The sequence below is a fragment of the Caloramator sp. E03 genome, from assembly GCF_006016075.1.
In the GTDB taxonomy this organism is placed as follows: Bacteria; Bacillota; Clostridia; order Clostridiales; family Caloramatoraceae; genus Caloramator_B.
In genome coordinates, this window is sequence record NZ_CP040093.1 from 1 (window position 1) to 115,343 (window position 115,343).

Sequence of the window (115,343 nt, forward strand, 5' to 3'; positions counted from 1 at the left end):
GGCGGACAATTCAGCGTGTCTTTAGGACACAGCCAGTAATATAGCCCTTATAGGCTATGCAAACCACCCGTTTTTACGGGTGGTCATGATTTAAATCAGAAAAAAGCACTTTATTCAGATGCCAACTTTTGCTAAAATAAAATTAACCCAAAACAAAATTTAGAAAGGAGGATCCAATAAAGTGCTTAAGTATAATTTTATCAACAATTTACTAAACTTAAAAGATGTTTTTGTTAAAAAACGTTGTTAATAAAGATGATTTTATTGAGATATTTGTTGAAACTAAAAAGAAACCACATGTTTGTCCAGTTTGTGGCTATACTACATCTAAAGTTCATGATTACAGAAAACAAAGAATTAAAGATGTACCCATTCAGTTTAAAAAAACTTTTATCATTCTTAGAAAAAGGAGATTAGTATGCTCAGAATGCGGTAAGCGCTTTTATGAAAAGCTAGATTTTCTTCCACGCTATCATAGAATGACAAACCGCTTATCTTTCTTCATAATTAACGAACTATCTAATGTTAATAGCATGAAGCATGTTTCCTTAAAAGCCAATGTTTCCACCCATACTGTAAAACGCATTTTTGATACTGTTAGTTATACTGCGTATTCTTTGCCTGAAGTTATATCTATTGATGAATTTAAAGGTAATTCTGGTGGCTCAAAATATCACTGTATATTAGTTGATCCTGTTAATCATAAAGTAATTGATATTATTAAAGATAGACGATTTCATATCCTTTCGGATTACTTTAGAAATTTTAAAAACAGGGATAAGGTAAAATATGTAGTTATTGATATGTGGAGTCAATATGCTGACATTGCTAAAACATACTTTAAAAATGCAACTATCATCATAGATAAGTTCCACTTTATGCGCTACAACACCTGGGCTATAGAAAACGTTAGAAAGCGCATTCAAAAGAATATGGATAAGAAACTAAGGCGATATTACAAAAAAAGTCGAAAACTCATTCTTGCTAGAAAAGATTCCTTAGATGAAGACTCTAAGAGACAACTTGAAATTATGCTTTTATACAATGATGAATTAAGACATGCCCATTACCTTAAGGAATCCTTTTACAAAATTTCAGATGCAAGGTCTGCTTCTGAAGCAAAAATATTACTAAAGGAATGGATTGAGATAGCAAGAAAAAGCGGTATAAAAGAATATATTTCATGTGCAGAAACTTTAAGCAGGTGGTTTAAGGAAATAGTTAATTCCTTTGATGTTCCTTATACGAATGGATGTGTTGAAGGTTTTAACAACAAGATTAAAGTTATTAAAAGAAATGCGTTTGGGTTCAGAAATTTTAACAGGTTTAGAAATAGAATTCTGCATTGTTGCAAGTAATTGATTACTGTACTCTATTTTTCAAAAACCAACATTAGTTTGGTCTTTTTGTTATGCCCATTTTTAGAGAATTTTTGATTCACTTTCTTTAATTCGTTAAAACTTCTTGAAAATTAGCAAGGGCAGGCATTTGAATAAAATGCCCACCCCAACTATTGACATAGAACCTATGATTATACTAATGTTAATTTTTTTTATTTTACTTTCTTCAGGAGTAACATATATAGTTTTATTTGTAAAATAGACTACCATACCAGGTTTTGCACCAGAAGGCTTTTTAACGTTCTTTTTCTCTGTATAATCTACAGGAACGTTAGAAGAATGTTTGGCTTTACTGAAAAAAGCAGCTAAAAGAGCACCTTCAAGGAGTGCAGTATCAGAAACATTTCCGTTTTTGGATTTTATAATGACATGAGAACCAGGAATGTTCTTAACATGCATCCATATATCGCTTCCTACTGCAAACTTTGTAGTTAAGTAATCGTTTTGGATATTATTTTTTACCAACGTATATATCGAATCCATCACTTGATTTAAAATGATGGGGAGAAGCTTTTTTCTGTTTAGTGTTTTTTCTTTTTCTTATATATCCTTGTTCATAAAGCTCTGATTTTATTTCTTCTATTGTGTCTATGTCTGAAGCATTTTCAAGATTATAAAGTATAGAATCAAGGTACTCCTTTTCTTCAATGCATTCTTTGAGCAATTTATTACTAATCTCTAAGGTGCTCTTTTCTTTGTTATATTTTTTATAATAGTTTTGAGCATTTTGTACTATTGAAAGATCGGTATTTATTGGTATAATTATATTTTTAAGTTCTGGATCATAAAAGTTTTGAAGTTCAACCTTATCTGAATTAAGATCTATATAATACTGATTTGCCATCAATATATCACCATATATTTTTATATATTTCGTAATTTTTACATTCCTCAATTTTAACTCTATAAAAAGAGCACCTTCAAGGAGTGCAGTATCAGAAACATTTCCGTTTTGGATTTTATAAATGACATGAGAACCAGGAATGTTCTTAACATGCATCCATATATCGCTTCCTACTGCAAACTTTGTAGTTAAGTAATCGTTTTGGATATTATTTTTACCAACGTATATATCGAATCCATCACTTGATTTAAAATGATGGGGAGAAGCTTTTTTCTGTTTAGTGTTTTTTCTTTTTATATATCCTTGTTCATAAAGCTCTGATTTTATTTCTTCTATTGTGTCTATGTCTGAAGCATTTTCAAGATTATAAAGTATAGAATCAAGGTACTCCTTTTCTTCAATGCATTCTTTGAGCAATTTATTACTAATCTCTAAGGTGCTCTTTTCTTTGTTATATTTTTTATAATAGTTTTGAGCATTTTGTACTATTGAAAGATCGGTATTTATTGGTATAATTATATTTTTAAGTTCTGGATCATAAAAGTTTTGAAGTTCAACCTTATCTGAATTAAGATCTATATAATACTGATTTGCCATCAATATATCACCATATATTTTATATATTTCGTAATTTTTACATTCCTCAATTTTCTCTCTATAAATTTGAATTTTTTTCTCAGTCCTTTCAATGAAATTAGATACAAGTTTAAAAAGTGTACTATATTTTTGTTTTAAGCTATCCTTTAAGTCCTTATTACCATAAAAAGTGTCAAGTACTTTACTTGGTGAATCGTAGTATTCAATTTTCAAGTTGTTATATTCTCTTAGCTCAAAAATATAATAATCAATCATTGAAGTTCCATCATAAAATATTGTATATTTAAATTCATTGCTTTTTATTTTAGCTAAATAATAAAAGAAGTTATAAACAATATATTCTTTTTGATTACTTGATAAATCTTTAATCTTTATATTTGCCATATCGCCACAAATTTCAAAGGATAATGTTTTACTAAAACCAAGGAAGCTATCAGTAAAAAATTTGTATAAAGGCTTATCGAAATTAAAATTTGATAAAATATTTTTTATATCTTCCTCTCTTTGGTCTAAAGGATTTACCTTTTCTCCAACAGGAGGTTGAATATATTCAACATTAGGTAAAATTTGTCTATACCTATTTACTTCACTTCCAATTCGTTTTATACTATCAATAACATATTTTTTTTCATTTAGTAATATTATATTGCTATGCTTACCCATTATCTCAATAACAAGATAGTATATAATAGGATATCCTAGTTCATCTTTGCCTTCGATTTTAAATTCAATAATCCTGTCAAAGTTTATTTGATATATATCAACTATTTTAGCTCCGTTTAAATATTTTCTTAATGTCATACAAAATAAAGGGGGAGTTATAGGATTTTCATAGTTTTGCTCAGTAATATGTACTCTTGGAAAACTTGGGTTTGCACACAATAATAATTTAAAAGTTTTTCTATCTTTTTTTATAATAAAAATACTTTCAAAGTCTGAAGGCTGATGAATTTTATCAATTTTACCATTTATAACAGTTGAAAGCTCTTTAACAATTGCATTTAAAAATACTCCATCTAAGGGCATAATTACACCTCCAAAGCTTTTATGATTAAAAGTATAACACTAATTAAAAAAATATGAAAGGACAGGGATGATTAAAATGTTTTTTTCAAAAATGCATGGTTTAGGAAATGATTTTATAGTATATGATAATATTTTAAGCCTATCAATCGATTGGAATCAATTAGCAAAGAAGTGCTGTGACAGACATTTAGGAATAGGAGCGGATGGAATACTTATTGTTGAAAAATCAGATGTAGCTGATATTAAAATGAGAATTATAAACTCAGACGGGAGCAACGCTGAAATGTGTGGCAATGGAATAAGATGCTTTGCTAAATATGTTTATGAAAAAAATATAGTAAATAAAGAAAACTTCAATATAGAAACAGGTGCAGGAATAAAGAATGTTAAATTAGATGTAAAAGATAATAAAGTTTTAAGCGTAAAAGTTGATATGGGTATTCCTTGCTTTGAAAAAAGTAAAATACCTTTTAATAGTGATATGGATAATAAAAACTATGAAATTGAAATTAATAATAAAAAATATAATTTAACAACTCTTCTATTAGGTGTACCTCATACGGTAGTATATGTTGATGAAATTGATGAAAAGGAAGTAATAGAAGTTGGTAAGATTATAGAAAATTTAGAAATATTCCCTAAAAGAACAAATGTTAATTTTGTTCAAATAATTGATTATAATACGATAAAGGTTAGAACATGGGAGAGAGGGGCAGGTATGACATTAGCTTGTGGCACAGGAACCTGTGCAAGCGCTGTTGCCTGTTATATAAATAATAAGACTGATAAAAATGTAACTGCAAAGCTTTTTGCAGGAGATTTAAAAGTTTACTATGAAGATGACAATATAATAATGGAAGGTCCTGCACAGTTTATATGTGAAGGAGTTTATTTAAATATTTTATGATAAAGTAATATTTTTATTTCCCCTCAAATAAATATATAAAAGAGTAAATATATGGGGGGATGTAATTGAAATTTAGGCTTATTGCATTGATTACTATTATAGCTTTAGTAATTGTTACTGTTGGATGCCTAAAAAAATCCAGTTCAACTAATGTAGTTACGGAAATTCCTGGGAAGCAAAAAATGATTGTAGTTGTGTTAGACAAGCAAACTAATGCTCCTATTAAAGATGCAAAAGTATATATTGTTGGAGATAATACGGTATATACAACAGATGATATGGGAAAAACTCCTGAAATTGATGTCGAAATAAATAAAGACTATTTTTCAAAATACACTGATGAAGTTGCAAATAGGATGAATTGTGGCTTAGTTAATATTGTGGCTGTTAAAGAGGGATATGGAAAGCATCTTGAAGTTGATTACAACTTATATCCAGGAAACTCAACCTCAGTTGCCAAAATTCAATTATCAAAAAATAAAAAAGCAACAACAAATTGCAATTTGCCTGATGTTAATTATATTGAAAACATAATAAAAGCCTACGAAAGATTCGAAGGTGAAGGAATTAAAACTGAAAACATGATTAAATATAAAATTACAGTTACGGATGAATCAAGTAAACCTATTGAAGGGGTTAAAATTGTAATCCCAGAAGCAAAGCTTTCTTCTAGTACAAATAAAAAAGGAATTGTTGAAGTAGATGTCCCCTTTGACAATTCAAGCAGAATAAATTATCCTGTATTAAAAGACTATGGAGAAGTTACAGTTATAGCTTATAAAGATGGATATGCCACAAAGGTAGTACTTAGAGCTCAAATTAACAATGATAAAAATAATACTATAAATTTAAAATTGAAAAAGTCAGATGGTAAAAATTATAATTATGAAATAGTACAGCCAAAAGACAGTTGGATAGAAAAATTATTAAGTTCATATAATTAGTAACATATAATTCCCCTCCAGAATAATATGATTTTGAGATGATTATCTGGAGGGAATTATATTGAAAAAATGCTATAGGATTGAAAAAATACCACACTATATTTTTTCAAAATTTGATAATATAAAAAAAGATTTAAAACAAAAAGGAATTGAGATTATAGATTTAGGTATTGGAGATCCTGATATACCAACTCCTAAGTTTATTGTAGATTCAATGGTTGAATTTCTAAAAATCAAAGATAATTTTAGGTATCCTCCTTATAGAGGGATAGAAGAGTTTAAAGTTGCTGTTTCTAATTATTATAAGAAAAAATACAATGTAGAACTTGACTATAATACAGAGGTTGTTGCACTTATTGGTTCAAAGGAAGGCATTGCACATTTGTTTCTTGCTTTAACAGATCCAAAGGATTATGTTTTATTGCCTGATCCATCTTATCCAGTGTATCAAGCTGCTGCTTTAATTGCAGGTTGTGAAATTTATAGAATGCCTCTCTATGAAGAGAATAATTTTATACCAGATATAAATGAAATAGATAAGCAAGTGGCAAGAAAGGCTAAATTACTAGTTGTTAATTATCCCAACAATCCAACAGGAGCGTTAGCAAATGAAGAATTTTATAATGAGCTTATTGAATTTGGACTTAATAACGATATTGCAATAGTAAATGATGGTGCTTATCTTGATATTTATAAAAACAAAAAGCCGATTAGTATACTTCAAATTCCAAGAGCTAAAGAAATAGCTATAGAGTTTGGATCTTTATCTAAAAGCTTTAATATGACAGGTTGGAGATTAGGTTATGCTGTTGGATGTAGTGAAATATTAAATAAATTGATGGTAATTAAAACAAACTTTGATTCAGGACAATTTAACGCAATTCAACAGGTTGGAGCTTTAGCTTTAAATACAGGAGATAATTTTACTAAATATATTAATGATATATATAAAGAAAGAAGAATTATTGTTGTAGAAAAGCTAAGGAAAAAAGGTATTCATGTTTATGATTCTGAAGGAACTTTTTATGTATGGTTTAAAGTACCAAAAGAATATAGTTCTGTTGAATATAGTGAGAAAATATTAAAAGAAGCAGGTGTTTTAATAACTCCAGGTAGCGCTTTTGGAATATATGGTGAAGGGTATTGCAGAATTTCTTTGACTATTGATTTAAGTAAGTTAAAAGAAGCAATGGATAGAATAGTTACTATAAAGCCCTAAGGGCTTTTTTAATTTTTGAGTACATTTAAGATTAAATATATCTTGAAAAACTATGTAATAATTAGGTATAATGAGAAAGAATTAAAAAATAATATATTATATTAGAATAATAAATTATTTTATGTTTTGGCAGGTGATTTAATGATAAAGAGTATGACGGGATATGGAAGGGGAAGCTTTGAAAGTGATGGGAGAAGTTTTACAGTTGAAATAAAATCGGTAAATAACAGGTACCTCGATATAAATATAAGGCTCCCAAAGCAGATGAATGCATTAGAAGATAATATTAGAAAATTTGTATCTTCAAGGATATCAAGAGGGAAAATAGATATATTTATAACCCAAGATAAATTTAAAGATGACGATATAAAAATAAACGTAGATGAGCAAGTTGCAAGGGCATATTATAATTCCTTCATATTCTTAAAGGAGAAATTTAATCTAATTGATGATATATCAGTTTCACTTTTTTCAAGGTTTCCTGATATAATTACAGTTGAAAAAAAAGATGAAGATCTTTCAGAAGTTTGGAATACACTAAGAGTTGCTCTTGATGCTGCTTTAAGTATGCTTATTGACATGAGGGCAAAGGAAGGCGTAAAATTAAGCAAAGATATAATTGAACGAATCAACTATATAAAAAGTTTGGTAAAAAAAATAGAGGATCGCTCTATAGATGTTGTTGAAGAATATAGGATGAAAATCAAGCAGAGAATAGAAGAATATCTAAAAGATATAGATATAGATGAATCAAGACTTCTAAATGAAGTTGCGTTTTTTTCTGATAAAGTTAATATTACAGAAGAGACAGTAAGGCTATATAGCCATCTTGATCAATTTGCAAGTTCTCTCAATAGTTTAGAGCCTATTGGCAGAAAACTTGACTTTTTGATACAGGAAATGAATAGAGAAACAAACACAATAGGATCAAAAACGAATGATTTGTATATAACCAATATCGTTGTTGATATAAAAAGTGAACTTGAAAAGATTCGTGAACAAATTCAAAATATTGAATAAGGAGGTTATATTATGGCAATAAAACTTATAAATATTGGTTTTGGTAATATAGTATCTGCAAATAGACTTATTGCAATTGTAAGCCCTGAATCTGCACCTATAAAAAGGATAATACAAGAAGCAAGGGATAGAGGTATGCTAATAGATGCAACTTATGGAAGAAGAACAAGAGCTGTTATTATAACAGATAGTGATCACATAATCTTATCTGCGGTACAGCCCGAAACTGTAGCTCATAGATTATCTGAAAAGAGTGAAGAAGAAGATTTAAGCGAAGAGGAAAATGAATAGGAAGGAGAATAAAATGGGGAATAAAGGGCTGTTAATTGTAATATCTGGTCCCTCTGGTGCTGGCAAAGGAACATTATGTAAAACTTTGTTAAGCAGAAATGACAAGCTCAAACTTTCTGTTTCTTGTACTACCCGTCAGCCAAGAAATGGAGAAGTCCATGGAGTAAACTACTTTTTTGTAACTCATGAAAACTTTAAAGAAATGATAGACAAAGATGAGCTTCTTGAATATGCTCAAGTCTATGATAACTTCTATGGGACTCCTAAATCCTTTGTTGATAAAAATTTAAATGAAGGATATGATGTAATATTAGAAATAGATATACAAGGAGCCTTAAAGATAAAGGAAAAATATCCTGAGGCTGTTTTTATTTTTATTCTTCCTCCATCAATGGAAGAGTTAAAAAATAGGATTAAAAAAAGGGGCTCAGAAACTGAAGAATCCCTTTTAAAAAGGTTTAGATGTGCCTTTCAAGAGATAAACTATATATCAAGATATAACTATGTTGTTACAAATGATGTTTTAGATGAGGCTGTAAAAAAGCTAGAATGTATTATTATTGCAGAAAAATGTCGAGTTGATAGAATAAAACAATCTGATATTTTTACACAATTACAGGAGGGATTAAAAAATGAGTAATTCTATGATAAATCCACCAATTATGTCATTATTAAATAGGGTGAGTGACAGATATTCCCTTGTTGTTGTTACTGCTAAAAGAGCAAGGCAGATTATCGATGGTAAAAAGCCTCTTGTAAATATAGACTCAACAAAACCAGTAACTATAGCAATTAATGAAATAAATGAAGGTAAGATTCATTATGAAAATATAAAATCAGGTATAAAATAGTTTTGTGTTATGAGGTGTTTAAAATTGAGTACAGTTGTACTTGGAGTAACAGGCGGGATAGCAGCATATAAAGCTTTAGATATAGTAAGCAAGCTTAAGAAAAAAAACATAGATGTTCATGTAATAATGACTAAAGCAGCTTCCAAATTTGTAACTCCTCTTAGCTTTCAAGCTTTAAGCCAAAATTATGTAACTATTGATATGTTTGCAGAGCCTAAGAGATTTGAAATAAGACATATTTCACTTGCTGAAAGGGCCGATGCTTTTCTAATTGCACCTGCTTCTGCAAATATCATCGGCAAAATTGCAAATGGAATTGCTGATGATATGTTATCGACTACTGTAATGGCTACAAAATCACCAGTATTAATTGCACCTGCCATGAATACGAATATGTATGAAAATCCAATAGTTCAAAAAAATATAGCCTTTTTAAAATCATTAGGCTATTATTTTATTGAACCTGAAAGTGGAAGATTAGCATGTGGTGCCATTGGTAAAGGAAAGCTTGCAGATACAGAAAGTATCGTTGACTTAACCGATATGTTGCTATGTAAGAAAAAGGATTTAAAAGGTAAAAAAGTGCTAATAACAGCAGGACCAACAAGAGAAGATATAGATCCCGTTAGATATATCACAAACCGTTCTACAGGTAAAATGGGCTATGCAATTGCAAAAGCAGCAAGAGATAGAGGTGCTGATGTTATATTAATCTCTGGTCCGGTTAATATTAAAGCTCCTTATGGAGTAAAACATGTTAATGTATATAGTGCTGAAGAAATGTACAATGCAGTTCTTGAGTATTTTGATAGTACAGATATACTAATAAAATCAGCTGCAGTTGCAGATTATAAACCTTTAAATAAAAGCAATATAAAGATAAAGAAATCCGATGCAGATCTTTATATAGAGCTTACTCGCAATAAAGATATTTTATATGAGATAGGAAAAATAAAAAAACATCAAATAGTTGTAGGATTTGCAGCTGAAACCAATGACCTTATTGAAAATGCAAAAGCAAAGATAATGAAGAAAAATCTTGATTATATAGTAGCAAATGATGTAACATTGAAGCAGTCTGGATTTGGTAGTGATAACAATACAGTTAAAATAATTGATAAACATGGTAATATTACGGAATATCCAAATATGCCAAAGGAAGAAGTTGCCCATGAAATATTCAATTTAATATTAAAAAATGAGCGCTAAGGCGCTTTTTTTAATAAACTATTTATGATTTGGGGGTCAGCCATGGCTAAAATCGCATCAGTTATAGTTGATAATTCGGCTAAAGCTTTAGACAAAGAATTTACATATAAAATACCTGAAAAACTTTCTAATATGATAAATAAGGGCTTTAGAGTTGTAGTTCCTTTTGGAAATGCGAATAAATATGTTGAAGGAATTGTAGTTGATATAAGGGAAGAAATAGAAAATGATATAAAATTAAAAGAGATAGCTGATATACTTGATGAATCGCCAATATTTAATGAAAACATGATTAAAATTGCTATGTTTTTAAAACAAAGATATAGATGTAGATTTATAGATGCTTTAAAAACTTTGATGCCACCAGGCATAAGTGCACAAGAAAAGCTTATAATAAATTTTTTATCTGATAAAAACTATAATTATAGCAATAAAATAATTGAAACTTTAAGGAATTATAAGTCAATAGAGTATAAAGAATTATGTAACATTCTCAAATATAAAGTACCTCGTTCTTTGCTTTATGATATGGAAAGTAATGGGATAATATCTATTGAAAGAGTTATGAAGGGAAGAATAAATACAAAAAAAGTAGATATTTATTTACCAACAGATATAAAGAAATGTGAGGAATTTATAGAAACCTGTTCACAAAAACTAAAAAAACAGGGTGAAGTTTTAAAAGTAATAATGCTTAATGATAAACCTTTAACATTAAAAGAAATTTCTATAGTATGCGGTTGTAGCAGTTCTGTTGTTAAGAGCCTCGAAAAAAAAGGGTTAATTCAAAAAATAGAAAAAGAAACATATAGAAATCCTGTTAAAAATGATTATTTTTATGAAAGAGTTGAACTAACAGAGGAACAAAAAAAGGCCATTGAAAATATAATGGAAAATTACAAAAAAGGTCAAAATATATCTCTTTTGCATGGAGTTACCGGCTGTGGTAAGACTGAGATATACCTTAACATTGTTGAGAAATTTATAAAAATGGCCTATGACGCAGTTGTTCTTGTACCTGAGATATCATTAACACCTCAAACGGTTGAAAGATTTAAGGGAAGATTTGGTGATGTAGTTGCAGTACTTCATAGTAGATTATCTGATGGAGAAAGATATGATGAATGGAGAAGAATAAGAAAAGGAGAAGTTAAAGTAGTAGTTGGGGCAAGATCTGCAATATTTGCTCCTTTGAAAAATATAAAGCTTATTATAATTGACGAAGAACATGAATATTCATATAAATCAGAGATGACACCTAAATATCATGCAAGGGAAGTTGCTGAATACATAGTTAACCAGAATAATGGGCTTTTAATATTAGGTTCTGCAACGCCTTCTATGGAAAGCTATTATAATGCAGTAAATGGTAAATACAATCTTGTTCAGATTTTAAATAGAGTAGACAATAAAAAGTTACCTATAATATCGGTTATCGATATGAAAGAAGAAATTAAAAATGGAAATAAATCCATGTTTAGTAAAGAACTATATAATTCAATTTATGAAAATTTAAATAAAGATGAGCAAACTATATTGTTTTTAAATAGAAGAGGATATTCAACATTTATATCCTGCAGAGAATGTGGCTTAATATTAAAATGTAAGAACTGTGATGTTCCTTTAACATATCATATAAGCAGTGGGAAGCTAAACTGTCATTATTGTGGGTTTGAGTATGAGGTTCCTAAACTTTGTCCAAAATGTAAGAGTAAATATATTAAATATTTTGGTGCAGGAACAGAAAAGGTAGAAAATGAATTAAAAAAATACTTTCCAAATGCAAGGATTTTGAGAATGGATGTTGATACAACAAAAAACAAAGGCGACCACGAAAGGATATACAATGAATTTAAAAATAACAAAGCAGATATATTAATCGGAACCCAGATGATAACAAAAGGAATGGATTTTAAAAATGTTACTTTAGTAGGAGTTATTGCTGCGGATACAAATCTTAACATACCAGATTTTAGAGCAGCAGAAAGAACTTTTCAACTGATTTGCCAGGTTTCAGGTAGAGCTGGAAGAGGAGAGAAAACTGGCAGAGTTATTGTACAAACTTATGACCCACAGCATTATAGTATTTCCTATGCAAGTACACATGATTATGTAGGATTTTATAATAAAGAAATTATAATAAGAAAAATGTTAAATTATCCTCCTTTTTCTGATATGCTTTATGTTCTTTTAACTTCAGAAAATGAGCAGGAACTTATAGAATTTGCACAAAAAATAAAAGGAGAATTGAAAACTATTGCAGAAGGTAAAAGAGTAGAAGTTATAGGGCCTGCTCCATGCCATTTATATAAAATAAAAAAATCCTATAGATGGCATATAATTATAAAGGGAAATGTTTTTGATATATATGATGAATTAGATAACAGATTAAATTTTTATACAATAAATACTAAAATTTATTATACTTTAGATATTAATTCATATAATATGATTTAGGAGTGATTTGCATGGCTTTGAGGGAAATTAGAAAAATAAACGATGAGGTTTTAAGAAAAAAAAGCAGAAGAGTAGATAAAATAGATGATAGAATAAGAATCTTATTAGATGATATGCTTGAAACTATGTATCATGCTAACGGAGTAGGTCTTGCTGCACCACAAGTTGGAATTTTAAAAAGAGTTGTTGTGGTTGATATAGGGCAGGGACCTGTAAAACTTATAAACCCAGAGATAATATATTCTGAAGGATTACAAATAGATGTAGAAGGATGCCTTAGCGTACCAGATGTTAGGGATAACGTTGAAAGGCCTAAAAAAGTTATAGTAAAAGCTTTAAATGAAAATGGGGAAGAAATAAAAGTTGAAGGAGAAGATTTTTTTGCAAGGGCATTATGTCATGAAATTGATCACCTTGATGGTATTTTATTTATAGATAAAGTTAAAAAGGATGGGGGGATGATTTAAAATGAAAATAATATTCATGGGAACCCCTGATTTTGCAGTACCTACGCTTGAAATGCTAAATGAAAAACATGAAGTTCTTGCAGTTTTTACTCAACCAGATAGGCCTAAAGGTAGAGGACAAAAATTGCAAATGTCACCTGTTAAAGAAACAGCACTTAAATATGATATACCAGTATATCAGCCTGCAAAATTAAAGGGAGATAAAGAAAGTTTACAAATAATTAAAGACATTTCTCCTGATGCTATAGTTGTTGTTGCATTTGGACAAATACTTCCAAAGGACATATTGGATATACCCAAATATGGATGTATAAATGTTCATGCTTCTCTTCTTCCAGAACTTAGAGGTGCAGCACCTATTAATTGGGCAATTATTCGAGGATATAAATATACAGGAATTACTACTATGAAAATGGATGTAGGGCTTGATACAGGAGATATGCTTCTTAAAGAGACAGTTGAAATTGGAGAGAATGAAACAGCTGGAGAGCTTCATGATAGGCTTATGGGAATTGGAGCAGAATTATTAATAAAAACTTTAGAAATGCTGGAAAATAATATGATTGTACCAGAAAAGCAGGATGATTCAAAATCCAGTTATGCGCCAATGCTAAATAAGGAGCTTGGTCATATTGATTGGAATAATGATTCATATAATGTCTACAATCTTATAAGGGGAGTAATACCTTGGCCTGGAGCATATTTTTTCTATGATGATAAAATGATAAAAATATGGGAAGCAATTAAAATTGAAGATATATGTGATATACCAGGGAAAATATTAGATGTAAACCAGGAAGGTATAAAGATAGCTTGCAAAAAAGGTGCAATTATTATAAAAGAGCTCCAGGAAATAGGAGGTAAGCGTATGGATGTATTATCATATATTAATGGGCATGAAATTGAAAAAGGTAAAATAGTTAAATGAGGTGAGAATATGTTTTATGGTTTTGATCCTACTTTTATAATACTTATTCCTGCACTTTTATTAACTTTTTATGCTCAAGGGAAAATCCAAAGTGTTTTTAGTAAATATCTTAGAGTTCATTCACTAAAAGGGATATCAGGTGCTGAAGCTGCAAGAAGAGTTTTAAATAGTAATGGGCTTTATGATATTTCTATTGAAGTTATACCAGGAAGACTAACAGACCATTACGATCCTTCATCAAGGGTACTTAGGCTTTCAAGGGATGTATATTATGGAGATTCAATTGCATCTATTGGAGTAGCTGCTCATGAAGCAGGTCATGCTATACAACATCATGAAGGATATGTTCCTATTGCAATTAGAAATGCATTGGTTCCTGTTGCAAATTTAGGTTCTAATCTTTCATGGATATTAGTCATTCTTGGGCTTGTTATAAGGTGGATGAACCTTGTATATTTAGGAATATGGCTATTTGCAGCTGTTGTTTTGTTTCAAGTTATTACACTCCCAGTAGAATTTAATGCAAGCTCAAGGGCGCTAAAACAGCTAAAATACGTTGGCATTTTATATGAAGGAGAAGTAGAAGGTGCAAAGAAAGTATTAGATGCAGCTGCTTTGACTTATGTTGCAGCAGTATTTGTTGCAATATCACAGCTTATAAGGCTTCTTTTAATTGCAAGGGACAGAGATTAGGAGGATTTTATGGAGGATAAAGCAAGATTAATCGCAGTAAAAACTTTATGCGATATAGATGAGAAAAAATCATATTCCAATATAAAATTGAATTATTATTTTAAGAAATATGATTTAAGCACAATAGATAGAACTTTTTCTACTGAAATACTGTATGGCACAATAAGATGGAAACTTAAAATTGACTATTTAATAAGCAAATTTGCTAAGAAAGGAATTAACAATATACCCAATTGGGTTTTAAATTCAATAAGGATAGCAGTTTATCAAATATTTTTTATGGATAGAGTACCTGAATTTGCAGCGGTAGATCAATCAGTTGAGATTGTTAAATATAAAGTACCTAAAGCTGCATCCTTTACAAATGCAATTTTAAGAAACATTTTAAGAAATAAAGATGAATTTAATAACATCGATGTTAAGGATAAATTTAAAAAGCTTTCTATACAATATTCTCATCCCGAATGGTTTGTTAAAAGAGTAATAAAAGAAACTGGTGAAGATTTTGCAATCGAACTTATGAATAAAAATAATACGCCTTCTGATCTTACAATAAGAGTAAACAGCTTGAAAATTTCAAAAAAAGAACTTACAAACGCATTAAGATCTAAAAAAGTTGAAGTATATGAGGGTAGGCTTGATGAATCTCTTATCCTTAAAGGATATAGCAATATAGAAAAATCAGAGGAATTTAGTAAAGGTTATTTTATAATACAGGATGAAGCTTCAATGCTTGCAACTAAAATACTTGATCCAAAGCCCTTTGAAACAATCATAGATTTATGTAGTGCCCCAGGAGGTAAATCAACCCATATAGCACAGCTTATGGAAAATAAAGGTGAGATACTTGCTTTTGATATTTACGATCATAAATTAAAACTTGTAAATGAGAATGCTAAAAGATTAGGCATTGATATTATTAAGACACAGCTGAGGGATAGTACTTTGTATTATAAAGATTTAGAGCAAAAAGGGGATAGGGTATTAATCGATGCACCCTGTAGCGGACTTGGGCTCATAAGAAAAAAGCCTGAGATAAGGTGGAATACAAATGAAGATGATATAAAACAGTTAATTAAAATTCAAAAAAACATACTTAATAATGCAGCAAGGTATGTTAAGGTTAATGGTGTACTATTATATAGTACGTGTACAATAACAAGGGAAGAAAATGAAGAAGTTATAGATGATTTTTTAAAAAATAATAATAACTATGAATTAAAAGACATATGTAGCTATTTACCATTGGAATTTAAGAATGATAGTTGCAAAAATGGTTTTGTTAAACTTTATCCTAATTTAAATAATTGTGATGGATTTTTTATTGCAAAACTCATAAGAAAATGGTGAAAAATATGATTGATTTTAGAGACTTTACTTATAAAGAATTAGAAAACTATATAATAAAAATTAATGAGCCAAAGTTTAGAGCAAAACAGATATTTCAATGGATACATAAAGGAGTTAATTCTTTTGATGATATCATAAACATAAATAAAGGGCTTAAAGAAAAGTTGAAAAATGAAGGTTATATATGTAATATGGTAATAGAAGAAAAATATACATCAAATATTGACGGAACAACTAAGTACATTATGCGTCTTAAAGATGAAAATTTTATAGAATGTGTTTTGATGAAGTATACCTTTGGAAATACTATATGTATTTCAACACAAGTAGGTTGCAGCATGGGATGTAGTTTTTGTGCCTCAACTATAGGAGGTAAAATTAGGAATTTAACTGCTGGGGAAATGTTCGGACAGGTTTTAACCCTTCAAAATGATATCAAAGAAAAAATATCTAATGTAGTTCTTATGGGTACAGGAGAGCCCTTTGATAATTATGAAAATGTAATTAAATTTTTAAATATAATTAATGACCCAAATGGAATTAATATAGGAATGAGGCACATAACTATTTCAACATGTGGACTTGTTCCTCAAATCAAAATGCTTGCTGATTTAAACCTTCAGATAACCCTTGCTATTTCTCTTCATGCACCTAATGATGAAATTAGAAAAAAAATAATGCCCATAGCAAATAGATACAGTATGGAAGAGCTTTTAGACGCTTGTAAATATTATATTAAACGTACAAACAGAAGGATTACCTTTGAATATGCTCTTATAAATGAAATAAACGATTCAGAAGAAAATGCTTTGGAACTTTCAAAAAAGCTCAAAGGAATGCTCTGTCATGTTAACCTTATACCACTGAATAAAGTTGATGAGAGGGAATTTATAAAGCCGGATATGGATAAGGTTAATATTTTCAAAAATATATTATTAAAAAATGGTATCGAAACTACTGTAAGAAGAGAAATGGGAAGTGATATAAATGCTGCATGTGGACAGCTTAGAAGAAGGTTTATTCAAAAAAATAAGTAGGTGATCTTATGCTAATAGAGTGTAGAACAGATAAAGGTAAAATAAGAGATGTCAATGAAGATTATATTACAGTTTTTAGAACTAATAAATATTCGTTAATTATTGTTGCGGATGGTATGGGTGGACATAATGCTGGTGAGGTTGCGAGTAAACTTGCATCTATAGGCATTAGGGACTTTGTAGCAGAAAACTTTAATAAATATGAAGATATTGAAGAACTTGTAAGGGATGCTGTACTAAATGCAAATAAAATAGTTTATGAAAAGTCACAGGAAAATAATGAATATATTGGAATGGGTACAACTATAACCTGCTGTCTTATATATGGTTCAGATTTATATTTTGGACATGTTGGTGATAGTAGAGCATACGTAATAAATAAAAATGAGATTAAAAAAATAACTGAAGATCATTCTTATGTACAAGAGCTTGTTAAAATGGGAAGTATTACTGAAAATGAGGCATTAGCTCATCCCCAAAGGAATTTAATTACAAGGGCAATTGGAATTGAAGAATACGTTGTTGTAGATACAAAGCATGAAGCTTTTTCTATAGATGATTATATATTACTTTGTACAGATGGGCTAACATGTTACTTAAATAATGATGAGATAAGAGATATTGTATTGGAGCATGGATTAAGTTCAGTTGATTATTTTATAAATATTGCTAACGAAAGAGGAGGTAGTGATAATATATCAGTAATTGTTGCCAAGAGGGGGGATGAGCAATGACCAATTTAATTGGTAAGGTACTTGGCAAAAGATATATAATCATAGAAAAGATAGGAGAAGGAGGCATGGCTCTTGTCTATAAGGCAAGATGTCAGCTTTTAAATAGATATGTTGCTGTTAAAATATTAAAGCCGGAGTTTACATCAGATGAGGAGTTTGTAAAAAAGTTTAAAAGAGAATCCTTATCGGCAGCAAGTTTATCTCATCCTAACATAGTAAGTGTATATGATGTAGGAGAAGAAGATGGAATATATTATATTGTAATGGAATATGTTCAAGGTCAAACTCTAAAGGAATATATAAAAAGAAATGGAAAAATTGGATTTAGGGAAACTCTAAAAATAATAAATCAAATAGCTCTTGCTCTTGAACATGCTCATAAAAATGGAGTAGTTCATAGGGACATAAAACCTCACAACATATTAATAACTGAGGATAAGATAGTTAAAGTTGCAGATTTTGGAATAGCAAGAGCATCAACAAACACTACTATAACTAATACGGATAAAATATTAGGATCAGTTCACTATTTATCTCCAGAACAGGCAAGGGGAAGTTATACAGATCATAGAACTGATATATATTCCTTAGGAGTTGTAATGTATGAAATGCTTACAGGTAGACTTCCTTATGATGCTGATAGTCCTATTTCTATTGCTATTAAGCATATAGAAGAAAACTTAATTACCCCTTTAGAGATAGATGATAGTATTCCAAAAGCTGTTAACGATATAGTTTTAAAAGCTATGGAAAAGAATGTAGCAAAACGTTATCAAAATGCTAAGGAAATGCTGGATGACATAGCTAAGGCACAAGAAAACCCCAATATACCTTTGTTTTATAATGAAAATGAAGAAGACGCGACTAAAATAATAGGCATAAACGAAATAAACAGTGCATTAAATGAAAATAATAGAAAAAAGAAAAAAGGTAAATTAATATATGTAATAATGACTACATTGATATTAATTTTAACGGCGGCTTTTTTGGTTTATGCATATAATAAATATTTTATAGTTAAGGATGTTAAAGTACCTTCAATTATAGGATTGAGTGAGGAAGAAGCAAAGAAGGTATTAGAGAGTAGAAAGCTTTTTATGGAGGTTGCTAATAGAGTTAGTGATAAAAAACCTGCAGGACAGGTTATAAGAGTATACCCTGATGAGAACACTACTGTTAAGCAGAATTCCACAGTTAGAGTTGTTATAAGTACTGGCCCAAATCAAGTTAAAGTACCTGATTTAGCAAATATGGATTTAATTACAGCTGAGTCTTTAATTAAAAAAAATGGCTTAAAAATAGGAATAATAGAAAGAAAAAATAGTGATACAGTTCAAAAGGATTTGATAATAAGCCAAAGCCCTGAAAAGGGAACTATGGTTCAAGAAGGAACAGAGATAAATATAGTTATAAGCGATGGACCAGAGCTTAAACTTGTTACTGTACCGTCCTTGTTAGGTAAAAGCCTTGATAATGCAATAAATGAACTTAAAAAAGCAAATCTTAATCTTGGAACTATAAGTTACAGTGAAGATAATAATTATCCCGATGGTGTAGTTATTGATCAAGATGTTGCACAAAATATTCAGGTTAAAGAAGGAACAATTATTAATATAACTGTAAATAAATTAAACACAGCTAATAATGATAACCAAAATACACAGCAAACTGAAACTGGACAATAAAAGGAGGAATGTATGCAGGAAGGTATTATATTAAAAGGCATTGCGGGATTTTATTATGTAAAAGTAAAGGATGGAAGAACAATTGAATGTAAGGCAAGAGGTAAATTTAGGAATTGTAATTTAACACCGGTTATTGGAGACAGAGTTTTTATTGAAGAGATAGACAATAACAGTGGTGTGATTAAAGAAATAATGGACAGAAAAAATTTACTAATAAGACCTTATGTTGCTAATATAGATCAGGCTATTGTAGTTTTTGCTGCTAAAAAACCTCATATTGTTTTTTCATTGCTTGATAAGCTTTTAATACAGATAGAACATAATAATATCGAAGCTGTTATATGTATTAATAAGTCTGATCTTGATGATAGCCAAATAATTGAAAAAGTTAAGAGCATTTATGAAAAAGTTGGATATAAGGTAATTACAACAAATGCATTAACAGGAGAAGGTATAGATAAGCTTAAAGAAATATTAAGAGGTAAGGTATCTGTTTTCGCAGGTCCCTCAGGTGTTGGCAAGTCAACTTTATTTAATAAAATACAAAATAAAGTTAAGATGGAAACACAAGATGTAAGTGAAAGAATAAGTAGGGGTAGGCATACCACAAGGCATGCAGAGATTATCGATATTGATTATGATACTTATGTTGTAGATACTCCAGGTTTTTCAAGCCTTGATCTTGACTTTATTAAAGCAGATGAACTTCAGTATGCATTTAAAGAATTTAAAGATTATATTGGAAAGTGTAAATTTACATCATGTATGCACTACAAAGAAACTGATTGCATTATTAAACAAGCAGTTAAAGAAGGTATTATACCTTTTGAAAGATACAATACCTATATTGAAATATTACAAGAACTTCAAAGTAGCAGGAGGATGAAAAGATGATAAAATTAGCTCCATCAATATTATCAGCTGATTTTGGAAAATTATATGAGGAAATTAAAAAAGTTGAAGATGCTGGTGCAGACTTACTGCATATAGATATAATGGATGGGCATTTTGTTCCTAATATTACAATTGGTCCTTTAGTAGTTGAATCCATAAGAAAAAAAAGCAATCTTATTTTTGATGTTCATTTGATGATTGAAAATCCAGATAATTATATTCAGCAATTTATAGATGCTGGTGCTGATATAATTTCAGTACATGTTGAAGCATGTAGACACTTGCATAGAACTATACAAAATATAAAATCATCAGGAGCAAAGGCAGGAGTAGTACTAAATCCTGCAACACCAATTGAAACTATCGAATATATACTTGAAGATGTTGATATGGTGCTTTTAATGAGCGTTAACCCTGGATTTGGAGGACAAAAGTTTATAGAAAGTACTCTTAATAAAATTAAAAAATTAAGAAAGATTATTGATGAAAATAAATTAAAAATTGATATTGAAGTAGATGGCGGAATTAATCTTAATAATGTAAAAGATGTGGTTAATGCAGGTGCCAATATTATTGTTGCAGGTTCAGCAGTATTTTATAGTGATAACATAAGTAAGACTATAGAAGAATTTAAGAGGTTAGGAGCATAAAGATGAGAGCTTTAATAATTGCCCATGGTATAGGTGATGTAAATTATTTAAAGGAATTGCTTCCTTCATTTGATACTGTAATATGTGCAGACGGTGGGGCAGAATATGCATATAAATGCGGAATTCTCCCCCATTATCTTATAGGTGATTTTGATTCTATTAATAATGATATATTAGAATATTTTAAACTTAAGAAGGTAAAAATAGAAAAATATCCCCAAAATAAAGACTTTACAGATACTGAACTTTGTGTATACAAAGCCCTTGAGGAAAAATGCAATGAGATCATAATTTTTGCGGGAATAGGTAGCAGAATTGATCATAGCCTTGGGAATATAGGCCTTTTACATATTATAAAATCCTTTGGAGCAGATGGATGTATAATTTCAGAAAATCAAACCGTATATATTTGTAATGATATTTTAATCTTAAAAGGTAAAAAAGGTGATTTGGTGTCAATAATCCCCTTTGGTGGCGATGCAAAAGGAATTACGACTGAAGGATTACAATATTCACTTAAAGATGATACTATTAAGTTTGGATATCCTACAGGTATTTCAAATGTTATGACAGACGATATATGTAAAATAAAAATAAGTTCAGGTGAGATATTGGTTATAAAGCAAAGTGAAATATAATTTAACATTCCTATGACAAAATTAATATTACTTTCATAATATAATTATATATATGTCATAGGAGGATTGTTATGTCTAAGCAAAAGTTCTATAAGACTAATATAATATGTGCATTTATTTTAATCCTTTCAGGCATAGTACTTCTTGCTGTATGGCTCCCGTATTGGGTATGGTTTGCATTAATAGGATTAGTTTTAATTGTACTTGGAATAAATATTTATTATAAATATTAATTTTAGGGGTTGTGGGTATGGGGCATAGAAAAAAAAGTTTTTTATATAGATTATGCAGAAATAAAAGTTTAATTTTGGCTATTGGTTTTTTGGGTATTGGCATAATACTTGTCATTATCCTTCCAGTCAAGTTATGGATAGCATTTGTAGGTATTGCACTGATTTATATCTCATGGTATTGTTACTGTAAATAAAAAAATGTGCTAAATAGCACATTTTTTTATTTACATAAATTAAAGAGCACGTTGAACCTTTCCAGAGCGTAAGCATCTTGTGCATACATATATACGCTTTGGGGCACCATCAACTATAGCTTTTACTTTTTTTAGATTTGGAGCCCAAGTCCTGTTTGTTTTACGATGTGAGTGGCTGTATTGAATCCCGAAAGTTAAACCTTTTTCACATATTTCACATCTTCTTGACATAATGTAACACCTCCTATGCTTAAGACAAACAGAATTACCACATTTAAACAAACTATATTTTATCAGATGTATTTTAGGATTGCAACAATATTATTAGGTATAAAGGGAATACACAATTATTATATATAATAATTTACGTATTGTAAAGTATAATTGCTTTACAATACGTATAAATATCATCTTGAAGAAATTTATCGTTTAATATAAAATTAAAGCAAAGAATTTATTATTAATCGGCGATGTTCAATATTTTTTTAGGAGGTTTTGAGATGTCAATAAAGTTAAATAATGATTATGGGTATGTTGAGTACTCCGATGAGGTTCTGGCAAATATCGCCGGCGCTGCTACTATGGAATGTTACGGAGTAGTTGGAATGGCATCTAAAAGAGCAACAGATGGTCTATGGGAGCTTTTAAAGAGAGAAAATTTAAGTAAAGGTGTAAAGATAATATCAAATGATGAAGGTATTATAGTTGAACTCTATATAATAGTTGAATACGGTACAAAAATTTCGGTAATTGCTAATAATATCATTCAAAAAGTAAAATATACAGTTGAAAGCTTAACTGGTATTAAAGTGTTGAATGTTACAGTCTACATTCAGGGAATCAGAGTTTAATGCAGGGAGGTACTAACTTTGAAATATACTATTATTGATGGACAAATACTAAAAGAGATGCTATTAAATGGAGCTTATGAACTTGAAAGAAACAAGGATATGGTTAATTCCTTGAATGTATTTCCCGTACCAGATGGAGATACTGGAACTAATATGTCAGCTACTATGTTATCTGCAGTTGAAGAGATAAAAAAATTAAAAAATATTTCTGTTCAAACTGTAGTTAATGCTGCCTCGATGGGTTCTTTAATGGGAGCGAGAGGAAACTCAGGAGTTATATTATCACAGATATTAAGAGGGTTTTCTAAATATTTGAAAAATAAAGCTAATTTAACTACTAAGGATTTTGCCCTTGCACTTAAAGAGGGTGCTAATACTGCTTATAGAGCCGTTATGAAACCAACGGAAGGAACGATATTAACTGTTGCAAGGGAATCTGCAGATAAAGCAATTGAAATTGCAAAAAATGAAGTAGACTTTTTAAACTTTATGAAAAAAGTTTATGATCAAGCTGTATTAACTCTTAATAAAACCCCTGATATGCTTCCAGTTTTGAAACAAGCAGGAGTTGTTGATGCAGGAGGAAAAGGGTTAGTTGTTATATATAGTGGGATATTAAAGTGGTTTCAAGGTGAAGTAATTTCACCTGATACCTTCGAAGTTTCAAACAAGGTTACAAAACTTGATGTTGAAAAAGTTGAAGATATAGGAAATATAAAGTTTGGCTATTGTACAGAATTTTTTATTAAAACAGGTAATGCAGTAAATTACAATAGTTTTAAAGATAGAATTTCATCTTATGGAGATTCTATAGTTGTTGTTGGTATGGAAAACCTTATTAAGGTACACATACATACCAATAACCCAGGAATAATACTTGAGGAAGCTGTAAAGTTAGGAGAACTATCAAAAATTAAAATAGATAACATGAAGGAACAACACAGAAGTCTTATAGAAGATGAGGAAGAAAAAAAATTAAACGTTATTGAACCTGTAAAAGAAGAAGAAAAAGAGTATGGAATTATAACTGTTGCTGCTGGTGATGGAATAACGAGTATATTTAAAGATCTTGGAGTAGATATTGTAATTGAAGGCGGACAGACTATGAATCCAAGCACACAAAATATTCTTGAAGCAATAAATTCTATAAACGCAAAGAATATTTTCATTCTACCGAATAATGGGAATATAGTAATGGCAGCACAACAAGCAAGGGATGTAAGCAATAAGAATGTAATTGTTATTCCTACAAAAAGTATTCCTCAAGGTATAACAGCAGTTGTGACTTTTAATCCTGATATTGATGTTAAAGAAAATGAACAGGAAATGCTAAAGGCAATATCGAAGGTGAAAACTGGTCAAATTACTTATGCAGTAAGAGATACAGTGTTTAATGATGTTGACATTAAGGAAGGAAATATACTTGGAATTTTCAATGGTAAGCTTATAAAATCAGGAGAAGATATAAATCAAATAACAAAAGAAGTATTAGATGAGATGGTTGATGAGAATAGTGAGCTTATTACTATATTCTATGGAAATGGTCTTGAGGAAAAAGATACTAATGAGATAAGTGATTATGTTAAAGAAAAATTCAATAATTGTGATGTAAGCATAAATTATGGAGGTCAGCCTTTATATTATTATGTTATATCTGTAGAATAATAAATGAAATGAATATAAATATGTGTTATAATTAGTTCGAATGTAATTTAAATTATATTCGAACTTTTTGTTTAGGTGATATTAATGGATATAAAAAATATTAAAGGAGTAGGGGAAAAGACCTTAAAATACTTAAATTTACTTGGTATATATAGCGTTAAAGATGCAATATTTTTTTTCCCAAGATGCTATGAAGACAGAAGAAATATAAAGCCAATCTATGAACTTTGTGATGGAGATATAGCCTCAATAATTGCAGAGGTGTCAATAATATATCCTTCAAAAAGAGCAAATAACGGTATGTATATAAACCGAATTGTATTTAAAAATGAAACTGGCTATATAGTTGGAGTTTGGTTTAATCAGCCCTATATAAAGAACAATTTTAAAGTAGGGCAGAAAGTTTTTCTATATGGAAAAATTTCAAGAAAAATGGGTGAAGTGCAGATAATAGATCCACAATATGAAAGGGATATTGATGATTTAAAACTTGGAATTAATCCTATATATCCAAGTAACAAATATCTTTCTCAAAAGGTTATTAAAAAAATTATTAATGAATGTCTTAAATATATAGATAAAGTAATAATTGATATTTTACCTGAAAGTTTAAGAAAATCCTTAGGACTTTATGATATAAAAAGTGCTATTTTAAATATACATAATCCCAAAGACTTTAACATATTAAGTGAAAGTATAAAAAGAATTAAGTTTGAGGAATTACTTGTTCTCCAATTAGGGATTTTTATGGCAAAGAAACGATTTGAAAATATGGAAAATGCATATTCAATACCTGTTAGTAAAGAAATGAAAGAATATAAGGATTCACTTCCCTTTCAGTTGACAAATGCTCAATCTAAAACAATTAGAGAGATACTAATTGATATGAAAAAATCAAAACCTATGAATAGATTAGTGCAAGGGGATGTTGGATCAGGTAAAACAATTGTTGCAATTACTGCTTTATTTAATTGTGCAATGAATGGATATCAAGGTGCATTAATGGCTCCAACTGAAATACTTGCACAACAACATTTTTTATCTTTAGAATCTTTATTAAAAAAATGGCAAATAAAAATTGCTCTTTTATGCGGAAGTACTTCAAAAAAACAAAAGGATGAAATATTAGAAAAGATAAAACAGGGAGAAATTGATATCGTTGTAGGAACCCATGCATTAATACAAGAAAATGTTGAATTTAAAAATCTTGCACTTGTCGTAACTGACGAACAGCATAGATTTGGAGTAAGACAAAGGGGAGAGCTTATAAATAAAGGACATAATCCACATGTACTTGTTATGACTGCAACTCCAATTCCAAGAACTTTAGCTCTTTTTATGTATGGTGATATGGATATTTCAATAATAAACGAGTTGCCTGCTGGAAGACAAAAAGTTGACACTTATTTCGTAAGACCTTCAATGAGAGATAAGGTTTATGATTTTGTAAAAAAGGAAATAAGAAATGGAAGACAGGCCTATATTGTTTGTCCTCTTGTTGAAGAATCAGAAAAACTTGAAGCAGAATCTGCTGTTGAAACTTCAAAAAAGCTTCAAGAAATGTATTTTAAAGAGTTTAAGATAGGACTTCTTCATGGAAAAATGAATTCTTCAGATAAAGATTTGGTTATGCAAAAGTTTAAAAATAAAGAGATAGACATACTTGTATCCACTACAGTAATAGAAGTTGGAATAAATGTTCCTAACGCCACAATAATAGTAATAGAGAATGCTGAAAGGTTTGGACTTGCGCAGTTACATCAGCTAAGGGGTAGAGTTGGAAGAGGAAGTTATAAATCCTACTGTATTCTCATATCAGAAGCTAAAACTGATGATGCTAAAGAACGTATGAACATAATGACAAAAACAAGTGATGGTTTTATTATAGCTGAAAAGGATATGGAACTTAGAGGTACAGGTGAATTCTTTGGCACAAGACAGCATGGGCTTCCAGAGTTAAAGTTAGCTGATCCCATAAAAGACATTGAACTTTTAAAGCAAACAAGGGATGTTGCAAAAAAAATAATTGAGAATAATTTAATTTATAATAAGGATTATGAGAATTTAGTAAAGGAAGTTGATAATAAGTTTAATGATAAATTTAATGATATAACTTTTAATTAAATTTATTTTCATGTTTTATTATATTTAATTTGTGCTAAAATAAAAAAAGGTGATGCTATGAGGATAATAACTGGACTTGCAAAAGGAAGAAAGTTAATGGTACCAGAAGGGAATAATACAAGACCTACCCTTGACAGAGTTAAAGAATCTTTATTTAATATTATTTCTAATAATTTAAATATAAATGATTCAAAAGTATTAGACCTGTTTGCAGGTAGTGGTGGACTTGGTCTTGAATGCATTAGCAGAGGAGCAAAGTTTTGCATTTTTTGCGAAAAAGATAAAAATACATTTAGTTATTTAAGACAAAATGTAATAAATCTCGGGTTTTCTTCATGCTGTGAATTATATAATCATGATGCTTTTTTTGTTTTAAAAAAATGCAGTCAAAGAAATTTGAAATTTGATATTATCTTTCTTGACCCTCCATATAGTAAAGGTTTAATTGAAAAAGCTATAAAGAGTATAAGTGAATATAATATTCTTGATAAAGAAGGAATAATAATAACGGAATATGATGAAAAAGATATATTACCTGATAAAATAGATAATTACGTAAAATATAGAACTGAAAAATATGGCAGGGTCCGTATATCTTTTTGGACTGAGGAGGAAATAAATGAATAAAATAGCAGTTTATCCAGGGAGTTTTGATCCAATTACTAATGGACATCTTGATGTGATTGAAAGATCATGTAAAATATTTGATAAAGTAATAGTTGCTGTACTTGAAAATCCTGAAAAAAAAGCACCTCTTTTTACAATAGATGAAAGAGTAGAGCTCATTAAAAAATCAACAAAGGGTATGGCAAATGTTGAAGTTGCAAGTTTTAAGGGGTTATTAATAAATTTTATGAAAAAAAGAGATGCAAATATTATTATTAAAGGTCTAAGAGCTGTTTCTGATTTTGATTATGAGTTTCAGATGGCTCTTCTTAATCATAAATTAGACCCCAATATAGACACATTATTTATGATGACAAATAGTAAGTATTCATACTTAAGTTCAAGTGCAGTAAAGCAAGTAGCAATGTATGGAGGGTGCATTAAAGAACTTGTACCTGATGTTATTATTGAAGATATAATAAATAAAATAAAAGTATTAAAAAATAAAATTTGAATTTATTTTATTAAAACCTTTTTAATTTGGTTTAGAGCAATAAAAATCCAAATTATCATGAGAAATATTTCTATTAAAAATATTTCAGATAATTCAATTGAATAAATAGTATTATTAAATACGGAAAAATTAATTTTAAACAGATTAACTAATAAACAGCAGGATAAGCAAGAAAAAGCACCATGAGATATTTTTGAAAGTATATACAATTTAATGTTTATTCCTGTCTTATTTATAATACCCGATACTTGACCAATAATTGATATTCCACTAAATGCAATTATAAAACTTAATAAATATAATTTATATATAAAGCTATTATTTAATGCAGAAATTATCTTTGATCCATTTGATATTTCAAGAGAAGCTTCTAATAAATTTGAAATAGTTAATGCATAAAAGTTAGATATATGAAGATATTTTTTGAGGAATATTTCTATTATTTTAAAGTATTGTATTTCCCTTAAAAGATAAATTATAACAGAGAAAAAAATTATATACCCACCTATTAATCCACAAGTAATAAGTGAATCCTTTATTGAAATTGCAAATATTTCAAAAGGTGAATAATCCTTTAAAGTACAGGGATTAGAATATATATTATTTTTATTTTCTTTTTTTATAATGAATCTAAATAATATTCCATTTAATACAGCTCCTAATATATGAGATACATATAGTACATAACCTGCTATATTTGATTTTAGCATTCCATAACCAACGGCACCAATAATGAATAAAGGACCTGATGTACTGCTAAAGGTTAGAATTCTTTGCCCCTCTTTGGGGCTTATTTTATTTCCTTTAATTAAATCTCGAACTATTTTAGCACCTGATGGATATCCAGAAAATATGCTCATTATAAATGCATAAGCTCCATAACCTGAAGCATTAAAAAATTTTTTTACTATTGGTGTAAAAAGCATTGCAATATTTTCAGGAACATTTATAGCCATAAGTATATCGTTAATTACGAAAAAAGGAAATAGAGATGGAACAACAATAAAAAGCCAAAGATTAATTCCTTCTTTAGCACCATTTAAAGATACATTAGGATAAACTATAAGCAATAAAAGAAATGCTATTAAAAGGTAGGTAAAAGACTTTTTATTTTTTTTCAATAAACACATAAAAAAAGTAATAGTTATAATTACTGAAAATATATATTTCATATCAAAACCTTTTAAGAATTATTTATTATATTTCTATGAAAGCAAGGTGGAAGATATGAAAGAAAGATTAAAAGTGGGACTTGCTTTAGGCTCTGGTGCTTCAAGGGGACTTGCTCATATTGGAGTAATTGAAACGTTGTTAAAATATGGCATAACAATTGATATGGTTTCTGGAAGTAGTATAGGCGCATTAATAGGTAGTTTATATTGTTGTGATATCGATTTTAAATATGTTAAAGCTCTTTTTAAACAGTTGCCAAAGAAGGCATATCTAGATGTAAGTGTACCAAGGCTTGGTTTTATAAAAGGGGAAAGAATAGAAAGTATATTAAAACTAATAACAAAAGACTGTGATTTTAAAGATTTAAAAACACCCCTATCAGTTGTGGCTACAGATTTAAAAAACAAAAAGGAAGTTATTTTTACAGAGGGTAAAGTATATGAAGCTGTAAGAGCAAGCATATCAGTTCCAGGAGTATTTGTTCCCTATTTTAAAGACGATATGATATTAGTAGATGGAGGGGTAATTGAAAGAGTACCTGCAAAAGCAGTTAGAAAAATGGGGGCAGATATTATAATAGGAGTTGATGTAGGATTTAATTTAACAAGCAGTAATTGTAAAAGCATTTTTGATGTACTTTATGAATCAATTGATTTGATGGAAAGGGAACTATTTCTTATGAAAAAACAAGATGCTGATATAATGATTCGGGTCGATTTAAATGATATCGACCCGACGAGATTTGATCTTGTAGATGTATGTGTTGAAAAAGGAATAGCTGCAACTTTAGATGTTATTGAGACAATAAAACAAAAGATTGAGGGTAAATAAAATTATATAATAACTGGGGGTGTTTTAAGGTCTTGCTTTGCATATTTATATAAAATATTTTTGTAGCCTAAAACATAAAGATCAGTAGCTCTTATATCCATATCTAAAAATATTGAATCTTTTGGTGATGGATTGGTAATAATAGGAATGTTACACTTTGTTTTGATTTCTCTTAAAAGCTTTTTACCGTTGCTATTAAATCCAAGAATTCTTATATATTTTAAAGCAGAATTCATATTGTTTTTCCAATATTCCTTTGTAATACCAAGTAATGAATATATTAGTATCCTTTTTATCCTTGATTCAGTATATCTTTTGCTTTTTATATTTTTTATAAGTTCATTAATAGAGTTTGAATCTTCACTTGCCTTTTTTATCTTGTATTCAAGTCCTTCTGTTACATCAAGAATTGATGATATATAGTCTAATCCTTCAGTTCTTAGCTTATAAAGTATTATATTTGAAAAATCATCTATTATAATTGGCGCTCTACCATTAATTTTTTCCTCCTCTATTATTTCATAAGAATATTGTGGGAGGGAATTTTTTATTATATCGTTATAAAAGTTTTTCCTTATTGAAGTAGCGCTTGATATACTACCTGACAATTTTTCATCGTTATAAGAACTTATAATTCTTTTTATAGTATAAGGTTTAATATTGCTATTTAATGTTAATAATGCTTTTATATACTCAATAGAGAGTATATTATTTGGGTTATTTATTAATTTTTCGATATCTTTTGTATTTACATTGACATCATTTTTATCTATTATATACTTGTAGAGGGAGTATTGTCTTGCAGCAGGGTATGACAAACCAGACTTAATATATTTTTTTAGCATAAGTCTATATTCTTCAGGTTCTTGGTATAGTATTTTTGATATATAAAAAAGCTTATCTATATCTCCAACTTCACTTCCAAAACAAATGTTATCTACTATACCAAGTGAGTTGAGTACAGATATTGCACCAAAGGCAAAACCTTCAGCACTGCTGATAGAAAAAATAGTAGGGAGTTCAATTACTAAGTCAATTCCTGAAAGTAAGGCAGCCCTAGCTCTTGCCCATTTATTAATAATGGCAGGCTCACCTCTTTGAACAAAGTTGCCACTCATTACAGCAATAATATATTGACAGCCTGTTATTTGCTTTGTTTTGTTTATATGATAAATATGACCGTTATGTAATGGATTGTACTCTACTATTATACCTGTTACAGACATAAAAACCTCCTAAAATGTAAAGTATTTTGTTATTATTTTAGTTTATTTTATTAAATTAAACAAATCATAATTATATATTAAAGTATATATTTAAAAATAAACATACAAAAGATATAAAAAGGAGGATATTAAGATGGGCTTAATGGAAAAAATATGGTTAAAGGCAAAAAGCGAACTGAAAGTTATTGCATTGCCTGAAGGTAGTGAACCAAGAACTGTTAAAGCTGCTGAAATAATAAAAAAAGAAGGTTTAGCAGAAGTAATATTGCTTGGAGATGAGGCTGAAATTAAAAATGTTGCTCAAAGTGAAGGAGCAAATATCGATGGAATTAAAATAATAAATCCATTGACATCAGACAAGACAGAGTACTATGCAGAACAGCTTTATGAAATAAGAAAAAACAAAGGAATGACAATTGAAAAAGCAAGGGAAATGGTTCTTGATACGATGTATTATGGAACAATGATGGTTAAACTTAAGGATGCCGATGGAATGGTATCAGGTGCTATTCACTCTACTGGTGATTTGTTAAGACCAGGAATGCAGATAATTAAAACTGCTCCGGGTATATCAATAGTATCAAGTGTTTTTGTTATGGAAGTTCCAAATGAAGCTTATGGAGAAAAAGGGTTATTTGTATTTGGAGACTGTGCTGTAAATCCAAATCCTACAGCTCAAGAACTTGCTGCAATAGCAGTAACAAGTGCAAGAACAGCAAAGTCACTTTGTGGAATTGAGCCAAGGATTGCAATGCTTTCTTTCTCAACTAAAGGAAGTGCAAAACATGAACTTGTTGACAAAGTTGTTGAAGCAACAAAATTGGCAAAGGAAATGGCACCTGATATAATGATAGATGGAGAGCTTCAGCTTGATGCAGCAATTGTTCCAAAAGTTGCTTCACTAAAAGCACCAGGAAGTAATGTTGCTGGCAAAGCTAATGTATTAATATTCCCTGATCTTCAAGCAGGAAATATAGGATATAAACTTGTTCAAAGGCTTGCAAACGCTGAAGCAATAGGACCTATATGTCAAGGATTTGCTGCACCAATAAATGATCTTTCAAGGGGATGCAGCGTTGAAGATATAGTTAATGTTGTTGCTATAACAGCAGTTCAAGCCCAGGGAATAAATTTATAATAAAAGGAGATGTACATATATGAAGATACTTGTTGTAAACTGTGGTAGTTCATCTTTAAAATATCAATTAATTAATATGAAAAATGAATCATTACTTGCAAAAGGACTTGTTGAGAGAATAGGAATAGAAGGATCAGTATTAACTCACAAACCTGAAGGTAAAGATAAGGTAGTTATTGAGCAACCTATGAAAGATCATAAGGACGCTATAAAATTAGTTCTTGATGCTTTAACAGATAAAAACCACGGCGTTATTGATGATATGAGTGAAATATCTGCTGTAGGACACAGAGTGGTTCATGGAGGAGAAAAATATGCTTCATCAGTTCTAATAAATGATGACGTAATGAAGGTTCTTGAAGAATGTACAAGGCTTGCCCCACTACACAATCCACCAAACCTAATAGGTATAAATGCATGTAAGGCTTTAATGCCAAATACTCCTATGGTTGCTGTATTTGATACTGCATTTCATCAAACTATGCCTGATTATGCATATATGTATGCTCTCCCTTATGAATTATATGAAAAATATGGAGTAAGAAGATACGGATTCCATGGTACATCTCACAAATATGTATCAAAAATTGCAGCAGATTTGCTTGGAAAAGACATAAAAGATTGCAAAATAATTACATGCCATCTTGGAAATGGAGCAAGTGTTGCTGCTGTTGCAAATGGAAAATCAGTAGATACAAGCATGGGATTTACACCTCTTGAAGGACTTGTCATGGGAACAAGATGTGGGGATATTGATCCTGCAATTGTAACTTTCCTTCAGGAAGAAGCGAATATGTCTTCTAAAGATGTTAACAACGTTATGAATAAAAAATCCGGTGTATTAGGTATATCAGGAGTAAGCAGCGATTTTAGAGATGTTGAAGATGCAGCTGCTAATGGTGATAAGAGAGCAAAGCTTGCTTTAGATATGTTTTATTATAGAGTAAAAAAATATATCGGAGCTTATGCTGCTGCAATGGGTGGAGTAGATGCTATTGTATTTACAGCGGGACTTGGTGAGAATTCCCCTGAGGCAAGATATGAATCTTGTAAGGGACTCGAATTTTTAGGCATTAAGATAGATGAAAATAAGAATAATGTTAAGGGAAAATTAACAGAAGTATCTACTTCAGACTCTAAAGTTAAGGTATATCTTATTCCAACAAATGAAGAACTTATGATAGCAAGGGATACTATGGAAATAGTAAGCACACTATAAATTGATCAATACAAACAATATTCCATGTATTCGACATGGGATATTGTTTGTATAATTTTATTTTAAATAATTGGTTGGTATTTGTAATAACAACTTGACTTTTATTTAGCAAATTTATATAATAAATTGTGGCTTTTATTTGAGGTGAGCATATGTTACTTAATATTTCTGACCTTATAAAAGGTAATATTGAAGTTTTGCCATTTGAGATTATTTTAAATAAGGACGTTCTTGAAAGGGATGATTTTAAGTTTGTGCTTTTGTCACCCCTAAAAGTTGTAGGCAATGCTTATTATGATGGAGGTCTTGTAAAGGTAAAGGGAAATATTAGTGCAACTGTTCAAGCACAATGCTCAAGATGCCTTCAGAATTTTGATTATGATTGCAACATTGATTTTGACGAAAATTTTACAAAAGAGCATGAAAATGAAGAGACCTATTACTATAATGGTAGTACTATTGATTTGAGCAACATGGTAATTGACAATATAATTCTTTCAATGCCTATAAAGTTTTTATGCAGTGAGGACTGTAAAGGTTTATGTCCAATTTGTGGTAAAAACTTAAATAATGGCAGTTGTAACTGCGAAAAAGGAGAGATTGATCCAAGATTTGCAGTACTCAAAGATTTTTTTAAAGGCAATTGAGGAGGTGTTATAATGGGAAATCCTGCGAGAAGACATTCAAAAGCAAGAAGAGATAAGAGAAGAGCTCAGACATGGAAACTTTCAATGCCTGGAATGGTTGAATGTCCACAGTGCCATGAGATGAAGTTAGCTCATAGGGTATGTGATAACTGTGGATATTACAAAAATAGGACAGTTATAGAGAAATAACTTTTAAAGAAAGTCTTTTATGGACTTTCTTTTTGTTTTTTCTAAATTTGTATTTTATAGTTGATTTATTATAATTTATTTTATATACTTATTATTAGTAGTAGGTCATAAAAATAGATATAAGGAGTGGGACCTATGAATAGTAGGGAAAAGAAAATACAAAGACAAAATGAGCTAATGGAAATAATAAAGGAAAATCCTTTCATTACAGATGAAGAATTAGCTGAAAAATTTAATATTTCAATACAAACAATAAGATTAGACAGGTTAGAACTTGGAATTCCAGAACTCAGAGAGAGAATAAAAAATGTAGCTGAGGATAAATTTGCAAAGGTTAAGGCTATAGAAGGAAGAGAATTTGTTGGAGAACTTATAGATATAACACCAGGAAAGAATGCTATTTCAATTTTTGATACAAATAAAAGTTTGGTGTTTAAAAAGACAAAGGTTGTTAAGGGACAGTACATATATGCAATGGCGGAAACATTAGCTCTTGCTATAGTTGATGCAAAGGCAGCTTTAACAGGAGTTGCAAATATAAAATATAAAAGGCCTGTATATGCAGGTGAAAGGCTTGTAGCTAAAGGCGAGATTGTAAGAACAAGAGGTAATAAATTTTTTGTTTGGGTTTTTATATACGTTAACCAGCAAGAAGTTTTTAGAGGGAAATTTATACTTGTTGCCATTGATGAGAATAAGGAGGAATTAAAATGAAAATTATTGTTGATGCTATGGGAGGAGATAATGCACCAGAGGAAGTAGTAAAGGGAGCATATCTTGCATCAAATGAATTTAATATTGATATAGTACTTGTTGGAGATAAGGAAAAAATAGAAAAAGTATTTAATGATAATAACATATCTACTAATAAAATTGAAATTGTACATACTACAGAAGTTATAACAAATAATGATTCTCCAACTCTTTCTATTAGAAGAAAAAAAGATTCTTCTATTGTAGTTGGAATGAAACTTTTAAAGGAAAAAAAAGCTGATGCTTTTATTTCAGCTGGAAGTACAGGGGCAATTCTTGCAGGAGGCCTTTTTATAGTAGGAAGAATTGAAGGAATAGATAGAGCAGCTCTATCTCCTGTAATTCCTGGCAAAAACAATTATTTTATGCTTATTGATTCTGGTGCAAATGCGGAATGTAAGCCTGAAAACATACTTGATTTTGGGATAATGGGAGATATATATTCCAAAAAGGTTTTAAAAAAGCAATCACCTACAATTGGGATAGTAAATATTGGATCAGAAGAAGAAAAGGGAAATTCTTTTACAAAAGAGTGCTACAATCTATTAAAAAACAGCAATATAAATTTTAAAGGCAATGTAGAAGCAAGGGAGATACCTGAGGGTAATATTGATGTTATATTATGTGATGGATTTACTGGAAATGTTATTTTGAAACTATTTGAAGGAGTAGCAGGAACTATTTTTGACATTTTAAAAGAAGAGATTATGACTTCTACAGTAACTAAACTTGGAGGGTTACTTTTAAAGCCTGTATTTAAGAAATTTAAAAAGAAGTTTGATTATACTGAATACGGCGGTGCAATACTTCTTGGAGTTGACGGTACTGTAATAAAAGCGCATGGGAGTTCAAATGCTAAAGCTATAAAAAACGCAGTAAGACAAGCAATTCTTTGTATTGAGGGTAATGTTGTTGAAGAAATTAAAAATGAAATTAAAAGATATAAATCTTAATTGTTAGGAGGTTATTATGAAATATAATGCAGGGATAACTGGTATAGGAATAAGTATACCAAAAAAAGTACTAACAAACAAAGATCTTGAAAATATGGTTGAAACATCAGATGAATGGATTGTTTCAAGAACAGGAATAAAAGAAAGAAGGATAGCAGACGAAAATATTGCTGCTTCGGACCTCTCAACAGAAGCTGCAAAGGAAGCAATTTTAATGGCAGGAATCGATGCAAAGGATGTTGATCTTATAATTGTTACTACAGTTACTCCAGATATGCTGTATCCTGCAACAGCAGCAATTGTACAAAATAATATTGGTGCAGTAAATGCTGCAGCTTTTGACGTTTCAGCAGGCTGTACAGGATTTATATATGGGGTTACTATTGCAACTCAATTTATTGAAACAGGTTTTTATAAGAACATATTGGTTATTGGGTGTGACTTGCTTTCAAAAGTTACAGATTTTACAGATAGGAATACATGTGTACTCTTTGGAGATGGTTGTGGTGCAGTTTTAATTTCAAGAACAGAAGAGAAAGGTATAATCGATGAATACATAATGGCTGACGGTTCAGGAGCAGATTTTCTATCGCTTCCAGCAGGAGGATCGAGAATGCCATCAACAATTGAAACTGTGAATAAAAGGCTTCATTATACTTTTATGAATGGTCCTGAGGTTTTTAAATTTGCAGTTAAAGCTATGCCTGAAGCAGTAACAAAACTAATTGAAAAGTCAGGTTTTAATTTATCAAGCATAGATTATCTTATACCTCATCAGGCAAATATAAGAATAATTGAATCTGCTGCAAAAAGGCTTGGAATATCAATGGATAATGTAGGCATTACATTAGATAAATATGGTAATATGTCATCAGCTTCAATTCCTGTAACTTTATATGAAGACTTTAAAAATAAAAAAATTAAAAAAGGTGATAATATCATATTAGTAGGTTTTGGAGCAGGACTGACTTATGGAGCAGTATTAATAAAATGGATGTTATAGGAGGCATTGTATGAAAACAAGAGTTTGTGAATTGCTTAATATTGAGTATCCAATTTTTCAGGGGGGCATGGCTTGGGTTTCAACTTATGAACTTGCAGCAGCAGTATCAGAAGCAGGAGGGCTTGGTATAATTGCTGCTGGTGGTGCTGATGGTGAATATGTAAGAAATCAAATTAGAAAAATAAAAGAGATTACTAAAAGACCTTTTGGTATAAATGTTATGCTTATGTCGCCCTATGTTGATGATGTTATGAAGATAATTATTGAAGAAAAAGTTCCTGTAATAACAACTGGTGCAGGTAATCCTGGCAAATATATTAAAGCATTAAAGGAAAAAGGAACAAAGGTTTTTCCAGTTGTTCCATCTGTTGCTTTAGCAAAGAGAATGGAAAAAGAAGGTGTTGATGGAGTAATAGCTGAAGGTACAGAATCAGGAGGTCATATAGGGGAACTTACTACAATGTGCCTTGTACCTCAGGTTGTAGATGCTGTATCTATTCCAGTAATTGCAGCTGGAGGAATTGGCGATGGAAGGGGAATGCTTGCGGCATTTGCACTTGGTGCAGAAGGTGTCCAAATAGGAACAAGATTTGTATGCTCTAATGAATGTGTAGTACACGAAAACTATAAAAGAGCAATTATAGAGGCAGGGGATAGAGATGCTGTTGCTACTGGAAGGAAAACAGGACACCCAGTAAGGTGTTTAAAGAATAAGCTTACAAGGGAATTTGAGAAGCTTGAGAATTCTAATGCGGACAAGGAAGAAATAGAGAAGCTTGGGACAGGTGCTCTAAGAAAAGCAGCAATTTTAGGTGATATTGAGTATGGTTCTGTTATGGCAGGGCAAATTTCTGGTCTTATAAAGGATATAAAACCTTGTAAAACTATTATTTCTGATTTAATTAAAGATTACGAAGAAAACTTAAAAAAGCTAAAGGAATGGTGTAGATGATGAAGTTAGCATTTTTATTTGCTGGTCAGGGTGCTCAATATGTTGGCATGGGAAAAGAGTTATACGATAATTTTGAATGTGTAAGAAGAATATTTGATGATGTAGATAATATACTTAATATTGATATAAAAAAATTATGTTTTGAAGGACCGCAAGAAGAACTTTCAAAAACAGAAAATACTCAGCCTGCAATTTTAGCAACTTCAATTTCTATAGCTTCTATACTCAATGAGAAAAATATCTATGCTGATTATGCAGTAGGATTAAGCCTTGGAGAATATTCAGCATTAACTTATGGAAAAGTATTTTCTCTTAATGATGCAATTGAGATAGTTTATAAAAGGGGAAAACTAATGCAAAACGCTGTGCCAGAAGGATATGGAGGAATGGCAGCAATTCTTGGACTTGATAGAGAAACAGTTGAGAATTGTTGCATAGAGCTTAAATCAGAAGGCATAGTTGAAGTTGCAAATTATAACTGTCCAGGTCAAATTGTAATAACAGGAGAAAAAGAAACAGTAAAAAAAGCTTGTGAAAAGTTAAAAGAAATGGGAGCTTTAAAATCTGTATTACTTAATGTTAGTGGACCTTTTCATTCAAGTTTAATGAAAGATGCAGGCATAAAACTTGAAGAAATACTAAAAGATAAAAAGATTTACAAACCAATCATAAATATTTTATCAAACTATGATAATGAATATTATAACGATGACATTGAAAAAACTATTAAAAAGTTAAAATATCAAATATCTTCACCTGTAAGATTTGAAGAAAACATAAAAAACTTATAGATGATGGTGTAGATGTTTTTATTGAAATTGGTCCAGGAAAAACATTATCTGGTTTTGTTAAGAAAATAGATAAAAATAAACAGATATATAGTATTGATAATATAAAATCACTTGAAAAATTACTAAATGAACTTACATAAAGGAGTGAAAAAATGAAACTAAAAGGGAAAATATCACTTGTAACTGGAGCATCTACAGGGATTGGAAGAGCAATTGCGATAGAATATGCTAAAGAAGGTGCTGTGGTTATCGTAAACTATTCAGGAAATGAAGAAGCAGCATTAAAAGTAGTTGAAGAAATAAAGGCATTAGGCGGTATGGCAGAGAGCATAAAATGTGATGTATCAAATTTTGAAAATGTAAAAAATATGATTGATGATATAATTAATAAGTATGGCAGAATAGATATACTTGTTAATAATGCAGGAATTACAAAGGATAATCTTATAATGAGAATGGATGTTGAAGATTTTGGTAGAGTTATAGATGTTAATTTAAAAGGCTGTTTTAATACAATTAAATGTGTTTCAAAATACATGATAAAGCAAAAATATGGTAAAATTATAAATATGTCTTCTGTTGTTGGTATTACTGGAAATGCTGGTCAAGCAAATTATGCTGCATCAAAGGCAGGAGTTATTGCTCTTACTAAATCTGCTGCAAAAGAGTTAGCAGCAAGAAATATAAATGTCAACGCAATAGCACCAGGTTATATTGATACAAGGATGACAGAAGCATTAAACGATAAGATAAAAGAAGATATATTGAATAAAATACCCTTTAAAAAGACAGGAAAACCGGAAGATATTGCAAAAGCAGCATTATTTTTGGCCTGTGATGAATCAAATTATATAACAGGCCAAGTAATAAATGTTGACGGAGGAATGGTTATGTAATATTATATATGTGAGTTATTTGAAGGGAGGTGAATTTAATGATATTTGAAAAAGTGAAAGAAAGAATTTCAGATATACTTGGAGTTGATTCTGATGATATAACCATGGAATCATCATTTATTGATGATCTTGGTGCAGATTCTCTTGATATCGTTGAGCTTATTATGGCTCTTGAAGAGGAATTTGATATAGAAATTCCAGATGAAGATGCTGAAAAAATTCAAACTGTTGGTGATGTAGTGGAGTACATAAAGGAACATACAGATATGTAAAAAATAGGTCCCGATTTATTCGGGGCTTTTAAAATATTAAGATTATAAATTTTTTATCTGAACCTTTACGGTTAGGAGGAAAAGTATGAAGAAGAGAGTTGTAATAACAGGACTTGGAGTTATAACCCCACTGGGCTGTGAAGTTGATGGATTCTGGAATAATATTGTTAATGGTGTAAGTGGAGTAGATTATATAACAAGATTTGATACAACAGAATTTAATGTGAAAATTGCTGCAGAGGTAAAAGATTTCGATGCAGAAAAATATATAGATAAAAAAGAAATAAGAAGAATGGATAAGGCAACACAATATGCAGTTGCAGCTGCAAAACTTGCCCTTGAAGATTCAAAAATGTGCCTTAATGAAACTAATAAAGATAGGCTTGGAGTAATATTAGGCTGTGGAGTTGGAGGGCTTGAAACCTTTGAAGATCAAATGACAATTTTAAAGGAAAAAGGACCTAAAAGAGTAAGCCCATTTTTCATACCTATGATGATTGCAAATATGCCTGCTGGTCAAGTTGCTATGAAAATTGGAGCTCGTGGAATTAATGAAACAATTGTAACTGCATGTGCATCTGGTACCAATGCAATAGGAGAAGCCTTTAGGGCAATACAAAGAGGAGAAGTAGATGTTGTTCTTACAGGAGGAACTGAAGCTGCAATTACTCCGCTTGCAGTAGCAGGATTTAGTTCCATGAAAGCCCTATCTGAAAATAATGAAAATCCAAAAGAGGCTTCAAGGCCCTTTGATAAGAATAGGGATGGTTTTATAATTGGTGAAGGAGCAGGAATATTAATTCTTGAGGAACTTGAACATGCAATAAAAAGAAATGCAAAAATCTACGCTGAAGTTGTAGGATTTGGAGCAAGCTGCGATGCATATCACATGACATCACCAGATCCTGAAGGTGAAGGTGCTGCTCTTGCAATAAAAAGAGCAATAGAAGATGCAAATATACTGCCTGAAGAAATAAATTATATAAACGCACACGGAACATCAACAGAATATAACGATAAGTTTGAAACTATTGCTATTAAAAAAGTATTTGGAAGCAAAGCATATGAAATACCTGTAAGCTCAACAAAGTCAATGACAGGTCATCTTCTTGGAGCAGCAGGAGGGATAGAAGGTGTAATTTTAGCACTATCAATATATAATAACATTATACCTCCAACAATAAATTTAAATACTCCTGATGAAGAATGTGACCTTAATTATGTTCCTAATAAGGCAATAAGTAAAGTTGTAAACTATGGCATTTCTAATTCTTTTGGCTTTGGAGGGCACAATGCAGTTGTAGTATTTAAAAAATATGTTTAATATTTTTAGTAAAACAGATGCTATAACCAAAGGAAAAGGTAAAAGCCTTTACCTTTGGTTACATTTGGAGGTTGCTCTATGACAAAAGAAAGAATAAATGAACTAACTGAATTTCAGAAAATAATAGATGTTGAATTTAAAAAACTATATATACTTGATATGGCTTTAACTCATAGCTCATATACAAACGAACACCCATCTATTTCTTATTATAATGAAAGGCTTGAGTTTTTAGGTGATTCAATACTTAGTCTTATAGTAAGTGAATATATTTACAATAGATTTGAAAATAAAAAAGAAGGAAAGCTATCAAGAATTCGCGCCAGCGTTGTTTGCGAATCATCTCTTGCAGATATTGCAAGAAAGATAATGATAAATAAATATATTCAGATAGGAAAAGGCGAAGAAATTACAGGAGGAAGAAATAAGGATTCCTTACTTGCAGATGCTTTTGAAGCTGTTATTGCTGCAATATATTTAGATGCAGGATATAATACAGCTAAAAATTTTGTTCTTAATTACCTTGAAGAAAAAATAGATGCTGTAAGTAATGATGAAATATTTAATGATTATAAGTCAAAGCTTCAAGAACATTTACAAAAAAATAAGGAATATTTAATTAAATACAATATAATAAATGAATCAGGACCACAACATGATAAAGTATTTGAAGTTGAAGTTCAAGTTAATGGAAAACAAATTGGTAAAGGAAAAGGAAAAAGCAAAAAGGAAGCAGAACAAAGAGCAGCCAAACAAGCTCTTATAAATCTTGGAGTTGATTTAGTTGAATAAAAGATATTATATTATACCTATTTTTGTCCCACATTTAGGATGCCCACATGATTGTATATTTTGCAACCAAAAAAAAATAACTGGGAATACAAAAGAAGTAACTAAAAGTGATGTTGAAAAGACTATAGCTCAATATCTTAGTACTATTGATAGAAAAAATTCTTTTGTTGAGATTTCTTTTTTTGGAGGAAGCTTTACTGGAATACCGTTAGATTATCAAAATGAACTTTTAAGTGTAGCCAAAGCTGCACTTGATGATGGCAAAATAGATGATATAAGGCTCTCTACAAGGCCAGATTACATTAATGAATACATCCTTCAAAATCTTAAAAGATTTGGCGTTGGTGTTATTGAACTTGGAGTTCAGTCTATGGATGATGAAGTACTTAAAATGGCAGAAAGAGGTCACACTTCAAACGATGTAATTAAATCAAGTAATTTGATAAAGAAATTTGGTTTTAAGTTAGGACATCAAATGATGATTGGACTACCTAATGATAATATTGAAAAAGATATCTTTACTGCAAATGAGATAATAAAGTTAAAACCTGATTTTGTAAGGATATATCCAGCGTTAGTAATAAAAGGTACTGAGTTGGAGAGTTTATATTTAAAAGGGTTATATACCCCCCTAAGTGTAGAAGAAGCAGTAGAGATTTGCAAAAAAATATATATTTTATTTGTAAAGAATGACATACAAATAATACGTATCGGGCTTCAAAGGTCTGAAGAGATAAACATGGATAATGATGTAATTGCAGGGCCTTTCCATCCAGCATTTAGAGAGCTCGTGGAATCCTCAATATACATGTCAATTATTGATTACACAATACAAAAGTATTTTAACCTAGAAAATAATATTTTTATAAATATAAATCCTAAGGAGATTTCTAAACTATTAGCAGATAAGAAAAAATATTTTAATATTTTAAAGTTATCTTATTCTACAAAACAAATAAAAATATGCCAAGATAATTCAATTGATAGATATGAAATAGCTATTAGTGATGGCAGATTTACTAAAAAAATGTCAATTAATGAATATATAAAATTATCTATTTAAAGAAGGATTTTCCTCTTTCTTATAGAATTATTAATAAACAATATTTACTATATATTTGAAGGAGGAATTATAGATGGAAGTACTAAAAGTATCTGCTCAATCACAACCAAAAGCAGTTGCAGGAGCACTTGCTGCCGTTTTAAGAGAAAAAGCATCAGCTGAAGTACAGGCTGTTGGTGCAGGTGCTGTAAATCAAGCCGTTAAAGCAATAGCAATTACAAGAGGATTTGTTGCTCCTAATGGAATTGATCTTGTAGTTATTCCGGCCTTTTCAGAAATTGAAATAGAAGGTGAAGAAAGAACAGCGATAAAGTTTATAGTTCAACCAAGATAGGTCTATAAGGCCTATCTTATTTTATATTTTGTTTTTATCCTTAAGTTTTTGCTATAAAATGAAAAGTTGACAATAGATTATATTAATTTTAAAATTAAAATAGCTTTAAAGGGATTTATCCGCCCGGGTAAGTCCCTTTTTAAATAAATCCTATTAGATAAAAAGAGGTGTTATTTTGTATTTAAAAAGGCTGGAAATTAAGGGATTTAAATCTTTTGCTGATAGAGTTGATTTAGAATTTGGAAAGGGTATAACAGCAATTGTTGGGCCTAATGGTTCAGGTAAAAGCAATATATATGATTGTATCAAATGGGTTCTAGGAGAGCAGAGTGCCAAAACTTTACGAGGCTCAAAAATGGAGGATGTAATATTTGCTGGAACTGAGAATAGAAAGGGCCTTGGATGTGCTGAAGTATCTCTAACAATAGATAATTCAAATAAAATATTACCTTATGACTATTCAGAAATAACTGTTACAAGAAGACTCTTCAAGTCTGGTGAAAGTGAATACTTAATAAATAACACCCAATGTAGGCTTAAAGATATTACGGAGCTTTTTATGGATACCGGAATCGGAACTGATGGATATTCATTAATCGGCCAAGGTAAAATTGAAGAGATATTAAGTTCAAAATCTGAGGATAGAAGAATGCTTTTTGAAGAGGCTGCAGGTATTGTAAAATACAAAACAAGAAAGTTAGAAGCTGAGAAAAAACTTGAAAGTACAAGACTTAACTTAGTTAGAATTTTAGATATAATAAATAATCTTGAGGAACAAATAGAACCGTTAAAGCATCAGTCGATAAAAGCTAAAAAGTTTTTAGTTTTAAGAGAAGAATTAAAAGAGCTTGACATAAATGTATTATTACACAGTTATGAAAGCTCAAAAAATAAGCTTAATGATTATTTATTAGATATACAAAACCTTGAAAGTAGTAAAAATGATTTAGAAATAAAAAAGAAAGAAAAGTTAAAGTTAATTGAAAGCTATAAGGAAAAATTATATGAAATAGAAAAGGACTTTGAAATAAAAAACAATGAAAGAATTGCACTTGAAAAAAAATATGAATCTCTCTTAGGAAATTTAAGCCTTTTAGATGAAAGGAAGAATAATTTAATACATGAAAAAGAAAGATTGATTAAAGAACAAGAAGAAGAAAAAGGAAATGCACAGAATCTAAATAAAGAACATGAGCTGATTTGTATTAAAAGATCTGAAGTAAATAAGGAAGTTTTAAAAATTAAATCAGAGATTGAAATGTTAGAAGAAGAATATAATGCGATAAACAATAAATGCAACGAATACGAAGCTTTATTAGAAAGAAAAAAAGGGGATTTGCTTCAGGTAATTAAAGATATATCTGATATAAATAATAAAATAAATTCATCAGCAATAATGCTTGATAACCTTAAGAATAGAAAAAATCAGTTAAATAGAGATTTAGAATTAAGGAATAATAAAATAAGTGAATTAAATATTGAAGTTGAAAAAATATTAAAATTTATAGAAAGCTATAATAACGATTTAAAAATAATAAAACAAGAAGCTTTAGATATAACAAATTATATAAAATTATTGGAAAGTAAAGAAGAAAACCTTAATAAACAAAGCAAAATTTGTTTTGAAAACTTAAAGACTTATGAAGCAAAGTATAAAACTCTTTTAGATATGGATAAGGATATGGAAGGTTTTAATAGGGCAGTAAAATCCATAATCAAAAATTATTTAGATAAATCTAGGGTATTTGGTACTGTAAGTGATTTAATTGAAGTCCCAAAAGGATATGAAACAGCAATTGAAATAGCTTTAGGAGCTACAATGCAGAACATAGTTGTTGATAATGAAGATACATCTATTATGCTAATTGATTATTTAAAGAAAAATAATATTGGTAGAGCAACATTCTTACCTTTATCTATAATTAAAGGTAAAGAAATCTCAGATACTAAAGAATGGAAAAATAGTTTGGGTTTTTTAGGCATTGCTTCAGATATTGTAAAATATGATTTAAAATTCAAAAACATAATCACAAACATTTTAGGAAGAGTTTTGGTTTGTGATAACTTAGAAAATGCAAAATCTATAGCAAGAAAAACAAACTATAATTATAGAATTGTAACCCTTGAAGGGGATGTAGTTAATGTTGGAGGAGCTTTTACAGGTGGAAGCAATACTATAAAGACCACAGGTGTTTTTGCCAGAAAGAATGAAATTGAAGAACTTAAAAATTTAGTATCACAAGAAAAGGATAGAATAAAAAAGATATCTGAAGAAATATATGCAAATTCACAAGAAGTAATTGAAAAGAAGAATAGCTTAAATAGTTATAACCAGAAAATTGTTGACATATCTTCAAAGATACAAAATGAAAACCAGAGGCTAGAAATAATAAATAATGAAATTACAAATATAAAAGAGATAGTAAAAGATATAAAAATTGAAATTGAACAGATTGATATAGAAAATAATAAAAATACTCAAAATGAAACATATAACAAAGCTGTTTTGGATAACTATCTTAATAATCAAAAATCTATCGAAAGAGAAATAGAAGATATTCAATTAAATTTTAAAAATATGAAGGAACAAAAGGATGTAATTTCCAAGGATTTAACAGCAAAAAAAATTATTTATGCAGAAAGACAAAAAACAGTAGAATTAATAGAAAGCGAAATTGAAAGGTTAGAAAAGGAATTAAAATCTATAAAGCAAAAAATAGAATATCAAGCAAATGAAATAAAAAGCATAGACAAAAGAATTATATCAGTAGAAAATGATTTGAAAAAAACTAAAGATGACATTGATAATATAGTTGTTACTATTGAATTATTTAAGAAAAAATTTAACGATATAGAAGTCAGCAAAAAACAATTGTCAGAACTTATATTAGTAGAAGAAGGTTATTTTTCAGAAATCGAAAGGGATATAATGAATATAATAAATTCAATGCATAAGATTGAAATATCAAAATCAAAACTTGAATCTGAAATTGAAATGTATACAAAGAAAATTTGGGATGATTATGAAATAAGTATTGCACAAGCTATACAATATAAGAAAAGCCTCAAAAGTATAGCAGATGCTAATAGCAGAATAAGTCAATTAAAAAGTGAAATTAAAAGTTTAGGAGAAATTAATATTAATGCTATAGAAGAATATAAAAGAGTAACTGAACGATATGATTTTTTAACAAAGCAAAAAGAGGACCTTGTTAAAGCTGAGAATTCTTTAATTGACATTATAAATGAAATAGAAAAAAAAATGAAAGAACAATTTGAAGAGAAGTTTGAAATAATAAGAAATAATTTTAATCAAACATTTAAAGAATTATTTGGTGGAGGATTTGCAGATTTAAAACTTGAAAGTAATGATATTTTAAACTGTGGTATAGACATAATTGTACAACCACCTGGTAAAAAGCTTCAAAGTCTTTCGCTATTATCAGGAGGAGAAAGGGGACTTGCAGCAATTGCTCTTTTATTTGCTATACTAAGAATGAAGCCAACACCTTTTTGTGTTCTTGATGAAATAGAAGCAGCTTTAGATGATGCAAATGTTAGCAGGTTTGCAAAATTTTTAAAGGACTATTCTAAAAAAACACAGTTTATTATAATTACTCATAGAAAAGGTTCAATGGCTGCTGCAGACATGCTATATGGTGTTACTATGGAAGAAAAAGGCATATCAAAAGTAATTTCATTAAAGTTAAAAGGAGGAAACTAATATGGGATGGTTTGAAAAGCTAAAGGAAGGATTATCAAAGACAAGGAGCAATATAACAGATAAAATAGAAGAAATATTATCTATTAATAAAAAAATAGATGAAGAATTATATGAAGAACTTGAAGAAGCTATGATAATGTCAGACATTGGATTTAATACATCATCTAAAATAATTGAAACATTAAGAAAAAAAGTCAAAGAAAATAAAATATCAGATCCAGATGATGTTAAGAATTTATTAAAGAATATTATAATAGAGATAATAGGTAATGAGTCAAAAGGAATAGTGCCTGAAAAACTACCTGCAGTTTATCTTATTGTTGGAGTAAATGGAGTAGGTAAAACAACATCTATAGGAAAAATGGCATACTATTTAAAAAATAAAGGACTTAAAGTGCTTCTTGCTGCAGGGGATACATTTAGAGCAGCTGCAATTGATCAGCTTGAAATTTGGGGGAATAGGGTAGGAGTTGAAGTTATAAAACACCAGGAAGGCTCAGATCCAGCTTCTGTGATTTTTGATGCGATTCAAGCAGCAAAAGCAAGAAAGGTAGATGTTTTAATATGTGATACTGCAGGAAGGCTTCATAATAAGAAAAACCTTATGGAAGAATTAAGAAAAATTAACAAGATAATTGAAAAAGAATATTCTGATGCTTATAAGCAAACGATACTTGTATTAGATGCTACAACAGGTCAAAATGCATTAATTCAGGCAAAACAATTTATGGAAGTATCTGATGTAAATGGGATAATTTTGACTAAACTTGATGGCACAGCAAAGGGTGGTATTGTAATTGCCGTTAGCGATGAACTTAAAATACCTGTAAAAATGATTGGAGTCGGTGAGGGAATGGATGACCTTCAAGAATTTGATGCAAATGCCTTTGTAAATGCTATATTATGATGTTAAGTAAAAATACTTGACAGACAAATTTACTTTTGTTAATATAGTAATGGGTGTTAATATGATAGACAAATTTAGTGAAAAAGCCCTTCTTCTTGATTTTTATGGAGGTCTTTTAACTGATAAGCAGAGGATGTTTATGTCTTTACACTATGAGGAGGATATGTCTCTTAGTGAGATATCTAATGAGTTTGGAGTGTCAAGACAGGCCGTTCATGATATTATAAAAAGAAGTGAAAAGATTCTTGAAGGATATGAAAAAGAACTTGGATTAGTCAATCGATTTATGATACAAAGAGAAAAATTGAAAAAAGTAAAAACTATACTTGCAGATAAAATAAATGACATAGATATAAAAAAGGCAATGGATATAATTGATGAGCTTATAGATGTTTAATAGGAGGGCTAAATATGGCTTTTGAGGGGTTAACTTCAAAGCTCCAACAAACTTTTAAAAAATTAAAAAATAAAGGTAAACTAACTGAAAAAGATGTAAAAGATGCAATGAGAGAAGTAAAGCTTGCATTGCTTGAGGCTGATGTTAATTATAAAGTAGTTAAAGATTTTATAAGTTCTGTAAGTGAAAGAGCTGTTGGACAGGAGGTTATGGAAAGCCTAACTCCTGCACAGCATGTAATAAAAATAGTTAATGATGAACTAATAAATTTAATGGGGAAAAATGAGAGTAAGCTTATTATATCACCTATACCTCCAACAGTTATAATGTTTGTTGGGCTCCAAGGTGCTGGTAAAACAACAATGGCAGGAAAACTTGCTTTGAATTTAAAAAAACAAGGAAGAAAGCCTATGCTTGTTGCAGCTGATATATATAGGCCAGCGGCTATAAAACAGCTGCAAGTTTTAGGATCACAAATAGATGCTCCGGTTTTTTCCCTTGGAGATAAGGTGAGCCCTGTTGATATTGCTAAAGCTGGTATAGAAAATGCAAAAAGAAATGGATATGATTATGTAATTATTGATACTGCTGGAAGACTTCATATAGATGAAGAATTGATGAATGAGCTTATTGATATTAAAAATGCTGTAAGTCCTAATGAAATACTTCTTGTTGTTGATGCTATGACTGGACAGGATGCAGTAAATGTTGCTGAACAATTTAACAATGCTCTTGATATCACTGGAGTAATACTTACAAAACTCGATGGAGATACAAGAGGAGGAGCAGCAATATCTGTTAAGGCTGTTACAGGTAAACCTATTAAATTTGTTGGAGTAGGTGAAAAGCTAACAGATATTGAAGTGTTTTATCCTGATAGAATAGCATCCCGTATACTTGGAATGGGTGATATATTAAGTTTAATAGAGAAGGCCCAAGAAGCAATTGACGAAAAGAAAGCAATGGATTTACAAAATAAACTTATGCATCAGCAGTTTACATTAGAAGATTTTTTAGAGCAGATGCAGCAAATGAAAAAAATGGGTCCTTTGAAAGATATATTAAAAATGATTCCTGGCGTTGATTCGAGCAAGCTTGAAAACTTAGAAATAGATGAAAAGGAATTAGCTCATACAGAAGCTATAATAAAATCTATGACAAAACAAGAAAGACAAAATCCTTCAATTATAAATGCGAGCAGAAAGAAAAGGATTGCTGCTGGCTCAGGAACTTCAATTCAAGAAGTAAATAAGCTATTAAGTGGATTTGAACAGTCTAAAAAAATGATGAAACAGTTTGCGGATATGCAAAAAAATGCTAAAAAAGGGAAATTTAAATTTCCTTTCTTTAAATAAAATCTGACTTATCAAGGAGGTGAAGTAAATGGCAGTAAAAATAAGATTAAGAAGAATGGGTGCAAAAAAAGCTCCTTTCTACAGAATAGTTGTTGCTGATTCAAGATCACCAAGAGATGGAAAGTTCATTGAAGAGATTGGTTACTATAATCCAATTGCTGAACCAACAGAAATTAAGGTTGATGCTGAAAAGGCAAAGAAATGGCTATCAAATGGTGCACAGCCATCAGATACTGTAAGAAATTTATTAAAAAAAGTAGGTATCATTGAATAATAGGGGTGCATTGATATGAAAGAACTTGTAGAACTTATCGCAAAGGCTTTAGTTGATAATCCTGAAGAAGTAAAAGTATCAGAGATTGCTGGAGAGCAATCTGTTATAATTGAGCTTAGGGTAGCTCCAGAGGATATGGGTAAAGTTATTGGTAAACAAGGCAGGATAGCTAAAGCTATTAGGACTGTTGTTAAAGCAGCAGCTACAAAACAGAATAAAAGAGTAGTTGTTGAGATAATATAATTATAAAAGAGTTAGGATAGCCTAACTCTTCTTTAATATTAAAAGGGTGATTAAATGAAAGAATATTTAAAGGTAGGACAAATAATAAATACCCATGGAGTTAAAGGAGAAGTTAAAATATATCCTTTAACTGATGATATAAATCGATTTAAAAAATTAAAGTATGTATTTAGAAAAGTTGATGATGAATATATAAAAGTAGATGTTGAAGGAATAAAGTATGTAAAGCAATTTCCTATATTAAAGTTATCTAATATAGACACTATGAATGATGCAGAAAAACTGAAAAATGAATATATATATGTAGACAGAGAAAATGCCGTAAAGTTACCTGAAGGTGCTTATTTTATTGCTGATCTTATAGGCCTTAGTGTTGTTTCTGATGATAATAAATATTTAGGAAAACTTACAGATGTATTTTCTACAGGAAGTAATGACGTATATGAAATAACTGATGATAATGGAAAAAAATATTATATACCAGCTATAAAAGATGTTATAAAGATAATCGATTTAATAGAAGGTAAAATGATAATAAATATCATCGAGGGGCTATTATGATATTTGATGTATTAACTTTATTTCCAGAGATGTTTGATATATTTAATTATAGCATTATTAAACGTGCAAGGGATAATGGGATTATCTCTATAAATGTATATAATATAAGGGACTTTACAAATAATAAGCACAAAAAGGTTGATGACTATCCTTATGGTGGGGAGTAGGGATGGTCATGCAGGCAGAACCAATATATAATGCTGTAAGTTTCATAAAAGAAAAATATGGATATAAGCCCTATACAATTTTAATGTCGCCTAAAGGTGACGTATTTACTCAGGATATATCAAAGGAGCTAAGCACCATAAATCATATTATGTTAATATGTGGCCATTATGAAGGAATTGATGAAAGGATAATGCCTCTTATCGATAGAGAAATATCAATTGGAGATTTTATTTTAACTGGTGGAGAAATTGCTTGTATGGCGATAATAGATTCTGTATCAAGGCTTATACCTGGAGTCTTATCTTCAAATGAAAGCTTTGAAGATGAATCATTTTACTCAGGGCTTCTTGAATATCCACAGTATACAAGGCCTGAAGTATTTAATGGTATGAAGGTTCCAGAAGTATTATTATCTGGCCACCATAAAAATATAAAAAAATGGCGAAGGTATGAAGCATTGAAAATTACTTATTTAAGAAGGCCAGACCTTTTAAAAAAATTAGAATTATCAAATGACGATAAAAAGATGCTAGAAGAAATAAAAAACAAAGAAAAGAAGAAATAAATGTTGTCATATAACCAAATATATGCTAAAATACAAGATGTGTATTACGGGCGTTCCTCTGCAGCAGCATGTATGAACGTCTATGAAGAAGGAGGTAGAAGTAATGGATATTATTAGAGCAATTGAAGCTGAGCAGATGAAGAAAGACCTTCCAGAATTCAGAGTTGGTGATACAGTAAAAGTTCATGTAAAGGTTAGAGAAGGTAATAGAGAAAGAATTCAGATTTTTGAAGGGTTAGTAATTAAGAGACAAAATGGTGGATTAAGAGAAACTTTTACTGTAAGAAGGATTGCTTATGGCGTTGGAGTTGAAAGAACATTTCCAGTTCATTCTCCAATGATTGATAAGATTGAAGTAGTAAGAAAAGGTAAAGTTAGAAGAGCAAAACTTTATTATTTAAGAAAGAAAGTTGGAAAATCTGCTACAAAGGTAAAAGAAATAATAGAATAAAATGAAACAGGACCGTTTAGGTCCTTTTTCATTTTAATTGATAAGTTTTTTATATTAGGTTAAAATATATAAAAAAGTTTTAAAAAGGTAGGTTATTGCAAAAATGAACATACAGTGGTATCCAGGTCACATGGTAAAATCAAAAAGAGAAATACAGGAAAGTTTAAAACTGATAGACGTAGTAATAGAGATTTTGGATAGTAGAATACCAGAAAGTAGTAAAAATCCTGAAGTAGATAGTATCATTGGAAATAAACCTAAAATTATAGTTTTAAACAAATGTGATTTAGCTGAAGATAGTGTAACTTTTGAGTGGATAAAATATTATAAAAAAGTTGGAATTAATTCAATTGATGTTGATTCATCTACTGGCAAAAATATAAATAAGATTTATAATGTAGTGAAAGAAACAGTTAAGGATAAACTTGATAGAAGAATTGAAAAAGGAATAATAGGTAGACCAATTAGAGCACTTATAATAGGAATACCTAATGTTGGTAAGTCAACGTTTATAAATAAACTTACTTCTAAATCTTCTGCAAAGACAGGAGATAAGCCTGGAGTTACAAAAAGTAGACAATGGATAAAAGTTAGTAATAACTTTGAACTTTTAGATACACCGGGTATATTATGGCCTAAGTTTGATGACAAAAGAATTGCTCTACATCTTGCCTTTACAAGAGCAATAAAAGATGAGATACTTGACATTGAAGAACTTGCCTTGGAACTAATAAAAGAAATAGGAACTTTAAAACCTGATGCTATAATTAAGAGATATAATATAGAGATTTCCTCAGATCCATTTGAAACTCTAAAGAGGATTGGAAGCAAAAGAGGATGTATTATATCTGGAGGTAATATAGATATTACTAAAGCATCTAATATAATACTTGAAGATTATAGGACAGGTAAAATGGGAAAAATTAGCCTTGAAAAACCAGGAGAGGTAGAATAATAATGAAAAAAAGTGTTAATGAAATAAAAGATATGTTTTCAAAATGTACCTATGAAGAGTTTATAAGTCTAAAAAATTATTCATACAAGACGATAGAAAAAGCGTAAGGGATTTGATTGAGAAATACGAAAGTAAATTTCAACGTTCTAAAAAATTATGGAAGAATATAACAACAGAAAAAAATATGAAATTGAACTATATAAACAAAACTATAAAGCAGTAGCCGGTGTTGATGAAGTAGGGAGAGGCCCCCTTGCTGGACCTGTTTACGCTGCTGCTGTTATTTTAAATCCCAGCTTGGACATACTTGAAATTAAAGATTCAAAAAAACTTTCATCTAATCAAAGAGATAAACTTTCAAAGGATATCAAAAAAAAATGTTTAGACTTTGCAATTGGTATTGCTAGCGTAAAAGAAATAGATAGTATAAATATATTAAATGCAACAAAACTTGCAATGAAAAGAGCTATAATGAGTCTTAAATTAAAGCCAGATTATCTTTTGATAGATGCTTTGCATCTTGATGATATATCTATACCTCAAATATCAGTTATAAAAGGAGATGATTTATCTATATCAATAGGTGCTGCTTCAATTATTGCGAAGGTTGAAAGAGATGAATATATGAAAAAAATATCTCTTCAATATCCTCAATATAATTTTGATAGAAATAAAGGTTATGGAACTAAAGATCATATAGAAGCAATAAAAAAGTATGGTCTTTGTGATTTGCATAGAAAGTCATTTGTAAAGAATTTTATTTAAAGGTGATAAATATATGCTTAATAAAAAGCTTACAGGTAAGCTTGGAGAAGATATTGCAGTTAAGTATTTAAAACAAAATGGATATATAATACTTCAAAAAAACTATAGAACAAAGTATGGTGAGATAGATATAATTGCAAAGGATGATAAATATTTAGTATTTATTGAAGTAAAAGCTCGCAGAAGTCAAAACTTTGGATATCCTCGTGAAGCAGTAGATATATATAAACAAACAAGAATTAAAAATATTGCAAGCCTATATTTAGCATCAAAAAAAATTACAAATTCTAAAGTACGCTTTGATGTTGTTGAAGTAGTTTTAGATAATGACGATAATGTTAAATCAATATTAATTATTAAAGATGCCTTTGACTAAAGATTACAAATATTTCTATAGAAATTATGTTTAATTGAAAAATTTTGGTCTAAAAATATAATTATGTCATTTATTATATAGATTTAATATTTGTTTTGATTATTATGGCATTAATGTAATATTTTGTCCATAAAAAATACATAATTTTATATTAACATTTCATAGGGGTGATGCAATGGGAGATGTACAAAGGATTAAAAACCATATTGAAAAGACAAGAAAATATCTTTATGAGTTAATAAAAGTTAAAGGTAATTTAACGGATGAAGAAATTGTATTAATAAGTCAAGAGCTTGATAAAGCAATAAATGTATATTATAAAGTACAGAAAACTAAATTAGAAGGTTATAGCTACATATAAACAAAAAAGTACTATAGTTTTATAGTACTTTTTTGTTTATGCTATTTTTTTATGGAAATAATCATTATATAGGAGTGATGAAAATGTTAAGTAAAACTTATTCAACATCCTATATAGGAATAAAAAGTTTTATAATTGAAATAGAAACTGACATACATAACGGACTGCCAGCGTTTAATATGGTTGGACTTCCTGATACAGTAATAAAAGAATCAAAAGAAAGAGTGCGTTCTGCAATAAAGAATTCTGGATATGAATTCCCAATAGGTAAAATTACTATTAATTTTGCACCTGCAGATGTAAAAAAAGAAGGATCATATTATGATTTAGCAGTTGCTATTGGAATTCTAATTAGTAGTGGTAAGATAAATAATGATGATATAAATAATAGTATATTTATTGGAGAACTTTCACTAAATGGTGAGGTAAGAAGTGTAAAAGGAATACTTCCTATGGTAATAGAAGCTAAGCGTTCTAATTTTAATAGAGTTTTTATACCCATACAAAACTGTCAAGAGGTAAAGATAATAGATGGTATTGATATATATGGTGTTTCAACTCTTTTAGAACTCATAGATTTTTTAAATGGAAACATCCAATTAGAAAGAGTAAAAAGTCAAGAATACCAACAATTTACCATACCAGAATATGAAGTCGATTTTTGTGAAGTTATAGGTCAAAAATTTGCAAAAAGAGCTGTTGAAATTTCAGCTTCAGGATATCATAATTTGCTTATGATAGGCCCTCCTGGAGGGGAAAAACTATGATTGCTCAGAGAATACCAACTATTCTTCCACAACTTACCTATGAACAGGCTATTGAAGTTACTAAAATTTATAGCATAGCTGGTATTTTAAAGGATAATAGCAAAATAATATCATGGCCTCCCTTTAGAAGTCCTCATCATACATCATCATGTATTTCAATAATTGGAGGAGGAAGCAATGCAATTCCTGGCGAAGTATCTCTTGCACATAATGGAGTTTTATTTCTTGATGAGCTTCCAGAATTTAAAAGAGATACTCTTGAGGCTCTAAGGCAGCCAATCGAAGATGGAGTTGTCTCAATATCAAGAGTAAAAGGAAAATATATCTACCCGGCAAGATTTTTATTTATTGCATCTATGAATCCATGTCCATGTGGATACTACGGTTATCAGCTCAAAGAATGCAGTTGCACCCAAACACAAATAAAAAACTATTTAAGTAAGGTGTCTGGTCCTTTGCTTGACAGAATTGATATACATATCAATATTGAACCTATAAAGTTTGAAGAAATAAGTAGTAATAAAAAAGAAGAAAAATCAGAAGAAATTAGAAAAAGAGTTATTAAGGTTAGGGAAATTCAAAAAATCAGATTTAAAGATGAAGATATAAGTTACAACTCACAAATGAGGACAAAGCATATTAAAAAATACTGTAAAATAGACAAAAAAGGAATGAAATTGCTTGAAAATGCATTTAAAACACTATCATTAAGTACAAGGGCATACAATAAAATACTAAAAATATCAAGAACTATTGCAGATATGGAAGAAAGTGATGAAATAAAAGAAAATCACGTTGCTGAAGCAATACAATATAGAGCCCTTGACAAAAAATACTGGGCTTAATATTGGGAGGATTTTATGGATGTTAATTTACTTTCTTTATGGTTTCTTGATATAAATTTAAAAAAGGAAATTAAAGTAAATATACTCAAAAATGGTATATCTCCTGAATCCTTTTATAAAATGAGTATAAAGGATTATTTAGAGCATAATATTAATATTCTTGAAGCAGAAAGAATTGAAAAATCAAAAAAAATTGAAGTTTATAAAGATATAGATTCATATATGTCAAAGGAAAAAATAAACTTAGTTTTATATAGTGATGAAAAATATCCTTTTATCTTAAAAAATATACCTAATCCACCAGTAGGACTTTTTATAAAAGGTGAATTGCCTAATATTGATAATTCTTTAGCTGTTGTTGGTACAAGAAAGGCAACAGATTATGGTAAGACTGCAGCCTATAAGTTATCATTTGACGCTGCTGCCAAAGGTATTATAATAATAAGCGGTATGGCAAGGGGAATAGATACATGTGCTCATAGAGGAGCATTAGATAGTGGAGGCATAACAATTGCTGTTATGGGTAGTGGCTTTAAAAACATTTATCCTTCGGAAAATAAAAAACTAATGTATGAAATAGCAGAAAGAGGTTGTGTTATATCTGAATATTTTCCTGATACAAAGCCATTTTATAGCAATTTTCCTGAAAGGAATAGAATTATAAGTGGACTTTCTAAATATACTATGGTAGTTGAAGCAGGAGAAAAGAGTGGAGCTCTAATTACAGCAGAATTTGCTTTAGAGCAAGGTAGAGATGTTTTTGCTATACCAGGAAATATTTTTAGTTTTAAAAGTATTGGTACAAATAAGCTTATTAAAGATGGAGCTAAATTAATATTAAACAGTGAAGATATACTTGAAGAATTTAACCTTACAGATAAAAAGCACATTAATATAACATTAGATGAATTTGAGTCTTTTATATTAGATAATTTAAAAACAGAAGGATCTACTATTGAACAACTATGCAATAATTTAGATATTGACACAAAAATTTTGATTTCAACTTTAAGTAAGCTTGAATGTAAAGGCATAATTAAGAAAGCTTATGGTAATTATTTTATTAAAGCATAACTTGATTTTATTACAGAGTTTGTTATAATACAGTTATTGTACATAATGTAAATATTACCGGAGGTGTTATTTAGATGGCTCAGTCCCTTGTTATTGTTGAATCACCTTCTAAAGCAAAAACTATAGGAAAATTCTTAGATAAAAACTTTAAAGTTAAAGCATCAATGGGACATGTAAGGGATCTGCCTAAGAGCCAAATAGGTGTTGATATTGAGAATAATTATACGCCTAAATATATAACTATTAGAGGTAAAGGCAAACTTATAGATGAACTCAAAAAAGAAGCAAAAAAATCTGATAAAATATTTTTGGCGACAGACCCTGATAGGGAAGGAGAGGCAATATCTTGGCATCTTGCAACAATTCTTGGACTTGATGATAATGAAAAATGCAGGATTGAATTTCACGAGATAACTAAAAAAGCTGTATTTGAAGCAATAAATAAGCCAAGAGCTATAAATAAAAATCTTGTCGATGCCCAGCAAACAAGGAGAATATTAGATAGACTTGTTGGATATAAGATAAGCCCAATTTTATGGAGAAAAGTAAAATGGGGACTTAGCGCTGGAAGAGTTCAGTCGGTTGCCGTAAGACTTATATGTGATAGAGAAAAAGAAATAAAAGATTTTATACCAAAAGAATATTGGTCCCTTACTGCAAAGTTTAAAGAAGCAAATAAGACATTTGAAGCTAAATTTTATGGTATAAACAACAAAAAAATTTCAATTGATTCAGAAGAACAAGTTAATAGCATAATTAATGAAATTAAAAATAGTGAATTTAGAGTAGAAGATATTAAAAATCAAGAAAGAAAGAAAAATCCACTTCCGCCTTTTATTACAAGTACGCTTCAACAGGAAGCTTATAAGAAACTTAATTTTACAACTAAAAAAACTATGTCAATTGCACAGCAACTTTATGAAGGCATAGATTTAAAAAATGAAGGTACTGTAGGGCTTATTACATATATGAGAACTGATTCAGTTAGAATTTCTAGCGAAGCTCAAGAAAGTGCTTTAAAATATATTAAGATAAAATATGGAGATAATTATATACCTGCAATAAAAAGAAATTATAAAACAAAAGAAAATGCACAGGATGCTCATGAAGCAATAAGACCAACTATGGTAGAAAGAGAACCTGATAGCATAAAAGATTCTTTAACTAATGATCAATATAAGCTGTATAATCTTATATGGTCAAGATTTATTGCAAGCCAAATGTCAGAAGCTGTTTTTGATACAATTACTGTTGACATAAAAGCAAAAGACTATTTATTTAAAGCAAATGGAAGTACAATGAAATTTCCTGGTTTTTTAACAGTATATAAAACAGAAGAGGATGAGGAAGAAGAAAATAAAATACCAAAGCTTGAAAATGGTCAAGTTTTATGTTTAAAATCCCTAGATCCAGCTCAACATTTTACTCAACCTCCAGCAAGATATACAGAAGCTACTCTTGTTAAAGCATTAGAAGAAAATGGAATTGGAAGACCAAGTACTTATGCTCCTATTATAAGTACGATATTGGAAAGAGGATATGTAGTAAAAGAAAAAAAATCATTATATCCTACAGAACTTGGTATTGTTGTAACGGACTTATTAAAAGAATACTTTAAAGATATAGTTGATGTTGAATTTACTGCTCAAATGGAAAATAAATTAGATGAGATTGAGGATGGAAAAGCATATTGGATAAAAATTGTTGACGATTTTTATAGACCTTTAAAGAGTCAAATTGAATCTGCAGAAGAGAAGATAAGTAAGATAGATATCGAGGAACAAGTAGAAGTTACAGATGTTAAATGCGATAAATGTGGAAGAAATATGGTTATAAAGCGTGGTAAATTTGGTAAATTCCTTGCATGTCCTGGGTATCCTGAATGCAAAAATACTAAACCTCTTGTTGAAGAAATAGATGTTCCATGTCCTAAATGTGGATCGAAGGTTGTTATAAGAAAAAGTAAAAAAGGCAAAATATTTTATGGATGTAGCAGATATCCTGAATGTAACTTTGTAAGTTGGTATAAGCCTACTAACGAAAAATGTCCTAATTGTGGTGAAATACTCTATGAAAAAAATTTAAAAGGTCAAAAACAGTTTATATGCTTAAATGAAGAATGCAAATATAAAAAAACTGAAAGGTGATATATATGGAAGTTAATGTTATCGGTGCTGGCCTTGCTGGAAGTGAGGCAGCTTTTCAACTTGCAAATAGAGGAATAAAAGTGAATTTATATGAAATGCGTCCTAAAAAATTTACACCTGCTCATCATACGGATAAGTTTGGGGAACTTGTATGTAGTAATTCCTTAAGATCTAATCTTCTTGAGAATGCCGTAGGACTTTTAAAGGAAGAACTTAGAATTTTAAAATCCCTTATAATGGAATGTGCAGATAAAAATTCTGTTCCTGCAGGAGGGGCCCTTGCAGTAGATAGAGAATCCTTTTCTGAATGTATAACAAAAAAAATATTAAATCATCCTAATATTAAAGTTATAAGACAAGAAGTAACAAAAATTGATACTAACACTTATACAATAATTGCCACTGGTCCTTTAACCTCAGATGCTTTATCTGAAGAGATAAAAAAAATAACAAATAGTGAATATTTTTATTTCTATGATGCTGCAGCTCCGATTGTAACTTATGAGTCTATAAATTTACATAAAGTATTTAAAGCATCAAGATATGGAAAAGGTGAAGAAGAAGCTTATATAAACTGCCCTATGAATAAGGAAGAATATGACAAATTTTATTTTGAGCTTATAAATGCACAAAGAGCAGAAATCAAAAGCTTTGAAAAACAAATTGTATTTGAAGGCTGTATGCCCGTCGAGAAAATGGCTGAAAGAGGAATTAATACACTTTTATATGGACCTTTAAAACCTGTAGGGTTAATTGATCCTAGAACAGGGAAGCAACCCTATGCAGTAGTTCAATTAAGACGCGACAATGCAGATGGAACTTTATATAATATAGTAGGTTTTCAAACTAATCTTAAATGGGGAGAACAAAAAAGAGTATTTGGATTGATACCAGGACTTGAAAATGCGGAATTTGTAAGATATGGTGTAATGCACAGAAATACGTACATTAATTCTACAAAGTTGTTACTTCCAACGCTACAGATGAAAAAATATCCTAAGATAATGTTTGCAGGACAAATTACTGGTGTTGAAGGGTATATAGAATCAACTTCAATGGGAATGCTTGCAGGCATAAACATGGCAAGGATTGTTAATAACCAAGAACCTTTTGTTTTCCCATTAGATACAGCAATTGGTTCCCTTGCAAGATATATTTCAAATGGTACAGTAAGAAACTTTCAACCTATGAATATAAATTTTGGTATAATACCTCCAATAAAGGAACATATTAAAGATAAACGATTGAAAAATTTAAAAATTTCAGAAAATGCAATATCATCTTTAAGGAAATATGTAGAAAATAATCGAATAACTATTGATTAATAATTTCTTTTATGATATATTCTAATTATTGTTTTTATTTAAACTTCAAAACATTTCAAACTATTCTAACTATATCAGGCTAAGGCTAAGGGGAAGGTGGAAAAATGTTTAAAGCAACCACCATTGTAGCTGTTAAAAAAGGTAATGATGTCGCAATAGCTGGGGATGGTCAGGTAACTTTGGGTGAACATACTATAATAAAGGGCACTGCAAAAAAAATAAGAAAAATATATAACAATAAGGTATTAATTGGTTTTGCAGGATCTGTTGGGGATGCATTTACTTTATCAGAAATGTTTGAGGAAAAGCTACAGCAGCATGGAGGCAACATTAAAAAAGCAGCAGTTGATCTTGTAAATGCGTGGAGAAGCGATAAAATATTAAGAAAGCTTGAAGCATTAATGATAGCTGCAAATGAAGAGTGTATTCTTATCATTTCTGGTAGTGGGGAAATAATTGAGCCTGAAGATGGAATTGCAGCAATTGGTTCAGGAGGAATGTATGCTCTTGCTGCCGCAAGGGCGTTGTATAGGCATTCTAATCTTTCTGCTATTGAAATAGCTGAAAAATCTTTAAATATAGCCTCAGAGATTTGTGTATATACTAACAATAATATAATAGTTGAGAAGTTATGATAACCTGTGGGTAAGGGGGGATTAATTTGGAAAATCTAACACCCAAAAAAATTGTTGAAGAACTTGATAAATATATTATAGGTCAAAATGAAGCAAAAAAAATGGTAGCAATAGCCTTAAGAAATAGATATAGGAGAAATCTATTAAAAGATGATATAAAAGAAGATATAATGCCTAAAAATATTTTAATGATAGGTCCCACAGGCGTTGGAAAAACTGAAATTGCAAGAAGGCTTGCTAAACTTATAAATGCACCTTTTGTTAAAGTAGAAGCAACAAAATTTACAGAAGTAGGCTATGTAGGCCGAGATGTTGATTCTATTATTAGAGACTTAATGGAAGATTCAGTTAGAATTGTTAAAGAGGAGAAATATAAAATTACAGAAGGTAAAGCAAAGGAACTTGCTATTGAAAGGATAGCTGAGCAGCTTGCACCTAATCCAAAGAAAAAAAATGATATAATAAATCCCTTTGGGTATCTATTTGCCCCTCAAAGAGAAAATCAAAAATATCAAGAAGATGATTTAGAAAAAGATTATAATGACGATAACTTTTTAAAGAGAGAACAAATTAAAAAACAAATTGAAAATGGTCTTCTTGATGATATGCTTATTGAAATAGAAATCGAGGATAATTCTGCAGCTCCCTTTGATATAATAGCAGGTGGAAATTTAGATGATTTGAATATAAACCTTCAAGATATGCTTGGTAATATTTTCCCTAAGAAGAAAAAAAGAAAGAAAGTCACAGTTAAAGAAGCCTTAAGGATATTTCAACAAGAAGAAGCAGAAAAGATGATTGATATGGATGATGTATATAAAGAGGCCAAAAAACGTGCTGAAGAACAAGGAATAGTATTCATAGATGAAATTGATAAAATAGCAGGTAAAGGTACTACCCATGGACCTGATATTTCAAGGGAAGGAGTACAACGTGATATTCTTCCTATAGTTGAAGGGAGCACTGTAAATACTAAATATGGTCCTATAAAAACCGATTATATACTTTTTATTGCTGCAGGAGCATTTCATGTATCCAAAGTTACTGATTTAATACCCGAACTATTAGGAAGATTCCCCGTACATGTAGAACTTCAAAATCTTACAAAGGAAGATTTTGAACAGATACTATTAAAACCCAAAAATGCATTAACTAAACAATATATTGAATTATTAAAAACAGAAGGTATCGAATTAATATTTGATGACGGTGCTATAAGTTACATTGCTGAAGTATCATATAAGATGAATCAGCAATATGAAAACATAGGAGCAAGAAGGCTTCATACAGTTATTGAAGAAGTATTAAAGGACATATCCTTTGAAGCACCTGATATACAAGAAAAGAGAATTGTTATTGATGAACTCTATGTTAAAGAAAAAATGAAAAAATACATTAAAGAAACAGATATAAATAAATATATAATATAGAAAGGTGAGTGAATAATAAATGCAGACGCTATTAGATAAAACACGAATGCTAAATAAAATACTCCAAAAATCAGCTACTGAACCTGTAATTTTTTCTGATATATGTGAATTATTAAGTAAAATAATGGATTGCAATGTATATGTAGTAAGTAGAAAAGGTAAAATATTAGGCTACAGTCTTTTTGCTGGTTTTGAATGTGAAATAGTAAGTAAAAAGGTACTTGCTGAACAAAAGTTTCCAGAAGAATATAATAATAAAATTTTAAAGATTACAGAAACAAAGCCAAATATTAAAGAAGAAGGTCTTTGCGTGTTTGATCACGATACAGAGTGCCTACATCATAATAAAATAACTACGATTGTACCTATAATGGGCAACAGAGAAAGATTAGGAACTTTAATAATAGCAAGGTATGATAAAGAATTTGACAATGATGATCTTGTACTTGCTGAATATAGTGCTACAATAATTGGAATGGAAATTATAAGATCAAAACAGGATGAATATGAAGAAGAGGCAAGGAAAAAGGCTGTTGTTCAACTTGCAATAGGAACACTTTCTTATTCAGAACTTGAAGCAGTTGAACATATATTTAATGAGCTTGAAGGAAATGAAGGTTTACTTGTTGCAAGTAAAATAGCTGATAAAGTTGGTATTACAAGATCTGTTATAGTAAATGCTTTAAGAAAATTTGAAAGTGCAGGCGTAATAGAATCCAGATCCTTAGGTATGAAGGGAACGCATATTAAGATATTAAATGACAAGTTACTTGATGAACTTAAAAAGCTTAGAAGCTAAAATACTTCTAAGCTTTTTGCATGAATAGAAAATATAAAATTGGTAAAACTATTTATTGTGAATTTTTATTTTTAAAAATACAAAAAAATTTTTTTATGTTATTGCTATGTCTGATTTTATATGCTATACTACTTAAGGTAATATTACACACGTCATACAATTCTTAAAAGGGTGCCTTATAGGACTTTTAAGAAAATGAATATGGCGGCGGAAAAACCAGGAGGTGTTTTTATGTCAGTAATATCAATGAAACAGCTTTTAGAAGCAGGAGTACATTTTGGACATCAAACAAGAAGATGGAATCCTAAGATGTCCCAGTATATTTTTACAGAAAGAAATGGCATTTACATCATTGACCTTCAAAAAACAGTAAAAAAGATTGAAGAAGCTTATGAATTTGTCAAATCCCAAGCAGCTGAAGGAAAAGAAATATTATTCGTGGGTACAAAAAAACAAGCCCAGGATTCAGTAAAGGAAGAAGCAATAAGATGCGGAATGCATTATGTAAATGAGAGATGGCTTGGTGGAATGCTAACAAACTTTAAGACAATTAGAACAAGAATTGCAAGACTTATGGAACTTGAAAAAATGGAACAAGATGGTACATTTGATCTTCTTCCAAAAAAGAAGTTATAAAATTAAGACATGAGAAAGAAAAGCTTGAAAAGAACTTAAGTGGTATAAAAAATATGTCAAGACTTCCTGATGTTGTCTTTGTTGTAGACCCAAGAAAGGAAAAGAATGCAATTGCAGAGGCAAGAAATCTTGGAATTAAGATTGTTGCTATAGTTGATACAAACTGCGATCCAGATGAAGTTGATTATGTAATTCCTGGTAATGATGATGCAATAAGAGCAGTAAAACTTATTGCTTCAAAAATTGCTGATGCAGTAATAGAAGGTCGTCAAGGAGAACAGATGGCAGAATAAATATAAGGTAAGGGTAAAGGGGAATATCTTAACCCTTACCTTTAATATCATAAAGGAGGCGTTGTTATGGTAATTACTGCTAAAATGGTAAGTGAATTAAGAGAAAGAACCGGAGCAGGTATGATGGATTGTAAAAAGGCTCTAACACAGGCTGATGGTGATATTGAAAAAGCAATAGAGATATTAAGAGAAAAAGGATTAGCATCAGCAGCTAAAAAAGCTGGAAGAATAGCTGCAGAAGGTCTTATACAAACATACATATCTGAAGATGGAAAGTCCGGGGCAATAATTGAAGTTAACTGTGAAACAGACTTTGTTGCAAAGAATGATGATTTTGTTAATCTTTCAAAGAACCTTGCAAAACAAGCTACACTATCAAAAGCATCTAACTTGGATGAACTATTAGAAGAAAAATATATAGCTGATGAGTCAATGTTAGTAAAAGATGCTATAACAGCACTTATTGCTAAGCTTGGCGAGAACATGAAACTTAGAAGATATGAAAAATTCAATACTGATAATGGTGTACTTGTTGATTACATACATGGTGGCGGAAGAATTGGTATAATGGTTCAGGTAGAAGGTCAAAATAAAGAAGGTCTTTTAGAAGTTGGTAAAGAACTTGCACTTCAAATTGCAGCTGCTAATCCATTATTCTTAAATAAGGAAGATGTTCCTGCTGATGTAATAGAAAAGGAAAAAGAAATATACAAGCAGCAAGCTTTAAATGAAGGTAAACCTGAAAAAATAATAGAAAAAATGGTTGAAGGAAGAATGCAAAAATATTATAAGGATGTTTGCTTAATTGAACAGCTTTGGATAAGAGATCAAGATATGACTATTAGAAAATACATTGAAAATAAATCAAAGGAATTAGGCACAGAAATAAAAGTCGTTAAGTTTGCAAGGTTTGAAAAAGGTGAAGGTATAGAGAAAAAGGAAGAAAACTTTGCAGAAGAAGTAGCAAAGCAAATTAAATGCTAAAAGAGAACACACCTGTGTTCTCTTTTTTTGAAGAAGGAAATATCACTTTTGTGTAGAATATCTTTTAGGAGGTTATAATATGAATAGCCCGAGATATAAAAGAATTATGTTAAAACTCAGTGGGGAAGCTCTTGCAGGAGAGAAAGGGTATGGAATTGATTTTGATGTTGTAAAAAGAATTAGCAGCGAAATTAAAGAAATTGTTGAAATGGGAGTAGAAGTTGGTGCTGTTGTTGGCGGCGGTAATATATGGAGAGGTAGAAATGGAGGTGAAATGGATAGGACAACAGCTGATTACATGGGGATGCTTGCAACATGTATAAATGCAATGGCTCTTCAAGATTCATTAGAAAGTATGGGAGTTGTAACTCGTGTACAAACAGCAATTGAAATGAGAGAAATTGCAGAGCCTTTTATAAGAAGAAAGGCAATGAGACATCTTGAAAAAGGAAGAGTTGTTATATTCGCCTCAGGTACAGGAAATCCATATTTTTCAACTGATACAGCAGCTGCACTAAGAGCTGCAGAAATTGAAGCAGAGGTTATTCTTCTTGCAAAAAAAATCGATGGTGTTTATGATAGTGATCCTCATAAGAATATGAATGCAAAAAAATACGATAAACTTACTTTTCAGGAGGTCTTAGAAAAAGATCTCAAAGTTATGGATTCAACAGCTACATCTTTATGCAAAGATAATAACATTCCTATTATTGTTTTTGCATTAGATGAAGTTGGTAATATAAAAAAAGCCGTATGTGGTGAAAACATTGGAACTATTGTTGGAAATTTTTAAAGGAGGTTATTTTATGATAAAGGAAGTTATCACTATAACAGAGGACAAAATGAAAAAATCTATTGAAGTTTTGAAAAAAGAGCTTCAAAGCTTAAAGGCTGGCAGAGCTAATGCTTCAATGCTTGATAAGATAACTGTTGATTACTATGGTACACCAACTCATATATCAGCTGTCGCAACTATTTCAGTTCCAGAACCAAGAATGCTCGTGATTCAACCTTGGGACAAAAGTATGGTAAAACCTATTGAGAAAGCTATTCAAAAATCTGATCTTGGAATCAATCCAATATCTGACGGCCAATTGGTAAGGCTTGTGGTGCCTGAACTTACTGAAGAAACAAGAAAAAATCTTGTTAAAGTTGTAAAAAAGCATGGAGAAGATGCAAAAGTTGCAATAAGATCAATTAGAAGAGATGCAAACGAAAAGTTAAAAAATATTAAAAAAGAAAATACTCATTCAGAAGATGAAATTAAAAAAACAGAAGAAGAAGTTCAAAAGCTTACAGATAATTACATAAAGGAAGTTGATAAAATAGTAGAAAATAAGGAAAAGGAGATTATGTCTGTCTAAATGAATTTTAATCAATATATTGGATTTAAGCTTGAGAACGTTAAATCGCAAATAGAAAGTAGCAATATTAACTACAAAATTATAGAAGTATTTGACACCAAAAATACAAAATTAGGCAATGATATTAGAATAATAAATATAAAATATAAAGATGAAATAGTTGAAATTTATGTTGCATATTTTTAACCCCTCATAAAAGAGGGGATTTTTAAATAGGGAGGAACCTAAATGTTTTTTAAAAACGCTAATAATTTATTAGAAAAAGAATTATTAAAAGAAATAGATTTAGATAAAATCCCTAAGCATATTGCAATAATTATGGATGGGAATGGTAGATGGGCTAAAAAAAGAAATTTACCAAGGAGTTTTGGGCATAAAGCTGGCGTGGAGACAATAAGAGAAATTGTAAAAGTATGTTCAAATATAGGTGTTAAATATTTAACTTTATATGCTTTTTCAACAGAAAACTGGAAAAGACCTGCAGATGAAGTTAATGCATTAATGAATTTATTAGTAGAATATTTAAAAGGTGAACTTGAGGAACTACATAAAAATAATGTTATTATAAATTATATAGGCGATATTTCTATGCTTCCTGATATATGTCAAAGAGAACTTATTAATTCAAATATTAAAACTAAAAAAAATACAGGGTTGATGCTTAATTTGGCTTTAAATTATGGAGGAAGGAACGAAATAGTTAGAGCTATTAAAAATATAGCAAAAGAAGTTTATAATAAAAATATAGAAATTGATAAAATTGATGAAAATTTAATTTCAAATTATCTTTACACATCAAACATACCAGATCCTGATCTTTTGATAAGAACAAGTGGAGAATTAAGAATTAGCAATTTTTTGTTATGGCAAATAGCTTATACTGAATTGTGGTTTACAGATGTTTATTGGCCTGATTTTAAGCCATATCATCTTTATAAAGCCATAAAAGATTATCAGAGTAGAGATAGACGATTTGGAAACGTAAAATAAGGGGGCAACAATATGCTTGATAGAAGGGTTATAAGTGCTGCTATTGCTATTCCAATACTGATATTTTGTGTTACCTTTGGTGGAATAATCTTTAAGTCAGCTGTAGTTTTGGTAACAGGCATAAGTATATATGAATACATATTAGCTTATAAAAATTCTGATTACAAAATTATAAACTCAGTTTTAATATTAGGTTTTTTATTGATATCTATTTTGATTTATTTGGATTCATTAAAAAATTTTATTTTACCAATAATATATTTAATTTTAATATTAAGTATGGCAACACCAATTTTTAAAAGAAAATACAATATAATTTCATCGGCTTTAACAATTACAGGTTTTATATATATAGTTTGTTTTTTTAGTTTCTTACCTTTAATAAGGGATTATTCAAAGGGAGGAAGCTACTTAATTTGGTTAGTTTTTATAATAGCTTGGAGTTGTGATACAGCAGCCTACTATTCAGGAAAATTTTTTGGGAAGAGAAAACTTTGTCCACTGGTTAGCCCCAAAAAAACAGTTGAGGGTTCAATTGGAGGTATTGTAGGAAGTGTTTTAGGAACTATAATATGGGGTATTATTTGCAAAAATAGCATATCTTTTAGCTGGACTTTACTAATATTTCTTGGAATCATAGGTTCAATTGTATCTCAGTTAGGAGATTTATCTGCATCTTTAATTAAAAGATATGTAGGAATAAAAGATTATGGATATATCATGCCTGGGCATGGAGGTATGCTTGATAGATTTGATAGCATACTTTTTACTATACCGATAGTATACTATTATATAGCAATCTTAATAAGATGATTCGATGTTGAAAAAAAATTCGGCAATACTTAAGATAATAGCAATAATATTTATTATAACAATAATTCTTAAGCTTTGCCTTGTTTTTTTATGGCCTTTTGTTATATCAATCATTTTAATTATATTTGTTGAACCGCTTATTAATATTTTTAATAAAGCAGGTCTTAAAAGAAAGTTGGCATGTATATTAAGCTATGGTCTTTTTCTTATATCTTTGGTTTTAATCGTCTTCTTTATATCTAATTATGCTTATAAACAAATAATAGATTTTTTTAATTACCTTCCAAAGCTTTTGGAAGAGCTTACAAACAATATAAAATTTATAAATATAAATAACAATTATAAACAATTAATAACATCTTTACAAAATCTTATAATAACATATCGTAGTAAAATATTTAAAACTATAATTTCAACAATAAATGGATTTATATATTTATTCATTATTCTTATGACCTCTATTCTTATAAGTATTGATTTGCCCAAAATAATAAAAGAATCAAAAAAAATTTTACCTCTTGAAGCTTTTATTATCATAGAAGGAGTAATAACCAAAATAAATAACATTATTACAGCAGAAATAAAACTCGTATTAATAACAACATTTGAAACTGTTATTGGCCTTTATATATTGGGAACAAATAACGCATTAACTATAGGTTTAATTTGTGGTATACTTGATATATTACCAATTGTTGGTCCAGCAATAATTTTTTTACCATGGATAGTATATGAGGTAATAATAAAAAACTTTGCTTTTGCAATTGGCCTTATACTTTTATATGTTCTTTTGCAAATCATAAGGCAAATACTTGAGGTTAAATTTGTAGGAACGAAATTAAAGCTTCACCCAGTTACAACAATTTTTTCATTATATATTGGAATTTTGATATTTGGTATTTGGGGAGTAATTTTCGGCCCATTTATGATAATTTTAACAAAAGAACTTTATAATAAGTACTATGAAGGGAGATTTAGGTTATACTTATGAAAAAGATATCAATTTTGGGTTCAACAGGTTCAATAGGCAAACAAACAATAGATATTATTAGAAAAAATAGTGATAAATATAAAATTTTAGCTTTATCAGCAAATACAAATATTGACCTTCTATATGAACAAGCCCTTGAATTTAATCCTAAATATTTAGTTGTTATGGATGAAAAAAAATATAGTGAACTTAAATTAAAATTATCCAATTCAAAAACAAAAGTGCTATGTGGAGTAGAGGGCCTCGAATTTATAGCATCTTTGAATGATGCAGATATAATATTGAATTCAGTTGTTGGAATGATTGGATTAAAACCAACAATAGCTTCTATAAGAGCAGGAAAGACAATAGCCTTGGCAAACAAAGAGACATTAGTTGTCGGAGGAGAAATAATAAAACGTGAGTTAAAAGATTCAAAGGCAAGTATAATACCAGTAGATAGTGAACATAATGCAATTTTTCAATGCATTAAAGGAGAAAATATAAGTAGTGTTAGGAAATTAATCTTAACAGCTTCTGGTGGACCTTTTAGAGGTATGAAAAAGAATGAACTTAAAGATATTACTCCTGAAATGGCTCTAAAACATCCAAGATGGAATATGGGAAAAAAAATATCAATTGATTCAGCAACATTAATGAATAAAGCTCTTGAAGTGATAGAAGCTCATTATCTTTTTAATATAGATTATAATTTCATTGATGTTGTCATTCATCCTCAAAGCATTATACATTCGATGGTTGAATACATTGATGGTTCTATTATTGCACAACTTAGTAAAACCGATATGAGACACCCGATACAGTATGCTCTTGATTATCCAAATAGATATGAAAGTCAAATAGGTTATCTTAATTTATTCGATATAGGTGAAATTACTTTTGAAAAGCCTGACTATGAAACATTTGAATGCTTAAAATTAGGTCTTTGGGCTGCCAAAACAGGAGGAAGTATGCCAGCAGTTTTAAATGCAGCAAACGAAGAAGCTGTTAACTTATTCCTAAATAATAAAATAAAATTTTTAGAAATTGCAGAACTAATAAAAAAAGTTATGGAAAACCATAATGTTATATATGATATAACTGTTGATAAAATTTTAGAAATAGAAAATTATATTAAAGAATATATTAAATCTTTAGTTGATTAGGAGTGTGATCAATTTGCAAACATTTTTAGCAGCAGTATTTGTATTTGGGCTACTTATAACAAGCCATGAATTTGGACATTTTATAACCGCTAAACTTTCTAATGTTAAGGTTTTAGAGTTTTCCCTTGGAATGGGCCCTAAGCTATTTGGTTTCAAAACAAAAGAAACTGATTATTCACTTAGAATACTTCCTATTGGTGGATATGTTAAAATGCTTGGAGAAGAGGAGCAATGTACTGATCCAAGGGCATTTTGTAATCAAAGTCCATGGAAAAGGTTAATAATTATAGTTGCTGGAGCATTTATGAATTTTTTAATTGCAGTAATACTATTTATACTAGTTGCTTATAACTTAGGTGTTGTAAAACCTATTGTAAGCAGTGTTGAAGCAGGTTATCCTGCAATGAGTGCTGGAGTAAAACCAAACGATAAGATATTGATGGTTAATGAGCAAAAAATATATACCTGGAACCAATTTAAAGAATTTATTTCAGAAAACAAAGATAAACCTTTTAAAATGACAGTTAAAAGAGATAATAATATAATTGAGATAAATTTAAAGCCTGTTTATAATAAAAATGAAGATAGATATTTAGTAGGAATTTCTCCAAAGCTTGTTAAAGGAGATTTGATTGAATCGATTAGAACTGGATTTAGTGAAACTATTACATCAATAAAGCAAATGATTATTTTCTTAGGTAAAATTTTTAAAGGTGAGTTTTCTACGAATGATGTAGGTGGTCCTGTTGCAATTGTTAAAATGTCAGGGGAAGCAGCAAAAGTAGGCCTATGGAACCTTCTTTTCTTTGCAGGCTTTTTAAGTATTAACCTTGGAGTGTTTAATCTTATTCCTTTTCCTGCACTTGATGGAGGATGGGTTATAATTCTGCTATATGAAGCAATAACTGGGAAAAAAATAGATGAAAATAAAATTGGATTAATAAATTTAATAGGGTTTGCAATATTAATGGCTTTTGCAATACTTGTAACATTTAAAGATATAATAAGACTGAGTTCGTATTAAGGTGATATAGATGAGAAGAAAGAGTAAAAAAGTTAAAGTAGGAAATATTTTTGTTGGTGGAGATTCCCCAATATCAGTTCAATCCATGACAAATACAGAAACAAAAAACATAAAAGAAACTGTAAATCAAATTTTATCCCTTGAGAAAGAAGGCTGTGAGATAATTAGAGTAGCTGTGCCTGATATGGAATCTGCAAGGGCATTAATTGATATAAAGAAAAGTATTCATATTCCTCTTGTTGCTGATATTCACTTTGATTACAGACTTGCAATAGAATCTATCAAAAATGGTGCAGACGCAATAAGATTAAATCCTGGTAATATAGGTAGTGAAGATAAAATTCGAGAAGTTATAAGTGCTGCAAAACATAATGGAGTACCTATTAGAATTGGTGTAAATTCTGGTTCATTAGAGAAAGATTTACTTGAAAAATATAAAAGGCCCACTCCCATGGCTCTTGTAGAAAGTGCTTTGAGGCATGTTGGCATTTTAGAGAAGAATGGTTTTTTTGACATTGTTATTTCAGTTAAATCGTCAAATGTAATAGAAAATATTGAAGGCTATATGCTTTTAGCTGAGAGGACAGAGTATCCCCTCCATTTAGGAGTTACTGAAGCAGGTACTATATTTTCAGGAAGTATTAAATCAGCAGTTGGCATAGGAACTTTGCTATACCACGGAATAGGGGATACAATAAGAGTATCCTTAACTGACAACCCAATAGAAGAAGTAAAAGTAGGAAAAGAAATTTTAAAAGCTTGCGGAGTAAGGCAATTTGGTATAGAAATAATATCATGTCCTACCTGTGGTAGAACAAATATAGATTTAATAAGTATTGTTAAGAAAGCAGAAAATTTACTTAAAGATATAAATAAGCCAATAAAAGTAGCAATAATGGGTTGTGTTGTTAACGGCCCTGGTGAAGCTCAAGAAGCTGATATAGGTATAGCTGGTGGTAAAGGTGAAGGTATTATATTTAAAAATGGTAAAATAATAAAAAAAGTCAGTGAAGATTTACTTCTTGATGAATTAATTAATGAAATTAACAAATTATAATTAATAGGGTGATATTTATGAGAACTGCATGTATAATTCCAGCTTTTAATGAAGAAAAAACAATAAAAGATGTTATTGAAGTAGTAAAAAGCGTTAAAATCATTGATGAAGTAATAGTTGTTAGCGATGGCTCTAAGGATAATACTGCTAAAATATCAAGGGATATGGGCGTATTTACAATTGAATACGAAGAAAATAAGGGAAAAGGAGCTGCTTTAAAAGCTGGAATAGATAATGCAAATGCTGATATTCTTCTTTTTCTTGATGCTGATCTTATAGGCTTAACTAAACAGCATGTCATATCGTTATTAGAACCGGTTATTAATGATGAAGCTGATATGACAATTGGAATCTTTTCAAATGGAAGATTAGCTACTGACCTTGCTCAAAAAGTGGCACCTCATCTTTCAGGACAAAGGGCTATTAAAAAGGAAATAATAACAAATATAAATAATATTGATATGACAAGATACGGAGTTGAAGTAGCTTTAACAAAACTCGTTGAAAAAGAAAACTATAGGGTAAAAACAGTTGAGCTAAAAGATATGACGCATATAATGAAAGAAGAAAAACTTGGGTTTAAAAAAGGTATAGCTGCAAGAATGAAAATGTATTGGGAAATAGTAAAATGCTTAAAAATGTAAAGACAGGGGGAAAAAAATGTCAATAGTACTTGAAGATATACTTTATGATGAAGATGGTATAAATGATATTAAGGATATTTCTAAGTCTGTTTATATTAAAAAAGCATTTATAAATAAAACAACCAATACATGGGAAATTCATTTTATAACTAATACTGATATTGACAATAATAAGATTGAAGCTATAAAAAAATTTTTATGTAATAAATTTAATATTTCTGGGGAAGTTACATTCCATATAGAAAACAATATTAAAAACAATATTACATTAAATGATATTAATAATAAAGTAATATATAAGAACATAATATCTAATGCTTTTTGTAATAATCCTTATATTTGTTGTTTACTTCAGGCATCAGATTATAGAATTAGTGATGAAAATATTATAATTTATATTGACAATGAATTTTCATTGAACATGTTGAAATTAAAAAATGCAGAAGAAATTATAAGCAAAAGTATATTTAATTTAATAGGCAAAAAAATAAAAATTAAGTTTGAGTTAAGAGCTTTAGAATTTGAGAAGTATAATATGATAAAAGAAGAAGAAGATAAAAAATTATTAATAAATTATCTTGATAAAAATAAAGTTGAAGAAAAAAATAAAGTCAGCAAGAATATAGTATTAGAAAACAATAACAATTTAAAATCTTCAATTATATATGGTAAAAAGCTTGTAGGAGAAAATGTCAATATAATATCTATTCGTGAAGAACTTGGCAGTGTTGTGATTTCAGGTGAAGTATTTAAAATAGATATTAAAGAAACTAAAAATGGTAAATATATTTTTAGTTTCTTTATTACTGATTATACAAGCTCTATTACCATAAAATTTTTTCCAAAGGTTGAAATGATTGAAGAACTAAAATCTCAAATAAAAGAGGGAGTTTTTCTAAAAGTACAGGGTGAGGTAGTATATGACAAATATATAAAAGAAATAATAATCTTGGCTTCTGCTATAGAAAAAATTGAACCTGTAAAAAGAATTGATAAATGCGAAGAGAAAAGGGTAGAGCTTCATCTTCATACACAAATGAGTGCAATGGATGGAGTATCTTCTGCAACTTCATTAATAAAGCGGGCAAAGGAATGGGGGCATAAAGCTATTGCAATAACAGATCATGGTGTTGTCCAAGCATTTCCAGAAGTATCAGAATCATGTAAAAAAGAAGGCATTAAAGCAATATATGGTGTAGAAGGATACCTTGTAGATGATGGAGAGCCAGCAATAATAAAATCAAAACAATGGCCTTTGGAAGATGAGTTTGTTGTATTTGATATTGAAACTACAGGTTTAAATTCTAACAATGATGAAATAATTGAAATAGGTGCTGTTAAAATCAAAAATTTTACTATAGTTGATACATTTTCAAGTCTTGTAAAGCCTAAAAAGGAAATAAAAAATGAAATAACAAAATTAACAGGTATCTCTAACGAAATGGTAAAAGATAAACCTTCAATTGAAACGGTTTTACCAGAGTTTTTAAACTTTGTTGGAAATGCTCCTGTAGTTGCACATAATGCTAAATTCGATACGTCATTCATAAAAAATAATTCAAAAATACAAGGACTTAATTTTAATAACGCAATAGTTGATACTTTATTATTATCAAGGTGGCTCTTACCGGATTTAAAGAAACATAGGCTTAACATTATAGCAGAACATTTAGGAGTTTCTCTTAATAATCATCATAGAGCAGTAGATGATGCAACTGCAACTGCACATATATTTATTAAATTTCTTGATATGTTAAAGCAAAAGAATGCTTCAAACCTTGATGATGTAAATGCTCTTTATAATGGTAATTTTGATATAAAAAAAGCTGATACTTATCATATTGTAATTCTTGTGAAAAATCAAGAAGGACTGATTAATCTTTATAAAATAATATCACAATCTCATTTAAATTTTTTTCATAAACGTCCAAGAATTCCCAAAAGCCTCCTTCAACAATATAGGGATGGTTTAATAATTGGCTCTGCCTGTGAAGCAGGTCAAGTTTTTAAAGGAGTTTTGAACGGTCTTTCTGACAATGAAATGGAAGACATCATAAAATTTTATGACTATCTTGAAATTCAGCCAAGAGGTAATAATGAGTTTTTAATAAGAAATGGAACTGTTGAAAACGAAGAAAAGTTGCTTGAAATAAACAAAAGAATAGTATACCTTGGTGAAAAATTTAATAAAATTGTTGTTGCTACTGGAGATGTACATTTTCTTGATCCTAAGGATGAATATTTTAGAAGAATACTTATGGCTGGTCAAGGGTATGAAGATGCTGATGACCAAGCACCGCTATATTTTAAAACAACTGATGAAATGTTAGAGGAATTTAAATACCTTGGAGAAGATATAGCATATAATGTTGTTATTAAAAATACAAATATTATAGCCGATATGGTTGAACCTGTTAAACCTATACCTGATGAAACATTCCCTCCAAAGATAGATGGTGCAGAAGATGAAATAAAAAATATGACTTTATCAAAAGCCCATGAAACTTATGGAGATATTTTACCTGAGGTCGTTCAAAAAAGGCTTGAAAAAGAATTAAATTCAATAATAAATAATGGTTATGCTGTCTTATATCTTATTGCCAATCGTTTGGTTTCAAAATCAATTAAAGATGGCTATTTAGTAGGTTCAAGAGGTTCTGTCGGTTCTTCCTTTGTTGCTACTATGTGTGGAATAACTGAAGTTAATCCGTTGCCTCCCCATTATGTCTGTCCTACATGTAAGTATTCAGAATTCTTTACAGATGGAAGTATAGGTTCAGGGGCTGATTTACCTGATAAAAAATGTCCAAAATGTAATACACAATTGAATAAAGATGGTCATGATATACCTTTTGAGGTATTTTTAGGTTTTGAAGGTGATAAGGAACCAGATATAGATCTAAACTTTTCTGGAGAATATCAAAGCACTGCTCACAAATATACTGAGGAACTCTTTGGTGAAGGGCATGTTTTTAGAGCAGGAACAATAGGCACTATTGCAGAGAAAACCGCTTATGGTTTTGTTAAAAACTATCTTGAAGAAAGAAAACTAACAATAAACCAAGCTGAAATTGAAAGGCTTGTTAAAGGATGTACAGGAGTTAAAAGGACAACCGGTCAACATCCTGGAGGCGTTATGGTTGTTCCAAGAGATAAAGAAATATATGAATTTACTCCTGTTCAAAGGCCAGCTGATGATGTTAATTCAGATATTATAACTACGCATTTTGACTATCATTCTATAAGTGGAAGACTTTTAAAGCTTGATATATTAGGTCATGATGATCCTACAGTTTTAAAGATGCTTCAGGATTTAACAGGCGTAGATCCAAGGACAATTCCTTTAGGAGATGAAAAAGTATTAAAACTTTTTACTTCAACAGAACCCCTTGGAGTAAAACCTGAAGATATAAATTGTGAAGTAGGAACTTTAGGACTTCCGGAGTTTGGTACAAAATTTGTAAGGCAGATGCTTCTTGACACAAAACCTAAAACTTTTGCTGAACTTGTTAGAATTTCAGGATTATCACATGGTACAGATGTTTGGCTAAATAATGCACAGGATCTTATACGCGAAGGTTATGCAACTCTTAAAGAAGTTATATCTACAAGAGATGACATTATGCTTTATTTAATTTATAAAGGTGTTGAGCCCAAACATGCTTTTAACATAATGGAAAGAGTTAGAAAGGGAAAAGGATTACGTGATGAAGATATACAAGAAATGAAAGAAAACAATGTACCTGATTGGTATATTAATTCCTGCAATAAAATAAAGTATATGTTCCCAAAAGGTCATGCTGTAGCTTATGTTATGATGGCTGTTAGAATAGCATATTTTAAAGTTTATTATCCATTAGCTTACTATGCTACGTATTTTACAGTTAGAGCTGATGATTTTGATGCTGACTTAATTGTAAAAGGTGAAAAAACAATATTAAGTAAAATAAAAGAAATAGAAAGCATGGGTAATAGTGCTTCGCAAAAAGATAAAGGTTTACTGACAGTTCTGGAGATTGCCCTTGAGATGTATAAAAGAGGATTTAAATTTGTACCAGTAGATCTACAAAAATCCCATTCTGTTAAATTTATTATTGAAGATAATGCTTTGATACCACCTTTTAAAGCACTTCAGGGTGTAGGCGAAACAGCAGCAAAGAGTATTGTGAAAGCAAGAGATGAAGGACCTTTTTTATCAAAGGAAGATTTAAGAATAAGAGCAAAGGTTTCAAAAACTGTAATTGAAATTTTAGATAACCACGGATGTATTAAAAATTTACCTGAAAGTAACCAGCTTTCCCTATTTTAACTTGCAAATTATTAATTGCAATGCTATAATTTTCATAAGGCTTAATATGTTTTACTTTAAAGAGTGGGTTTTCCCACTCTTTACTTTATGTTGTGAATAACACTTTGCTAATAACAAATAATAGAGAAAAGAAAAGGAGGATAGCTTATGAATGTTGAATATATAGAAAAATTAGTTCATGAAATTTCTTTACCAATAGCTAATGAGTTAGGTTTAGAAATTGTAGATGTAGAATTTGTTAGAGAACATAACGAATGGTATTTAAGAGTTTATATTGATAAAGAAGGTGGAGTAACTATAGATGACTGTACAAGTCTTAGTAGAGTTTTAAGTAATAAACTTGATGAAGTAGATCCTATAGATTTTAGCTACTATCTTGAAGTATCATCACCAGGAATAGAAAGACCATTAAAAAAAGATAGGGATTTTGAAAGAAATGTAGGCAAGAAAATAAAAATAAAACTTTTTGAACCTATTGAAGGTAAAAAAACTATTGAAGGAACACTACTTGGTCTTGAAGAAAAAAACATTTTGATTTCGATAAATGATAATATATTAAAAATTGATAGGACAAAAGTCTCTAATGTAAAGCTATGTAGTTTTTAAAGGAGGTATTAAGATGAATACTATTGAATTAATTGAAGCGCTGGAGGAGCTGGTTAAAGAAAAAAGAATTGACAGAGAGATCATATTTACAGCTTTAGAATCAGCTCTTGTTTCAGCATATAAAAAGAATTATGGGACAGCACAGAATGTAAAGGTAAATGTCAATAGGGATACTGGTGAAATTCATGTTTATGCTCAAAAGGAAGTAGTAGAAGAGGTTTATGATAATCTTCTTGAAATAAGCCTTGAAGATGCAAGAAAAATAAGCTTAAAATATAATATTGGAGATATTGTCGATGTTGAAGTTACCCCAAAGGATTTTGGAAGAGTTGCAGCTCAAACAGCAAAACAAAGTGTTATACAAAAAATAAGAGAAGCTGAAAGAGAAATAATATATAAAGAATTCATTGAAAAAGAAAATGATCTTATTACAGGGGTAGTACAAAAAAAGGAAAAGCAAAATGTTCTTGTTGATATTGGAAGAACCGAAACTTTACTTGCACCTAATGAACAAATGCCAAATGAAGAATATAATCATGGTGATATATTAAAATTATATGTAGTTGAGGTTAAAAAAACACCTAAAGGACCAAATATTGTTATTTCCAGAACACATCCAGGGCTAATTAAAAGATTGTTTGAACTAGAAGTACCTGAAATTTTTGAAGGAATTGTTGAAATAAAAAGTATAGCAAGAGAAGCAGGATCTAGAACAAAAATAGCTGTTCATTCGAAAGACGAAAATGTGGATCCAACAGGTGCATGCGTTGGTCCAAAGGGTATAAGAGTTCAAAACATAGTTAATGAACTTAAAGGAGAAAAAATAGATATTGTAAAGTGGAGCAAAGATCCTTCAGAGTTTATTGCAAATGCTATTAGCCCTGCAAAGGTAATAAGCGTTGAAGTAAACGAAGATGAAAAAAGTGCAAAGGTTATAGTTCCAGATTACCAGCTTTCTTTGGCTATTGGTAAAGAAGGTCAAAATGCAAGGCTTGCAGCAAAATTAACAGGATGGAAAATAGATATTAAAAGTCAATCACAGGCACAATCTGAAATGGAAAATAATATGCAAGGAGATGAAACAGAATGAAAGTAAAAAAAGTTCCACTAAGAATGTGTCTTGGATGTCAAGAAATGAAGCCCAAAAAAGAATTAATTAGAGTTGTTAAAAATAAAGAAGGGGAAATTAAAATAGATTTTACAGGTAAAGCTGCCGGAAGAGGTGCATATATTTGCAGAAATATTGATTGCTTTGAAAAATGTGTAAAAGCTAAAAGATTTGAAAAAGCTTTTGAGACTAAAATATCCGATGATTTATATGATAAATTAAGAGAGGCGCTTATGAATGAAAATGGATGATATTTACTCGTTCATTGGATTGATACAAAAATCAGGTAAACTATTTTCAGGCGATGAAAGTGTTGAGAAGTCAATTAGAAAAAAAAAGTGTTCTTTAATTATAATTGCAGAGGATGCAAGTGATAATACAAAAAATAAATTTATTATGCTTGCAAAGGAAAGGAATATACCATTTATTATTTTTGGTAAAAAGCAGGAAATAGGAGTGAGAATAGGGAAACCTGACAGAGCAGTTTTAGGGATACAAGATACAAATTTTGCAAATGGATTAATAAAAAAGTTCCAAAGTAATAATGGGGGTGAATATAGTGCCAAAAATTAGAATCTATGAATTGGCAAAACAAGTTAACATGTCAAGTAAGGAATTAATTGAACTTCTCAATAAAGAGTTCGGTATAGAAGTAAAAAATCACATGAGTGTCCTTGAAGGAGATGAAGCTAATATTGTAATAGAATTTGTTGAAGAATTAAAAAATAAAATAAACGATAAAAAAGCTAATAATAATGATAATAAACCTCAAGTTAAAAATAGCAATGTAAATGAAATAGAAGAAGAAAAAAACACAGTTGAAGATGAATTTGAAGATATTGATTATTTTGATATTGAATATGAAAAAAATAATAAAGCAAGAAAAAAATCTAATAAATTAGAGAAAAATAAAAAAGCATTAGTTAAGCAAGAAAAAATAGAGAATAGTTCATTGGAAGAAGAAATTGGTATTGTAGTTATTCCTGAAAGTATAAAAGTAGGTGATTTTGCTAAAAAAATAAAAAAACCTGTTGCAGAAGTACTAAAAAAGCTTATTTTAAATGGAGTTATGGCTTCAATAAATCATGAAATAACTTTTGAAGTTGCAGAAAAAATAGCTGAACAATATAATATAATTCTTGAAAAAGAGGTAAAAAAGGAAAAAGAAGAAGAGTTAATTAATGATTTTGAAGATGATGAAAAGTCTTTAGTCTCAAGACCTCCTGTAGTTACCGTTATGGGGCACGTTGATCATGGTAAAACATCTCTTCTCGATGCAATAAGACATTCAAGAGTAACGGATACTGAAGCTGGAGGTATAACACAACATATAGGTGCTTATACTGTTGATATAAATGATAGTAAAATAGTATTCTTAGATACACCTGGTCATGAAGCATTTACTGCAATGAGAGCAAGAGGGGCAAAAGTTACAGATATTGCCATACTCGTAGTTGCAGCCGATGATGGTGTTATGCCTCAAACTGTTGAAGCGATAAATCATGCTAAGGCAGCAAAAGTGCCAATCATAGTTGCAATAAATAAAATTGATAAAAGTGGTGCAAATCCTGATAGAGTTAAGCAAGAACTGACAGAATATGGTCTTATTCCTGAGGACTGGGGTGGCGACACAATATGTGTTCCTGTATCAGCAAGAACAAAAGAAGGAATAGACAATCTTCTTGAAATGATACTATTAGTAGCAGAAATGCAAGAACTTAAAGCAAATCCAAATAGAAGTGCAAAGGGTACAATAATTGAAGCTAAACTTGATAAAGCAAGAGGACCTGTTGCAACAGTTCTTGTGCAAAAAGGAACTTTAAAAATAGGAGATTGCATTGTAGCTGGAACAGCTTATGGAAAAGTTAGAGCAATGGTTGATGACAAAGGTAGAAAGGTAAAATCTGCATCTCCGTCCATTCCTGTGGAAGTTCTTGGATTTTCAGAAGTACCTAATGCAGGGGATATAATGTATTGTGTTGCTGATGAAAAGGCTGCAAGAGAGATTGCAGAAATTAGAAAAAATAAAGAGAGAGAACAGCATTACGCAAGTACTTCAAAGGTATCTTTACAAGATCTTTTTAACCAAATTCAAGAAGGTAAAGTTAAAGACTTAAATATAATTGTAAAAGCTGATGTTCAAGGTTCTGTAGAGGCAATAAGACAGTCATTAGAAAAATTATCCAATAATGAAGTTAGAGTAAATGTAATACATGGAGGAGTTGGAGCTATAACTGAAACAGATGTAACCTTTGCATCAGTGTCAAATGCTCTTATTATAGGATTTAATGTAAGACCAGAACCAATGGCTGTTCAGCTTGCTGAAAAAGAGAAAGTTGAAATAAAAACATATAGAATAATATATGAAGCAATAGATGATATTACGGCAGCTATGAAAGGTATGCTTGAACCTGAGTATAAAGAGGTCGTAACTGCAAGACTTGTAGTTAGAAATACCTTTAAAGTTTCTTCTATAGGTACTATTGCAGGTTGTTATGTTGAAGATGGAAAAATTAATAGAAACAATAGTGTTAGAGTTATTAGAGATGGAATAGTAATTTATGAAGGCAAACTGGCATCTTTAAAACGCTTTAAAGATGATGTAAAAGAAGTAGCTGCAGGTTTTGAATGTGGGTTAACAATTGAAAAGTTTAATGATATAAAAGAAAATGATGTAATTGAAGCATTTACTATTGAAGAAGTAAAAAGATAATAAAGAGGTGTATAATATGGGATTTGACAGAACATCAAGATTATCAGAGGAAATAAAAAAAATAGTAAGCAATATAATACAAAACGAATTAAAAGATCCAAGAGTTCCCATGCTAACCTCTATTACTCATGTAGAAGTTACAAAAGATTTGAGATATGCAAAAATATTTATTAGTGTATTAGGAGACGAAGAAGTAAAAGAAAAGTGTATAGAAGGACTAAAAAGTGCATCAGGATATATAAGAAAAGAAGTAGGAAGTAAAATTAAAGCAAGATATGTTCCAGAAATGGTTTTTGAAATTGATAAATCGATAGAACATGGGATGCATATATCAAATATATTAAAAGGGATAAACAACGATGATACTAAATAAAATAGGGCAAGTATTAAAAAGCTATGATGATTTTGCAATTGTATCCCATGTATCTCCTGATGGCGATAGTATAGGTTCGATGCTTGGTTTGTATAATACATTAATTGAATCCGGTAAAAAAGTAGATGTTTTTGTAGAGAAAAATCTTCCTGAAAAATATTCTTTTTTACCAGGTTATAAAAATATAAAAACTGAATGCAATAAACAAAGCAGATATAGCTGCCTTATAATACTTGATTGTGCTGATATTTTAAGGCTTGGAGAATTAAAGGATTTAATTAACAATTGTGATATAAGTATAAACATAGATCACCATATTTCTAATAGTTTAAACTGTAATATTAATTATGTTGATTCTAATGCTTCAAGTACTGGCGAGATAATATATCAAATTCTTAAGCTAAATGGATACAATATAAACTATGACACTGCAATGTGTTTGTATACTTCAATTCTTACAGATACAGGAGGGTTCAAATATACAAATACAACGTCTATTACTTTTAGCATAGTGGGAGATTTAATAAATACAGGCATAAAATTTTCTGATATATATAGTAAAATTTATGATGAAAGAACAATGTATCAAATTAAACTATTAGGTAAAGTACTTCCTACTTTAGAAGTTCATTTTAATAACAAAGTAGCTCTTTTAACATTATCTAATGAAATGCTAAAAGAATGTAATGCAAATGAAAACGATGCAGAAGATTTTGTAAACTATGCAAGAAACATCGATACGGTTGAAGTTGGTATTTTTATTAAACAAATTGATGATTTAAAATGTAGAGTAAGTTTAAGATCTAAAAATTATATTGATGTTAGTCAAATAGCAAGCAAGTTTAATGGAGGAGGACATATTAAAGCTGCAGGCTGTACTATTGAAGGAAATATAAATGAAGTAAAGAATAAAGTTTTAAATGCCATTAAAGAATCTTTGGAAGTGATAAAATAAATGAATGGCATAATAAATGTTTTAAAACCTCCTGGAATGACCTCGCAGGATGTAGTTTCTTATGTTAAAAGAACTTTAAAAGAAAAAAAAGTTGGTCATACAGGGACTTTAGATCCCGGAGCCTGTGGCGTTCTTCCTATATGTATAGGTAAGGCAACAAAAATAGTTGATTATATAATGAATGATAAAAAGACATATATTTGTGAGTTAACATTTGGAAATGAAACTGACACTTATGATAAGTATGGGAAAAAATTATTTAATGTAGATTTAAATTATGAAAATATTGACTATACATTTTTTAAAAACGTAACTAATAGTTTTAAGGGGAAGATTATACAGGTTCCCCCTATATTTTCTTCTGTTAAGGTTAATGGTAAAAGAGCTTATGAGCTTGCAAGGCAAGGAATAATTCCTGATATCAATGAAAGAGAAGTAATTATATACGATATTAATATTTTGAGCTTTACTCCTCCAACTGCAATGCTAAAAGTAACATGTTCTAAAGGAACATATATAAGAAGTCTATGTACAGATATAGGACGAAAGCTTGGTTGTAGAGCTTATATGAGTTTTCTAATAAGAACTCAAACAGGAAAATTCACTTTAGAAAATAGTCATATTTTAGATGAGATATCTCTTGAAAACATAAAAAAAATAGCAATAAGAACAGATTATGCATTAGAAATGAAAAATTTATATGTAGATAAAAAATTTTACAAAAACATTATTAACGGAAATAAATTCCCTATATCAAATTTTTCTGAGTTTAAAGATAATGAGAAAGTAAAGATATATATTGAACCAGATGAATTTTTAGCTATAGGTAAAATATATAATGGAAATGTTTTAGTTGAAAAACTTTTAGTATAAAGGTGTATGATATGATAGTTGTTGAAGACAAAATACAGAACATAAAAGTTGAAGAGGATTTATGTATTGCTCTTGGAACATTTGATGGCGTTCATATTGGCCATAAAAAGCTAATAAATGAAGCTGTTTCATTATCAAAATCAAAAGGAATAAAAAGTGCTGTTTTAACTTTTAATAAGCATCCATTTAATGTTTTAAAACCAGAGTACAGTATAAAACTAATAACTAACAATAAAACAAAAGCCTTAATATTTGAATCTCTTGGTGTAGACTATGTATTTTTTTTAGATTTCAATAAAGAATTTGCAGATATAGAACCTAGCACTTTTATTGATTATTTATGCAATAGATTTAATGCAAAAGCTATTATTTGTGGATATAATTTTACATTTGGCAAGTATGGAATAGGTAACAAAGATTTCTTAAAAAATTATCAACTAAAATATGGATACGAATTAAGAATAATAGACAAAGTGACTTATAATGATATTAACATATCAAGCAGTTTAATAAGGAAAAAAATTGAAGAAGGAAAAATAGAAGATGCAAATCTAATGCTTGGCTATAATTTATTTTATTATGGTGAAGTAGTTAAAGGTAAGCATCTTGGCAATAAATTAGGTTTTCCTACTGCTAATTTAAGTATTCCATTAGATCTTTGTTTAAGAAATGGAGTATATATGACAAAAACATATATAGGAGACAAGGCTTACCCCTCCATTAGTAATATAGGATTTACACCAACAATTAAAAATAATGAAAGAATACTTGAAACCCATATTTTGGATATAAATAGTAATATAAATCTTTATAATTTAACAATCAAAGTTGAATTTTTGAAATTTCTAAGGGATGAAAAAAAATTTAGTAACATATCTGAGCTTAAAGGTAGAGTTTATAAGGATATAAATATTGCAAAGGAATATTTCCAATTAAAATAATTATTGTTTACATCAAAATGTTATTCTGTTATAATAAACTTTGTAACCTATACAAAGTTTATAGTATCTCCGGCGTAAACTTTGTATTAGGCGTTTATAATAATTTGGAGGTGTTATAATGGATAAAGCAAAAAAACAGGAAATAATTAAAAAGTTTGAAAGGCATGAAGGTGATACTGGTTCACCTGAAGTACAAATTGCAATTTTAACAGAAAGAATCAATCATTTAACTGAACATCTTAAGATGCATAAAAAAGACCATCATTCAAGAAGAGGTCTTTTAAAAATGGTTGGTCAAAGAAGAGGTTTATTAAACTATTTAATGAAGACTGATATTGAAAAATATCGTTATTTAATTAACGAACTTGGTATAAGAAAATAGTTCAATTGATGGGGCGGTTAAACCGCCTTTATTATTTATATTAAAAAGTTAGCAATTATTATGGTAATTATGGTATAATTAACTATGTTATTCGAATTCTATTAAATAAATAATAATAATTTTATCTATATATACTAAAACTATTATTGTATAAACTTTTTTAAAAATTTTATACATTTGTAGCTTTAATTTTGAAAGGAGGTTAATTAATGCAACAAATTTTTGAGACTACTTTTGCCAATAGATTATTAAAGGCTGATATAGGCAAGTATGCTCTACTTTCTAATGGAGCAGTAATGATAAGCTATGGCGATACAGTAGTCCTTGTTACTGCAAATGCAGCCCCAGAACCAAAAGAAGGGATTGATTTTTTCCCACTTAGTGTTGACTACGAAGAAAGGCTTTATGCTGTTGGTAAGATACCAGGAGGTTTTATAAAAAGAGAAGGAAAACCAACCGAAAAAGCAATATTATCAGCAAGGGCTATTGATAGACCGCTTAGGCCTTTATTCCCAAAAGGGTACAGAAATGATGTGCAAATAATTTGTACAGTATTATCAGTAGATCCTGATAATCCTCCTGAGATTCTTGCAATAAATGGAGCATCCCTTGCATTATGTATTTCTGATATTCCTTTTAATACACCAGTAGGAGCTGTTTTAGTTGGAAGAATAGATGGTAAATTTATAATTAACCCTTCTATTGAGGAGAGGGAAAAAAGCGATCTTCATCTTACTGTATGTGCAACAAAGGAAAGAGTTATGATGATAGAAGCTGGGGCTGATGAGATTCCAGAAGATATAATGTATGACGCAATAATGTTTGGATTTGAAGCTTGTCAGGATATCATTAAATTTCAGGAAGATGTTACAAAAGAAATAGGAAAGCCTAAAGTTATACCAGAGCTTTATCATGTTCCAGAGGAAATAGAAAAGGCAGTTAGAGAATATTGTACTGATAAGCTTTGGGAAGCACTTCAGTATACAGATAGAGAAGAAAGACAAAATAAAACCGATGAAGTAAAACAAGAAGTATTTGAACACTTTGCAGAGATTTTCCCAGATGCAGAAAAAGACGTAGATGATGTTATGTACAGAATAATGAAAGAACATGTTAGAACAATGATATTAAGGGATAAAAGGAGACCTGATGGAAGAGGATTTGAAGATATTAGACCTCTTTATTGTGAAGTTGGAATGCTACCAAGGACCCACGGTTCAGGTTTATTCCAAAGAGGTCAAACTCAAGTATTAACAGCAGCAACTCTTGGTGCATTAGGAGATGTTCAGGTACTTGATGGGCTTGGAGATGAAGAGTCTAAAAGATATATGCATCATTATAACTTCCCTCCATACTCTACTGGAGAAGTTAAATTCTTAAGAGGTCCTGGAAGAAGAGAAATCGGGCATGGAGCACTTGCAGAAAGAGCTTTAGAGCCTGTAATACCATCAGAAGAAGAGTTTCCATACACTATAAGACTTGTATCAGAGGTTTTAAGTTCTAATGGTTCAACATCTCAAGCCAGCGTATGTGCAAGTACTCTTTCTCTTATGGACGCAGGAGTTCCAATTAAGAGGCCAGTTGCTGGAATAGCCATGGGGCTTGTAACAAACGATGATCTTACAAAAGCTGAGGTTCTAACTGACATACAAGGTATAGAAGATTTCTTTGGAGACATGGATTTTAAAGTTGCAGGTACTGAAAAAGGTATTACTGCAATACAAGTAGATACAAAAATAACTGGTTTACCAAATGAGGTTATAAAAAGGGCTATAGAACAAGCTAGAAGAGCAAGAATGGTTATATTAAATGAAATGCTAAAAGTAATACCAGAACCAAGAAAAGAACTTTCAAAATATGCTCCAAGAATAATAACAATGATGATAGATCCTGATAAGATAAGAGATGTAATTGGGCCTGGAGGAAAAACAATAAATAAGATAATTGCTGAAACAGGTGTTAAGATTGACATTGAAGATGATGGAAGGTTGTTTATATGTGCACCTGATGTAGAAAATGGTAAAAAGGCTCAAAGAATAATTGAAGGCATTACAAAAGAAATACAAGTGGGAGAAATATATCTTGGTAGAGTTAATAGAATAACAAGTTTTGGTGCCTTTGTTGAAGTCCTCCCAGGAAAAGAGGGACTTGTACATATTTCAAAACTTGCTAATGAGAGGGTAAATAAAGTTGAAGATGTAGTAAACGTAGGAGACGAAATACTTGTTAAAGTAACAGATATAGATAATCAAGGACGTATTAATCTTTCAAGAAAAGATGCAATCAAGAAAGAAGAAACAGAAAACAAAAAAGAAAGCAAATAATATGAAAGGGCTTTTTATAAAAGCCTTTTTTAATTTTTTTATTATGATGTTATCATAAAATATATTATGTTAACATTTCATGAATTCATTTATAATGTTTATTATATTATTTCAATGCTGTTGCTTATAATGAAATAATTATTTATAATTAATAATGTTAGTTTTAAAAGGATGTATTATATTTAAATTTGTATTTATAACACAGGAGGACTATATGTTCAAAAGATATATATTAAATAGCAATATAAGAGTAATAACTGAGTATATTCCTTATGTAAACTCAATAAGTATTGGAATTTGGATTGGAAGTGGTTCACGTTATGAAAACACAATCAATAATGGAGTATCTCATTTTATAGAACATATATTATTTAAAGGTACAAAAAATCGTACTGCAAAACAAATAGCCAGCGAAATTGAAGAACTTGGTGGACAAATTAACGCTTTTACAGGTAAAGAGGCTACTTGTTTTTATATTAAGATGCTTGATGAACATTATGACATTGGAATTGATGTATTAAGTGATATGCTTTTAAATCCTAAGTTTGCTCAGATAGACATAGAAAAAGAAAAAAGTGTTATTCAAGAAGAAATAAATATGTATGAAGATTCTCCTGAAGATCTTGTTTCTGATATTCTTTCAATTGCAACATGGGGAGAAGATCCTTTATCTTATCCTATTCTTGGTACTAACACAACAATAAAGGAATTAAATAAAGAAAAAATAATAAACTATTTTAATGAAACTTATGTACCAGAAAATATTGTTATATCAATAACTGGTAACTTTGAAGAGGATAAATTAATTAAAAAACTTAATGAAACATTTGGTACAATGCATAATAAAAATAAATTAAATCTTTCTTTATCTTATCCTAAGATAAAAAAAGATTTAATTGTTAAAAACAAAGATATTGAACAAATCCATGTTGCATTAACTTTAAATGGAATAGAACTTGGAAATGATAAGCTTTACACTCTACTTGCCATAAATAATTATTTTGGAGGAGGAACAAGCTCTAAATTATTTCAAAAATTAAGGGAAGAAGAAGGATATGTATATACCATATATTCATTTCCTTCTGTTTACAAAAATGTAGGAACATTTAATATATATTTTGCTTTAAACGAACAATATATTAATAGTGCCATGGAACTTATACTACATGAAATAAATGAAATACTAAAACATAGAATGAGTAAAAATGATATAACAAAGGCAAAGGAACAATTAAAAGGAAACTATATTTTAGGCCTTGAAAGCATGTCAAGCAGAATGTTTAGTATGGGAAAGTCAGAGCTTATGTTAGGTAAAGTGTTTGAACCAAAAGAAATATTAAATAAAATAGATATGATTACAATTAACGATGTTGATGAAGTATTAGATATTGTTTTTAAGGAAGGTATACTTTCAGCAGCTGCCGTTGGGCGCAACATAGATGAATATAAACTAGAAAAGGCTTTAGGAGGAAGGATATGAAGCTTTATATAAAAAGGCTTGAAAATGCCAAGGATTTACCTATTCCAAAGTTTATGACATCGGGTTCTGCTGGAATGGATCTTTATGCAAATGTAGCTGAACCTGTAATTATAAACCCAAGCGAGATAAAAATGATACCAACGGGTATAGCAATTGCTCTTCCAAAATATTATGAAGCACAAATAAGACCTCGTAGTGGATTAGCAATAAAATATGGTATATCATTTGTTAACACTCCTGGAACAATCGATAGTGATTATAGGGGTGAAATAAATGTGATTATGATAAATTTTGGTAGTGAGCCCTTTAAAATAAACAGAGGTGACAGAATAGCTCAAATGGTAATTAATAAAATAGAAGTACCTGAAATAATTGAGGTTAATGAGCTTGATAAAACTGAAAGAGATAAAGGTGGTTTTGGATCAACAGGTCTATAAACCACTTTTTTTTAATATAATTAATTAGTATAAAAGGAGGTGTTATGATGAGCAAAAAGTTATCAGAATTAGTTAATCTTGAAATTATTAATGTATTTAATGGAGATAAATATGGATATTTAGGAGATAGTGAAATTGTTTTTGATAGAACAAACGGAAATATAATAGGTATACAAGTTAATAAAGGAAAAGGTTCACTTTTTGCATTTAAAGATAATACAATGATTGAACTACCATGGGAAGATATGATGAAAGTATGTGAGAAAACAATAATTTTTGATCACAAAATATAATTTTTTTCACAACCTTTCTATATAGTTGTATAATATATATTAGTTAATTGTGTTTTACAACTATAAGGGGGCTTTTATATGAAAATTTTAATTCAAAAATTTGGGGGAACATCTGTTGCAACTCATCAGAGAAGAGAAATGGTTTGCGACAAGGTTATCGATGCAATAAATAGGGGGTTTAGTCCTGTTGTAGTAGTTTCAGCTATTGGAAGAAAAGGAGATCCTTATGCTACAGATACACTATTATCACTGATAAATAGTAAAAACGATTCAAATAAAAGAGAAATAGATTTACTTATGTGCTGCGGAGAAATAATATCAGCTGTCGTATTATCTGAAATATTTATAAAAAAGGGATATAAAGTTAAAGTACTAACAGGAGGTCAAGCAGGGATTATCACTGATAATAACTTTGGAAATGCTGAAGTAAAAACTATAAAAACTTCAAATATATTGGAACTATTAAATAAAGGAATTATACCTATAGTAACAGGTTTTCAAGGTATGACTGAAAATGGAGATTTTACTACTCTTGGTCGTGGAGGAAGTGATGTTACAGGCGCGATTTTAGGTGAAGCTCTTAGGGCTGAAGCTATTGAAATATTTACAGATGTTGATGGAATAATGACGGCAGATCCAAGAATTGTACCTGATGCTAAAATAATAGAAAAAATAAATTATAATGAAGTATTTCAATTTGCAGATCAAGGTGCAAAGGTTATACATCCAAGAGCGGTAGAGTATGCTATGAGAGGAAACATTCCTTTATATATTAAAAATACAATGTCAAATGCTCCAGGTACTATTATAAGTTCAGAAGTTTATAATAAAAAGTTAATAACAGGTATTACTCATTTGCCAAATAGAACACAAGTTAGTATTATGTTTGAAGATGAAGAAAAAGATAATGATGAATTATTTGATTTGCTTGCTGAGTATGGAATAAGTATTGATTTAATAAATATATTTCCTAATTATAAAGTATTTACTATTGATAGTTCTGATTCTGATAAAATTAAGTATATTTTAGATGCAAAAAAATATAACTATAAGATTATAAACAATTGTAGTAAAATTGCAGCTATAGGAAATGGAATAAGAGGAGTACCAGGAGTAATGGCAAAAATATTAAAGACATTAAAAGATAATAATATTAAGGTACTCCAAACAGCAGATTCTCACACTACAATATGGTGTCTTGTAAAGGAAGAAGATACTATAAAGGCTATTAATGCTCTTCATAAAGCTTTTGAACTATAATATATAAATATATCTATAAACTAGTAAACCCCATAAATCTTCTAATGCCAATATAAAGTAATTGGCAATTAAGATTTAAGGGGTTTATATTTTTGAAAGCTTAAATAATGCTATTATAAAAATAAAAAACTTGTTTTTTGTTTATATTTTGCATCAATGGTTAAAATATAAAAGAAATAAAAATTAATGTGAGGTGTAATCATGACTTATGAAAATAATATAAATAAAGAAGTAAATATTGAAAAAAAAATTTCTAATGAAGATTCTTCTTATAATAAGAACGAAAAGTTAGAGAATTTAAAAGAAATAGGTAATACTCATATTTCTGAATTCATTTCAGACATACATGTATTAAATATAATAGGTCAAATAGAAGGGCATGTAGCGGTTCCACCTCAAACTAAAGCAACTAAATATGAACACATAATTCCTCAGCTTGTAGCAATTGAAGAAAACCCTAATATAAAAGGTCTTCTTATCATTTTAAATACAGTAGGAGGAGATGTTGAAGCAGGCCTTGCTATAGCAGAAATGATTAACAGCTTATCAAAGCCTACTGTTTCTTTAGTGATTGGAGGAGGCCATAGTATAGGAGTTCCTCTGGCAGTATCTGCAAAATACTCTTTTATATCTCCTACTGCAACAATGATTATTCACCCAATAAGGATGAATGGACTTGTTATAGGAGTCCCTCAGACCTTTGAATACTTTAAAAAGATGCAAGATAGGATTATAAACTTTATAACTCGAAATTCAGGGATATCAGAAGAAAAGTTAAGAGAGCTTATGCTTCAAACTGATGAACTGCTCAATGACATGGGCACAATACTAATTGGAAAGCAAGCAGTTGACCTGAAGCTTATGAATGAAGTAGGAGGAATAAGCAATGCCATTAAAAAATTAAGACAGATGATAGAGGAAAAGCAAAAATAAACATATTATGCTTTTCCTTTTTCTATTGAAGGGAATTTATTAAACATATAGAATATATTTGTGAGGTGATTATATATGGCAAGAAAGAAAAATCAATATTCATCTAAAGGAAGTTTCAATAATGAAATCTATGGAATAGTAATAGTTGCTTTTTCACTATTAATTGGCTTTAGCATATATATAGAGCCATCAGGAGTAGCAGGTAAAATATTAAGAGATTTCTTTTTTGGACTTTTAGGAATAGGTGCATTTATTTTTCCTCCTATAATCTTTATAGTTGGAATTGCTTTTATTGTAAATAAAACAAAATTTAAGCTAAGACAAAGGTTTATATGCCTATGTCTTATAATATATAATTTGTTATTAACAATCCATCTTAATTATTCCTATAGTTATAATAATTTAAAATATATGGACAAACTATTTAAAGCTTATGAATTAGGCCTTATAAAAAAGGGTGGTGGAGTTATAAGCGAATTTATTGATACACCTCTTTTATACATTTTTGATATAATAGGTACATACATTGTGCTTATTTGTTTACTTCTGATATTAATTATACTTGCAACTGAAATATCTATTGGAAATATATTAAATACTGCTATTTCAAAAATAAAACGAAATATTCCTTTTAAAAACAAGAATCAAAAAGTAAATGAAGTTATAACAGAATCATCTATTAGTATAGAAACTGAAAATAATATTCATGATATAGATAAGAAAAAATGTGAAGAAAATATTAATAATTTAGATAAGAAAATAAAAATACTCGATTTTATAAAAGACTCTAATGAACGTTCAGACTTGGATGCAAAAAGTGATGTAAAAACTAAATTTCAAGAGGATATAACAAAAGAAATAGATAAAAATAAAATTGAGCACAAAAAAACTGAATATGTTTTTCCTCCTATAGAGCTTCTTAATGAAAATAAAAATAAAGGAAATATCCAAGATAAGAAAGAACTTTTAAATAATGCTCAAATACTTGAAGAAACTTTATTAAGCTTCGGAGTGGAGGCTAAAGTTGTACAAGTTAGTAGAGGTCCTTCAGTAACAAGATATGAACTTCATCCAAGTCCAGGAGTTAAAGTGAGCAGAATTGTTAATCTTTCTGATGACATAGCATTAAATCTCGCAGCTCCAATGGTTAGAATAGAAGCTCCAATACCAGGTAAAGCTGCTGTTGGAATTGAAGTACCAAATAAAGAAGTAGTATCTGTAACACTAAGGGAAGTACTTGAATCAAATGAATTTAAGGAGTTTAGTTCAAAGCTTGCTTTTGCACTTGGAAAAGATATAAGTGGTAAATGTATGATTGCAGATTTATCAAAAATGCCACACCTATTAATTGCAGGTGCAACAGGTTCAGGAAAGAGTGTATGTATTAATACCTTAATTACAAGTTTAATATATAAATCATCCCCATCAGATGTAAAAATGCTTTTAGTTGATCCCAAAGTAGTAGAACTTTCAATATATAATGGAATTCCTCATCTTCTAATACCTGTTGTTACTGAACCTAAGAAGGCAGCATCAGCTTTATATTGGGCTGTTAATGAAATGACTCAAAGATATAAACTCTTTGCTGAAAATAACGTAAGAAATATTGAAAGCTATAATAAATTAATGGAAAAAAATAGTCCTGAACTAAAACTACCAAAAATAGTTATAATAATTGATGAGCTCGCAGATTTAATGATGGTTGCACCAAATGAAGTTGAGGATGCTATATGTAGGCTTGCACAAATGGCACGAGCTGCTGGGATGCATCTTGTAATTGCAACTCAAAGGCCTTCTGTAGATGTCATTACTGGACTTATTAAGGCCAATATTCCATCCCGTATTTCATTTGCAGTATCAAGTCAAGTTGATTCAAGAACCATACTTGATATGTCCGGAGCCGAAAAACTTCTTGGAAAAGGTGATATGTTATTCCTTCCTATAGGTGAAAGCAAACCAATTAGAATTCAAGGAGCTTTTATTTCTGAAAAAGAAGTTGAAAAAGTAGTAAACTTTTTAAAGGATTCAAGTAATGTAACTTATAACGATGAAATAATAGAAGTAATTGAAAATAAAAATGACTTATTAAATACTGATGAAGAAGTAGATGAACTTCTTCCTGAAGCTATTAAAATTGCAGTAGAATATGGTCAGGTATCAGCTTCTATGCTTCAAAGAAGGCTACGTGTTGGATTTAATAGAGCATCAAGATTAGTTGAACAGATGGAAATACGTGGTATTGTAGGTCCTCAGGAAGGAAGTAAACCAAGACAAGTTCTTGTAAGCAAAGAGGATATTGATGATAATTTATATGGAGAATAATATTATAATTTTTATATGAAAAGGAAATATTTATAACATCAAATAAACAATTTAATTATATTTTGATTTTTTGATTGTCGAAAAATATTGAATAAGATATCATAGTATATGATAACAAAATAAAAAAACATGTCATATATATACAAAGTATGTAAATTAAAAAGAAAAAAAGAATGAATGTGCAATTTTTAGATATTTAATTATAAATAGTAATATTTGTATAAAATTACCTGGGAAATTATGATAGGAGGATTTGACATGAATTATAATGTAGGTTTAGTATCTCTTGGGTGTGATAAAAACAGAATTGACTCTGAAATAATGCTTTCTAAACTTTCGAAGAAAGGATATAATATTGTAAACGACGAAATACAAGCAGATATAATAATTATAAATACATGTGGTTTTGTAAACTCTGCAAAGGAAGAATCTATTGATACTATACTTGAAATGGCACAAAACAAAAAATATGGCAGGTGTAAGTCATTAATTGTTACAGGTTGTATGGCAGAAAGGTATAAAGAAGAATTGCTAAAAGAAATTCCTGAAATAGATGCAATTGTCGGTACAGGAAACTATTACGAAATATGTGATATAGTATATAAAACTCTAAATAATGAAAAAGGAATTGTAAAAACTGATAATTTAAATTATAATTTTGATTATGAGGAAAGAATATTAACAACTCCAAATCATTATGCCTACATTAAAATTGCTGAAGGCTGTAGTAATAGATGTAGCTATTGTATTATTCCAAAAATCAGAGGAAATTTCAGAAGTAGAAATATAGATAGCATAATAAATGAAGCAAAATATCTTTCAAGAAAAGGCATTAAAGAAATTATATTAGTTGCTCAGGATAGCACTATGTATGGAGCAGATATCTATGGTAAAAAGATGCTCCATGAATTATTAAAAAAGCTTGAAGAAATAGATGGAATAGAGTGGATAAGAGTGATGTATTGCTATCCTGAAAGGATTACTGATGAGCTCATAGAAACTATAGCAAACAGCAAAAAAATATGCCATTATTTTGATATCCCTATACAACATGTTAGTAATAAAATATTAAAACAAATGAATCGTGCAAGTACAAAGGAAGATATAGTTTCACTTATTAATAAAATAAGATATAGGATACCTGATGCAGTTATTAGAACATCAATAATAGTTGGTTTCCCTGGAGAAACAAAAGAAGATTTTGATGAACTTAAAGAATTTTTGCATTCGTATAAACTTGATAGAGTTGGTGTATTTACTTTTTCTCCTGAGGAAGGTACAATAGCAGCAAATCTACCAAATCAAATAGATGAAGAAACAAAAAATGAAAGAAAAGACATTCTTATGAAGATACAAAGTGAAATTTCCTTTGAGAAAAACAAAGCATTAATAGGAGAAATTGTTGATGTAATAGTAGATGGAAAAGTTAAAAATAATAAATATTATGGTAGAACAAGCAAGGATGCTCCTACAATTGATCAACAGGTACTTATAGATGCTAATGATGATGTGATTAATATAGGAGAAATAATAAAAGTAAAAATAAATAAAGCCTTAACTTATGATTTAATGGGAGTTGTGTATCATGAATCTTGCAAATAAAATAACAATCTTAAGAATTATACTTGTTCCTGTATTCCTTTTCATTTTAGCAATAAAAGTTAAATATGGCATTTATATTGCAACATCTGTTTTTATAGTTGCGGCTTTAACAGATACGTTAGATGGTTATATTGCTCGAAGTAGAAATCAAGTAACAAAATTTGGTAAATTCTTAGATCCTCTTGCAGATAAGCTCATAGTTACAGCAGCTCTTATATCCCTTGTAGAAATGAAAAAGCTGCCAACTTGGGTTGTAATGATAATAATTGCTCGTGAATTTGCAATTACAGGATTAAGAGCAGTTGCAGCTTCTGAAGGTGTAGTAATTGCAGCAAGTAAATGGGGAAAGGCAAAAACAGTTACACAAATAATTGCAATTGTAGCTTCATTAACAGGTCTACCATACAGCAATTATCTTATAACTATTGCCGTTATAATAACCATAATTTCAGGTGTAGATTATATATATAAAAATAGAAAAAATTTAAGCCCAAAGGATTGAATCAAAATTACCAACGCCATTCATCTTTTTATTAATGTAAAAGTTAGATGAATGGCTTTTAATTAAAATTAGTAAAACAGTTGTATGTATATACTTGACCTAATTTAATAGATATATTATAATACTTAATAGAACTAATGTTCGTTTTGTGAGAAAGGATTGATATAATGTTAAGTGAAAAGCAAAAAGCATTAGAATTAGCTATAAGCCAAATTGAAAAACAATTTGGTAAGGGTTCAATTATGAAACTTGGAGAAGATGCTAAGTTAAATGTGGAATGCATTTCCACTGGATCTTTAGACCTTGATATTGCTCTTGGAATTGGAGGGGTACCAAGAGGTAGAATAGTAGAGATATATGGTCCCGAATCTTCAGGTAAAACCACAGTTGCACTTCATATAATAGCAGAAGCACAAAAAAATGGAGGTGCAGCAGCTTTTATTGATGCAGAACATGCTCTTGATCCTGTATATGCTAAAAAACTTGGGGTTGATATTGAAAATCTTGTTCTATCTCAGCCTGATACAGGTGAGCAAGCTCTTGAAATAGCTGAGGCTCTTGTAAGATCAGGTGCAATAGATGTTATAGTAATAGATTCCGTTGCAGCTCTCGTTCCTAAAGCAGAAATCGAAGGAGAAATGGGAGATGCTCATGTAGGTCTTCAGGCAAGGCTTATGTCACAGGCTTTGAGAAAGCTTGCTGGTGCTATAAACAAATCAAAATGTGTTGCAATATTTATAAATCAGCTTAGAGAAAAAGTTGGAATTATGTTTGGAAGCCCAGAAACAACTCCAGGTGGTAGAGCATTGAAATTCTACGCATCAATAAGACTTGATGTAAGAAAAGTTGATTCAATAAAGCAAGGTGAAGATATATTGGGTAGTAGAACAAGGGTTAAGGTTGTTAAAAACAAAGTTGCTCCTCCTTTTAAGCAAGCTGAGTTTGATATAATGTATGGTGAAGGAATATCAAAAGAAGGTAACATATTAGATGTAGCAGTAAATAATGATATAGTACAAAAAAGTGGTGCATGGTTTTCTTATAACGACACAAAACTCGGACAAGGAAGAGAAAATGCTAAGAATTTCTTAAGAGAAAACCCTTCTGTGGCAATTGAGATTGAAAATAAAATAAGAGATAAATATAAATTACCATTGATCCCCGTTAAGGTTGAAGAAAATAAAATTAAAAATGACTAATATATTTTTTCTCATTTATTAATTAAAACCTACATTGTCTTCTGTAGGTTTTTTCTTATGAGGTGAAATATGAAAATAACTGATATAATAAAACAAAATAACTCTAATAACAGGTATAATATATTCATTGATGATGATTATGCTTTTTCAGCTTCACTTGAAGATATCGTAAAATATTCAATAAAACTTAATTCTGAAATAACAAAGGAACAACTGGATATATTGATTGAATGCTGTGAAGAAAACAAATGCTATAATTACGCTCTATTTCTTCTAGGCAAAAAAGATTATACTCAATACGAAATATCAAAAAAACTATCAGATAAAGGATATTCTTTAAATGTAATAAATAAAACTATCGATAAGCTTAAAATGTATGATATTATTAATGATGAGAGATATGCTAAAAAGTATATAAATGACTGTTTAAATATAAAAAAGTATGGAAGAAGGAAAATAGAATATTATCTTCAAAAGAAAGGAATAGAATTAGATTTATTAAAAGAAGTTTTTTTTAACTCAGATAGCGAATATAAAAACGCCATTGAAATAATACAAAAAAAGGTTAAACATTATAAGGATAATAAAGATATTAAAAATAAGCTTATAAGGCATTTAATGTCTAAGGGTTTTGAATATGATGTGATAAAAGAAGCTTTAAAATCAATAAAATTAGAAGATGATGGTGAAGATATATGAAATTATTATATTTTACTGATTCTCATATAAGAGGGACTAATCCAAAATCAAGAAAGGACAACTATATAGAAACTTTAAAGGAAAAATTTAAAGAAATCGTTCAGGTTGTATATGATGAAAATATAGATTATGTACTTTTTGGTGGAGATTTGTTTGATAGACCAGACTTGTCATTATCTATAGTTAATGAGTTTGTTATATATCTAAAAGAACTCCCTTTTCCTATATATTCTGTATTAGGAAATCATGATATTTTTGGTCAAAACCCTTCTACAGTAGGAAGAACAGTTTTAGGCATTTTAGATACTATAGGTATATTAAAAATTATTAATCCTAATGAATTAATATATCTTGAGAAGGATGGAATAAGAGTACAATTATCTGGTAGCCATTATTATTATAATATAGATACTTCAAGTGAAAAAGAAGGGTATATCGTAAAGCAAAAAGAGAATTGTAATTATTCTATTCATATCGTTCATGGTATGCTTCTTGATAGACCTTTTATAAAAGGAGTTCCACATACCTTAATAGATGAAGTTGCAAATAAAACCTGTGCTGACATAACTCTTTGCGGGCATTACCATACAGGTTATGGAATTAAAAAATTATACGATAAGTACTTTGTTAATATAGGTTCTATATCAAGAATTAGTAATACACTTTCAGAAATAGAAAGAATTCCAGCTTATCTTATTATAGATATAGGAAAGGAATTAAAATTTAATATAAAGAATTTAAAATGTGCAAAACCTGGAGAAGAAGTTTTCGATAAAGAACTATTAAAGCGTGAAGAGCTTAAAGAACAAAAGATTAACGAGTTTATTCAACAAATAAATTCTTATGGTAACTTTGAAATATTAAATATTGAAAAAATAATTAATGAAATCTCAATAAGAGAAAAGATACCAGATGATGTTAAAAATGAGGCAATAAGAAGAATTGGAGAAGCACAAATATTACTTTCAAGTAGAGAAGGGATGCTATGAAATATATTAAAACAATAGAAATAATAAATTTTCAGTCCCATAAATATTCAAAGCTTAATTTTGAAGATGGATATAACGTAATATGTGGTCCATCGGATAGTGGAAAATCTGCAATAATTAGAGCATTAAGATGGGCATTATATAATGAACCAAAAGGAACAGAATTTATAACTCAAGGCGAAAATACATGTAAAGTTTCAATAACATTTAGTGATGGTATAACAATAGTTAGGGAAAGATCAAAAAATAGAAATATCTATAGGCTTATTAATACTAATGGAGAAGAAATGATATTTGAAGGATTTGGTAATGATATACCAAAAGAAATACTTGCTGCTCATGGAATTAATAAAGTCTATATAGATATTGAATCTCCAGAGAGTATAAATCTGTCGAGCCAACTTGAAGGACCTTTTCTCATTGATAAATCCGGTTCTATAAAGGCTAAAGCCATAGGCAAGCTTGTTGGGGTGCATATAATAGATGAGGCTCTAAAGGAATTAAATAAAGATTTATTCAATGTTCAAAGCGATGTAAAAAGACTTTCAAAAGAATATGAAAACATAAATATCGACCTTAAAGAATTTGAAAACCTTGAAAATGTAAGAAAAAGTTTAGATGAATCTGAAAAGAAACTTGAAGAGTTAAAAAACAAATATACCAAATTAGAAAGATTAAAAAATATTAAAAGAGAACTTATCGCAATAGATAGCGAAATAAAAGAAACAAAAGATCTAATTATATCCATAGGAGATATGGATTATGTATTTAACTTAGCTTGTATTGTACAAACAAAAATAACTACAAAAAACAAACTTACAGATTTAAAAAATAAATTTATGGAAATAACAGAGGAAATTAAATGTCAAAATAAAGTTTTAATTGCAACAAAGCATATAGATGACTGTGTACTTAATTTAATAGAAGCAGTTAATAATTGTAATAAAACTAATGAGTTAAAAAAATTAAACATGCAATATAAATTACTTGTAAATGAAATTAGACAACTTAATTTAATTTTAAGTAAACTAAAAAATATTAATGATGCAAAGGAAACTTTATCTAAGTATGAAAGTCAATATGATAATTACAATAAACTTACAGATATCAAGTCAAGATTAAATGAGATAAATAATTCACTAAAAATTGGATATAAATATATATCTAAGTTTGACAATCTTGAAAAAGCAGATTTATCCTACAAGGCTATTCAAAGCAACAATGAAAAATCATTAAAATTAAATATAATAAAGAATAATCTTCTAAAAATAGATAGTGAACTTATTTGTATAAATGATGAAATTAAAATATGTAACAACAACATTAATAATTACATTAAAGAATATACAAAAGTATTAAAGGAACTTGGCAAATGCCCCCTTTGCTTATCACCTATAGAAGAACATACAATTAAAAAAATAATAAACGAATTGTAGGAGGAACATAACATGAATTATGAAAATAAACTTAATGAACTAAAAAGTAAAATAGAAATATATAAAAATAAAAAAATCAAGGCAGAAACTCGCCTTGAACAGCTTCTAAGTCAAAAGGATGCTATTGTTAAAGAACTTGAAAATTTAGGTATAACCCCTGAAAATCTTGATAATGAAATAGAAAAACTTGATAGTGAAATAAAAGACTTGATAAATAAAATTGAGAGTATGTTACCTTCTGATATTTAAAGGAGTGATAATTTGTATTCTGATATCATTTACGAACTTGAAAATAAATTAAATAAAAAAAAGCAAGATTACTTTATTAAAAAGGGCAGGATGGATAATCTTATTGAACAAAAGAAGAAAATAGAAGCTCAATTAAAAATAAATAATAATAAAATAGATAACTATGAAAAAGTAAAAATATTACTACAGAATACTTCCCAATTTGCCAGAGAACAATCAAAAAAACAAATAGAATATATAATAACCCAATGCCTTCAATATATATTTGATCCTTCAATGGAATTTAAAATAGATATAGTAGAAAAATCAAATAGAATAGAAGCAGAGTTTTTTGTTGTGTCAAATATAAATGGCGAACAGATAGTTACAAAGCCTCAGGATTCAAGGGGTGGGGGCGTTGTTGATATAATATCCCTTGCAATTAGAATTGCCATGATACAAATTCATAATCCCAAAATAGACGGCCCATTAATACTTGATGAACCAGCAAAACATGTTAGTGATGAATATATTGTAAATGTAGCTGATTTTATAAAACAAATAAGTACAACTTTTAAAAGGCAGGTAATAATGGTTACACATAATAACCATCTTTTGCATAGTGCTGATGTATGTTATAAAGTTACTATAAATGATGGCATTAGTACAGTGGAACTTATAAACTTGACATAATATTAATTCTATAATAAAATAAAGACAAATAATGGTTAATTATTTTGGTCATTATTTAGTATATGCTTCAGATTAAAATTCTCTTAGCCAGGTATTACATCCATAATCCGGTATTTAATACTATATTATTACCGGAATTGGTGATATTTTGTTTTTAAGGAGGTGTTATTTATTTCGTTTTTTGTATATATAATATCTGGTGGAGTTTCTATAATAGCCTTTATTGCAGGTTATTATGTTAGAAAAAATATAGCTGAAGGTAAAATTCAAAGTGCTGAAGAGCTTGCAAAAAAAATAGTTTCTGAAGCTGAAAAAGAAGCTGAATCTAAAAAGAAAGAAGCTATTATTGAAGCAAAAGAAGAAGTTCACAAATTAAGGACTGAATTTGAAAAGGAAATTCGTGAACGAAGAAGTGAACTTCAAAGGATGGAGCGTAGAGTTCTTCAAAGGGAAGAAACTCTTGACAAAAAGGTAGAATTACTAGAGGCAAGAGAAGAAAATCTCAATAAAAAACAACAAGAAATTCAAAACATGCAAGAAGAAATTAACCAACTTTATAATAAGCAAATTGAAGAATTAGAAAGACTTGCAGGTTTAACTACCGAAGAAGCAAAACAGCTTCTATTAAGTGATATTGAAAAAGAAGTTAAACATGAAGCAGCAATGATGATAAAAGATATTGAAACAAGAGCCCGTGAAGAGGGTGAAAAAAGAGCAAAAGAAATTATTGCATGTGCAATACAACGTTGTGCTGCTGAACATGTTGCTGAAACAACTGTTTCAGTTGTAAATCTTCCTAACGATGAAATGAAGGGTAGAATAATAGGTAGGGAAGGTAGAAACATAAGAACACTTGAAACATTAACAGGAATAGATTTAATAATTGATGATACTCCAGAAGCTGTTATTTTATCAGGATTTGATCCAATAAGAAGAGAAATTGCAAGATTAGCACTTGAAAAGCTAATAACCGATGGTAGAATTCATCCAGCGAGAATTGAAGAAATGGTTGAAAAAGCCAAAAAAGAAGTTGAAAATGAAATTAGAGAACAAGGTGAGCAAGCTACTTTTGAAACAGGAGTTCATGGTATTCATTCAGAGCTAATAAAATTATTAGGTAGGTTAAAGTATAGAACAAGCTATGGACAAAATGTTTTAAATCACTCAATAGAAGTAGCATATCTTGCCGGATTAATGGCTGCAGAACTTGGTATTGATGTAACTATTGCAAAGAGGGCAGGATTGCTACATGACATAGGAAAAGCTCTTGATCATGAAATAGAAGGTCCTCATGCACTTATAGGAGGAGATATATTAAAGAAATACAATGAGTCTCCTGCTGTTGTTCATGCAGTTTCGGCTCACCATAACGATATTGAACCTCAAACTATAGAGGCAATCTTAATTGCAGCAGCTGACGCAATATCAGCTGCAAGACCTGGCGCAAGAAGGGAAACTCTTGAAGCATATATAAAGAGATTAGAAAAACTTGAAGAAATTGCAGATTCTTTTGAAGGTGTTGAAAAGTCTTTTGCTATACAGGCAGGACGTGAGATTAGAATTATGGTTAAGCCAGAACAAATAAGTGATGTAGAAGCAATACAAATGGCAAGGGATATAGTAAAGAGAATAGAAAGTGAACTAGAATATCCTGGACAAATAAAAGTAAATGTTATAAGAGAAGTTAGAGCAATTGAATACGCAAAGTAAAAATAATAAAGCAGCAGAAATCTGTTGCTTTATTATTTTTTATTTTTAAGAAGGAAATTTTTTTACTTTGTAGAATATTAATGTAAAAGACTAATTATATCAGTCCTTAAGGGGGTATTATAATGGAAGTATTAAAAGTTTCAGCAAAATCAAATCCAAACGCTGTTGCAGGAGCTTTGTCCGGTGTGTTAAGAGATAATGGCTCTGCTGAAGTGCAAGCAATAGGGGCTGGAGCAATTAACCAGGCAGTAAAAGCAATAGCAATAGCAAGAGGTTTTATGGCTCCAAGTGGTCTTAATCTCGTATGCATTCCTGCTTTTACAGACATAGTTATTGATGGTGAAGAAAGAACTGCCATTAAATTTATTGTAGAACCAAGATAATAGTATTATTATTTTTTATTTATTTGGTTTATTCATATAAATGCCATGTATAAAATATATGGCATTTATAATTTATTTCAAAGTAATAACATAATACATATTATGTTAACTTTTAGTATTTAAATATTCTCTTAAATAAATAGTAGCATTACAAGAAATCTTTTACTTAACTATAGACACAAAAAACATTAAATGCTATATTTAATATAAAAATGTTATTATGGTGATATTTATGATAGAATATGATCTTCATATACATTCAACTGCATCAGATGGTCTTCTTGATCCTAATAAAATATTTGAAGTTGCTAAGAAAAAAGGTCTTAAAGGCTTTTCAATAACAGATCATGATACGGTTTATGCTTTAGACACCTGTAATAGTTTATCTAAAAAATATAAAATAGATTTTATACCAGGGATAGAGCTAAGTACGTATTTTAATGAACTTGAGGTTCACATATTAGGTTATTATATTGATTATAAAAATGAAGAACTTTTAGAATTTTTAAGTTACATACAACAATCAAGAATACAAAGAATAAATAAAATGGTAGAGCGTATAAAAGATCTTGGTTATGATATCAGTATTGAGGAGATAAGATTGCAAGCTGATAGTAAAACAAAATCTTTAGGAAGACCACATATAGGGCGTTTACTTGTTAAAAAAGGTTATTTCAAAGACACCATAGAAGCCTTTGAAAATCTTTTAGAAAGAGGAAAACCTGGTTATGTAGAAAGATATAAATTATCAACTGAAGATGCAATTGCTTTAATAAAAAAAGTAGGAGGACTGCCTGTTATTGCTCATCCCTTTGTAATAGATGAAAAGTTAAATTTAAATGACATAAAACAACTTATAATTAAATTTAAAGAATGTGGTGCAATTGGAATCGAAGTATTTCACTCACTGCAAAACAATAAACAATCAGAGTTTCTTTATAAAATTGCATTAGAAAATGATATGGTAATAACTGGTGGTAGTGATTGTCATGGTATTTTAAATAATGGTGAATATTTACTTGGTAACTATGGTATTAATAGTACGTTATTAAAACGCTTAGAAAGTGTAAAGAGGTGATAAAATGCCAAGTGGAGATAATAGGAATAGACAATTCCCAAATAAACTAAACACAACAGCTATAGTAAAACTATTTATTCTCCACTTCTTATCAGAAAAGAGCTGTTATGGGAATGAGATAATAGATAAAATTGAAAAAAGTTTAAGTTATAGTTGGCGCCCAAGCCCTGGAATGATTTATCCTTTATTACGTGATATGGAAGATGATATGTTGATTGAAGGATGGTGGGATGAACCCGATAAAAAAACAAAAAGGCATTATAAAATAACTGATATTGGAATTAAACAATATGAAAAACTTAAACTAATATATAAGCCCCTTCTTGATGAATCTTTAAAAATAATTGATGCAACTCTTAAAACCATTTATAAAAATTAATAAGGAGGAATGAATATGGAACTTTCAAGAAAAGCACAGCAAATATCTTCATCAGTAACTCTTGCAATAACAGCTAAAGCAAATAAAATGAAAGAGGAAGGAATAAATGTTGTAAGCTTTGGTGCTGGTGAACCTGACTTTAATACACCATTAAATATACAAAACGCTGCAATAGAAGCAATAAAGAAAGGCAAAACAAAGTATACACCTTCCTCTGGTATTAATGAGCTAAAGAAAGCTATATGCCAAAAGCTCAAATCTGAAAATAATCTTGATTATAATACATCTCAAATTGTAATCTCAAATGGTGCAAAGCATTCACTTTTTAATGCTTTTTTTGCAATTTGTAACCCTGGAGATGAAGTGATTGTTCCTGTACCATATTGGGTAAGCTATCCAGAGCTTATAAAACTTGTTGATGCTATTCCAGTTTACGTTGAAACTAAGGAGGAAAATTCATTTAAATTTACTAAAGAAGATTTAGAAAAAGCTATAACGAATAAAACAAAGGCTATAGTATTAAATAGCCCAAATAATCCTACTGGTGCAGTTTATACGTTGGAAGAATTAAAAATGATTGCAGATATTGCTGTTGAAAAAGATTTAGTCATTATATCTGATGAGATTTACGAAAAGTTGATATATGATGGAATAAATCACATAAGCATTGCTTCATTAAATGATGAAATAAGGAAAAGAACTATAGTAATAAATGGGATGTCTAAAGCATACTCAATGACAGGTTGGAGAATAGGATATACCGCATCAGGAGAAAACATAGCAAATGTTATGTCTAATGTACAAAGTCATGCAACATCAAATCCAAATTCTATTGCCCAATATGCAAGTGTTGAAGCATTAACAGGGCCTCAGGGCGAAATAGAAAAAATGAGGAAAGAATTTGAATTAAGGCGTAATTATATGGTAGAAAAGATTAATTCAATAAAAGGGATATCATGTAATAAGCCACAAGGTGCTTTTTATGTTATGGTAAATATATCTAACATTAAAAATAAAAAAATAAAAGAATATGAAATAAAAAATTCTGTTGATTTTTGCAATGCCCTTTTAGAAAAAGAAAAGGTTGCAGCTATCCCAGGAATAGCCTTTGGTGCCGATGATTATATAAGACTATCTTATGCAACATCAATGGACAACATAATTGAAGGTTTAAATAGATTAGAAAATTTTCTTAAGTAAGTATGCTAAAAAGATAAGGTATTGCCTTGTCTTTTTTCTTTTTTTTATGTTATAATCGGCATATATCGTAATATTTATTGAATAAATTAAATAATATTCGTAGGAGATGATGAATATGCACGATTTATATGAAAGCCCTTTAATAAAAAGATATGCCAGCAAAGAAATGTGTAAAATATTTTCTGATGAAAGTAAGTTTTCAACCTGGAGAAAATTTTGGGTTGCTCTTGCTGAAACAGAAAAGGATTTAGGTCTTAATATAACTCAAGACCAGATAGATGAAATGAAAGAGCATATTTATGACATAAATTATGAAGAAGCTGAAAAAAAAGAAAAGGAAACAAGACATGATGTTATGTCTCATGTACATGCTTATGGGATGCAATGCCCAAAGGCAAAAGGCATGATACACCTTGGAGCAACAAGCTGTTATGTTGGTGATAACACAGATGTTGTAATAATTAAAGAAGGTTTACTTTTATTACGTAAAAAACTTATTCAATGTATAAAAAATTTAAGAGACTTTGCCTTTGAATATAGAAATCTACCTTGCCTTGCATTTACTCATCTTCAACCAGCCCAACTCACAACAGTTGGAAAAAGAGCATGCCTTTGGATTCAAGATTTGGTATGCGATCTTGAGTACCTTGATTTTGTAATTGACAATTTAAAGCTTTTAGGAGTTAAAGGTACAACAGGAACACAAGCAAGTTTTTTAAAATTATTTGAAAATGATCATGAAAAAGTTAAAAAACTTGATGAAATAATATGTGAAAAGATGGGATTTAAAGATAAATATTTTAAAGTTACTGGTCAAACTTATCCTAGAAAACAGGATATGCTTGTATTAAACGTTTTATCTTCTATTGCAGAAAGTGCCTATAAATTTAGTAATGATATTAGAATACTTCAAAGCTTAAAAGAAATAGAAGAACCATTTGAGAAGAATCAGATTGGCTCCTCGGCTATGGCATACAAGAGAAATCCTATGAGAAGTGAAAGAATATCATCTATTGCAAGATATGTTATTATTAATTCATTAAACCCTGCTATTACTGCTTCAACCCAATGGTTTGAAAGAACCCTTGACGATTCCGCAAATAGAAGAATTGTGATACCAGAATCTTTCCTTGCAGTAGATGGAATACTTAATCTTTATATAAATGTGACTTCCGGATTAGTTGTATATCCAAAGGTTATAGAAAAACACGTAAAAGAAGAACTACCTTTTATGGCTACAGAAAACATTTTAATGGAAGCCGTAAAAAAAGGTGGGGACAGACAAGAGCTTCATGAGAAAATTAGAATACACTCTATGGAAGCAGCTAAAAAAGTTAAAGAAATGGGAGAAAGCAATGATTTGATAGAAAGGATTTGTGCAGATCAAAGTTTTAAGCTTGAAAAAGAAGAAGTACTAAACGCACTAAGACCCGAAAATTATATAGGCAGATCTAAAGAACAAGTTGAAGAATATATAAAGTTTGAAGTAGACCCTATATTATTAGAAAGTAATGAAAATATTTCTGTTGAAATAAATGTATAATATTTGAACAGAAGGTATTGTTTTATATTTAACAATGCCTTCTGTTTTTTTATTTTATGTCGAATATATATTTATAAATTAAATTTATATTCGACAACTATTTTATTTTTTATTTGATATACATTATCAATTAATAAAAGTCGAAAAAATAATATAAATATGAAAGTAAATATTATAAAATATTCAAAGTTATAAACATCTATTATCCACCGTTGTTATTAATTTTGGACATGTTATCAATTTCATTTTTTTATGATAAAATTAAATAAAAACGCAGGAGGTAAAAAATATGATAGGTTTTATAGGTTGCGGGAATATGGCTAATGCAATGATTAATGGTATGATTAAAAATAATATAAATCCTAACGAAATATGTGTATTTGACCCAAACAAAGAAAAACTTGATGCTATGGGACTAAAAGGTATAGTGATATGCGAAAATAATATAGATGTTTTTAAAAATAGCAAATATGTATTTTTAGCAATCAAACCAAATGTATATAATGATGTATTGAATGAAGTAAAAAACTACATAAAAGATGATAATGTATTAATATCTATGGCTGCTGGATATAAAATAGATAGCATAAAACAAATAATAGGAGAAAGAAAAGTTGCAAGGATAATGCCCAATACCCCTGCATTAGTGCAAGAAGGTCTTACAGCACTTTGCTTTGATAATCTTATTAATGAAAATGAAAAAATGGAAATTAAAAAATTACTAAGTTCTTTTAGTTATGTTATTGAAACAAAAGAAAATTATATAAACGCATATTCAGCAGTATCAGGCAGTGGCCCAGCTTATGTTTTTATGTTTATTGAGGCTATGGCTGATGCAGCTGTACTTTTAGGTATTCCAAGGGATGATGCTTATAAAGTTGCTCAGCAAACTTTACTTGGAAGTGCAAAACTTTCTATGACATCAGGAAAACACCCTGGAGAACTAAAAGACATGGTATGTTCACCTGGAGGAACAACAATTGAGGGAGTTAGAACACTTGAAGAAAAATGCTTTAGAAGTGCAATAATTGAATGTATTATTAACACTTACAAAAAGAACCTCGATATAAACAATATTAGATAGTTTTGAGGTGGATTTTAATGATAATATTGAGAGTTATATTGTTTATATCATCTATTTTATTATTTATGTTTGTAGCATTTATATTATTAATAGAGACTTCAAGCAGTTTTAAAAAACAAAATAAAAAGCATAATCAAAATACAAACCCAAAAGTACATGAAGAGAGAGGGAGAAAACATTATGCTAAATAATAATTTAGCATAATGTTTATAAAATTAAGAGGAGGGGATGGCTTGGAGGAACATATCAGCATATTTGATGAAAATCTTCCTTCAATATTAAATGATTTTTTGGGATATCTTTGCACTATAAAAGGAAAATCTCAAAATACAATAGATGGTTATAAAACTGATTTAAGATTATTTTTAAAGTATATAAAAAAAGTAAAGAAAAATTTAAAAGACGATATTGAAGATATCTATATTGGCGATATAGATGAGGAATTCATAAAATCAATTAGACTTTCTGATCTATACTCTTTTATTAATTATGTTACCTTGAAAAGAGATAATAGCGCCTATGCAAGAGCAAGAAAAACAGCAGCTATTAAATCATTTTTTAATTACCTTGAAACAAAAGTTAAGATAATAAAAGAAAACCCCGCAAGGGAGCTTGAATCTCCTAAAATAGAAAAAAGGCACCCTGTATATCTTACTTTAGAACAAAGCAAGCAGCTTTTAAGTATTGTTGACGGAAGAAACAAAGAAAGAGATTATGCTATTTTGGTGCTATTTTTAAACTGTGGGCTAAGGCTATCAGAACTTATAGGAATTGATATTAGTAAAATCAAAGGAGATACATTAACGGTAATTGGTAAGGGAAACAAGGAAAGAACCGTGTATTTAAATTCAGCCTGCATTAAGGCTATAGAAAACTATCTTGCTGTAAGACCAAAAGATGGGGTTATTGATAAGGATGCTCTGTTTCTTAGTGAGAGAAAGAAAAGAATTAGCAAAATTACTGTTGAAGTTCTTGTAAAAAAATTTATAAAAAAAGCAGGTTTATATGATAATAAGTATACTCCACATAAGTTAAGACACACTGCTGCTACTTTAATGTATAAATATGGACATGTTGATATTAGAGCGCTACAGCAAATATTGGGCCATGAAAGTGTATCTACAACACAGATATATACCCATATTGATGACGAAAAGTTAAGAGAAGCTATAAAATCTAATCCTCTATCAGAAGAAAAAGAGTAGTATCTATTCTACTCTTTTTCTTCTTAGTATTTCATTTATTTTTTTGTCATATTCTTCTTTTAACTTCGGGATATCTTCTATATATAAACAATCATTAAATCCATCATCTTCGTTTTCTTCTAAACTTTCATTGTCTCCTTCTTCTATTTCAAAGATATATTCTTCTATCTCTTCTTCCCCATCCAAAATCCCTTCTATTTTAATTTCAATGTAATCTTTATCATCTATTTCAAGGCATTTGCCGCAATTATCACAAATCTTTTCTGGATTAAGGTCGCATATATTACATTTATTACAACCATTACATATCTTACTTGTTTCAAGTATACAATTTTTGCTCATAATTCATCATTCCTTTTCATTATTTTATACTAAATTATAATAAACTATTTTAAAAAAGTAAATAACAATTAATCAACTAATCAACAGGTATTAATAGCTGTTCTCCAGGTACTATTATTGAAGAATTTAGTTTATTAATCTTTTTAATATCATATATAGTTTTTCTTATATCTTTTTGATTAGAGCCATATTTTTTTGCAATGCTCCAAAGAGTATCACCACTATATACTGTTATTTTTGTATATGTACGCTCTGCTTTTGTTTTATCATTAAACGCAAAAGATAGTAATAATATTATTATAAGCATTATAAATAATATACACCTTTTCATAGATTTCATTAAACTCCCCTCTTTCTTCAATACTCATTATAACAGAACAGCTGTTCTTGATTTCTAATTCCAGTATAAAGAACTTTTGTTCTGTTGTCAATATACTTCGAACAAAAGTTTGAACATTGTTTTATTTTATGCTATAATCTCATCTTTGACAGTTGCGCGAAGCAAAAAGCCTGTAGAACCATTGAATATCAAGGGCTCTCAGGCTTTTATACTTTTCAAAAAAGTGAACAATGTTTTTTATTTTTTCGTGTCTTTAAAAATTTTTTTCATTTGTTTCATATTAATTATTTGATAATCCGTTCTAAAGCCAAATTTGTCATGTAAATCATCTGTAAAATCGGTCCTTGTATATATTGGAATATAGCCCTCATTCTTAATCTCATAAAAATTCATTTCTCTAAGTTCTGATATAATATCGCTACACGTATATTTTTCTGAAAGCTTTTTTTCTAATAGCCTATATATCATCAGGGAAATGAAACAAGTTGTAAAATGCGCTTTTATTCTATCATCTCTTCTTAAATATACTGGTCTTGCCTTAAACTCTGATTTCATAATACGGAAGGACTCTTCTATTTCCCAACGCCTTCTATTAATTTTTATAATTGCGGCAGCATCATCACTTATATTTGTACATACTGCGTAAAAACCATCATACATTGCCTCTTGTGCTATTAAATCAGCATTAATGCTGTATAATTCTTTTTCAGCTACTTCACCGTCAGGTGTGCAGTGAGTCTTTGAAATAAAGCGTTTGTAATCATTAGCATTACATTTCTTCAATTTTGTAGGATTGGTATCAATAACCTCTTGAGCTCTCTCTATTTGGTTACCTCTTATAGTTCTTTGATAGTTTCTATATTTCAAGGAAAATGTTACAATAAGTTTTTGTTCAAGCCCGTCTTCTTTTATCCAGCGTTCCTTATAAAAAATTTTATTAATATCTGTTTCTTCGTCAATTTCGTTTAAATTATATACTTTGTCTGAATCGCTAAGATGCCATCCTTTGGGGTCTAACGCCCATTCTTTTAAATGTGATTTTAATTTTTTAATAGATTGTGTAGTAATAAAAGCTCGATTTTGTATATTATTAAATTTTCTGTTTGCTGTAGATGCAAGCCCTGCATCTGTACAAATGATAAATTTTGAAAGCCCAAATTCGGATATAATTTTTTGCTCTAAAGGTTTTAAAGTTACTTGTTCATTAGTATTACCTTTGTTTATACAAAATGCAAGGGGGATGCCGTCTCCATCCATGAAAAGTCCCATTTGAACAATTGGATTGGGTCTATGTTCCTTCGATACTCCATACTGTTTTAATCCTTCTTCCTGTTCAATTTCAAAGAAATAGTTGGTGCAGTCATAATAGAGAACTCCTTTATTACGATTGCAAACTTTAAGACTGTTCTTGTATAATTCTGACTGAATAAAATCTGTTTCTTGTGAAATCACTTCTAAAGCTCTATAAATATGCTGAAGCTCAAAATCAGGCTGCTCAATAAATTTTTTTGATAGTTCGTATGTAGCAAGCTTAGATGATGGATAAATAATTCTTGCATAAATTAATCTTGATAGTATTGAATTTAGATTAAAATTAAATTTATGTTTATCCGAAATATTTTTACAGATATTTTGCAGCCCAAGCTCGTTATATATTTTTTGTAAAAACAAGTAACTACCATTAAAAGTATGCTGTTCGTCCTTGTTAATTTGTTTAACAGGCGAGTATTTTACTAATATTTCTCTTTTCTCTTCTTTTTCTTTTCTATTTAACTCTTCAACGTACCTCTTCCCCCATTCTATAGGGTCTTGTCCGTTTAGTTTTTTTAAAAGTTCATCATAAGTGCCAAGCTTCTCAACTACTTTTGATGTACGCTTGCCTTTTTCATAAACAGATTTAACTACATATAAGGATGCTGCATTTTTTGATTTAACAATTTGTAATCTCATTTTTTCACATCTCTTCATATATTTATATCTATATTATAACACATTGTTACACATTGTGCACTATAAAAATTTAAAATTTGACAAAAAAATAAGCCTATATCAAGGCTTTAAGGCACTTTTTTTGTCTTGCAACTGTCAAAGACCCGATTTCTAATTCCAGTATAAAGAACTTTTGTTCTGTTGTCAATATACTTCGAACAAAAGTTTGAACATTGTTTTATTTTATGCTATAATTTATATAAATTTAAAATTAGGGGGTGTAAAGGTATGATTAATAATGATTTATCTGATAAACAACAAGAAATTCTTGATTTTATAAAGCATGAGATATCAATTAAAGGATACCCTCCATCAGTACGTGAAATATGTAGTGCTGTAGGCCTTAAATCAACTTCTACAGTACATGGCCATCTTGCAAAACTCGAAAAGAAAGGCTACATAAGAAGAGATCCTACAAAACCAAGAGCTATTGAAATACTCGATGATAGAGCATATAATAAAGAGATAATATCCGTACCAATTGTTGGATCCGTTGCTGCTGGTACACCAATACTTGCTGTTGAAAATATAGAAGATACTTTTCCACTGCCAACAACTTATTTTTCTAATAAAAATAACCTTTTCATGCTTCAAATAAAAGGCGACAGTATGATAGGAAGTGGAATTTTAGATGGAGATTATATCATTATAGAACAACAATCAACTGCTATTGATGGTGATATAGTTGTAGCTCTCGTGGATGACAGTGCAACAGTTAAAAGATTTTATAAAGAAAAAGATTATATTAGACTTCAACCTGAAAACCCGGCTTTGGAACCAATAATAGTTAAAGATTGCAAAATACTTGGTAAGGCAATTGGTTTGTTTAGAAAGATAAAATAAAAAGCCCCAAATTGGGACTTTTTATTTTTATATCTATTTATTATTTAAAACGTTTGATAAACCTATCATTATACCTATTTTGGCATGTTCAAAGGTTAGTCCTCCTTGAAGATATGCTATATAAGGTGGTCTAATTGGTGCATCAGCACTTAATTCTATTGATGATCCTTGAATAAATGCTCCTGCTGCCATTATTACTTGATCTGTATAACCCGGCATATCCCAAGGCTCACATTCTACAAAGGAATCTACAGGAGATCCTTTTTGGATACCCTTACAAAAATTAATAAGATCCTTTTCATTATTAAACTTTATTGCTTGAATTATATCGCTTCTTTTCTCATTGTATTTTGGTGATACTTCAAATCCTGCAATCTCCATTAACCTTGAACAGAATATCGATGATTTTAAGGCTTCTGAAGTTATATGTGGTGCCAAAAAAAGACCTTGAAATATATGTCTTATAACTCCAAAAGTAGAACCACATTCTTTACCAAGTCCTGGAGCTGTAAGCCTATAAGCTGCCTGCTCCACATATTTTTTCTTCCCACATACATATCCTCCAGTAGGAGCGATTCCTCCTCCTATGTTTTTTATAAGGGATCCTGCAATTATATCAGCTCCGACTTCTGTTGGTTCTAAAATATCTATAAATTCACCATAACAGTTATCTACAAAGCATATAATATCTTCTTTTATTGCTTTTACTGCTAAAATAGCTTCTTTTATATCATCTATTTGTAAAGCCGGCCTCCAACCATATCCTGTTGAACGCTGGATAGTAACCATTTTTATACTTTCATCATTTTTTATAGCATCAACAACAGAATTTATATCAATCTTCCCATTTTCAAGCAACTCAATTTGCTTATATTTTATCCCAAACTCTTTTAATGATCCATTATTCTCCCCTTCTATTCCAATCACCTGAAGGAGTGTAT

General features: G+C 29.6%; 113 protein-coding genes and 6 pseudogenes (1 of these 119 running past the window's edge). 110 read left to right on the forward strand and 9 right to left on the reverse strand.

The window, feature by feature from the left end; translation table 11 throughout:
- Window positions 1-224: 224 nt before the first annotated feature.
- The gene (locus FDN13_RS00005; RefSeq protein ID WP_243120233.1) at window positions 225-1,358 is read left to right on the forward strand and encodes an ISL3 family transposase; all 1,134 of its coding nucleotides are present in this window, start codon (window positions 225-227) and stop codon (window positions 1,356-1,358) included.
- 186 nt (window positions 1,359-1,544) lie between these two features.
- Here the strand turns inward: FDN13_RS00005 and FDN13_RS14645 are convergent.
- Together FDN13_RS14645 and FDN13_RS00015 are read right to left on the reverse strand one after the other, a co-directional pair.
- Window positions 1,545-2,244: pseudogene (locus tag FDN13_RS14645) on the reverse strand (Rqc2 family fibronectin-binding protein); the annotation flags it as partial.
- An 87-nt stretch (window positions 2,245-2,331) separates the two neighbouring features.
- Window positions 2,332-3,867 (reverse strand): annotated as a pseudogene (locus FDN13_RS00015) (Rqc2 family fibronectin-binding protein); the annotation flags it as partial.
- Window positions 3,868-3,943: 76 nt separating this feature from the next.
- Between FDN13_RS00015 and dapF the strand changes: the two are divergent.
- From dapF to FDN13_RS14160, 20 genes are all read left to right on the forward strand, one after another.
- The gene (gene dapF, locus FDN13_RS00020) at window positions 3,944-4,774 is read left to right on the forward strand and encodes a diaminopimelate epimerase (RefSeq protein WP_138978291.1); all 831 of its coding nucleotides are present in this window, start codon (window positions 3,944-3,946) and stop codon (window positions 4,772-4,774) included.
- Window positions 4,775-4,839: 65 nt separating this feature from the next.
- On the forward strand, window positions 4,840-5,718 hold the full coding sequence (locus FDN13_RS00025) for a carboxypeptidase-like regulatory domain-containing protein (RefSeq protein ID WP_138978292.1): 879 nt from the start codon (window positions 4,840-4,842) through the stop codon (window positions 5,716-5,718).
- Window positions 5,719-5,779: 61 nt separating this feature from the next.
- Window positions 5,780-6,937 (forward strand): LL-diaminopimelate aminotransferase, encoded by a 1,158-nt coding sequence (locus FDN13_RS00030; protein ID WP_138978293.1) that lies wholly within the window; start codon window positions 5,780-5,782, stop codon window positions 6,935-6,937.
- A gap of 141 nt (window positions 6,938-7,078) precedes the next feature.
- Complete coding sequence (locus FDN13_RS00035; RefSeq protein WP_138978294.1) at window positions 7,079-7,957, forward strand: YicC/YloC family endoribonuclease; 879 nt, start codon at window positions 7,079-7,081, stop codon at window positions 7,955-7,957.
- A gap of 12 nt (window positions 7,958-7,969) precedes the next feature.
- Window positions 7,970-8,248, forward strand: a complete 279-nt coding sequence (gene remA, locus FDN13_RS00040; protein ID WP_138978295.1) for an extracellular matrix/biofilm regulator RemA — start codon at window positions 7,970-7,972, stop codon at window positions 8,246-8,248.
- A gap of 13 nt (window positions 8,249-8,261) precedes the next feature.
- The gene (gene gmk / locus FDN13_RS00045) at window positions 8,262-8,888 is read left to right on the forward strand and encodes a guanylate kinase (protein ID WP_138978296.1); all 627 of its coding nucleotides are present in this window, start codon (window positions 8,262-8,264) and stop codon (window positions 8,886-8,888) included.
- Window positions 8,881-9,099, forward strand: coding sequence for a DNA-directed RNA polymerase subunit omega (gene rpoZ / locus FDN13_RS00050; protein ID WP_138978297.1), 219 nt, complete (start codon window positions 8,881-8,883; stop codon window positions 9,097-9,099). The genes gmk and rpoZ overlap by 8 nt, the downstream gene beginning before the upstream one ends.
- A gap of 9 nt (window positions 9,100-9,108) precedes the next feature.
- A complete protein-coding gene (gene coaBC, locus FDN13_RS00055) occupies window positions 9,109-10,308 on the forward strand; it encodes a bifunctional phosphopantothenoylcysteine decarboxylase/phosphopantothenate--cysteine ligase CoaBC (RefSeq protein WP_138978298.1) in 1,200 nt (399 codons plus the stop codon).
- 42 nt (window positions 10,309-10,350) lie between these two features.
- Entirely contained in the window at window positions 10,351-12,765 is a 2,415-nt protein-coding gene (gene priA / locus FDN13_RS00060; RefSeq protein WP_138978299.1) for a primosomal protein N', read from the forward strand.
- Window positions 12,766-12,776: 11 nt separating this feature from the next.
- Window positions 12,777-13,232, forward strand: a complete 456-nt coding sequence (def, locus tag FDN13_RS00065) for a peptide deformylase (protein ID WP_138978300.1) — start codon at window positions 12,777-12,779, stop codon at window positions 13,230-13,232.
- Window position 13,233: 1 nt separating this feature from the next.
- Window positions 13,234-14,160, forward strand: a complete 927-nt coding sequence (gene fmt / locus FDN13_RS00070; RefSeq protein ID WP_138978301.1) for a methionyl-tRNA formyltransferase — start codon at window positions 13,234-13,236, stop codon at window positions 14,158-14,160.
- Between the two features lie 9 nt (window positions 14,161-14,169).
- The gene (locus tag FDN13_RS00075; protein WP_138978302.1) at window positions 14,170-14,853 is read left to right on the forward strand and encodes a zinc metallopeptidase; all 684 of its coding nucleotides are present in this window, start codon (window positions 14,170-14,172) and stop codon (window positions 14,851-14,853) included.
- Window positions 14,854-14,862: 9 nt separating this feature from the next.
- Window positions 14,863-16,203, forward strand: a complete 1,341-nt coding sequence (rsmB, locus tag FDN13_RS00080; protein ID WP_138978303.1) for a 16S rRNA (cytosine(967)-C(5))-methyltransferase RsmB — start codon at window positions 14,863-14,865, stop codon at window positions 16,201-16,203.
- Window positions 16,204-16,208: 5 nt separating this feature from the next.
- Window positions 16,209-17,240: a 23S rRNA (adenine(2503)-C(2))-methyltransferase RlmN gene (gene rlmN / locus FDN13_RS00085; RefSeq protein ID WP_138978304.1), complete on the forward strand. Its 1,032-nt coding sequence runs from the start codon at window positions 16,209-16,211 to the stop codon at window positions 17,238-17,240.
- An 8-nt stretch (window positions 17,241-17,248) separates the two neighbouring features.
- Window positions 17,249-17,974 (forward strand): Stp1/IreP family PP2C-type Ser/Thr phosphatase, encoded by a 726-nt coding sequence (locus FDN13_RS00090; protein WP_138978305.1) that lies wholly within the window; start codon window positions 17,249-17,251, stop codon window positions 17,972-17,974.
- Window positions 17,971-19,659 carry a Stk1 family PASTA domain-containing Ser/Thr kinase gene (gene pknB / locus FDN13_RS00095; RefSeq protein WP_138978306.1) on the forward strand — a complete coding sequence of 563 codons (1,689 nt, stop codon included), beginning with the start codon at window positions 17,971-17,973 and terminating at the stop codon, window positions 19,657-19,659. The genes FDN13_RS00090 and pknB overlap by 4 nt, the downstream gene beginning before the upstream one ends.
- Before the next feature lie 12 nt (window positions 19,660-19,671).
- A complete protein-coding gene (gene rsgA, locus FDN13_RS00100) occupies window positions 19,672-20,553 on the forward strand; it encodes a ribosome small subunit-dependent GTPase A (protein WP_138978307.1) in 882 nt (293 codons plus the stop codon).
- Window positions 20,550-21,203, forward strand: coding sequence for a ribulose-phosphate 3-epimerase (gene rpe / locus FDN13_RS00105; protein ID WP_138978308.1), 654 nt, complete (start codon window positions 20,550-20,552; stop codon window positions 21,201-21,203). The genes rsgA and rpe overlap by 4 nt, the downstream gene beginning before the upstream one ends.
- A gap of 2 nt (window positions 21,204-21,205) precedes the next feature.
- A complete protein-coding gene (locus FDN13_RS00110; protein ID WP_138978309.1) occupies window positions 21,206-21,841 on the forward strand; it encodes a thiamine diphosphokinase in 636 nt (211 codons plus the stop codon).
- Between the two features lie 71 nt (window positions 21,842-21,912).
- Entirely contained in the window at window positions 21,913-22,074 is a 162-nt protein-coding gene (locus FDN13_RS14160; protein WP_168190015.1) for a hypothetical protein, read from the forward strand.
- A gap of 233 nt (window positions 22,075-22,307) precedes the next feature.
- On the opposite strand, the gene rpmB is transcribed toward FDN13_RS14160, so the two are convergent.
- Window positions 22,308-22,499, reverse strand: a complete 192-nt coding sequence (rpmB, locus tag FDN13_RS00115) for a 50S ribosomal protein L28 (protein WP_138978310.1) — start codon at window positions 22,497-22,499, stop codon at window positions 22,308-22,310.
- Window positions 22,500-22,768: 269 nt separating this feature from the next.
- Between rpmB and FDN13_RS00120 the strand changes: the two genes are divergently transcribed.
- From FDN13_RS00120 to coaD, 5 genes are all read left to right on the forward strand, one after another.
- A complete protein-coding gene (locus FDN13_RS00120) occupies window positions 22,769-23,119 on the forward strand; it encodes an Asp23/Gls24 family envelope stress response protein (RefSeq protein WP_138978311.1) in 351 nt (116 codons plus the stop codon).
- Between the two features lie 18 nt (window positions 23,120-23,137).
- Window positions 23,138-24,784: a DAK2 domain-containing protein gene (locus FDN13_RS00125; RefSeq protein WP_371414828.1), complete on the forward strand. Its 1,647-nt coding sequence runs from the start codon at window positions 23,138-23,140 to the stop codon at window positions 24,782-24,784.
- Window positions 24,785-24,868: 84 nt separating this feature from the next.
- Entirely contained in the window at window positions 24,869-26,908 is a 2,040-nt protein-coding gene (recG, locus tag FDN13_RS00130) for an ATP-dependent DNA helicase RecG (RefSeq protein WP_138978312.1), read from the forward strand.
- A gap of 57 nt (window positions 26,909-26,965) precedes the next feature.
- Entirely contained in the window at window positions 26,966-27,535 is a 570-nt protein-coding gene (gene rsmD, locus FDN13_RS00135) for a 16S rRNA (guanine(966)-N(2))-methyltransferase RsmD (RefSeq protein ID WP_138978313.1), read from the forward strand.
- The gene (gene coaD / locus FDN13_RS00140) at window positions 27,528-28,028 is read left to right on the forward strand and encodes a pantetheine-phosphate adenylyltransferase (protein ID WP_138978314.1); all 501 of its coding nucleotides are present in this window, start codon (window positions 27,528-27,530) and stop codon (window positions 28,026-28,028) included. Before rsmD ends, coaD begins: the two co-directional genes overlap by 8 nt.
- A gap of 2 nt (window positions 28,029-28,030) precedes the next feature.
- On the opposite strand, the gene FDN13_RS00145 is transcribed toward coaD, so the two are convergent.
- Window positions 28,031-29,158, reverse strand: coding sequence for a hypothetical protein (locus FDN13_RS00145; protein ID WP_168190016.1), 1,128 nt, complete (start codon window positions 29,156-29,158; stop codon window positions 28,031-28,033).
- Between the two features lie 97 nt (window positions 29,159-29,255).
- Here FDN13_RS00145 and FDN13_RS00150 point away from each other — a divergent pair, with 97 nt between their 5' ends.
- Window positions 29,256-30,032 (forward strand): patatin-like phospholipase family protein, encoded by a 777-nt coding sequence (locus tag FDN13_RS00150; protein WP_138978316.1) that lies wholly within the window; start codon window positions 29,256-29,258, stop codon window positions 30,030-30,032.
- Between the two features lie 2 nt (window positions 30,033-30,034).
- Here FDN13_RS00150 and FDN13_RS00155 read toward each other — a convergent pair whose 3' ends face one another.
- Window positions 30,035-31,258, reverse strand: a complete 1,224-nt coding sequence (locus FDN13_RS00155) for a nucleotidyltransferase (RefSeq protein WP_138978317.1) — start codon at window positions 31,256-31,258, stop codon at window positions 30,035-30,037.
- A gap of 133 nt (window positions 31,259-31,391) precedes the next feature.
- Here FDN13_RS00155 and pta point away from each other — a divergent pair, with 133 nt between their 5' ends.
- The 82 genes and pseudogenes from pta (at window position 31,392) to FDN13_RS00560 (ending at window position 110,888) form a co-directional block, all read left to right on the forward strand.
- Window positions 31,392-32,396, forward strand: coding sequence for a phosphate acetyltransferase (gene pta / locus FDN13_RS00160; RefSeq protein WP_138978318.1), 1,005 nt, complete (start codon window positions 31,392-31,394; stop codon window positions 32,394-32,396).
- A 19-nt stretch (window positions 32,397-32,415) separates the two neighbouring features.
- The gene (locus FDN13_RS00165; RefSeq protein ID WP_138978319.1) at window positions 32,416-33,615 is read left to right on the forward strand and encodes an acetate/propionate family kinase; all 1,200 of its coding nucleotides are present in this window, start codon (window positions 32,416-32,418) and stop codon (window positions 33,613-33,615) included.
- Between the two features lie 152 nt (window positions 33,616-33,767).
- Window positions 33,768-34,262 carry a YceD family protein gene (locus tag FDN13_RS00170; RefSeq protein ID WP_138978320.1) on the forward strand — a complete coding sequence of 165 codons (495 nt, stop codon included), beginning with the start codon at window positions 33,768-33,770 and terminating at the stop codon, window positions 34,260-34,262.
- Between the two features lie 12 nt (window positions 34,263-34,274).
- On the forward strand, window positions 34,275-34,451 hold the full coding sequence (rpmF, locus tag FDN13_RS00175; protein WP_078696783.1) for a 50S ribosomal protein L32: 177 nt from the start codon (window positions 34,275-34,277) through the stop codon (window positions 34,449-34,451).
- A gap of 135 nt (window positions 34,452-34,586) precedes the next feature.
- Complete coding sequence (gene fapR, locus FDN13_RS00180; protein WP_138978321.1) at window positions 34,587-35,165, forward strand: transcription factor FapR; 579 nt, start codon at window positions 34,587-34,589, stop codon at window positions 35,163-35,165.
- Window positions 35,162-36,157 (forward strand): phosphate acyltransferase PlsX, encoded by a 996-nt coding sequence (gene plsX / locus FDN13_RS00185; RefSeq protein WP_138978322.1) that lies wholly within the window; start codon window positions 35,162-35,164, stop codon window positions 36,155-36,157. Before fapR ends, plsX begins: the two co-directional genes overlap by 4 nt.
- 16 nt (window positions 36,158-36,173) lie before the next feature.
- On the forward strand, window positions 36,174-37,160 hold the full coding sequence (locus tag FDN13_RS00190; RefSeq protein ID WP_138978323.1) for a beta-ketoacyl-ACP synthase III: 987 nt from the start codon (window positions 36,174-36,176) through the stop codon (window positions 37,158-37,160).
- Window positions 37,161-37,170: 10 nt separating this feature from the next.
- Complete coding sequence (gene fabK, locus FDN13_RS00195) at window positions 37,171-38,112, forward strand: enoyl-[acyl-carrier-protein] reductase FabK (RefSeq protein WP_138978324.1); 942 nt, start codon at window positions 37,171-37,173, stop codon at window positions 38,110-38,112.
- Window positions 38,109-39,043, forward strand: a pseudogene (gene fabD, locus FDN13_RS00200) (ACP S-malonyltransferase). The gene fabK and the pseudogene fabD overlap by 4 nt, the downstream one beginning before the upstream one ends.
- Window positions 39,044-39,055: 12 nt before the next feature.
- Window positions 39,056-39,799: a 3-oxoacyl-[acyl-carrier-protein] reductase gene (gene fabG, locus FDN13_RS00205; RefSeq protein ID WP_138978325.1), complete on the forward strand. Its 744-nt coding sequence runs from the start codon at window positions 39,056-39,058 to the stop codon at window positions 39,797-39,799.
- A gap of 38 nt (window positions 39,800-39,837) precedes the next feature.
- Window positions 39,838-40,071, forward strand: a complete 234-nt coding sequence (acpP, locus tag FDN13_RS00210) for an acyl carrier protein (RefSeq protein WP_138978326.1) — start codon at window positions 39,838-39,840, stop codon at window positions 40,069-40,071.
- An 85-nt stretch (window positions 40,072-40,156) separates the two neighbouring features.
- Complete coding sequence (fabF, locus tag FDN13_RS00215; protein WP_138978327.1) at window positions 40,157-41,395, forward strand: beta-ketoacyl-ACP synthase II; 1,239 nt, start codon at window positions 40,157-40,159, stop codon at window positions 41,393-41,395.
- Between the two features lie 78 nt (window positions 41,396-41,473).
- Window positions 41,474-42,187, forward strand: a complete 714-nt coding sequence (rnc, locus tag FDN13_RS00220; RefSeq protein WP_138978328.1) for a ribonuclease III — start codon at window positions 41,474-41,476, stop codon at window positions 42,185-42,187.
- A complete protein-coding gene (locus tag FDN13_RS00225; RefSeq protein WP_138978329.1) occupies window positions 42,180-43,250 on the forward strand; it encodes an elongator complex protein 3 in 1,071 nt (356 codons plus the stop codon). Before rnc ends, FDN13_RS00225 begins: the two co-directional genes overlap by 8 nt.
- Before the next feature lie 73 nt (window positions 43,251-43,323).
- Window positions 43,324-43,584 (forward strand): stage V sporulation protein S, encoded by a 261-nt coding sequence (locus tag FDN13_RS00230; protein ID WP_138978330.1) that lies wholly within the window; start codon window positions 43,324-43,326, stop codon window positions 43,582-43,584.
- A gap of 175 nt (window positions 43,585-43,759) precedes the next feature.
- Window positions 43,760-47,308: a chromosome segregation protein SMC gene (gene smc, locus FDN13_RS00235; RefSeq protein WP_168190017.1), complete on the forward strand. Its 3,549-nt coding sequence runs from the start codon at window positions 43,760-43,762 to the stop codon at window positions 47,306-47,308.
- Between the two features lies 1 nt (window position 47,309).
- Window positions 47,310-48,215, forward strand: coding sequence for a signal recognition particle-docking protein FtsY (gene ftsY, locus FDN13_RS00240; protein ID WP_138978332.1), 906 nt, complete (start codon window positions 47,310-47,312; stop codon window positions 48,213-48,215).
- Between the two features lie 61 nt (window positions 48,216-48,276).
- On the forward strand, window positions 48,277-48,612 hold the full coding sequence (ylxM, locus tag FDN13_RS00245; RefSeq protein WP_243120236.1) for a YlxM family DNA-binding protein: 336 nt from the start codon (window positions 48,277-48,279) through the stop codon (window positions 48,610-48,612).
- 14 nt (window positions 48,613-48,626) lie between these two features.
- The gene (gene ffh / locus FDN13_RS00250; protein ID WP_138978333.1) at window positions 48,627-49,967 is read left to right on the forward strand and encodes a signal recognition particle protein; all 1,341 of its coding nucleotides are present in this window, start codon (window positions 48,627-48,629) and stop codon (window positions 49,965-49,967) included.
- A gap of 28 nt (window positions 49,968-49,995) precedes the next feature.
- Window positions 49,996-50,241 carry a 30S ribosomal protein S16 gene (gene rpsP / locus FDN13_RS00255; protein ID WP_138978334.1) on the forward strand — a complete coding sequence of 82 codons (246 nt, stop codon included), beginning with the start codon at window positions 49,996-49,998 and terminating at the stop codon, window positions 50,239-50,241.
- Between the two features lie 15 nt (window positions 50,242-50,256).
- A complete protein-coding gene (locus tag FDN13_RS00260) occupies window positions 50,257-50,484 on the forward strand; it encodes a KH domain-containing protein (protein WP_138978335.1) in 228 nt (75 codons plus the stop codon).
- 54 nt (window positions 50,485-50,538) lie between these two features.
- Window positions 50,539-51,045 (forward strand): ribosome maturation factor RimM, encoded by a 507-nt coding sequence (rimM, locus tag FDN13_RS00265; RefSeq protein ID WP_138978336.1) that lies wholly within the window; start codon window positions 50,539-50,541, stop codon window positions 51,043-51,045.
- Window positions 51,042-51,778, forward strand: a pseudogene (trmD, locus tag FDN13_RS00270) (tRNA (guanosine(37)-N1)-methyltransferase TrmD). Before rimM ends, trmD begins: the two are co-directional and overlap by 4 nt.
- Before the next feature lie 103 nt (window positions 51,779-51,881).
- Window positions 51,882-52,229 carry a 50S ribosomal protein L19 gene (gene rplS, locus FDN13_RS00275; RefSeq protein ID WP_207670899.1) on the forward strand — a complete coding sequence of 116 codons (348 nt, stop codon included), beginning with the start codon at window positions 51,882-51,884 and terminating at the stop codon, window positions 52,227-52,229.
- 103 nt (window positions 52,230-52,332) lie between these two features.
- The gene (gene ylqF, locus FDN13_RS00280) at window positions 52,333-53,184 is read left to right on the forward strand and encodes a ribosome biogenesis GTPase YlqF (protein ID WP_138978338.1); all 852 of its coding nucleotides are present in this window, start codon (window positions 52,333-52,335) and stop codon (window positions 53,182-53,184) included.
- A gap of 156 nt (window positions 53,185-53,340) precedes the next feature.
- Window positions 53,341-53,949, forward strand: a complete 609-nt coding sequence (locus FDN13_RS00285) for a ribonuclease HII (RefSeq protein ID WP_138978339.1) — start codon at window positions 53,341-53,343, stop codon at window positions 53,947-53,949.
- 13 nt (window positions 53,950-53,962) lie between these two features.
- Window positions 53,963-54,325, forward strand: a complete 363-nt coding sequence (locus FDN13_RS00290; protein WP_138978340.1) for a YraN family protein — start codon at window positions 53,963-53,965, stop codon at window positions 54,323-54,325.
- A gap of 175 nt (window positions 54,326-54,500) precedes the next feature.
- Entirely contained in the window at window positions 54,501-54,686 is a 186-nt protein-coding gene (locus FDN13_RS00295; protein ID WP_138978341.1) for an aspartyl-phosphate phosphatase Spo0E family protein, read from the forward strand.
- 179 nt (window positions 54,687-54,865) lie between these two features.
- Window positions 54,866-56,298: pseudogene (locus tag FDN13_RS00300) on the forward strand (YifB family Mg chelatase-like AAA ATPase).
- Window positions 56,299-56,313: 15 nt separating this feature from the next.
- A complete protein-coding gene (gene dprA / locus FDN13_RS00305) occupies window positions 56,314-57,372 on the forward strand; it encodes a DNA-processing protein DprA (protein WP_138978342.1) in 1,059 nt (352 codons plus the stop codon).
- Window positions 57,373-57,446: 74 nt separating this feature from the next.
- Window positions 57,447-59,519 carry a type I DNA topoisomerase gene (topA, locus tag FDN13_RS00310; protein ID WP_138978343.1) on the forward strand — a complete coding sequence of 691 codons (2,073 nt, stop codon included), beginning with the start codon at window positions 57,447-57,449 and terminating at the stop codon, window positions 59,517-59,519.
- Between the two features lie 5 nt (window positions 59,520-59,524).
- Window positions 59,525-60,844: a methylenetetrahydrofolate--tRNA-(uracil(54)-C(5))-methyltransferase (FADH(2)-oxidizing) TrmFO gene (trmFO, locus tag FDN13_RS00315; RefSeq protein ID WP_138978344.1), complete on the forward strand. Its 1,320-nt coding sequence runs from the start codon at window positions 59,525-59,527 to the stop codon at window positions 60,842-60,844.
- A 104-nt stretch (window positions 60,845-60,948) separates the two neighbouring features.
- Window positions 60,949-61,479 carry an ATP-dependent protease subunit HslV gene (hslV, locus tag FDN13_RS00320; RefSeq protein WP_138978345.1) on the forward strand — a complete coding sequence of 177 codons (531 nt, stop codon included), beginning with the start codon at window positions 60,949-60,951 and terminating at the stop codon, window positions 61,477-61,479.
- Window positions 61,480-61,505: 26 nt separating this feature from the next.
- Window positions 61,506-62,909: an ATP-dependent protease ATPase subunit HslU gene (gene hslU, locus FDN13_RS00325; RefSeq protein WP_138978346.1), complete on the forward strand. Its 1,404-nt coding sequence runs from the start codon at window positions 61,506-61,508 to the stop codon at window positions 62,907-62,909.
- A 19-nt stretch (window positions 62,910-62,928) separates the two neighbouring features.
- Complete coding sequence (gene codY / locus FDN13_RS00330) at window positions 62,929-63,708, forward strand: GTP-sensing pleiotropic transcriptional regulator CodY (protein WP_138978347.1); 780 nt, start codon at window positions 62,929-62,931, stop codon at window positions 63,706-63,708.
- A gap of 231 nt (window positions 63,709-63,939) precedes the next feature.
- A pseudogene (gene rpsB / locus FDN13_RS00335) lies at window positions 63,940-64,637 on the forward strand (30S ribosomal protein S2).
- A gap of 66 nt (window positions 64,638-64,703) precedes the next feature.
- On the forward strand, window positions 64,704-65,621 hold the full coding sequence (gene tsf, locus FDN13_RS00340; RefSeq protein WP_138978348.1) for a translation elongation factor Ts: 918 nt from the start codon (window positions 64,704-64,706) through the stop codon (window positions 65,619-65,621).
- Window positions 65,622-65,700: 79 nt separating this feature from the next.
- Window positions 65,701-66,414 carry a UMP kinase gene (pyrH, locus tag FDN13_RS00345; RefSeq protein WP_138978349.1) on the forward strand — a complete coding sequence of 238 codons (714 nt, stop codon included), beginning with the start codon at window positions 65,701-65,703 and terminating at the stop codon, window positions 66,412-66,414.
- A 13-nt stretch (window positions 66,415-66,427) separates the two neighbouring features.
- The gene (gene frr, locus FDN13_RS00350) at window positions 66,428-66,985 is read left to right on the forward strand and encodes a ribosome recycling factor (protein WP_138978350.1); all 558 of its coding nucleotides are present in this window, start codon (window positions 66,428-66,430) and stop codon (window positions 66,983-66,985) included.
- Window positions 66,986-67,171: a hypothetical protein gene (locus FDN13_RS00355; RefSeq protein ID WP_138978351.1), complete on the forward strand. Its 186-nt coding sequence runs from the start codon at window positions 66,986-66,988 to the stop codon at window positions 67,169-67,171.
- 42 nt (window positions 67,172-67,213) lie between these two features.
- Window positions 67,214-67,975, forward strand: coding sequence for an isoprenyl transferase (locus tag FDN13_RS00360; RefSeq protein ID WP_138978352.1), 762 nt, complete (start codon window positions 67,214-67,216; stop codon window positions 67,973-67,975).
- 12 nt (window positions 67,976-67,987) lie between these two features.
- Window positions 67,988-68,788 carry a phosphatidate cytidylyltransferase gene (locus FDN13_RS00365; protein ID WP_138978353.1) on the forward strand — a complete coding sequence of 267 codons (801 nt, stop codon included), beginning with the start codon at window positions 67,988-67,990 and terminating at the stop codon, window positions 68,786-68,788.
- Window positions 68,789-68,792: 4 nt separating this feature from the next.
- Window positions 68,793-69,779: an AI-2E family transporter gene (locus FDN13_RS00370; protein WP_138978354.1), complete on the forward strand. Its 987-nt coding sequence runs from the start codon at window positions 68,793-68,795 to the stop codon at window positions 69,777-69,779.
- Entirely contained in the window at window positions 69,776-70,924 is a 1,149-nt protein-coding gene (locus FDN13_RS00375) for a 1-deoxy-D-xylulose-5-phosphate reductoisomerase (protein ID WP_138978355.1), read from the forward strand. The genes FDN13_RS00370 and FDN13_RS00375 overlap by 4 nt, the downstream gene beginning before the upstream one ends.
- Before the next feature lie 13 nt (window positions 70,925-70,937).
- The gene (gene rseP, locus FDN13_RS00380; RefSeq protein ID WP_371414829.1) at window positions 70,938-71,948 is read left to right on the forward strand and encodes an RIP metalloprotease RseP; all 1,011 of its coding nucleotides are present in this window, start codon (window positions 70,938-70,940) and stop codon (window positions 71,946-71,948) included.
- A gap of 10 nt (window positions 71,949-71,958) precedes the next feature.
- Window positions 71,959-73,005 carry a flavodoxin-dependent (E)-4-hydroxy-3-methylbut-2-enyl-diphosphate synthase gene (gene ispG / locus FDN13_RS00385; protein ID WP_138978356.1) on the forward strand — a complete coding sequence of 349 codons (1,047 nt, stop codon included), beginning with the start codon at window positions 71,959-71,961 and terminating at the stop codon, window positions 73,003-73,005.
- A gap of 17 nt (window positions 73,006-73,022) precedes the next feature.
- A complete protein-coding gene (locus tag FDN13_RS00390; protein ID WP_138978357.1) occupies window positions 73,023-73,649 on the forward strand; it encodes a glycosyltransferase family 2 protein in 627 nt (208 codons plus the stop codon).
- A 16-nt stretch (window positions 73,650-73,665) separates the two neighbouring features.
- The gene (locus tag FDN13_RS00395) at window positions 73,666-77,958 is read left to right on the forward strand and encodes a PolC-type DNA polymerase III (RefSeq protein WP_138978358.1); all 4,293 of its coding nucleotides are present in this window, start codon (window positions 73,666-73,668) and stop codon (window positions 77,956-77,958) included.
- A gap of 147 nt (window positions 77,959-78,105) precedes the next feature.
- Complete coding sequence (rimP, locus tag FDN13_RS00400; protein ID WP_138978359.1) at window positions 78,106-78,564, forward strand: ribosome maturation factor RimP; 459 nt, start codon at window positions 78,106-78,108, stop codon at window positions 78,562-78,564.
- A 13-nt stretch (window positions 78,565-78,577) separates the two neighbouring features.
- Complete coding sequence (gene nusA / locus FDN13_RS00405; protein WP_138978360.1) at window positions 78,578-79,654, forward strand: transcription termination factor NusA; 1,077 nt, start codon at window positions 78,578-78,580, stop codon at window positions 79,652-79,654.
- Entirely contained in the window at window positions 79,651-79,923 is a 273-nt protein-coding gene (rnpM, locus tag FDN13_RS00410) for an RNase P modulator RnpM (protein ID WP_138978361.1), read from the forward strand. The genes nusA and rnpM overlap by 4 nt, the downstream gene beginning before the upstream one ends.
- Window positions 79,910-80,245: a L7Ae/L30e/S12e/Gadd45 family ribosomal protein gene (locus tag FDN13_RS00415; protein ID WP_138978362.1), complete on the forward strand. Its 336-nt coding sequence runs from the start codon at window positions 79,910-79,912 to the stop codon at window positions 80,243-80,245. The genes rnpM and FDN13_RS00415 overlap by 14 nt, the downstream gene beginning before the upstream one ends.
- A 28-nt stretch (window positions 80,246-80,273) precedes the next feature.
- Window positions 80,274-82,385 (forward strand): translation initiation factor IF-2, encoded by a 2,112-nt coding sequence (infB, locus tag FDN13_RS00420; RefSeq protein ID WP_371414853.1) that lies wholly within the window; start codon window positions 80,274-80,276, stop codon window positions 82,383-82,385.
- 16 nt (window positions 82,386-82,401) lie between these two features.
- Entirely contained in the window at window positions 82,402-82,758 is a 357-nt protein-coding gene (gene rbfA / locus FDN13_RS00425; protein WP_138978364.1) for a 30S ribosome-binding factor RbfA, read from the forward strand.
- On the forward strand, window positions 82,745-83,713 hold the full coding sequence (locus FDN13_RS00430) for a DHH family phosphoesterase (protein WP_138978365.1): 969 nt from the start codon (window positions 82,745-82,747) through the stop codon (window positions 83,711-83,713). The genes rbfA and FDN13_RS00430 overlap by 14 nt, the downstream gene beginning before the upstream one ends.
- Complete coding sequence (truB, locus tag FDN13_RS00435) at window positions 83,714-84,586, forward strand: tRNA pseudouridine(55) synthase TruB (RefSeq protein ID WP_138978366.1); 873 nt, start codon at window positions 83,714-83,716, stop codon at window positions 84,584-84,586.
- An 11-nt stretch (window positions 84,587-84,597) separates the two neighbouring features.
- Window positions 84,598-85,527 carry a bifunctional riboflavin kinase/FAD synthetase gene (locus FDN13_RS00440; RefSeq protein WP_138978367.1) on the forward strand — a complete coding sequence of 310 codons (930 nt, stop codon included), beginning with the start codon at window positions 84,598-84,600 and terminating at the stop codon, window positions 85,525-85,527.
- Window positions 85,528-85,645: 118 nt separating this feature from the next.
- Window positions 85,646-85,909: a 30S ribosomal protein S15 gene (rpsO, locus tag FDN13_RS00445; protein WP_138978368.1), complete on the forward strand. Its 264-nt coding sequence runs from the start codon at window positions 85,646-85,648 to the stop codon at window positions 85,907-85,909.
- A gap of 209 nt (window positions 85,910-86,118) precedes the next feature.
- Window positions 86,119-88,233 (forward strand): polyribonucleotide nucleotidyltransferase, encoded by a 2,115-nt coding sequence (locus FDN13_RS00450; protein WP_138978369.1) that lies wholly within the window; start codon window positions 86,119-86,121, stop codon window positions 88,231-88,233.
- Window positions 88,234-88,447: 214 nt separating this feature from the next.
- Window positions 88,448-89,713, forward strand: coding sequence for a M16 family metallopeptidase (locus FDN13_RS00455; protein ID WP_138978370.1), 1,266 nt, complete (start codon window positions 88,448-88,450; stop codon window positions 89,711-89,713).
- Window positions 89,710-90,150 (forward strand): dUTP diphosphatase, encoded by a 441-nt coding sequence (dut, locus tag FDN13_RS00460; protein WP_138978371.1) that lies wholly within the window; start codon window positions 89,710-89,712, stop codon window positions 90,148-90,150. Before FDN13_RS00455 ends, dut begins: the two co-directional genes overlap by 4 nt.
- A 47-nt stretch (window positions 90,151-90,197) precedes the next feature.
- The gene (locus FDN13_RS00465) at window positions 90,198-90,443 is read left to right on the forward strand and encodes a YlmC/YmxH family sporulation protein (protein WP_168190018.1); all 246 of its coding nucleotides are present in this window, start codon (window positions 90,198-90,200) and stop codon (window positions 90,441-90,443) included.
- Between the two features lie 78 nt (window positions 90,444-90,521).
- Window positions 90,522-91,703, forward strand: coding sequence for an aspartate kinase (gene dapG / locus FDN13_RS00470; protein ID WP_138978373.1), 1,182 nt, complete (start codon window positions 90,522-90,524; stop codon window positions 91,701-91,703).
- A 201-nt stretch (window positions 91,704-91,904) separates the two neighbouring features.
- Window positions 91,905-92,636 carry a ClpP family protease gene (locus FDN13_RS00475; RefSeq protein ID WP_138978374.1) on the forward strand — a complete coding sequence of 244 codons (732 nt, stop codon included), beginning with the start codon at window positions 91,905-91,907 and terminating at the stop codon, window positions 92,634-92,636.
- A gap of 75 nt (window positions 92,637-92,711) precedes the next feature.
- Window positions 92,712-94,958, forward strand: coding sequence for an FtsK/SpoIIIE family DNA translocase (locus FDN13_RS00480; RefSeq protein WP_138978375.1), 2,247 nt, complete (start codon window positions 92,712-92,714; stop codon window positions 94,956-94,958).
- 258 nt (window positions 94,959-95,216) lie between these two features.
- Complete coding sequence (gene rimO / locus FDN13_RS00485) at window positions 95,217-96,560, forward strand: 30S ribosomal protein S12 methylthiotransferase RimO (RefSeq protein WP_138978376.1); 1,344 nt, start codon at window positions 95,217-95,219, stop codon at window positions 96,558-96,560.
- On the forward strand, window positions 96,544-97,062 hold the full coding sequence (gene pgsA, locus FDN13_RS00490) for a CDP-diacylglycerol--glycerol-3-phosphate 3-phosphatidyltransferase (protein ID WP_138978377.1): 519 nt from the start codon (window positions 96,544-96,546) through the stop codon (window positions 97,060-97,062). The genes rimO and pgsA overlap by 17 nt, the downstream gene beginning before the upstream one ends.
- Before the next feature lie 167 nt (window positions 97,063-97,229).
- Complete coding sequence (gene recA, locus FDN13_RS00495) at window positions 97,230-98,261, forward strand: recombinase RecA (protein WP_138978378.1); 1,032 nt, start codon at window positions 97,230-97,232, stop codon at window positions 98,259-98,261.
- A gap of 69 nt (window positions 98,262-98,330) precedes the next feature.
- Window positions 98,331-98,960 carry a regulatory protein RecX gene (locus FDN13_RS00500; protein ID WP_138978379.1) on the forward strand — a complete coding sequence of 210 codons (630 nt, stop codon included), beginning with the start codon at window positions 98,331-98,333 and terminating at the stop codon, window positions 98,958-98,960.
- A complete protein-coding gene (locus FDN13_RS00505; protein ID WP_138978380.1) occupies window positions 98,957-99,949 on the forward strand; it encodes a metallophosphoesterase in 993 nt (330 codons plus the stop codon). The genes FDN13_RS00500 and FDN13_RS00505 overlap by 4 nt, the downstream gene beginning before the upstream one ends.
- Window positions 99,946-101,385: an AAA family ATPase gene (locus FDN13_RS00510; RefSeq protein ID WP_138978381.1), complete on the forward strand. Its 1,440-nt coding sequence runs from the start codon at window positions 99,946-99,948 to the stop codon at window positions 101,383-101,385. The genes FDN13_RS00505 and FDN13_RS00510 overlap by 4 nt, the downstream gene beginning before the upstream one ends.
- A 12-nt stretch (window positions 101,386-101,397) precedes the next feature.
- Window positions 101,398-101,634, forward strand: a complete 237-nt coding sequence (locus FDN13_RS00515; protein WP_138978382.1) for a hypothetical protein — start codon at window positions 101,398-101,400, stop codon at window positions 101,632-101,634.
- A gap of 12 nt (window positions 101,635-101,646) precedes the next feature.
- Entirely contained in the window at window positions 101,647-102,306 is a 660-nt protein-coding gene (locus FDN13_RS00520) for an ATPase (protein WP_138978383.1), read from the forward strand.
- 171 nt (window positions 102,307-102,477) lie between these two features.
- Window positions 102,478-104,016 (forward strand): ribonuclease Y, encoded by a 1,539-nt coding sequence (gene rny / locus FDN13_RS00525; RefSeq protein WP_138980991.1) that lies wholly within the window; start codon window positions 102,478-102,480, stop codon window positions 104,014-104,016.
- A 122-nt stretch (window positions 104,017-104,138) separates the two neighbouring features.
- Window positions 104,139-104,399, forward strand: a complete 261-nt coding sequence (locus tag FDN13_RS00530; protein WP_138978384.1) for a stage V sporulation protein S — start codon at window positions 104,139-104,141, stop codon at window positions 104,397-104,399.
- Window positions 104,400-104,631: 232 nt separating this feature from the next.
- Window positions 104,632-105,477: a PHP domain-containing protein gene (locus tag FDN13_RS00535; protein ID WP_168190019.1), complete on the forward strand. Its 846-nt coding sequence runs from the start codon at window positions 104,632-104,634 to the stop codon at window positions 105,475-105,477.
- Window positions 105,478-105,481: 4 nt separating this feature from the next.
- Entirely contained in the window at window positions 105,482-105,856 is a 375-nt protein-coding gene (locus tag FDN13_RS00540; protein WP_138978386.1) for a PadR family transcriptional regulator, read from the forward strand.
- Between the two features lie 15 nt (window positions 105,857-105,871).
- The gene (locus FDN13_RS00545; protein ID WP_138978387.1) at window positions 105,872-107,056 is read left to right on the forward strand and encodes a pyridoxal phosphate-dependent aminotransferase; all 1,185 of its coding nucleotides are present in this window, start codon (window positions 105,872-105,874) and stop codon (window positions 107,054-107,056) included.
- 115 nt (window positions 107,057-107,171) lie between these two features.
- Window positions 107,172-108,599, forward strand: coding sequence for an adenylosuccinate lyase (gene purB / locus FDN13_RS00550; RefSeq protein WP_138978388.1), 1,428 nt, complete (start codon window positions 107,172-107,174; stop codon window positions 108,597-108,599).
- Between the two features lie 289 nt (window positions 108,600-108,888).
- Window positions 108,889-109,683 carry a pyrroline-5-carboxylate reductase gene (gene proC / locus FDN13_RS00555; RefSeq protein WP_138978389.1) on the forward strand — a complete coding sequence of 265 codons (795 nt, stop codon included), beginning with the start codon at window positions 108,889-108,891 and terminating at the stop codon, window positions 109,681-109,683.
- A 17-nt stretch (window positions 109,684-109,700) separates the two neighbouring features.
- Window positions 109,701-109,874 carry a hypothetical protein gene (locus FDN13_RS14165; protein WP_168190020.1) on the forward strand — a complete coding sequence of 58 codons (174 nt, stop codon included), beginning with the start codon at window positions 109,701-109,703 and terminating at the stop codon, window positions 109,872-109,874.
- A 42-nt stretch (window positions 109,875-109,916) separates the two neighbouring features.
- Window positions 109,917-110,888 carry a tyrosine recombinase XerC gene (locus FDN13_RS00560; protein WP_138978390.1) on the forward strand — a complete coding sequence of 324 codons (972 nt, stop codon included), beginning with the start codon at window positions 109,917-109,919 and terminating at the stop codon, window positions 110,886-110,888.
- A 3-nt stretch (window positions 110,889-110,891) separates the two neighbouring features.
- Here the strand turns inward: FDN13_RS00560 and FDN13_RS00565 are convergent, their stop codons facing one another.
- The 3 genes from FDN13_RS00565 to FDN13_RS00575 all read right to left on the reverse strand — a co-directional run bounded on the left by FDN13_RS00565 (window position 110,892) and on the right by FDN13_RS00575 (window position 113,520).
- Complete coding sequence (locus FDN13_RS00565; RefSeq protein WP_138978391.1) at window positions 110,892-111,230, reverse strand: hypothetical protein; 339 nt, start codon at window positions 111,228-111,230, stop codon at window positions 110,892-110,894.
- Between the two features lie 76 nt (window positions 111,231-111,306).
- The gene (yneA, locus tag FDN13_RS00570; protein WP_138978392.1) at window positions 111,307-111,570 is read right to left on the reverse strand and encodes a cell division suppressor protein YneA; all 264 of its coding nucleotides are present in this window, start codon (window positions 111,568-111,570) and stop codon (window positions 111,307-111,309) included.
- Window positions 111,571-111,807: 237 nt separating this feature from the next.
- The gene (locus FDN13_RS00575; protein WP_138978393.1) at window positions 111,808-113,520 is read right to left on the reverse strand and encodes an IS1634 family transposase; all 1,713 of its coding nucleotides are present in this window, start codon (window positions 113,518-113,520) and stop codon (window positions 111,808-111,810) included.
- Between the two features lie 267 nt (window positions 113,521-113,787).
- Between FDN13_RS00575 and lexA the strand changes: the two genes are divergently transcribed.
- Window positions 113,788-114,402: a transcriptional repressor LexA gene (lexA, locus tag FDN13_RS00580; RefSeq protein WP_138978394.1), complete on the forward strand. Its 615-nt coding sequence runs from the start codon at window positions 113,788-113,790 to the stop codon at window positions 114,400-114,402.
- Window positions 114,403-114,435: 33 nt separating this feature from the next.
- Here lexA and FDN13_RS00585 read toward each other — a convergent pair whose 3' ends face one another.
- Window positions 114,436-115,343, reverse strand: partial view of an aminotransferase class I/II-fold pyridoxal phosphate-dependent enzyme gene (locus FDN13_RS00585; protein WP_138978395.1) — the 3' portion only. Its footprint extends 379 nt past the window's final position; only the last 908 of its 1,287 coding nucleotides appear in the window; its start codon lies beyond the right edge, outside the window; the stop codon is at window positions 114,436-114,438.

Bases quoted from the DNA above. Each gene is read 5' to 3' on its own strand.
- fmt (WP_138978301.1), top strand. From the start codon at position 13,234: ATGAAAATAATATTCATGGGAACCCCTGATTTTGCAGTACCTACGCTT.
- FDN13_RS00545 (WP_138978387.1), top strand. From the start codon at position 105,872: ATGGAACTTTCAAGAAAAGCACAGCAAATATCTTCATCAGTAACTCTT.
- FDN13_RS00565 (WP_138978391.1), bottom strand. From the start codon at position 111,230: ATGAGCAAAAATTGTATACTTGAAACAAGTAAGATATGTAATGGTTGT.
- rpoZ (WP_138978297.1), top strand. From the start codon at position 8,881: ATGAGTAATTCTATGATAAATCCACCAATTATGTCATTATTAAATAGG.
- rpe (WP_138978308.1), top strand. From the start codon at position 20,550: ATGATAAAATTAGCTCCATCAATATTATCAGCTGATTTTGGAAAATTA.
- fabK (WP_138978324.1), top strand. From the start codon at position 37,171: ATGAAAACAAGAGTTTGTGAATTGCTTAATATTGAGTATCCAATTTTT.
- tsf (WP_138978348.1), top strand. From the start codon at position 64,704: ATGGTAATTACTGCTAAAATGGTAAGTGAATTAAGAGAAAGAACCGGA.
- pgsA (WP_138978377.1), top strand. From the start codon at position 96,544: ATGAATCTTGCAAATAAAATAACAATCTTAAGAATTATACTTGTTCCT.
- rimP (WP_138978359.1), top strand. From the start codon at position 78,106: ATGAATGTTGAATATATAGAAAAATTAGTTCATGAAATTTCTTTACCA.
- remA (WP_138978295.1), top strand. From the start codon at position 7,970: ATGGCAATAAAACTTATAAATATTGGTTTTGGTAATATAGTATCTGCA.
- recA (WP_138978378.1), top strand. From the start codon at position 97,230: ATGTTAAGTGAAAAGCAAAAAGCATTAGAATTAGCTATAAGCCAAATT.
- rlmN (WP_138978304.1), top strand. From the start codon at position 16,209: ATGATTGATTTTAGAGACTTTACTTATAAAGAATTAGAAAACTATATA.
- pknB (WP_138978306.1), top strand. From the start codon at position 17,971: ATGACCAATTTAATTGGTAAGGTACTTGGCAAAAGATATATAATCATA.
- FDN13_RS00375 (WP_138978355.1), top strand. From the start codon at position 69,776: ATGAAAAAGATATCAATTTTGGGTTCAACAGGTTCAATAGGCAAACAA.
- FDN13_RS00155 (WP_138978317.1), bottom strand. From the start codon at position 31,258: ATGTCTGTAACAGGTATAATAGTAGAGTACAATCCATTACATAACGGT.
- hslV (WP_138978345.1), top strand. From the start codon at position 60,949: ATGTTTAAAGCAACCACCATTGTAGCTGTTAAAAAAGGTAATGATGTC.
- FDN13_RS00355 (WP_138978351.1), top strand. From the start codon at position 66,986: ATGAATTTTAATCAATATATTGGATTTAAGCTTGAGAACGTTAAATCG.
- gmk (WP_138978296.1), top strand. From the start codon at position 8,262: ATGGGGAATAAAGGGCTGTTAATTGTAATATCTGGTCCCTCTGGTGCT.
- FDN13_RS00075 (WP_138978302.1), top strand. From the start codon at position 14,170: ATGTTTTATGGTTTTGATCCTACTTTTATAATACTTATTCCTGCACTT.
- def (WP_138978300.1), top strand. From the start codon at position 12,777: ATGGCTTTGAGGGAAATTAGAAAAATAAACGATGAGGTTTTAAGAAAA.
- codY (WP_138978347.1), top strand. From the start codon at position 62,929: ATGCAGACGCTATTAGATAAAACACGAATGCTAAATAAAATACTCCAA.
- ftsY (WP_138978332.1), top strand. From the start codon at position 47,310: ATGGGATGGTTTGAAAAGCTAAAGGAAGGATTATCAAAGACAAGGAGC.
- FDN13_RS00540 (WP_138978386.1), top strand. From the start codon at position 105,482: ATGCCAAGTGGAGATAATAGGAATAGACAATTCCCAAATAAACTAAAC.
- FDN13_RS00370 (WP_138978354.1), top strand. From the start codon at position 68,793: ATGTTGAAAAAAAATTCGGCAATACTTAAGATAATAGCAATAATATTT.
- FDN13_RS00145 (WP_168190016.1), bottom strand. From the start codon at position 29,158: ATGTGTTTATTGAAAAAAAATAAAAAGTCTTTTACCTACCTTTTAATA.
- FDN13_RS14165 (WP_168190020.1), top strand. From the start codon at position 109,701: ATGATAATATTGAGAGTTATATTGTTTATATCATCTATTTTATTATTT.
- FDN13_RS00110 (WP_138978309.1), top strand. From the start codon at position 21,206: ATGAGAGCTTTAATAATTGCCCATGGTATAGGTGATGTAAATTATTTA.
- rsgA (WP_138978307.1), top strand. From the start codon at position 19,672: ATGCAGGAAGGTATTATATTAAAAGGCATTGCGGGATTTTATTATGTA.
- rpmB (WP_138978310.1), bottom strand. From the start codon at position 22,499: ATGTCAAGAAGATGTGAAATATGTGAAAAAGGTTTAACTTTCGGGATT.
- FDN13_RS00415 (WP_138978362.1), top strand. From the start codon at position 79,910: ATGAAAATGGATGATATTTACTCGTTCATTGGATTGATACAAAAATCA.
- trmFO (WP_138978344.1), top strand. From the start codon at position 59,525: ATGGAAGTTAATGTTATCGGTGCTGGCCTTGCTGGAAGTGAGGCAGCT.
- acpP (WP_138978326.1), top strand. From the start codon at position 39,838: ATGATATTTGAAAAAGTGAAAGAAAGAATTTCAGATATACTTGGAGTT.
- proC (WP_138978389.1), top strand. From the start codon at position 108,889: ATGATAGGTTTTATAGGTTGCGGGAATATGGCTAATGCAATGATTAAT.
- FDN13_RS00120 (WP_138978311.1), top strand. From the start codon at position 22,769: ATGTCAATAAAGTTAAATAATGATTATGGGTATGTTGAGTACTCCGAT.
- fabF (WP_138978327.1), top strand. From the start codon at position 40,157: ATGAAGAAGAGAGTTGTAATAACAGGACTTGGAGTTATAACCCCACTG.
- FDN13_RS00530 (WP_138978384.1), top strand. From the start codon at position 104,139: ATGGAAGTATTAAAAGTTTCAGCAAAATCAAATCCAAACGCTGTTGCA.
- FDN13_RS00260 (WP_138978335.1), top strand. From the start codon at position 50,257: ATGAAAGAACTTGTAGAACTTATCGCAAAGGCTTTAGTTGATAATCCT.
- pta (WP_138978318.1), top strand. From the start codon at position 31,392: ATGGGCTTAATGGAAAAAATATGGTTAAAGGCAAAAAGCGAACTGAAA.
- ffh (WP_138978333.1), top strand. From the start codon at position 48,627: ATGGCTTTTGAGGGGTTAACTTCAAAGCTCCAACAAACTTTTAAAAAA.
- FDN13_RS00285 (WP_138978339.1), top strand. From the start codon at position 53,341: ATGGAAGAATATAACAACAGAAAAAAATATGAAATTGAACTATATAAA.
- FDN13_RS00190 (WP_138978323.1), top strand. From the start codon at position 36,174: ATGAAATATAATGCAGGGATAACTGGTATAGGAATAAGTATACCAAAA.
- FDN13_RS00150 (WP_138978316.1), top strand. From the start codon at position 29,256: ATGAAAGAAAGATTAAAAGTGGGACTTGCTTTAGGCTCTGGTGCTTCA.
- dapG (WP_138978373.1), top strand. From the start codon at position 90,522: ATGAAAATTTTAATTCAAAAATTTGGGGGAACATCTGTTGCAACTCAT.
- FDN13_RS00430 (WP_138978365.1), top strand. From the start codon at position 82,745: ATGATACTAAATAAAATAGGGCAAGTATTAAAAAGCTATGATGATTTT.
- rpsO (WP_138978368.1), top strand. From the start codon at position 85,646: ATGGATAAAGCAAAAAAACAGGAAATAATTAAAAAGTTTGAAAGGCAT.
- frr (WP_138978350.1), top strand. From the start codon at position 66,428: ATGATAAAGGAAGTTATCACTATAACAGAGGACAAAATGAAAAAATCT.
- FDN13_RS00455 (WP_138978370.1), top strand. From the start codon at position 88,448: ATGTTCAAAAGATATATATTAAATAGCAATATAAGAGTAATAACTGAG.
- FDN13_RS00295 (WP_138978341.1), top strand. From the start codon at position 54,501: ATGGGAGATGTACAAAGGATTAAAAACCATATTGAAAAGACAAGAAAA.
- FDN13_RS00440 (WP_138978367.1), top strand. From the start codon at position 84,598: ATGATAGTTGTTGAAGACAAAATACAGAACATAAAAGTTGAAGAGGAT.
- purB (WP_138978388.1), top strand. From the start codon at position 107,172: ATGCACGATTTATATGAAAGCCCTTTAATAAAAAGATATGCCAGCAAA.
- FDN13_RS00480 (WP_138978375.1), top strand. From the start codon at position 92,712: ATGGCAAGAAAGAAAAATCAATATTCATCTAAAGGAAGTTTCAATAAT.
- FDN13_RS00500 (WP_138978379.1), top strand. From the start codon at position 98,331: ATGAAAATAACTGATATAATAAAACAAAATAACTCTAATAACAGGTAT.
- FDN13_RS00465 (WP_168190018.1), top strand. From the start codon at position 90,198: ATGAGCAAAAAGTTATCAGAATTAGTTAATCTTGAAATTATTAATGTA.
- yneA (WP_138978392.1), bottom strand. From the start codon at position 111,570: ATGAAATCTATGAAAAGGTGTATATTATTTATAATGCTTATAATAATA.
- rnc (WP_138978328.1), top strand. From the start codon at position 41,474: ATGACAAAAGAAAGAATAAATGAACTAACTGAATTTCAGAAAATAATA.
- FDN13_RS00505 (WP_138978380.1), top strand. From the start codon at position 98,957: ATGAAATTATTATATTTTACTGATTCTCATATAAGAGGGACTAATCCA.
- dapF (WP_138978291.1), top strand. From the start codon at position 3,944: ATGTTTTTTTCAAAAATGCATGGTTTAGGAAATGATTTTATAGTATAT.
- rimM (WP_138978336.1), top strand. From the start codon at position 50,539: ATGAAAGAATATTTAAAGGTAGGACAAATAATAAATACCCATGGAGTT.
- FDN13_RS00450 (WP_138978369.1), top strand. From the start codon at position 86,119: ATGCAACAAATTTTTGAGACTACTTTTGCCAATAGATTATTAAAGGCT.
- rplS (WP_207670899.1), top strand. From the start codon at position 51,882: ATGGATATTATTAGAGCAATTGAAGCTGAGCAGATGAAGAAAGACCTT.
- rsmD (WP_138978313.1), top strand. From the start codon at position 26,966: ATGAGGATAATAACTGGACTTGCAAAAGGAAGAAAGTTAATGGTACCA.
- FDN13_RS00035 (WP_138978294.1), top strand. From the start codon at position 7,079: ATGATAAAGAGTATGACGGGATATGGAAGGGGAAGCTTTGAAAGTGAT.
- FDN13_RS00290 (WP_138978340.1), top strand. From the start codon at position 53,963: ATGCTTAATAAAAAGCTTACAGGTAAGCTTGGAGAAGATATTGCAGTT.
- FDN13_RS00090 (WP_138978305.1), top strand. From the start codon at position 17,249: ATGCTAATAGAGTGTAGAACAGATAAAGGTAAAATAAGAGATGTCAAT.
- rpmF (WP_078696783.1), top strand. From the start codon at position 34,275: ATGGGAAATCCTGCGAGAAGACATTCAAAAGCAAGAAGAGATAAGAGA.
- priA (WP_138978299.1), top strand. From the start codon at position 10,351: ATGGCTAAAATCGCATCAGTTATAGTTGATAATTCGGCTAAAGCTTTA.
- topA (WP_138978343.1), top strand. From the start codon at position 57,447: ATGGCTCAGTCCCTTGTTATTGTTGAATCACCTTCTAAAGCAAAAACT.
- dprA (WP_138978342.1), top strand. From the start codon at position 56,314: ATGGATGTTAATTTACTTTCTTTATGGTTTCTTGATATAAATTTAAAA.
- rpsP (WP_138978334.1), top strand. From the start codon at position 49,996: ATGGCAGTAAAAATAAGATTAAGAAGAATGGGTGCAAAAAAAGCTCCT.
- FDN13_RS14160 (WP_168190015.1), top strand. From the start codon at position 21,913: ATGTCTAAGCAAAAGTTCTATAAGACTAATATAATATGTGCATTTATT.
- FDN13_RS00475 (WP_138978374.1), top strand. From the start codon at position 91,905: ATGACTTATGAAAATAATATAAATAAAGAAGTAAATATTGAAAAAAAA.
- infB (WP_371414853.1), top strand. From the start codon at position 80,274: ATGTCAAGTAAGGAATTAATTGAACTTCTCAATAAAGAGTTCGGTATA.
- rbfA (WP_138978364.1), top strand. From the start codon at position 82,402: ATGGGATTTGACAGAACATCAAGATTATCAGAGGAAATAAAAAAAATA.
- ispG (WP_138978356.1), top strand. From the start codon at position 71,959: ATGAGAAGAAAGAGTAAAAAAGTTAAAGTAGGAAATATTTTTGTTGGT.
- coaD (WP_138978314.1), top strand. From the start codon at position 27,528: ATGAATAAAATAGCAGTTTATCCAGGGAGTTTTGATCCAATTACTAAT.
- FDN13_RS00005 (WP_243120233.1), top strand. From the start codon at position 225: ATGTTTTTGTTAAAAAACGTTGTTAATAAAGATGATTTTATTGAGATA.
- rnpM (WP_138978361.1), top strand. From the start codon at position 79,651: ATGAAAGTAAAAAAAGTTCCACTAAGAATGTGTCTTGGATGTCAAGAA.
- FDN13_RS00230 (WP_138978330.1), top strand. From the start codon at position 43,324: ATGGAAGTACTAAAAGTATCTGCTCAATCACAACCAAAAGCAGTTGCA.
- lexA (WP_138978394.1), top strand. From the start codon at position 113,788: ATGATTAATAATGATTTATCTGATAAACAACAAGAAATTCTTGATTTT.
- dut (WP_138978371.1), top strand. From the start codon at position 89,710: ATGAAGCTTTATATAAAAAGGCTTGAAAATGCCAAGGATTTACCTATT.
- rimO (WP_138978376.1), top strand. From the start codon at position 95,217: ATGAATTATAATGTAGGTTTAGTATCTCTTGGGTGTGATAAAAACAGA.
- truB (WP_138978366.1), top strand. From the start codon at position 83,714: ATGAATGGCATAATAAATGTTTTAAAACCTCCTGGAATGACCTCGCAG.
- FDN13_RS00535 (WP_168190019.1), top strand. From the start codon at position 104,632: ATGATAGAATATGATCTTCATATACATTCAACTGCATCAGATGGTCTT.
- FDN13_RS00165 (WP_138978319.1), top strand. From the start codon at position 32,416: ATGAAGATACTTGTTGTAAACTGTGGTAGTTCATCTTTAAAATATCAA.
- nusA (WP_138978360.1), top strand. From the start codon at position 78,578: ATGAATACTATTGAATTAATTGAAGCGCTGGAGGAGCTGGTTAAAGAA.
- pyrH (WP_138978349.1), top strand. From the start codon at position 65,701: ATGAATAGCCCGAGATATAAAAGAATTATGTTAAAACTCAGTGGGGAA.
- coaBC (WP_138978298.1), top strand. From the start codon at position 9,109: ATGAGGTGTTTAAAATTGAGTACAGTTGTACTTGGAGTAACAGGCGGG.
- plsX (WP_138978322.1), top strand. From the start codon at position 35,162: ATGAAAATTATTGTTGATGCTATGGGAGGAGATAATGCACCAGAGGAA.
- fabG (WP_138978325.1), top strand. From the start codon at position 39,056: ATGAAACTAAAAGGGAAAATATCACTTGTAACTGGAGCATCTACAGGG.
- ylxM (WP_243120236.1), top strand. From the start codon at position 48,277: ATGATAGACAAATTTAGTGAAAAAGCCCTTCTTCTTGATTTTTATGGA.
- FDN13_RS00170 (WP_138978320.1), top strand. From the start codon at position 33,768: ATGTTACTTAATATTTCTGACCTTATAAAAGGTAATATTGAAGTTTTG.
- rsmB (WP_138978303.1), top strand. From the start codon at position 14,863: ATGGAGGATAAAGCAAGATTAATCGCAGTAAAAACTTTATGCGATATA.
- FDN13_RS00360 (WP_138978352.1), top strand. From the start codon at position 67,214: ATGTTTTTTAAAAACGCTAATAATTTATTAGAAAAAGAATTATTAAAA.
- ylqF (WP_138978338.1), top strand. From the start codon at position 52,333: ATGAACATACAGTGGTATCCAGGTCACATGGTAAAATCAAAAAGAGAA.
- fapR (WP_138978321.1), top strand. From the start codon at position 34,587: ATGAATAGTAGGGAAAAGAAAATACAAAGACAAAATGAGCTAATGGAA.
- FDN13_RS00510 (WP_138978381.1), top strand. From the start codon at position 99,946: ATGAAATATATTAAAACAATAGAAATAATAAATTTTCAGTCCCATAAA.
- FDN13_RS00515 (WP_138978382.1), top strand. From the start codon at position 101,398: ATGAATTATGAAAATAAACTTAATGAACTAAAAAGTAAAATAGAAATA.
- FDN13_RS00365 (WP_138978353.1), top strand. From the start codon at position 67,988: ATGCTTGATAGAAGGGTTATAAGTGCTGCTATTGCTATTCCAATACTG.
- FDN13_RS00390 (WP_138978357.1), top strand. From the start codon at position 73,023: ATGAGAACTGCATGTATAATTCCAGCTTTTAATGAAGAAAAAACAATA.
- FDN13_RS00395 (WP_138978358.1), top strand. From the start codon at position 73,666: ATGTCAATAGTACTTGAAGATATACTTTATGATGAAGATGGTATAAAT.
- recG (WP_138978312.1), top strand. From the start codon at position 24,869: ATGGATATAAAAAATATTAAAGGAGTAGGGGAAAAGACCTTAAAATAC.
- FDN13_RS00575 (WP_138978393.1), bottom strand. From the start codon at position 113,520: ATGAGATTACAAATTGTTAAATCAAAAAATGCAGCATCCTTATATGTA.